Origin of the sequence: Janthinobacterium sp. EB271-G4-7A (assembly GCF_020858075.1) — a bacterium.
GTDB classification, from domain to species: Bacteria; Pseudomonadota; Gammaproteobacteria; order Burkholderiales; family Burkholderiaceae_D; genus Janthinobacterium; species Janthinobacterium lividum.
The window spans coordinates 1,813,241-1,901,199 of sequence record NZ_JACYMI010000001.1 but is presented as its reverse complement, the minus strand read 5'-3'; the positions used below and the strand labels follow the sequence as shown (position 1 = coordinate 1,901,199).

Sequence of the window (87,959 nt, the reverse complement as noted above, 5' to 3'; positions counted from 1 at the left end):
CTGGTGCGGCTGGCAGGAATTGAACCCACGACCCCTTGGTTCGTAGCCAAGTACTCTATCCAGCTGAGCTACAGCCGCGCAGGCAAACATTATAGCGTATTCATTTCGCTTTGAAAAGTTCGATTTTTCAATCGCTTAGCTGATTTTGCAGAATACCGCCCCGCATGATCGACTACCTTTTCACTGCCAAAAAGCTCACGCCTTTTTATCGATGGGCACTTCTGCTTTCACAGGAGCCCCCAGCGAATCGAGAAGTTGCTGTCTCGAAAGAAGCGGGGATTATAGGGACTGCTTTCCAGCCTGTCCAGTGCTATCTGCAGGCGGCGCGCAAGCGTGCGGTGGCGGCGCGGCGCTTGGGGCTACAATACCAATCAGACAGGGGCGCTTGTGCCTCCCCTAATTCATGACGGCGGGTAATTCCATCATGCCCCATTTAACTGAGCTTAGCGGCGGCGGCCCGGCGGGGCAAGCGCCCGTGCGGCAGACTCACTGTTGCAGGATTTCCGATGGCCAAGCATGACCGCGAGCAAGATCTGCTTCCCCCATCAGCGCCGCTGAGCCTATCCGACGAGCGCCTGGCCAACCTGCTGGAGGGCATCACCGATGGCTTTTGCCTGCTCGACCGCGACTGGCGCATCCGCTATATCAATACGCGCGGCACCGACATGCTGGCGCCGCAGCGTCCGCCTGGCGCCAGCCTGGCCGGCAGCAGCCTGTGGCAAGCCTGCCCGGAACTGCTGGGCACGGAACTGGAAACGCAGTATCGGCGCGCCATGGCGCAACAGCACGGCGGCAGCTTCGAACTGCTGTATACGCCACTGGGGCGCTGGCTGGAAGTGCGCATCTTCCCATCCAGCGATGGCTTGACCACGTATATCCAGGACATCAGCCAGCGCAAGGCCAGCGAAGAAAGCTTGCGCCACAGCGAAGAAGACTTGCGCGCGCTGGCCAATTCCATCCCGCAACTGGCCTGGATCGCCAGCTTCGACGGCACCATTGCGTGGTACAACCAGCGCTGGCACGACTATACGGGCACCAGCGCCGAACAGATGGCGGGCGATGGCTGGAGCATCGCCTATCACGCGCAGCACCTGCCGCCCATGCTGCATGCCTGGAAGGCCGCCTTGCGCGATGGCACGCCCTTCGAAATGGAGTTCCCCATCCGCGGCGCCGACGGCCAGTACCGCTGGTTCCTGACGCGCGCCAATCCCGTGCGCGACCGGGGCGGCCAGTTGCTGCGCTGGTTTGGCACGAGCACCGACGTCGACCAGGTCAAGCGCGCGCAGGAAGCCCTGCGCGATGAAACGCGCGTGCTGGAGTTGCTCAACAATACGGGCGCGGCCCTGGCCGGCACCCTGGACTTGCCGGCCCTGCTGCAGGAAACCGTCGATGCGGCCACGCGCATCAGCGGCGCGCACTTCGGCGCCTTGTATTATGACGATGCGGGCGAGCTCCACGACAGCGCCGCCCCGCTGCCCGCGGCACGCGCCGTCAACGGCATCAGCCTGTGCGAGGCCGATGCCATTGCCACGGAACTGCGCCAGGGACCAGCCATGCGCCAGAACGACTTGCTGGCCGCGCCCGACGCCAGCGCCGGCGGCGCGCCGCCGCTGCGCAGCTGCCTGAGCCTGCCCGTCAGTTCGCGCTCGGGCCTGTTGCTGGGGCGCTTGCTGCTCGGTCATCCGCAGGCGGGCATGTTCAGTGCGCGCAGCGAACGCATCGTTTCGGCCATCGCAGCCCAGGCCGCCGTCGCGCTCGACAATACGCGCTTGTACGCGGCCGCCACGCGCGCCGCGGAAGAGCGCAAGGTGCTGCTCGACAGCGAACGCGAGGCGCGCGCCGAGGCCGAACGCACGAACCAGCTGAAAGACGATTTTCTCACCACCCTGTCGCATGAACTGCGCACGCCCTTGTCGGCCATCCTGGGCTGGGCCCAGGTGCTGCGGCGCGGCACGCGCGACGAGGCCGACCTGCACCGCGGCTTGCAAAGCATCGAACGCAATGCGCGCGCGCAGGCGCAGCTGATCGAAGACTTGCTCGACATGAGCCGCATCACCTCCGACAAGGTGCTGCTCGACCTGCAAACCATCGTGCCCGCCAGCATCATCGCCTCGGCCATCGAAACCCTGCGCCCGGCGGCCGACGCCAAGCACATCGCCATCCACAGCAATATCGCCAGCGATGCGGGCCGCATCACGGGTGACCCCAGCCGCATCCAGCAAGTGATCTGGAACCTGCTGTCGAATGCCCTGAAGTTCACGCCACAAGGAGGGCGGGTCGATATCGACGTGCACCGCGAAGCGACCCGCCTGGCGATCACGGTGGCCGACAACGGCGTCGGCATCAAGAAAGATTTCCTGCCCCACGTATTCGACCGCTTCCGCCAGGCCGACGCCTCGACCACGCGCCGGCATGGCGGCCTGGGGCTGGGGCTGGCCATCGTCAAGCACCTGGTGGAGCAGCACGGCGGCACGGTCACCGTCAGCAGCGCCGGCGACATGCAGGGCGCCAGCTTTACCGTGCGCCTGCCCCTGGGGACGCCGGCCGTTGCCGCGCGCCTGGCGGGCAGCGCCCCGTCCGCCAGCCATGACTTGCGCGGCGTCACGGTGCTGCTGGTCGATGACGAAGCCGATGCGCGCGAGCTGACGGAGCGTATCTTGCGCGACAACAATGCCGAAGTGCACAGCGCCGGCAGCGTGGCGCAAGCGCTGCAACTGCTGGACCAGGTGCGCCCGGATGTGCTGGTCAGCGACATCGGCATGCCCGATGCCGACGGTTTCGACTTGCTGGCGCAAGTCCGTGCGCACGCCTCCCCTGAGGCGGCCCGGCTGCCCGCGCTGGCCCTGACGGCGTTTGCGCAACCGCAGGATCGCCAGCGGGCGCTGGCCAGCGGCTTCCAGGACTGGGTGTCGAAACCGCTCGACCCGGCCGAACTGGTGGCGGCAGTGGCGCAACTGGCCGCCGCGCGCGTGGCCGGCTCGCCGCCTTGAACAGCGCGGCCAGGGCGGCAAGATAGTCGGCAAAAAGATGATGCAAAGAAATACATAGTGCAGAACAAAATAACTATTTTGTGGTTTAGCCTTCCTACTTTCAGACGCGGCACTGTCCTACAAGCAACTAAGCTGAAGTTTGCTACACTGAAATGCAGAAGCACACCTGCATGGCAGGCTGGAGACCGTCGACCTTGGCTGCCGTCATTGGCAGAAGCGAGTTCAAGCGCTGTTGTGCGCCCTATCTTGTTGCAAGGCGCTACTATCATCCGACCGCCGTCAGCCGCGCCGCCAGCCTATTCGCTGCGGTAGAAGCCAGTGTTGCATAGACCGTATAACCGAGACCCTACATGCCCAGCCAAGATGAGATTTTGAAAGCCAAAATTTTGGTCGTTGACGATTCACCCGACAATGTCGACCTGATGCTGGAAATCCTGCGCGATGCCGGCTACACCAATGTCACGGCCACCATGCGTCCGGCGCAGGTCTGCCCCCTGCACCAGGAGCATTGCTACGACCTGATCTTGCTGGATCTGCAAATGCCGGAACTCAATGGTTTCCAGGTCATGAAAGGCTTGAAGGAAATCGAACATGGCGGCTACCTGCCCGTGCTGGCCCTGACGGCGCAGCCGAGTTTCAAGATCGCCGCCCTGGAAGCGGGCGCGCGCGACTTCATCAGCAAGCCCTTCGACCTGATGGAAGTGCACAAACGCATCCACAACATGCTGGAAGTGCGCCTGCTGTACAAGGAACTGGCGCAATACAGCAAGCAGCAGCAGGAACTGGCGCTGCACGATCCGCTGACGGGCTTGCCGAACCGGCGCCTGCTGGAAGACCGCATCGAGCATACCTTGCAGCAATCGGCCCGCAACCGCGGCAAGTCCGCCATCCTGTACCTGGACCTGGACGGCTTCAAGGCCATCAACGACAGCTACGGCCACGGCTATGGCGACGATATCCTGAAAATGGTGGCGGGCCGCCTGGTGGGCGCATCGCGCAAGGAAGACACGGTGGCGCGCATCGGCGGCGATGAATTCGTCATCGTGCTGGGCAACCTGGCCGGCAAGGGCGACGCGCGCGAACCGGCCGCCAAGCTGATCGAAGTCATTTCCGAGCCGTATTTCATCAACGACCTGACCCTGCGCCTGTCGACCAGCATCGGCATCGCCATTTACCCGGACGACGCCAGCACCGTCGAATCCCTGCTGGGCGCGGCCGACACGGCCCTGTATGAAGCCAAGCGCGCCGGCAAGAACCGCTTTTGCTGCACGCCGCACGAAGTGATCGCGGCGCAGGTCAATATGCAGAAAAGCAGCATTCCATCGATCGCCTGAAGTTCCGATCGCCTGAAGTTCTTTACTGAGCGGCACGTAAAAAAACCGGCAAGCCTCACGGCCAGCCGGTTTTTTTGCTTTGGACGCTTTATTTCTTGCCAGCCGTCACTTCATGCTGGCCCGCGTGCTGGTGGTCCGTTTGCGCATTGACGGTGTCCGGCGACACTTCGATGCGCGTGATGCCGGCATCGACGGAAATCGGGTCGCTGGCAGGGAACGTCATTTCCACGGCATCATCGAGCAATTCTTCCTTGGCCCGCTCTTCGCCGCTCATGCCTTCTTCATCGGCCAGGATGGCCAGCGCGCTGGCCCATTTGACGAAATTGAGGTTGGACAGTTCGCGCACGGTGTTCACGCCAAACGCTTGCTGCAAGGCCTTGGCATCCTTCGCGCTGACGCCGCGCAGGGCGCTGATGGGCGCATTGACGATGTCGCGGAAGCTTTTGTCGAGGTATTCCTTGTCGACGATGGTATCGATATTCATGGCATGTCCTTTCGTTTCGGTAAGCGGGCCTGTATCGCGCCCTGCGCCGCGGGGCGGCTATGCTGCATGGGGATGCACAGCCCCACTATGGCAGCGCGCAGCGTCCCGGTATGTGCGCAGCCGTACGTAACGGCGGGAACTTTGCCTGCTGGCGAAAGCGATAATATTGCCTATCATATAAAAATGATGGAAGGAGATCAAAATTGCCGAAAAGACAGAAATTTTTCATCCATGCGCCCCGCGATGAAATCCTCATGTATGATCCACAACTTGAATTTGGTCCTCACCTTTCACCATTCACGGGGCGCTATGTCCGCACAAACAGATCCGAACAAGGAAGCGGCCCAGGCCGATGCGGAACGCGCCGCCGACCTCAGCGAGTTGCTGGGTCATGTCAACACAAGCTGGGACAATGAACGGCGCGCCCTGTCGCGCCAGTTGCACGACAGCCTCGGCTCCTCGCTGACGGCGCTGACCATGCACCTGTCGCTGCTGACGCAAAAGATGCCACAGGAAGCCGCCTTGCTCGACCGCGCGGCGACCATGAAGCAATTGCTGCTGAATGTGATTGAAACCAACCGCCAGATGCAGATGAAGTTGTGGAACGACAAGCTCGAGTTTCTCGGCGTGAATGTGGCGCTGGGCGAGCTGGCCGCGCAATTTGCCGAACAGCACAAGATCACCGTGCGCTGCAGCCTGCCCGAAGATGAACTGATTTGCCCGCGCAACGTGGGCGTGGCCCTGCTGCGCACCCTGGAAGAAGCGCTCGGCAACATCGCCGCGCACGCCCACGCCACGCAAGTGGATATCATCATCGACGACAATGAGGACGCGCTGATGATGACCGTCAAGGATGACGGCGTGGGGCTGCCGAAGAGCGAGCCCGTCGAAATGAGCAAGCACGGCCTGCGCTCCGTGCGCGAGCGCGTGCATTACCTGGGCGGCAGCCTGAGCCTGACGGCCAATCCGCAAGGCGGCACGGCCCTGACCGTCGTCTTGCCGCGCGTTACGCCAAAAGAATAATTTCCCGCAACGGGCGCCCTGCCCGCCTCAACGGGGTAGCGGCATCCCCTCTTCCGGCAACAGCAGTTGCGCCCCCAGCACATCGCGGCGCGCGCCATGCCCGGCCAGGCTGGCGCGATCGCCTTCCAGCACCTGCAAGAAATGTCCAACACGCAACACATCCGTCAATTGCGCCGCCAGGGCGGCATCGGTCGGAGAACCCGCCTGCCGCCATCCCAGCGCCAGCAGGGTTTGCCAAACGTCGGGCAGTGCCGTGCGCCAGCCGGTCGAGGCGAGGAAGACGCCGACCGGCTGCTCCAGCGCTACACAGGCCCGCGCCAGCAAGTCCTCGCGCGCCAGTTCGCCGGGCCAGCCGTCAAACTCGGCGCGCCACAGGGGAAACGTGGCCAACGGCGCCGGCAACGCATCCAGGCTGCTGATGAAGCGGGACTTGCCATAGCCATCCGTGCGGAAACGCGCGACCTGCCGCAGGCTTTCCCCGGCTTCCCCCTTCGCCCTGCAGGCCAGCAGCAGCTGGTAAAAATCGAGCTGCTCCGGGTCCAGGCCCAGACTTTTCAGGCTGATGTAGCGGTCGTCGAACTGGCCCGGCCTGGCGGCGCCGCGCGGCTGCGTGGAAGTATCGTGCATGATTGTCCTTGGCGTGATGGTGGTGACGGTCGGCATCTTTCCCGAGTATAAAGTGTTTGCCGTGTGCAGCCCAGCATCGGCTACACTGGTCAGGCGCGCCGCCGGCGTGCCCTAGTGACCGCTAACATCCCAACGACAGGAGATGGCATGCAACGACTCGCAACGACCTTGCTGGCAGCGCTGCTGGCCATGGGCGCCGCCCAGGCCGCCGACAACACCGTGCTGCCGCCGGAAACCGTGGACAAGCTGGCCTGGCTGGCTGGCTGCTGGAACGTCGATGGCGCCGAGCCCGGTTCCGGCGAACAATGGAGCACGGCCGCCGGCGGCACCATCCTCGGCACCAGCCGCACCGTCAAGGGCGGCAAGACGACAGCCTTTGAATTCGTGCAGATCCGCCTCACGGAGCCGGGCCAGCTGGCCTACATCGTGCAGCCGTCGGGCCAGCCGCCCGTGATCTTCAATCTGCTGCGCCAGGACAAGCCGAATGAATTCATCTTCGCCAACCTGGACAATGACTTTCCGAGCCGCATCATCTACCGCCACAACAGCGAGCGCATCCTGCATGCCAGCATCACCGGCACCTTGAAGGGCAAGCTCACCACCATCGATTTCCCCATGACGCGGGGCCGCTGCGAAGCGGCGCCCATCGCGCGCGGCAAATAAAAAGGGGCCGCAAGGCCCCTTTTTGATGGGATAGCAACGGCTTAGTGCAGCTTGACCTGCGGCGTACTGCGCTTGATCAGGAAACGGCCCATGGCCATGACGGCCGTGCGCACGCTGCCCAGCACGGCATTGTGGTGCATCAGGTGCAGGCTGACATACATCATGCGCGCGACAAACCCTTCGACGAACCAACTCAGGCCCTTCAGGGAACCCATCAGCGTGCCGACCGAAGTGGTGCGGCCAAACGACACGAGCGAACCGTAGTCCAGGTATTCGTACGGCTTCGTTTGCGGCGGCTTGCCCTTGGCTTGCAGCAGGAACGTTTTCAGCAGGTAATCGGCTTGCTGGTGGGCCGCCTGGGCGCGCGGGGGAACCAGCTTGCCATCGGGCCCCGTGCAGGCGGCGCAGTCGCCCAGCGCGAAAATATTCGCGTGGCCCTGGACATTGAGCATGCCCGTCACTTCCAGCTGGCCGGCGCGGTTGGTCGGCAGTCCCAGGGTGGACAGGAATTCCGGCGCGCGGATGCCGGCGGCCCACACGCAGATGTCGGCCGCATAGCTGGTGCCGCTGGCCACCGTCACCTTGTCGGCTTCGATCGTGGTGACGCGCGTGTCGGTCACCACCGTGATGCCATGTTTATGCAGCAGTTTCGAGGCGGCGATGGACACGCGCTCGGGCAGCGGCGCGAGGATGCGCGGCGCCCCTTCGAGCAGGGTGATGCGCACATCCTTGATGGCGTTGAGATTCTGGAAGCCATACGCCGCATACACGCCGCTCGCTTCGCGCAATTCGGCCGCCAGTTCCACGCCCGTGGCGCCGCCGCCGATGATGACGATGTCGACACCGGGGTGGCCCGCGTCGCCCTGGCGCTGCTCGGCCATGGCCAGCAGTTTCAGCAGGGTCAACCGGAAACGTTCGGCATCTTCCGTGGCATTCAGGGAAATCGTGTTTTCCTGGGCGCCGGGCACGCCGAAGTAATTCGACGTGCTGCCCACGGCCAGCACCAGCTGGTCGTAGCTGACAGTGCGCTGCGGCAGCAGCTGCTCATCCTTGTCGGTGGCGATGGCGCCCACGGTGAGGCTGTTCGACGCGGCGTCGAGCCCGATCAACGGGCCATAGACATAGGTAAAACCATTGTCATGCGCCAGCATCTGGTACGACAGGCCCTCTTGATGAATGTCCAGGGTGCCGGCCGCCACTTCATGCAGCGAAGGCTTCCAGATATGGTACAGCCGGCTGTCGACCAGGGTGACCTGGCCGGCGCCGAGCTTACGGCTGAGTTTGCAGGCCAGCTCCAGGCCGCCTGCTCCTCCCCCTACGATAACGATTTTACTGTGCAAAGATCCTCCTGCGTGTTAATCCCTGTGCCCGTTGCCATTGCCGTGACCATTGCCATGGCCCTTGCCCGGCTTGTTGTCATGCTTGTTGTCATGCTTGTCGCGCTTGTCATCATGCTTGTCAAAGTGCTTGTCATGCTTGTTGTCATGACGGCCGCGGTCACCGTAATCGGGACGGCCATGGTCGCCATGCTGCTGGCGGTAACGGGGCACATATTGGTTGTTATACCAACTATCCTGGACGAAATATACCTCTTGGTTACAGGCATTATACTTGCGGCAGTGCTTCGACCAGTTTTTCGCATGGCCGGGCGGCACGCGCAGATAAATGGGGCGCGCCGAATAGTATTGCGGGCGCTGCACGATGATGGGCTGGGCATAGATCAATTGCGGCGCTGGATAGTCGCCTATGTCGATGCGTCCGTAAAAGCCCGGCTGGCCGACGGTGACGGAGACGCCAACCTGGGCGACGGCAGCGGTAGCGGCCGACAGCAGGACGGCGGCGAGAATCAGGGTTTTCATGGGGACACTCCTTTTATCAGTTATGCCGCAATTGTAGACCTTGTACAACCAACTGTTTGTTCGCAAGGACACATAAGGAAAGCCGTGGCAATCTCACCACAGCTTACCCAAAGGCACGACTAGGCCGCTGAACAGCGACCAGTCCGGCGACGCCGCCGTCACACCGCGCGCCAAGCCGATATCGATGGCCAGCCGCGGCGTGGGACTGTAGGTGGCGGCCAACAAGAGCTGCGCCGTGGCCGGCGCGCCGCGCAAGCGCGTGCCCGACACTTCCGCCGTGGCGCCCCAGCGGTCGCTGACGGGCGTGGAAAAGGAGGTCGCCCAGCCCGTTTGCACCCTGCCCGCGCCAGGGTCCGATGCCCCCAGGCGCGTGGCGTTCAGGTTGGCATCCACGTGCACGGCGCCCAGGTCGCGGCTGAGAATGCCGTTCAGCGACACGTCGCTCTTGCCGCTGCCGATGCTGTCCTTGGCTGTCGGCAACTTCCAGCCCAGCTCCAGACCCAGCGCCGTGGCGCTGTCGAGCAAAAAGGCGCGCTTGAGCACGACCGTCGTGTCGCCCACGCCCGTTTCGCGCCGGCCCCTTGCGTCGCGCGCGCGCACAAAACCCTCGCCTTCCAGCAGCACGCCCCATTCGGGCGTAAACGCCAGTTTGAACGTGTACGGCAGGCTGGCGCGGCGCGTGTCGTCCGTTTTCGACAGCAGGCCGCCGGCCTCGAATTCCAGCTGGCCCGGCACGGGCAGCTGGGCGGGACTGGCCACCGAAGGACGGTAAGGCAGGACGGGATCACCCTGCTGCGCCTGCGCCAGCGGCGCCAGGGAGAGCAACAGCAAAGAGAAACGCAGGGAGAAACATAACTGCGGCAGGAAAGGTGACGGCATGGAAAACCCGGAAGTGGCAAACGCGCAATAGCGACAGCCTACCACCACCGCGCCGATTGCGCCCCAGCCCGCCGTTGTCAGGCCAGGCGTCGCACCCGCTGCCTGGCGGCCGGCACTGGCCGGCGCAGCGGCGTGACGTTGCTGGCCGGCGCCACGGCGATGTGCTCGGCCTGGGCATGCAGGCGGAAGACGCCCACCAGTTCCGTCAGGGAGTGCGCCTGGTCTTGCAGCGATTCGGCGGCGGCCGCCGCCTCCTCCACCAGGGCCGCGTTTTGCTGCGTCACCTGGTCCATCTGCAGCACGGCCTCGTTGACTTGCTCGATGCCAGCGCTTTGCTCGGCGCTGGCGGCCGTGATTTCCTGCATGATGTCGGCCACCTGGCGCACGCTGGCGACCACTTCATCCATCGTCTTGCCCGCGTCATGCACGAGTCTGGAACCGATCTCCACCTGCTCGACGGAGTCGCCGATCAGGGTCTTGATTTCCTTGGCGGCACTGGCCGAGCGCTGCGCCAGGTTGCGCACTTCGGATGCCACGACGGCAAATCCGCGCCCCTCCTCGCCCGCTCTGGCCGCTTCCACGGCCGCGTTCAAGGCCAGGATATTCGTCTGGAAGGCGATACTGTCGATGACGCTGATGATGTCGACGATCTTGCGCGAAGACGCATTGATCGATTCCATCGTCTGCACCACTTGCCCCACCACGGCGCCGCCCTTGCCGGCCACCTCCGAGGCGGCACCGGCCAGAGCATTCGCCTGGCGCGCATTGTCCGCGTTCTGCCGCACGGCCGACGTCAGCTGTTCCATCGATGACGCCGTTTCTTCCAGCGAACTGGCCTGCTCTTCCGTGCGCGACGACAGGTCGAGGTTGCCCTGGGCGATTTCGCCCGAGGCCGTGTTGATGGTGTCCGTTCCCGAGCGCACCTGGCTGACGATGCCCACCAGCTTGTCGCGCATGGTTTTCATGGCAAACAACAGGCTGGCGCTGTCGTGGCTGGCCGTGCGGATATCGACGGTGAGGTCGCCCTCGGCGATGGCGCCGGCGATCTTGACGGCATACGCCGGTTCGCCGCCCAGCTGGCGCGTCAGTCCGCGCGTGATCAGCGCACCCAGCGCCAGGCCGGCGGCCACACTGCCCAGCACCAGCGCGATCATGAAACTGCGGCTGGCCTGGTACACGCCCGAGGCTTGCTCGGAAGCAGCCTTGGCGCGCTCTTCTTTCTGCAATGATAATTTGTCGAGCACACCGTCGAGCTCATCGGCATGCAGGCGCGTCTTGTTGAGCAGTTCGACCAGTTGCGCGCTGCGCTGAGCCAGCGGTTCAGCCGCCGCCAGGGTCAGCGCTTGTTGCATGGTGGCAATGTACTCCGCCTCGACAGCGGCGAAGCGGGCAAACAGTTCCTTGGCGGCCGGCGTGACGAACAGCGGCTGGGCCTTGGCAAGATAAGCCCTGTTTGAATCAAGAAATTTGGCGATGTCGGCCTGGCGCGTGGCGCGCTCCTCGGCGGTCGTCGCCAGCAAAAAATTGCTGCGCGCGCGGCCCACCTTGATCAAGGCGATATTGGCTTCCTTGATGTACGACAAGCCCAGCAATTCATGGTTGTACATCTGCCCCGCCATGGTATCGATCTTGCCCATGTTGAAGATGCCGATGCCGGCCACGATGGCCCCCATCAGCGCGACGCAAAAAAAAGCCGTCAGCAAGCGCGTTCCCACCTTCATCCGGTTCAACATGATTTCTCCCATAAGACTGGCCGATACTCGATGTAACTGGAGCGTACTGGCTTGAATATAAAGAAAAAACACGGAAAAAAATGCTCGGATTGTCACCAAACAACAATTCATTGATTTATAGCAACACACAAAACGGCTTGCCATGCTAGGCAAGCCGTTCAGGACGGTACCTGCTTGCCCGCGTTAATGGCCCGTGTGAGCGCCAGGTTTACGCACCGTCATCTCGACGCCACCTTTCAGCACTTGCTTGCCCGCACCCTGGCCGCGCACGGGTTCCGGCAAGGCGCCCGTCCATTCATAGGCCACGCTGCCGGCCGGATGCTTGTACCAGCCCGGGTCGCGATAGTCGCCCGGTTTCTGGTCCTTGCGCACCTTGACCGTGGTAAACATGCCGCCCATGCCGATGGCGCCGAAGGGGCCGTCGCCGGCCATCATCGGCAAGGTATTGTCGGGGATCGGCATCTGCATCTCGCCCATGTCGGCCATGCCCCGCTCGCCCATCACCATGTAGCCGGGCACGAGCTGGTTGATCTTCGCGGCCACGCCCTGGTGGTCGACGCCGATCATGGTGGGCACGTCATGCCCCATGGCATTCATCGTGTGGTGCGACTTGTGGCAGTGGAAAGCCCAGTCGCCCAGGTCCGTGGCCGTGAATTCCACGGCGCGCATCTGGCCCACGGCCACGTCCGTCGTCACTTCGGGCCAGCGCGATTCGGGGCGCGTCCAGCCGCCATCCGTGCCCGTCACCTCGAATTCATGGCCATGCATGTGGATCGGGTGGTTCGTCATGGTCAGATTGCCCACGCGCACGCGCACCTTGTCGCCCTGGCGCACGACCATGGGGTCGATGCCGGGGAAGACGCGGCTGTTGAACGTAAACAGGTTGAAATCCGTCATGGTCATGATCTTCGGCGTGTAGCTGCCCGGATCGATGTCGTAGTTGCTGAGCAAGAAGACGAAATCGCGGTCCACCTTCATGAAGTTCGGGTCTTTCGGGTGCGTCACCCAGAAACCCATCATACCCATGGCCATCTGCGTCATTTCATCGGCATGCGGGTGGTACATGAAGGTACCGGGCCGCTTGGCGACGAATTCATAGACGAAGGTCTTGCCCGGGGCGATGCTGGGCTGGGTCAGGCCCGTGACGCCATCCATGCCGTTGGGCAAGCGCTGGCCATGCCAGTGCACACTGGTGTGCTCCGGCAATTTATTGGTGACAAAGATACGCACGCGGTCGCCCTCCACCACTTCGATGGTGGGCCCTGGCGACTGGCCGTTGTAGCCCCACAGGTTGGCTATCATGCCGGGCGCCAGCTCGCGCACGACGGGTTCGGCCACCAGATGGAATTCCTTGACGTTGTTGTTCATGCGCCAGGGCAAGGACCAGCCATTCAGGGTGACGACGGGGTTGTATGGACGCCCGTTCGGCGGCGGTGGCGGCGCCTTGGTGTCGGCGCCAGCCATGCTGACGGCTTCCGGCAACGATGCCGCACCGACTCTGCTGACTGCGGCGGCGCTCAGGGCGACAGCGCCCGCGTTCATGAAAAAGTTTCTACGTGTAATCATCATTATTCCTTGTTGGCTGGGCCGCTGCCATTGATGGCGCCTTGCAGTTCGGTTTGCGCAATCCAGAAATCGCGCTGGGTCTCGATGGCGCTGTTGACGCTGGCGACCTGTTCGCGCGCATCGGCCAGCAGTTCGAACACGCTGGCCAGCATGCCGTTGTAACGCAGCAATACTTCATGCGAGATCGTCTTGCGCAGCGGCACAACTTCATCGCGGTAGTGGCGCGCCAGGTCATAGGCCGTGCGGTAGCTCGAATAAGCCTCGCGCACTTCCGAGCGGGCCCGCACCGCCGTGCCCGCCGTGCGCTGCAGCGACTGCTCGTACAACGCTTGCGCCTTGGCATTGCGCGCCGAGCCCCAGTCGAACAGGGGCAATTCCAGCGACACTTCATAGCCATTTTCGCGCGGCGCCTCGCTGCTGCTCTTGTTGGTATAGCCCACGTCGAGCACGTTGACGAATCCCGTCACCTTGGCCAGTCCCAGCGCGTCGGCCGTGGCATGCGCGTCGAGTTTCGCTCTTTGCACGTCGAGGCGCTGCTCCATCGCCTGCGCCTCGATATTGCCCGCCTCGGCTGGCTTGGCCGGCAAATCGGGCAAGCGCGACGGCAAGGTGAAGGCCGTTTGCTTGCCCCACAGGCCCAGCAAGCGCGTCAGGTGCTCGCGCGTGGCCGTGGCCTGGTGCCGCGCGCGGGCCAGGTCGCCGACGGCGTCCGCATAAAACACCTGCTGGCGCGCCTGGTCGAGGCGGCTCCAGTTGCCCGCCTGCTGCAAGCGCGTGGCCAGTTCAGCGCCCGCCTCGGCCGACAGCAGCGCCCGCTGCATGAAAGCTTCCGTCTGCACGGCGGCCACGGCATTGAAGTAGGCGCGGCGCGTGTCCGACGCCAATTGCACGGCGCTATTGGCGGCCTGCAGCTTGGCTTGCTCGAAACGGCCCCGCTCGATGTTGACGCGCATCGGCATGGTCAGCAAGCCGGCCAGGTCGAAGCTGACGCTGCGGTCGATTTCATTGCCATGGCTGCCATGCGAGCGGCCGAACGACAGGCCGGGATTGCGCAAGCGCCCCGCCTGCACCAGATCCGCTTCGGACGCGCCCAGTTCGGCCAGCGCCACCTTCATGCCGTGGTTGTTCATCAGGGCGATGCGCACGGCGCTGTCGGCATCCAGGGGCTGGGCCAGCAGGGCAGCCAATTTTTCCTCGCCGCCCTTGTCGGCCAGCGCCGCGGGAGCGCCCGTGCGGGCGTCGGCCAGCGCGGACACCGCCTGCATGCCGCCATCGTGGCTGAAGCTGGCGCAGCCGCTCAGCAGCAAGATTGCCGCCAGCGCCAGCGGCGTCAGGCAAGTTGATTTTGTGAAGCGGGCCATGTCAGTGTCCTTCATGCTGGTGTTGCTGGGCCGGCTTGGCATCCGGCTTCGGACCCGGCTTGGGCATGGCATGCTGCATCGGCATCTTGTGGCCATCCATCTTGTGGCCTTCCATCTTCATCATGCCCATGTGGCCGCCGGCCTTGCCGACTTTCTCGTTGAGGGCGCGCCAGGCCTGGTCGGGCGTGGCGTCGTCCTCGGCGGCGGGACGGTAGCCGGCGAAGGCGGAGCGGTAAGTGGTGGCCGGCACGGATGCTTGCGCCTCTTGCGGGGCGGACGGGGATTGCGCTGCGGCGGCCAGCGGCAGTACAGCCAGCGCGAGGCTGAACAGGTGTTTCATGGTATTCCTTGAATGACAGGGTGTGGCGCGGCGGGCGCGCGACTGGAACGCTGGCGCGGCCGGTGCAAGGCTCAAGATGCTGGGACGTGCGACGGCGGCACCGCCAGGTTCAACGGGCGGTCAGGCGGAGCGCGTGCTTCTCGGGGGACGTTCGGGACCAGGCGGGATATGCCCGGCGAACAGGGAATCGGGCGCCAGCGCGGGAGGCGGCGCGCGCAGGGTCAAGGCGTGCAAGGCTGGCATGCCGGGCGGCGCCGTGGCGCCCACCGTACACGCGCCATGGTTGCTGCAATCGTGGCCGTGGTGCGTGGCGCCGCCATCATCCATGGCCATTTTCATCGGCTGGTCCTGCATGTGCATGCCGGCCATGTCGCCCATGTCATGGCACTGGGGTGCCTGCATGGCCTCGACGGCAACCGTGACGGCGACCGCCAGCTCGTCCACGCAGCAGCTGCGCATGGCCGACGCAAAGCCCTGCATGGGCAGCGTGACGGCCAGCAGCCAGAGCAGCGAGCGGGCGAGAAAGCGGAAAAAGGCACGGTTCATGGCGCCACTATAAACCTTCCCACATGAGGAAGGTCAAGCCCCTATTTGCGCCGGCAGCCGTGCGTCAGCCAGATGACATAGACGCCGTAGTAGCCCTGCCCTTCGAAGATGACCTGGCCATCGGCGAAGGAGACTGTCTCCACTTCATTGACGATGAAATACGCGCGGTTGTCCGCCGCCTCCACATCGCCCCAGTAGCGTGGAACCTGGCTCCGGTAGCCGCTGGCTCGCCCGATCGCGTCCATCAAATCGCTGATCATGAAGTCGTACAGCATTTCGGCCAGCAACGGCCGGTGGCCCGCCAGCATGGCCGTGATGTCGGGATAGCCGGCCTGCATCAGCTCGGGCAAGTCGCTTTCCTCGTCCTGCAGGTCGTCTTCACGGCAAGTCTGGATAAAACTGTTGAACGGCTCGTCGAGCAGGCCCGCCAGCGCCGTTTCCGGCACGCTCAGGCGAAATGGGTGCAGCGGCAGCACGCTGTGCTGGCCATAGTTGAGTCCGCGGCATCCGAGGAAGGCCAGCGGGTGTGGCCGCCCATTGACGTCGCAGCGGATACCAAGTTCTTGCTCAAACGTCATCAACATCCAACCCTGCCATGTCCGTTATCCTCGTTGTACCTCATCAGGGCTATATGGTAAGCGCTGGCAGGCAAACGAAACAGGCTCAGATGCAACAGAAAACAGCGTATCAGTTCATGCCGCACGGCCCGCCTGTCAGGCGGGCTCCGTGATGCCCACGCAATTGCGCCCATTTTCCTTGGCCACGTACAGGGCCGCATCGGCGGCGCGCAGCACGGCGTCCGTATTGCCCGCCTCCTGTTCCGACGATACGACGCCCAGCGATACCGTGACAAAGCCCGCGCCGGGAATCACGGCGGCGGCCACCTTGGCGCGCAAGCGCTCGGCCACCTGCATGGCCACGTCGAGGTCGGCATCAGGCAGCAGCATGATGAATTCATCGCCGCCATTGCGGCACAGCACGTCGGCATCGCGCGAACAGGCGCGCATCAGCTGCGCCAGGCGCAGGATGACGTCGTCGCCCACGGCATGGCCCCACTGGTCGTTGACTTGCTTGAAATGGTCGATATCGATGGCGATGACGGAAAACGGCCGCGCCTGTGCCTGCCACGCATCCAGCGCCGCCGCCATGCCGCGCCGGTTCGACAGCCCCGTCAGCGGGTCCGTCTGCACGTCCGTCTTCAACTTGCCGATCTTGTTCTGCAACAGCGCCAGGCCCTTCAGCAGGGCTTTCTTGATTTGCGCCGCCTCCACGTACCAGGAGCGGATGGCGGCGATGTGCTCGGCAGTGCCGGGCGCATCCATGCGCCGCGCGCCCTCGGCCAGCTGCACCAGGGGCCGCGAAATCAGGCTGGCCAGCCACCAGATGAATGGCAGGCTCAGCAAGGCAATCGGCAGGGAATGCCATACCGTGTTGGCCATCAGCTGGTTCAGCGGGGCCAGGGTCATGGCCGTGGGGCGCTGCGCCACGATGCCCCAGCCCGTCGACGGCATGATGGCGTAGCCGGCCAGCATGTCCACGCCCAGGCTGTTGTGCATGCGCCGGTTGCCGCCGCCCTGCTGCGCGATGATGGCATCGATGACTTCATTGCTGCCGGCCACGTCGCCCAGGCGCTCGGGGTCCGGGTGGTACAGCAGGCGCCGGCTCTGGTCGACCACGTACAGGTAGGAACCGTCGCGGTAGTAATGCTGGCCCAGCATGGTGTACAGGATGTTTTTCTGTTTCAGGTAGATGCTGCCGCCCACATAACCGAGGTAGCGGCCATCCTTGCCCAGGATGGGATGCGAAATGAAGACCACCAGGTTGCCGGCCGAGGAGACGTACGGCTGCGTCACCAGCGGGCGCCGTTCGCGCAGCGCCTGCACGGCACCGGCCGAATCGAGCGTGCGGTTCTTCAAGGCCAGGGTTTCCGGCGACACGCCCAGCACCTTGCCCTGGGCATCGACGATGAGTACGGAATTGAAGCTGTTCGTTTGCAGGCGCAGGCGCTGCGCCTCGTCCGTCAGCCAGTGCTCGTCGCCCATGCGCGATGGCAGGCTGCCAGCGCTGTAGGCCAGCTGCTGGCGCGCCGACTGCAGGAAGTCCTCGGCCGTGCTGGCCAGTTTGCTCGCGTAAGCGTGGTTCGCTTCCAGCGTGGTATCGATCAGCAACTGGCGCTGCACGCTGTAGCTGGCATAGAAGGTATTGGCCAGGGACACCAGGGCGCTGGCGAAGGCCACGAGCACGATCAAACGGCGCAAATTCATGCGCAGAACAGGTTTAGTCCACATGGGGTCGACAAGAGAAAGTATTGCGCTAAAGAAAGGGCGCATTATACCGAGACACCCGTGCCAATATTGAAATGTTGGCATCCATGGTCAAAGAATGTGTACAAGCGGCAACGCAGAGCGCTGCCGCCTTGATATGCGTCAAGCGTGGATGGCGTGCTTGCGGACCCAGTCCGTGTAGCGCTGCATCCAGCCCTGGAAGAAACCGAGGCTGGCCGGGCCGATGCCGCCATGCTCGTCGAACAGGCCTTCCTTGGCCTGGATGAACATTTCCGGTTGTCCCAGCAGCGGCACGTCCAGGTAAGCGAGCACATTGCGCAAATGCTGCTGCGCCAGCGCCGTGCCCGTGGCGCCCACGGAAACGCCGAGCACTGCGCCCGGCTTGCCGCCCCACACGCTCTGGCCATACGGACGCGAGCCGTGGTCGAGGGCGTTTTTCAGCACACCGGGGATCGAGCGGTTGTATTCGGGGGTGAGGAAGAGCAAAGCTTGCGAAGCAGAAATATCCGACTTCAGACGCAGCACCTGCTCGGACTGCGCGCCATCGTCATCCTGGTTGTACAACGGCAAGTCGCCAATTTCGATGTGCTTGAAGGAAAATTCGGGCGGCGCCAGCTTGACGAGCGCATCAGCCAGTTTGCGGTTGAAGGAATCCTTGCGCAGGCTGCCGACGATGATAGCAACGTTATATTGACTCATATAAATCCCCGATGATGATTAAAAAGAAGCCCCGGAGTGGAGTTCACACCGGAGCTATCTTGCCACACAATCATCGGTTTTGCGCTTCTAGCGTGCAGACTGCGCCAAGCCCCGGTATTCGCGGTAATAGCGCCCGCCCAGGTTCGTCAGCACTTCATAGCCGATGGTATTGGCCATGGCCGCCACCGCGTCGACCGGATGTTCGGCGCAGATCAGGTCGACCAGGCTGCCCGGCGCGATGCGCTCCCGGGCGATGGCACTCACGTCGAGCGTGATGGAATCCATCGAGATGGCGCCGATCTGCGGCACTTTCACGCCGTCGACGATGGCCAGGCCCTGGTTGCTCATGCTGCGCAGCCAGCCATCGGCGTAGCCGACGGAAACAGTGGCCACCTGGCGCGGCTCGCTGGCCGTGTAGCGGCGGCTGTAGCCCACGTGGTCGCCGGCGGCAATCGTGCGCGTCTGCATGACCTTGCCTTGCAGGCGCACCACGGAGCGCAGGGGATTCGGTTCGCCGCCCTGCGGCCCGATGCCATACAGGGCCGCACCGGGACGCACCAGGTCAAAGTGGAAATCGGGGGATAAAAAGATGCCCGAGGAATTGGCCAGGCTGGCGCGGTACTGCGGCAAACGGGCGCGGATGGCGGTGAAACGGGCCAGCTGCTCGCCATTCATGGGGTTGCTGCGCTCGTCGGCGCAGGCCAGGTGGCTCATCAGGTAGCGCACCTTGATGCCGTCGAGAAAATGCGGGTCCAGCAGCCAGGCGTCGATTTCCTGCGGCGACAGGCCCATGCGCGACATCCCAGTGTCGACCTGCACGATGGCGTCCAGGGTGCTGCCCAGCGCCTTCGCATGCGCGCGCCAGCCGGCCACCTGGGGCTCGCTGTTGAGCACTGGCGTCAAGCCATGGGCCGTGAATTCGCCTTCCGTGCCGACGGGCGGGCCGTGCAGCACGAAGATGGCGGCGTCCGGCGCCACGTGCGGGCGCAGGCTGATACCCTCTTCCAGGTGGGCCACGAAGAAATGGCGGCAACCTTCTTCATACAGGGCCGCGCCCACTTGCGCGGCGCCGAGGCCATACGCGTCGGACTTCACGACGGCCGAGCAGGCGGCAGGATGCGCCTTGTCGCGCAACAAGCGGTAGTTGGCGCGCACGGCGTCGAGGTCCACCGTCAGGATGGCGCCGCTACGTTCCTTTGGAGGCATGCTGGCCCCCATCTCAAGCCACCGCGTGTTGCAGTTTGCCATTGCCCTGCGCGCCGCTGTAGCGGCTGACGGACAGGTCGTCGGCCAGGATGGCCGGCTTTTTCGACGACATCAGGTCGGCCAGCAATTGCGCCGAGCCGCAGGACATGGTCCAGCCCAGGGTGCCGTGGCCCGTATTGAGGAACAGGTTGCGCAGCGGCGTGCGGCCGACGATCGGCGTGCCGTCCGGCGTCATCGGGCGCAAGCCCGTCCAGAAGGTGGCTTCGGCCGTGTTGCCGCCGCCGGGGAACAGGTCGTTGACGACCATTTCCAGGGTTTCGCGGCGGCGCGGGTTCAGGTTCAGGTTGTAGCCGGCGATTTCCGCCATGCCGCCCACGCGGATGCGGTCGTCGAAACGCGTCACGGCGATCTTGTAGGTTTCATCGAGGATGGTCGACACGGGCGCCTTGGCCGCGTTGACGATAGGCACGGTGATCGAATAGCCCTTCAGCGGATACACGGGGATGTCGAGCAGCGGCTTCATGAAGCCCGTCGAATAGGAACCGAGCGCCACGACGTAGGAGTCGGCCTTGACGATTTCCGCGCCACATTGCACGCCAGCGATTTCATCGCCCTGGGTCAGCAATGCATCGATGGCAACGCCATAGCGGAACTTCACGCCCAGTGCCACGGCCATTTCGGACAGGCGCGTGGTAAACAGCTGGCAATCGCCCGTTTCATCGTTGGGCAGGCGCAAGCCGCCGAACAACTTATCCTTGACCGCTTCCAGGGCCGGTTCGGCGCGCGACAGCTCGTTGCGCTGCAGCACTTCATACGGCACGCCCGCGTCTTTCAACACTTCGATATCCTTGGCGGCGTCGTTGTATTGCTTTTCGGTGCGGAACAATTGCATCGTGCCTTGCTGGCGGCCTTCATACGTGATGCCGGCCTCGGCGCGCAGCACCTTGAAGCAATCGCGGCTGTATTCGGCCAGGCGCACCATGCGTTCCTTGTTCACCGCATACGCTTCCGGTGTGCAATTACGCAACATCTGCCACATCCACTTGAGCTGGGCGGCGCTGCCGTCGAGCGAGATAGCCAGCGGTGCGTGGCGCTGCATCATCCACTTCACGGCTTTCAGGGGAATGCCGGGCGCAGCCCATGGCGAAGCGTAGCCGGGCGAGATTTGCCCCGCATTCGCGAAGCTGGTTTCCAGTGCCGGGCCCGGCTGGCGGTCGATGACGGTCACCTCATGTCCTGCCTTGGCCAGATAGTAAGCACTGGTGACGCCGATGACGCCGCTACCCAGAATCACGATACGCATAGTTTCCTCATTATATTTTTTAGGCTGACGCCAGATTAACCGCTATCATATTGGGAAAGAGCCAGTATTTGTTCACGTATAAATCGAGATATTCAGCAATAAATCATGAGAATCCTTAAAGAATCGGCACGTGGCCTCGACAAGCTGGATCGCCACATCCTGCGCATCCTGCAACAGGATGGCCGTATCTCGATGAAAGACCTGGGCGAACAGGTGGGACTATCCATCACGCCCTGCATCGAGCGGGTCAAGCGCATGGAACGCGACGGCGTCATCACGGGCTACCATGCCAAGGTGAACCCGGCCGCGCTGGGCGCCAAGCTGCTCGTCTTTGTAGAGATTACGCTGAATCAAAAATCCGCGTCCGCCTTCGAGCAATTCCGCCGCGAAGTGCTGCAGATTCCCGAAGTGCAGGAATGCCACCTGGTGTCGGGCGACTTCGATTACCTGATCAAGGCGCGCATCCATGAAATGGCCGAGTACCGCAAGCTGCTGGGCGACATGCTGCTGCAGCTGCCCGGCGCCGCGCAATCGAAAAGCTATGTGGTGATGGAAGAAATCAAGGAAACCCTGGCGCTGTCGACCGACGTGCTGCAAAATCGGTGAAGGTACCGCCTGCCGGTACCGACAGCATCAAATTTTGCACCTTTGTATAATCTTGTAGCACATTCGCGGCGACACAAGCACACTCCTGTCCTGACATCACGCCCGTCCCCTCTGAGATTGGAAGCAGTGATGCACACTGGGAGTCCATATGAACACATTGATAAAACTGGCAGCTTCCTGCCTCGCGGGCCTGGCCGTGGCCATGTGCACCGCCAGTGAATACAAGGTCAACCGCGCGCCGGACAATGGCGCCATCTATCAGAACATCAAGGTGGGCAAGACCACCCGCCTCGACCTCGACGCGGCCCTGGGCAACGCCACCGTCGTCAGCTTCGATCCCGGCTATGAAGTCTGGGTCTACAAGAACCAGCTGCAAGCGCCCAAGGTGACGCGGCTGATCCCCCTGCTGGGCGAAAAGGGCACGCGCGAAGTGGCCGTCATGTTCGACCAGGCGGGCATCGTGCGGAAATTCAGGATACACGAGCCGCGCAAGTAGGCGGCCGGTGCGCTGCGGCGCATGCTGCCACGCCTGCCAGCAACAGCATGGTGGCCGCCGCCTCGGCCAGCGTGGGCCAGCGCTGCTCCCACAAGTAACCGTACAGCAAGGCAAACAGGAATTCAAAGACAATCATCTGCCCCATCAGGGTCAGCGGCAAGACGCGGCTGGCATGGTTCCACAAGCCATTGCCGACGACGGAACACAGCAGTGCGACACCCGTGACGACGCCGGCAAACTGCAGCCAGGCCGTGCCGCCATGCTGGGCGGGTGCGGCAAGCGCGACGGGAATGGCCAGCAGCAGCGCGGCAGCGCCCGTGACCACGCCCGTCAGCGAATTCCATTCCTGCGCCGAGACCGAGCGCAGCCGCCCCAGCCAGCGGCTGTTGCCGACCGCATATACCGTCCACGACAGCAGCGCCGCCAGGGCACATAGCAACCCCAGCAGGGACGAGTGTCCCGGATGCGCCAGCGACTGCCAGCTGATGCAGGCCAGCCCACCCGCGCTCAGCAGCAGTGAAGGGATCAATTTGCGCAGCGGCACGGCATGCCGGTCGCGGCTGCCCACGAGTGTGACGACCAGCGGCAGCAAGCCGATCACCATCGACGTCATGGCCACGCCGCCCGTCTGCACGGCGCTGGCCAGCAGCACGTAATACACGATATTGCCTGTCAGGCTGAGCCAGATCAGCCCGCGCCATTCGCGCCAGGTCAAGGTGTGCAGCAGGCGCCGCCACGACGGCGCGACCAGCACGGCCGCGATCAACCCATACGCCAGGTAGCGGCCCACGGACAGTTCCAGCGGCTGGAAGGCGGGGATCAGCGCCGGCGCCAGGAATACCAGCCCCCACAGTGCGCCCGCGGCTATGCCGGCCAGCATGCCCAGCCCGCTCTTGTTCTCTTGATGCATGGTCAATCTCCTGAAAAGGAGATTGTGGCAACTCTGCCGCGTCTATTCTTGGCGCCAGCTACTGCCTTATTGACCGTTTCTCGCGACATGCGCGCCGGTAGGCCGCTGGCGTGACATCCATGCTGGCACGCATGGCACGCGTCAGCGCGCTCTGCTCGGAAAACCCGGCCGCCAGCGCGATCTCGGCGAGGCTGGCGTCGCTGGCGGCAAGCAATTCGCAAGCCCGTACTATGCGCTGCTGCAACAACCAGGCATGCGGACTGCTGCCCTGCTCTTCGCGGAACAGCGCGTGCAGGCGGCTGACGCTCAGGCTGGCAAAGCGCGCCATTGACGCCGTCGACCACGGCAATCCCGGCTCGGCTTGCACGCGGGCAATCAGCGCGCCCAGGCGCGAGCGCGGTTGCGGCTCTCCCAGCAGCAAGGTATCGAGCAATAGCGGCGTCCAGCCCGTGACGATGGCCGGCGTCAGCGCCTGCTGCTGCGCCATGACGCCCAGATAGTCAATCAGCTTGCGGGCGCCTAGTCCGATCGCCGTATAGGGACGTTCCAGCAGGCGCTGCCAGCTACCGCTGGCCACGGCAGCCGCATCCACGTCGAGGATGATGGAATGGTTGGCCACCTTGCTATGCTGGGCATGCCAGGTGTAAGCCGGTATCACCACGCCGAGCTGCGTATCGACTTTTCCCTCCCTGCCGTCGATTTCCAGCAGCAGCTGGCCGTGCACGGGCAACACCAATTGCACGAAATCATGCCGGTTCGGCGCGCCAATTTCCGCATAGCTGCGAAAGCTGAGGTCGATGGCAGAGTGGAGTGTGCTGGACATGGCGAGGCCGCCTGGGCAAAGAATCCCCTATTTTATCAGTTCAGTTATTGCTTGCAGGCCGTGCGATACGCGCGCCTGACGCTGCCCGCTTGCCCTACACTGGCGTTTTATCCTTCCCTACCTCCATGCAACGACCCGCAAACCTCGCCCACATCTCCGTCGAACAAGACTGGCAACACACGACTGCGTATCCACCGCTCGGCTTCACCCCGTTCGCCGAAGGGGCGCTGGGCAACGGCGACACTTTCGGCCTGTACTGGCCCATCGGCCGCGAAGCGTGCGAACCGATCGTGGTCGAAACGTGGCACGACGAATGGCGCATCCAGCCGCATTTTTCCAGCCTGACGGCGTTTCTGCAAGCCCATGCAGCAGCGGAGGACGAGTATGTCGGCACGCCATCGCTGGCCGACGACCCCGCTTCGCCGCGCGCCGCCTTCCTGGCAGCCAAGGAATTGATTACTCAGCGCAACCCGAACGCGGCCATCGCGCTGCTGGAAGCGGCGCTCGCCATCGTGCCCGAATACACGGACGCCCTGGTGCTGCTGCATGGCCAGTACGTGCGCGCGGGAAGAATCGGGGAAGCCGTCAAGGTGGCCATCCAGGCCATCATTTCGCCGCCATCGTTTGGCGGCCCGCCATTCAAGGCTTTGCAATGGCTGCGCACGCAGGCGGTGCCGGAGGGGGAATTTGATCCCATCTGGCGCGCCTGCGGGCAGCTGTCGTTCAACTTTGGCGGCAGCAAGGAAAATGCCGATTACCCCGTGCTGCTGGCCGCCATCGCCACCTATCTGGAGCAGGAAAACTACCGTTGCGCTTCGACCCTGATGCAGACCTACGCCGAACTGATGAGCGCGGAAACCGTGTCCTTCCAGGAGCGCTACGCCTTCGAGCCGGCCGCCTTCATTGCGCGGCAAATCGGCGTCAGCGCGATGCTGCCGCAGGGCAGCCGCGACCCGGTGGCGCTATGGTCAAGCGAGCTGGCCTAGCTGCTGCCGGAACAACTTGCGATACGCCGAGGGCGACGTCTTCAAATTCGCCTGGAAATGCTGGCGCAGCGACAGGGCCGTGCCGAAGCCGGCCTCTTGCGCCACGACATCGATCGAGGCGGCGCTTTTCTCCAGCATGCCTTGCGCATGCGCCAGGCGCTGGTTCAACAACCACTGCTTGAACGACGTTCCTGTCGCCTGGCGGAAGTGGCGCGTGAAATTGCGCCGGCTCATGGCGGCCCGTTCGGCCAGCGCGTCGATGCTGTGCGCCTGGCCCAGGCTGGCCGTCACGCAGGCGAGCACGTCGGCAAAGCGCCCTTCGCTGCCGGACACGGGCAACGGACGCGCGATGAATTGCGCCTGCCCGCCCTGGCGGTGCGGTGCCACCAGCAGCCGGCGCGCCACGCGGTTGGCCACCTCGGCGCCGGCCAGCTGGCGCAGCAGGTACAAACAGCAATCGAGGCCGGCCGCCACGCCCGCCGACGTGAGCACGCCGCCATCATCCACGTACAGCACTTCCCGGTCCACCCTGACCCTGGGATAGCGGGCCGCCAGCCGGTCCGCCATGCCCCAGTGCGTGGCTGCGCTCTTGCCATCCAACAAGCCCGCCTGCGCCAGGGGAAACGCGCCCAGGCACAGGCCCACCATGCGCGCCCCGCGCCGGCTGGCGGCCTGCAGCGCATCGACCAGGGGTGCCGTCGCAGCGCGGCAATCGTCGTGCCAGGCCGGCATGATGACGATATCGGCCCCGTCCAATCCTTCCAGGCCGAACTCGGGTGTAATGGCAAAACCGGCCGCCGTGCGCAAGGGCGCGGGATCGGCGGCGCACACGCGCACGTGGAAAGGCGGCAGATCGGCCTCGTCCGTCTGGGCGCCAAACACGAGGCAAGGCACGGACAAGTGAAATGGCGTCATGCCGTCGAAGGCGATCACGGCCACGCTCAAGGGAGAGGCAGAAGCGGGAATAGTAGTCATGGCCCGATTTTATCGCATACAGGCCTTCGGGCCACTTTTTATTGACAGCATGCGGGCAGACAATGACGGTATCGGGGAAGCCCTTCCCCGTTCAACCATGCCAGGAGTTATCCATGTCTGCCACAACATCCACCACCCCGCGCCGCGCCCTGCTCGTCATCGATGTACAAAATGAATACTTCACGGGCGACATGCCCATCGAATATCCGTCCGTCGATATTTCTCTGCCCAACATCGTCACCGCCATGGCCGCCGCCCGCGCCGCCGGCGTGCCCGTCATCGTCGTCCAGCACGATGCGCCGGAAGCTTCTCCCATCTTTGCAAAAGGCAGCGACGGCTGGCAGCTGCACCCGCAAGTGGCCGCGTTTGCCGCCGACCATCGCATCAACAAGAGCATGGGCAGCGCGTTTGCGGGCACGGACCTGCGCGCCTGGCTGGAGGGCCACGGCATCGATACCCTGACGGTGGTCGGCTACATGACGCACAATTGCGACGCGGCCACCATCTACCACGCCGCGCACGACGGCCTGCAAGTCGAATTCCTGCAGGACGCCACTGGCACCCTGCCCTACGCCAACGCGGGCGGCACGGCCAGCGCCGAGGAAATCCACCGCGTCTTCAGCGCCGTGTTCCACTCGAATTTCGCCGCCGTCGCCAGCACGCAGGACTGGCTCGCTGCCGTGCGCGAGGGCAAGCCGCTGGAAAAGGACAATATTTACCTGTCGAACCAGCGCGCGCGCAAGGCGCAGGCGAACTGACGCCGGCGGGAATGGACGGGTATCATGCGTCCATTCCTTACTTGATGATGCGCAATGCGAAAAATAATACTGCTCGGTTCAAGCGTTGCCGGTCTGTTCCTGCTGGCCACCGCCGCCCTGGTGCTGGCAGGACTCAACGACCGGCTGGCCCCCGCCGACGTGATCGTCGTGCCGGGCAACACGATCCTGCCCGACGGCACGCCCAGCCCCCGCCTGCAGGCACGACTCGACGTGGCGCTCAAGCAATTCCAGGAACACCGGGCGCCGCGCATCCTCGTCAGCGGGGCCACGGGCAAGGAAGGTTTTGACGAGGCCGCTTCCATGGCCCGCTACCTGCAGTCGCGCGGGGTGCCGGCCAGCGCCATCCTTGAGGATAATCAAGGCTGGACCACGGACGCCACGGCCCGCAATGCGGCGGCCCTGATGCGCCAGCATGGCTGGCGCACGGCCATGGTTGCCACGCAATATTTTCACGTGCCCCGCTTCCGGCTGGCGCTGGAGCGCAGCGGCATCGCCGTCAGCGGCAACGTGCACGCGCCCTATTTCGAGCTGCGCGACCTGTATTCCGTTCCCAGGGAAACCGTGGGCTACCTTGTGTATTACGTGAAATCCTGAACATGAAGATACTTGCCTTTGCCGCCGGTTTTAGCCTGGTGGCCGTATGCGCAGTGCCATCGATGGCCGCCGCCGATGCGGAGCCGATTGGCGCTGCTGCAAGCCTGTACCTGTTTGGCGTGCTGATGCTGGGGCTGTGCATCGCCGCCTTTGGCGCGCTGGCGCGGCGTGTGGACGTGGCGCATGGCCACTGGCTGTCGGCCTGCGCGGGCGCGCTGTGCGCCGCGGTGCTATATGGCAGTTTCGCGCTGGCATTTGCAACGCAATCGATCATGGCGAGCCTTGCCTATGCCGCCAGCACCCTGTGCGCCGCCAGCGCGGCCCTGTTACTGCCGGGCCTGCTGAAGCGGGTGGCAAGGCTGATGGCAAGGCCAGGCCAGGCCAGTGAGCAGTCACTCGCTCCAGTCGCGCGAGCGCTCCACGGCGCGCTGCCACTTGTGCAGCCGGCTCAAGCGCTCGTCGGCCGCCATGGCCGGTTCGAAGCGGCGTCCCACCTGCCACTGGGCGGCGATTTCTTCCTGCGATTCCCAGAAACCCACGGCCAGGCCCGCCAGGTAGGCGGCGCCCAGGGCCGTCGTTTCCGTCACCACGGGACGCACCACGGGCACATTCAGGATGTCGGCCTGAAACTGCATCAGCATGTCGTTGCGGGCCGCGCCGCCGTCAACGCGCAGCTCGCTCAAGGCGATGCCCGCGTCATCCTGCATGGCCGACAGCACGTCCACGTTCTGGTAAGCCACGCCCTCGAGCGCCGCGCGCGCGATATGCGCCTTGCCCGTGCCGCGCGTGATGCCGATCAGGGTGCCGCGCGCATACGGGTCCCAGTACGGCGCACCCAGGCCCGCGAACGCGGGCACAAAGACGAGGCCGCCCGAATCGGGCACGCTGGTGGCCAAGGCTTCCACTTCGGACGAGTCGCGGATGATACCGATGCCATCGCGCATCCATTGCACGGCCGCACCGGCGATGAAGGCGCTGCCTTCCAGCAAATAATCGGTCTTGTCGCTGCCCGCGCCCAGGCTCCAGCCCACCGTCGTCAGCAGCCGGTTTTTCGATGGCAAGGGGCGCTTGCCCACGTTCATCAGCATGAAGCAGCCCGTGCCGTAGGTATTCTTTGCCATGCCCGGTTTCAGACAGGCCTGGCCGAAAGTCGCCGCCTGCTGGTCGCCCGCGATGCCGGCGATCGGCACGGGCACGCCCAGCAAGTCGGTATAGGTGTGCGCCGCCACGCCGCTCGACGGCACGACATCGGGCAGCAGGGAGGCGGGAATGTCCAGCAGCGCCAGCAGGTCCGTGTCCCATTGCAGGGTGTGGATATTGAACAGCATGGTGCGCGCCGCGTTGCTCGTGTCCGTCAAATGGGCGCCGCTCATTTTGTAGATCAGCCAGCTGTCGACGGTGCCGAAAGCCAGCTCTCCCCGCTCGGCGCGCGCGCGGGCGCCGGGAACGTTGTCGAGCAGCCATTTGAGTTTGGTGGCGGAAAAATAGGCGTCCAGCACGAGACCCGTTTTTTGCTGGATCAAGTCCGCCTTGCCCTGCTCGACCAGTTGCTCGCAGTAAGCCGCATTTCTGCGGTCTTGCCAGACGATGGCATTGGCGACGGGTTCGCCCGTGGTGCGCTCCCACAGCACCGTCGTTTCGCGCTGGTTGGTCACGCCGATGGCGGCCACGTCGGAAGCGGCCACGCCGCTGTCGCGCAAGACCTGCTGCAGCACGCCCTCTTGCGACGCCCAGATTTCGCCCGCATCATGCTCGACCCAGCCCGGCTGGGGGAAAATCTGGCGAAACTCGCGCTGCGCGCTGGCGTGCGGCCGGCCCGCATGGTCGAACAGGATGGCGCGCGAACTGGTGGTGCCCTGATCTAAAGCAAGTATGTATTTGGTCATTGTCTGGTGGTGCGAAAAGCGGGTAAAAACAGGCACGGAGGGTGTTCACTCCGTGCCCTCGGGACAGCGCAGGCAGTTTACCTTACCTTGCCTTCTTTCCAGGCTTGCAGCAGCTTGTCGTAGGCAATCGTTTCACCCTTCGGCTTTTCATTCGCCAGCTTTTTCCATGGGGCGTGCTGGTCCGACAGATACTGGTTCGGATCGACCTTGGGATTGAGCTTGGGCGCGCACGCCTTCATGCCGGCACGTTGCAGGCGCGCCATGACCTGGTCCATTTCCTCGGCCAGGTTATCCATGGCGGCTTGCGGCGTTTTTTCCGCCGTGATGGCCGTGGCCACGTTCTTCCACCACAGCTGCGCCAGCTTCGGATAGTCGGGCACGTTGTTGCCTGTCGGCGTCCACGCCACGCGGGCGGGGCTGCGGTAGAACTCGATCAAGCCGCCATACTCGTTCGCGTGCTTTGTAAAATAATCGTGGCGGATGTCGGAATCGCGGATGAAGGTCAGGCCGACGATGGATTTCTTCAGCGACACGGTTTTCGACGTGACGAATTGCGCATACAGCCAGGCGGCGGCCTTGCGGTCATCGGGCGTGGACTTGAACAGGAACCAGGAACCGACGTCCTGGTAGCCGTTCTGCATGCCCTCTTTCCAGTACGGGCCGTGCGGCGACGGCGCCATGCGCCATTTCGGCGTGCCGTCCTTGTTCACCACCGGCAAGCCCGGTTTCGTCATGCCGGCCGTAAACGCCGTGTACCAGAAGATTTGCTGGGCGATTTCGCCCTGCGCCGGCACGGGGCCCGATTCCGAGAAATTCATGCCGTTCGCCTGCGGCGGCGCATACTTCTTCATCCAGTCGATGTATTTCGTCAGCGCAAACACGGCCGCCGGCGAATTGGTGGCGCCGCCGCGCGACATCGAGGCACCCACGGGCGTGCACTTGTCGGCCGCTACCTTGATGCCCCACTCGTCGACAGGCATGCCGTTCGGAATGCCCTTGTCGGCCGCGCCAGCCATCGACAGCCACGCATCCGTGAAGCGCCAGCCCAGGGATGGATCTTTCTTGCCGTAATCCATGTGGCCATAGACTTTCTTGCCGTCCAGTTCCTTCACGTCATTGGTAAAAAAGTCGGCGATGTCTTCATACGCGGACCAGTTCTGCGGCACGCCCAGCTCGTAGCCATACTTGGCCTTGAACTTGGCTTGCAAATCCTTGCGCGCGAACCAGTCGGCGCGGAACCAGTACAGGTTGGCGAATTGCTGGTCGGGCAACTGGTACACCTTGCCATCGGGCGCCGTCGTAAAACTGATACCGATGAAATCCTTCAGGTCCAGGCCCGGGTTCGTGAATTCCTTGCCCTTGGCAGCCATGTAGTCGGACAGCGGTTCGACGGCGCCATAGCGGTAGTGCGTGCCGATCAGGTCGGAATCGGAAATCCAGCCGTCATAGATGCTCTTGCCGGACTGCATGGAGGTCTGCAGCTTTTCCACCACGTCGCCTTCCTGGATGATGTCGTGGCGCACCTTGATGCCCGTGATTTCCTCGAAGGCCTTGGCCAGGGTCTTCGATTCGTAGACGTGGGTGTCGATGGTTTCCGAGACCACGGAAATTTCCTTGATGCCCTTGGCTTTCAGCTTGGCCGCCGCATCGATGAACCATTTCATTTCAGCAAGCTGTTGTTGCTTGCTCAGGCTGGATGGCTGGAATTCCTTGTCGATCCAGGTTTGCGCCTGCTTGGCGTCTGCCAGGGCCGCATTCGACACGAGCATGGCCGCAGCCGCGAAGACCGTGAACTTCAATTTCATCGTGAATCTCCTTTTATTTTATTGCCGGCCGCCTGCTGACGGTCCGGCCTCCATCAACACCGGCAAGCCGGCTCACCCCCAACGCATTACCACTAATAAAAGTACAAAACTGATGGCGGCACCTATCGCCTGCTGCATTTCCGTGAACCCCGCCCACGCCAGATTGACATACGCGGCCGTCAACAGCCCGATGAACAGGCGGTCGCCGCGCGTGGTCGGCATCGGCAGGAAACCTTTTCGTTCGATGCTGGGCGAACGGAGCTGCCACACCGTCATGCCGGCCAGCATCAGGCCGATGCAGATGAAGAAGATGGCCACTTCCGGCGTCCACGCCATCCAGCCGAACAGGCTGGCTGTGCTATCGGTATTTTCCATGTCACACCCTCCCCATCGCGAAACCCTTGGCAATGTAATGCCGCACGAACCAGATCACCAGCGCGCCGGGCACGATGGTCAGCACGCCGGCCGCCGCCAGCACGCCCCAGTCCATGCCGGCCGCCGAGACGGTGCGCGTCATGGTGGCGGCAATCGGCTTGGCATTGACAGACGTCAAGGTGCGGGCCAATAACAGTTCCACCCAGCTGAACATGAAGCAGAAGAAGGCCGTCACGCCCACGCCCGACTTGATCATTGGCAAGAAAATGCGGATGAAGAAGCGCGGGAAGCTGTAGCCGTCGATATACGCCGTCTCGTCGATTTCCTTCGGCACGCCGGACATGAAGCCTTCCAGTATCCACACGGCCAGCGGCACGTTGAAGACCATGTGCGCCAGCGCCACGGCCAGATGCGTATCCATCAGGCCCACCGTCGAATACAGCTGGAAGAAAGGCACGAGGAAGACGGCGGGCGGCGTCATGCGGTTGGTCAGCAGCCAGAAGAACAAATGCTTGTCACCCACGAAGTTATAACGCGAAAAGGCATACGCGGCCGGCAAGGCGACCGTGACGGACATCACCATGTTCAAGGCGACGTAAATCATGGAATTGATATAGCCGCTGTACCAGGACCGGTCGGTAAAAATCGTGTGGTAGTTGGCGAACGTCAGTTGCTGGGGCCACAGGCTCAAGACCCCCACGATTTCCTCGTTGGTCTTGAGCGACATGTTGAGCATCCAGTAGATGGGCAACAATGAAGCCAGCAAAAAGACGACGAGGATGGCACTGCTCATTTTCTTGTGCATCATTTCTGGTCTCCCGTGCCGACGCGCTGCATCCACGTGTACAGCACAAAGCAGAACAGCAGGATGATCAGGAAGTAAATCAATGAAAACGCCGAGGCCGGCCCCAGGTCGAACTGGCCGACGGCCTTTTGCGTCAGGTATTGCGACAGGAACGTGGTGGCATTGCCCGGTCCGCCGCCCGTCAGCACGAACGGTTCCGTATAGATCATGAAACTGTCCATGAAGCGCAGCAACACGGCGATCATCAGCACATTGCGCAGTTTCGGCAGCTGGATGTAGCGGAACACGGCCAGGCGCGAAGCGCCGTCGATGCGCGCGGCCTGGTAGTACGCGTCGGGAATGGCGCGCAAGCCCGCATAGCACAGCAGCACGACCAGGGGCGTCCAGTGCCAGATATCCATCACCATCACCGTCAGCCACGCGTCGAGCGAATTGCCGTTGTAATTGTAGGCTAAGCCCAGCTGGTTCAGGCTGTAGCCCATCAGGCCGATATCGCCGCGGCCAAAGATTTGCCAGATGGTGCCCACCACGTTCCAGGGAATCAGCAAGGGCAGCGCGATCAGCACCAACGCCAGCGACGCCTTCCAGCCATCGGCCGGCATGCACAGGGCAATCAGGATGCCCAGCGGAATCTGGATCGCCAGCACGGAGCCGGAAAACAGCAGCTGGCGCAGCAAGGCGCTGTGCAAGTCGCCGTCCAGCATGACCATGCGGAACCACTCGGTGCCCACGAAGACCTTTTGCGTGGGGCTCAGAATATCCTGCACGGAATAGTTCACCACTGTCATCAGCGGCAGGATGGCGGAAAAGGCCACGCACAGCAGCACGGGCAGGATCAGTAGCCAGGCGCGGCGGTTGTTATCGGTTTTACCGTTATGTATCATCAGGCCACCCGCTTATCGTTGACATAGAACAAAGTGCGTTGCGGCGGGAAGCGCAGCCGCACGGCATCTCCCGCGACGGCATCGATGGCCCGCAGCTTGGCCGCCACCGTCGCGCCGCCCAGCTGGAATTCCGCCAGGTAATGCGTACCCATGTTGCGCACGGCCGTGACCGTTGCGTCCAGGCAGTGGTCGCCCCCCTCTTCTCCCGGGTACGCCTTGACGCACTCGACGAATTCGGGCCGCACGCCCAGCGTGATTTTTCCTTGCGCACCGGACAGCGCCGCGCGCGCGGCGGCGGACACGGCGAGCAGCTGCCCCGCCACGCGCACGCCGCCATCGTCCAGGGTGCAATCGAGCAAGTTCATGCCCGGATTGCCGATGAAATAGCCGACAAAGGTGTGCTCGGGTTCCTCGAACAGGGCTTGCGCGCTGCCCGTCTGCACCACTTCGCCCTGCGTCATGACGACCACCTGGTCGGCAAAGGTCAGCGCTTCCACCTGGTCGTGCGTGACGTAGATCAAGGACAATTTCAGTTCGTGGTGGATTTCCTTGAGTTTCCGGCGCAACAGCCATTTCAAATGCGGGTCGATCACCGTCAGCGGTTCGTCGAACAGCACGGCCGCCACGTCGGGACGCACGAGGCCCCGGCCCAGCGAAATCTTTTGCTTGGCGTCCACGGACAAGCCGCTGGCGCGCAATTTCAGGTCGCCCGTCAATTCCAGCATCTGCGCCACCTGCTGCACGCGCTTTTTGACTTCGATCTCTTTCCAGCCGCGATTGCGCAGCGGAAACGCCAGGTTGTCGTGCACGGTCATGGTGTCGTAGATGACGGGAAACTGGAACACTTGCGCGATATTCCTCGCCTCGGTCGGCAGCTGCGTCACGTCCTTGCCGTCGAACAGCACCCTGCCATGCGACGGCTTCACCAGGCCGGAAATGATATTGAGCAAGGTCGTCTTGCCGCAGCCGGACGGTCCCAGCAAGGCGTACGCGCCGCCGTCATGCCATTCCATGCTCATGGGCCGCAGCGCGTAGTCGCTTGGCGCCGTCGGGTTCGGTTTGTAGGCGTGGGCCAGGTCGACCAGTTCGATGCGCGCCATGTCAAGCTCCTCCCGGTGCAAACAGCAACCCGCCGTCTTGCGCGAAGATCAGCAAGGCATGCGGCTGGCAATACACGGTGCAGGCGCTGCCGATCTCCAGGTTGTGCACGCCGCCCAGCTGCGCCACCAGGGCCAGCTCGCCGCGGCGCGCATGCACATAGGTTTCCGAGCCGCTGATTTCCGCCAGGTCCACCTGCGCCGCAATGGGCACGTCGCCATCGGACTGGGGAGACAGATGCAGGCTGTGCGCGCGCACCCCGAGGATCACCTCCGTACTGTCGCCCAGGCGGGCGCGCTGCGCACCGCTCAAGTGTATCGACAGGCCGTCCGCCGCCTGCGCCACGCCGTGCGCATCCACGCGCGCGGGGATCAGGTTGATGGGCGGGTCGCTGAAGGTGCGCGCCACATCGATGGAATTGGGGGCATTGAAAACGTCCAGGGTCGGCCCCTGCTGCAGCAGGCGTCCCTCGTGCAGCACGGCCACGTGGCCGCCCAGCTGCAGCGCTTCCAGCGGCTCCGTGGTCGCGTACACGACCGTCGTGCTGCCGCTGGAAAACAGTTCCGTCAATTCGCGGCGCAATTCCTCGCGCAGCTTATAGTCGAGGTTCACCAATGGCTCGTCGAGCAGCAGCAACGATGCATCCTTGATCAGCGCGCGCCCCAGCGCCGTGCGCTGCTGCTGCCCACCCGACAATTCGCCCGGCGTGCGCTGCAGGTAGGGCGTGATGTGCAGGCGCTCGGCCAGCGCCAGCACTTTCGTCCGGATCTGCTCCTCGGGCACCTTGCGCAAACGCAAGGGCGAAGCGATATTGTCGTAGACGGTGAAGGCCGGATAATTGATGAATTGCTGGTACACCATGGCCAGGTTGCGGCGGCTGACGGGCACGCCCGTCACGTCGACGCCATCGGCCGTCACGGTGCCCCCGCTGGGCTTGTCCAGGCCCGCCATCACGCGCATCAGGGTCGTCTTGCCGGCACGCGTGGTGCCCAGCAAGACGTTGATGGCGCCCGGCACCAAGGCCAGCGACATCGGATATAAAAAGTCGTCAGCCCCCTGCTTCCTGCTGATCTTGTCCAGTACCAGTTGCACGCGCTTCTCCTCCAGTGATGGTTTCTTATTCTTCGCCGCACCCTCTGCGGGGCGCGGTCGCCAACGTGTTGTGCTTACGGCAAAAGCGGATGCTGCAACAGCCAGGCATCGAGCCTGTCCGCCGTCTCGCGCGGCAGGTGCAGGCCCAGCTTGGAGCGCCGCCACAGGATGTCGGCCGCGCTGACGGCCCATTCATGGCGCCGCAAATAGTCGACTTCCGCCGCGTACAGGCCATGGGCGATTTCCTCGCCCATGGCCGCCACGTCCGCCCTGCCCTCGAGCAGCACGTGGATGCGCGTGCCGTAGGCGCGCGCATAGCGCGCCACCAGCGCCGCCGGCAGCCACGCATACTCGCGCTGCAAGCCTTGCACGAACTGGCCGAACTCGCGCACGGAGCGGTTCTGCGGCGTGCTGCCGAACACATCGCCGCCGGGCAGGCAAGCCTGCTCCGTCCAGGCCCGCCGCCGCTTGCCCGGCTCGGGCACCAGCAACGGCTCCAGCACATCGAGCGCTTCCTCGGCCAGCTTGCGGAAGGTGGTGATCTTGCCGCCGAAAACACTGAGCAGCGGCGCACCTTCCTGGTCCAGTTCGAAGCGGTAATCGCGCGTGACGGCCTTGGCGTCGGCCGCCGCGTCTTCCACCAGCGGGCGCACGCCCGCATACGTCCACACCACATCGGCAGGCACAATGGGCTTGCTGAAATAGTAACTGGAAAGCTCGCACAAGTAACGAATTTCCTCGTCATCGATTTCCACCTTGCCGCTGTCGCCGTGATAGTCGAGGTCGGTGGTGCCGATCAGGGTGAAATCGTGTTCATACGGAATGGCAAACACGATGCGCCCGTCCGGATGCTGGAAGATATACGCGTGATCATGCTCGAACAGGCGCTTGACGACGATATGGCTGCCCTTGATCAGGCGCAAATGCCGGCCCTGTCCGCCCGGCGCCGCCTGCTGCAGGAATTCGGCCGTCCACGGCCCGGCCGCATTGACGACGCTGCGCGCGCGCACGGACAACTCACGCCCGTCGCCCCGCAGCAGAGTCGCCTGCCAAGAAGCGTCCGCACCCGCGCCGTCGCGCCACAGGGCCGTGCAGCGCGTCTGCGTCAGCACATGCGCACCATTGTCAGCCGCATCGATGGCGTTCAGCACCACCAGGCGCGCATCGTCGACCCAGCCGTCGGAATACACGAAGCCGCGCTTGAACTCGGGTTTTAACGGTTTGCCGGCCGCGTGGCGCGTCAGGTCGATGCCGCTGGAGCCCGGCAGGATTTCCCGCTTCGCCAGCATGTCGTAGAGAAACAGGCCGGCGCGTATCAGCCAGGCGGGGCGCTGGCCCTGCGCATGCGGCATGACGAAGCGCAGCGGCCACATGATGTGCGGCGCCGAGCGCAGCAGCACTTCGCGCTCGATCAGCGCCTTGCGCACGAGGCCGAATTCATAGTATTCGAGGTAGCGCAGACCGCCGTGTATCAGCTTGGTCGATGCGGATGAGGTGTGCGCGGCCAGGTCATCCTTTTCGCACAGCACCACGGACAAGCCCCGCCCGGCCGCATCGCGCGCGATGCCGGCGCCATTGATGCCGCCGCCCACCACCAGCACGTCGCATGCCATCGCTGTCTCCACACCTTGCTGTGCTGCGGTCATCGGGACTCCGTGTATGTCGGGGACACGCTGGCGAGGAAAGACTAGGCATCGCCGGCGACTGTCGTTAAGATCACCATCTGGTAATACGCATGCAATATGAATAAGATACGCCAGAATACGAACTCATAGCAACATATTTTCATCACTATTTGTTCGTTTCTGTTCGTTTATGATTTTTAAAGAGACAAACCCATGATTTTGAATCCCCGCCAGCGCCGCCTGCTCGAAGTGGTGCGCCAAAAGGTCACCATGTCCGTCGAAGAGCTGGCCCAGCAGCTGGGCGTGACGCCGCAAACCGTGCGCCGCGACGTCAAGCAGATGGAAGAAGCGCGCCTGCTGGCCCGCTACCACGGCGGCGTCGGCTTGCCCTCGTCCGTGGAAAACATCGATTACAGCCAGCGGCAAGTGTTCAACAGCGACGCCAAGCGGCGCATCGCCGCCGCCGTCGCCACGCAGGTGCCGCACGGCTGTTCGCTGCTGATCAATATCGGCACGACCACCGAGGAAGTGGCGCGCGCGCTGGGCCGGCACACGGGCTTGCACGTGGTGACGAACAACCTGAACGTGGCCGCCATCCTGGCCGACAACGCCGCCTGCGAAGTCATCGTGGCCGGCGGCGTGGTGCGCGGGCGCGACCGCGGCATCGTCGGTGAAGCCACCATCGACTTCATCCGCCAGTTCAAGGTCGACATCGGCATCATCGGCATTTCCAGCATCGACGAAGACGGCAGCCTGCGCGACTTCGACGCGCGCGAAGTGAAGGTGGCGCAAGCCATCATCGAGCAGTCGCGCGAAGTGTGGCTGGTGGCCGACCAGCATAAATTCGGCCGCAAGGCGCTGGTGCGCCTGGCCGACCTGGCGCAAATCGACATCTTGTTTACAGATGCGCCGCCACCGCCCCGCTTTGCCGAAGTATTGCGCGACGCGGGCGTGAAGGTGGTGCTGGCCTGAGCGGGCCGCATTTCTGCAAGAAAACCCCGCACTGTCGCGTGGGCAATACGCCGTGTGTGGGCAAGCGCACCGAATGATATGAAATATTTATCAATTCGGCAAAAATGCTGTTACCATTGATGCAACATGAGTTATTTTTTTAATCTTCCTCTCTGGTAATACGATTATTTGCTTGATATTGTTTTTTTATCTCCCCAGAGCAAGAAAAAAGGAAAAACTCTTTGCCGGTAAGTGATTTCCTGTGAAAACAGTGTTAAAACTATCTCAAGCACGATGATTCTTCCCAAACAAACCACTCGACAGCAAGCGTGAAGGCCTTAACCATGCCGGCAACGCCGCCTAGTGAAGGAAAAGAAATGAGCCATAATTTTGAAGCGGCCGCCATGCCGCAATCCGCCCATCCCAACAGCGTCCCCGTCAGCGAGCTGGAAGCCCACCTCGGTTACTGGCTGCGTTTCGTTTCCAACCACGTTTCCCACAGCTTTCAGAAAAAAGCCGAAGCCAATGGCGTGACGGTCTCCGAATGGGTGGTGCTGCGCGAAATGTTCCGCCTGGGCTGCACCTCGCCCACGGTGCTGGCGCAAGTGTCCGGCATGAGCAAGGGCGCCGTATCGAAACTGATCGACCGCCTGGAAAGCAAGGGCATGGTCAGCAAGTCCATCCTGCTGGCCGACCGCCGCCAGCACTCGATCGAACTGACCACGGAAGGCGAGGCGCTGGTGCCCGTGCTGGCCGAGATGGCGGACCAGAACGACGAGGAATTCTTTGGCAAGCTGCCGCGCCAGCTGCGCGACGACCTGCTCGAAGCGATGAAGGAAGTGGCGCGCACGCATCAGCTCAAGAGCGCCCCGCTGAATTAACAGCAGTAACACTCCCTGCAAGGGTGACACGGTGGCGCGGGCGCTTCGGCTATGATGCTGGCCTGACTGTCTACGAGGAACACGCATGGCCCTGCACATCGAAACTCCCTTGCTCAACTCACGCGCCCTGAGCCTGCACAGCGAACGCGCCATCTGGCTCAAGCTCGAAGCCCTGCAGCCGCCAGGCTCCTTCAAGATCCGCGGCATCGGCCTCGCCTGCGAAGAATACGCGCGGCGCGGCGCCAGCCGTTTCATCTCCTCTTCCGGCGGCAATGCCGGCATCGCCGTCGCCTATGCGGGACGCCAGCTGGGCATTCCCGTCATCGTCGTCGTGCCGGAAACGACCAGCCAACGGGCCAGGGCCCTGATCGCGCAGGAAGGCGCCGAAGTTATCGTGCACGGCGCCGCATGGCAGGAAGCGAACGCGCTGGCGCAGTCGATGCTCACGCCGCAGGACGCCTTCTTGCATCCGTTCGACGACCCGCTGCTGTGGCAGGGCCACGCCGGCATGATCGATGAAGTGGCGCGCGCGGGCCTGAAGCCGGACGCGGTGGTGCTGTCGGTGGGCGGCGGCGGCCTGCTGGCCGGCGTGGCCGAAGGCTTGCAGCGCAACGGCTGGGATGACGTGGCCCTGGTGGCCGTGGAAACGCAAGGCGCGGCCTCGCTGGCGGCGGCCGTGGCCGCGCGCGAACACGTGACGCTGCCGGCCGTGACGAGCATCGCCACGTCGCTGGCCGCGCGCCAGGTCTGCGCGCAGGCATTCGCCATCAGCCAGACGCGCCTGCTGCACAGCGTGGTGGTGTCGGACCAGGCCGCCGTCGACGCCTGCCAGCGCTTCATCACCGACCAGCGCCTGGTGGTGGAGCCGGCCTGCGGCGCGGCGCTGGCGGCCGTCTACGGCAAGGCGCCGGAACTGGCGCCCTACCGCAATGTGCTGGTCATCGTGTGCGGCGGCGTGACGGCCACCACGCAGCAGCTCGACCACTGGACTGCCACCCTGTAATACTCAGGGCGCCGCCTCGAGCAGCGCCACGCCATCGCGGCCCTGCCCCTTGGCGGCATACAGGGCCTGGTCGGCCAGGTCCAGCAACTGCGCCGCCGTCAGCGCGCCTTCGCGGAAGATGGCGATGCCGATGCTGGTCGTCACCGGCAGCGGGCCGCTGGCCAGTTCGAAGGGCTGGCGGATGGCGTCGATGATCTTCGCGCCGATCTGTCGCACTTCGGCCGCGCTGTTCACGCCTTCGAGAATGATCACGAATTCATCGCCGGCCAGGCGCGCCACCAAGTCGCTGGCGCGCACGCTGCGCACCAGGCGCGCGGCAAATTCCTTCAGCACCTCGTCGCCCGCCTTGTGTCCCAGGCTGTCGTTGATGGCCTTGAAACGGTCGATATCGAGATAGGCCAGCGCCATCGGCGCGCGCGCAGCCCGCGTGCGCTGCATGCTTTGCGCCAGCTGCTCGTCGAAGCGGCGCCGGTTGGCGATGCCCGTCAGGGTATCGGTGGCGGCGGCAAACTGCAGCGCCGTATGCACCGCCCTGGTCTTGGTGATTTCGTGGATCAGGCCATACACGCCTTCCACCGCGCCGCTCTCGCCCACGTCGGGCACGTAGCTGGTCTGGAAGGCGCGCATGCCAGCGTCCCCTTCGCCACCGAGGGTGAATTCATATTCGACCTCCTCGCCCGCAAAGGCGCGCCGCAGATAGGCTTCGCGCAATTGATACGCTTCCTCTCCCAGCACCTCGCGGATCGACTGCATCAGGCTTTCCTGCTGCGACCTGCCGAACCATTTTTCAAACGTCGCGTTGATGAACTGGTAGCGGTGCTCACGGTCGATATACACGATCACCACGGGCACGTGGTCCGTCAGCAGTTTCAAGCGCCGCTCGCTGTCGCGCGTCTGCGCCTCGGCGATTTCGCGCTCGGCCACCAGCGAGTAAAAGTCGCGGCTCAAGTCGCCGATCTCGTCGCGCCGCTCGATTTGCAGCGCTTCGATGCCCAGGCGCTGGCGGCGGATCTGGTGCACCTGGCGGCGCAAGCGTTCCAGGGGCTGCAACAGGCGCAGCACCACGCGCCAGCCGGCCAGGCCCGCCAGCGCCGCCAGCAGCACGGCGGCCAGCAGGATCTTGCTGCGGATGGCGTGCAGCGGTGCGAAGGCTTCGCGCATGGGATACACGGACGCCAGTATCCAGCCCGTCGAGGCGATGCGGTGGTAAGCGAACAGGGCATCGACGCCTTGCGTGGTGGTGCCCGTCAGCCAGCCCTCGAAACCCTGCATGGCGCGCCGCGTGGGCACGCTGACGGGGCCATGGGCTTCGATATGCTGCATGATGCGCGACTTGTCGGGATGCTCGACGATGACGCCTTCGCTGGTCATGATGTACAGATAGCCGCCCTGCCCCGGCTTGAGGGCGCCCAGACGGCCCAGGAAATCGGGCTGGCGCAGGTTGACGCTGGCCGCCAGCACATAGCGCACGCCGCCCTGCGCGTCGAACACGGGCTGCGTCACCACCACGATGGGCATGCCGGAAATACTGCCGTTCAGCGGCGCGGAAATCACCGAGCGCCGCGTCGCCAGCGTCTGTTCAAAGTACGGACGGCCCTTCACGTTCAGCCCCGCCTGCGGCTTGAAGGGACTCACGCTGGCCAGGACAACGCCGTCGATGCCGACCACGCCGGCCGAATAAAACTCCTTGCCCAGCACCGTTTGCGCAGTCAGGAAACGCTGCAGGCTGGCGCCGTCGTGCGCGCCGCCGGCCGCCAGGCTGTCTGCCATCGCGCGCAGCACATTGCGCTTCGCGTCGAGTTCCTCGTCGATGAAGACGGCGGCGCTGGCCAGCGATACGTACTGCTGGCGTCCCATCACGTCGCGCATGCCGCGTTCGGCCACGGCCAGGGTGGCCAGCGCCAGCGAAGCCACCGCGCCCAGCACGAGCAGGAAGACGACCACGCTCATGCGCGCCTTCAGGCTGGCGGGCAGGCGCCGGCGCAGCCATTTGCGCAATGTCCCTCTTGTCGCCGTCATGCCGTCACGTCCGCCGCTGCAAATACCGGTACAGGCGCTCGACCGACTCGTCCAGCGCCAGGGTGCCCGTATCCAGGGTCAGCGCGGCCGCCAGCGGCGCTTCGTAAGGGGCGGAAATGCCCGTGAATTGCGCCAGCTGCCCCGCGCGCGCCTTTTCATACAGGCCTTTCGGATCGCGCGCCTCGCACACGGCCAGCGGCGTGCTGACGTGGACTTCGATGAAATGCGCCGTGCCGATGATGGCGGCAGCCATGGCCCGGTCGGTGCGATACGGCGAAATGAGGGCGGCGATGACGGTCAGGCCCGCCCCGTTCATCAGGCACGCCACTTCGGCCGTGCGGCGGATGTTTTCATGCCGGTCTTCGGGCGTAAAACCCAGGTCGCGGTTCAAGCCATGGCGCAGCTGGTCGCCGTCGAGCAGCGCCACGGCGCGGCCCTGCACCTTGAGCCGGTGCGCCAGCGCATCGGCGATGCTGGACTTGCCGGCGCCGCTCAAGCCCGTCAGCCAGACCGTGTCGTGTTGTCCTGCTGTCATCACACTGCCTCTCCTCTTGTAGAGCTGGCAATATAACAAAGCCGCGCAGGAAAGGACAGATTATCAGGCAGCGCTGCGCGTCTCAAGCAGCAATTGTCGTATCTCCGGCACGCAGGAGCCGCAATTGCCGCCCGCATTGACGCAGGCCGTCACCTGCGCCGTCGTCGTCAACTGCTGTTCCACGATGGCCGCGCAAATGGTATTGCGTCCCACGCCAAAGCACGAACACACGGTGGGCCCCGCGTCCACGCCCTTGCCGATGGGCTGCCCCAGCAGCACGCCAGCGCGGTCGGCCGCATCCATTTGCGCGTGCGCAAACAGGCCCGCCAGCCAGCTGCGCGACGGCAGGTCGGGACGCGGCGAGACATACACGCATTGCGCGATACGCCCCTCGTCCAGGTGTACGGCGCGGTACACGCCGGCACTGGCGTCCGCATAATCGAGCCAGTCGGCATTCTCGTCCGTGACGCCCAGCAGCGCGCGCGCCCAGGCGCCCAGGTCTTCGATGCGCTGGCGGCCGGCCAGTTCGTAGCGCAGGAACTGCTCGCCCTGGATGCGCGTCCAGTGCGCCACGCCGTCGAGGTTCAAGGGCGTGCGGCTCAGGACAAACGCATGCCAGTGCACGCGGAACTGCTCGATGCGCACGGGCGTGTGCTTGAATTCCGGCTCGCCCGAGACAGGATCGACGACGGGGTTGACGACGGCGCCCACGCGCGCATCGGACGCATTGGCGTCGCTCCAGTGTATCGGCACGAAGACCTGGCCGCGCGCAATGCCGCCGCCATGCACGACGCGCGCCACCATCGCGCCCCAGGCGCTGGAAATGCGCGCCAGCTCGCCTTCGCGCACGCTGTACAGCAGCGCATCCTGCGGGTGGATGTCGATGAAGGCTTCGGCGATGTGGCCTGACAGTTTCGCCGCCTTGCCCGTGCGCGTCATCGTGTGCCACTGGTCGCGCACCCGGCCCGTGTTGAGGATCAGCGGATAGTCCTCGTCGGGCATGTTGCGCGGCGCGCGCGGCGCCGTGGGAATGAAGCGCGCGCGCCCGTCCGCATGCGCGAAACGGCCGTCGCCGAACAACCTCGCCTGGCCCTGCGGCCACTGCTGCGGCGCCAGGGCGTCATAGCGCGCCGCATCCAGGCCAGCCAGGTGGCCCAGGTTGAACAGGCGCGCCGTGTCTCCCGCGTTGCGGAAGGCGGACAGGCGCGCGTGTTCGTCGAAGATGGCCTGCGGCGACGTGAAATCGAAGCCGGCATGGCCCATGCGCCGTGCCACGTCGCACAGCACGTCCCAGTCGGCGCGCGCCTCGCCGGGCGCCGGCAAAAACGCCCGCTGGCGCGAGATGCGGCGCTCGGAATTGGTCACCGTGCCATCCTTCTCTCCCCAGCCCAGGGCCGGCAGCAGCACGTCGGCATGGGCATTCGTGTCCGACCCGGCGCTGATGTCCGACACCACCACCAGTTCGCATTTGGCCAGCGCGCGGCGCACCTGGTCGGCGTCCGGCATGCTGACCAGCGGATTGGTGGCGATGACCCACACGGCTTTCACCTTGCCCGCCTCGATGGCCTGGAACAGGTCCACGGCCTTCAGGCCAGGCTTGCTTGCCATGCGCGGAGAGCCCCAGAAGGTTTGCACGGCTTCGCGGTGCAGCGGCTTGTCCAGCTCCAGGTGCGCCGCCAGCATGTTGGCCAGGCCGCCCACTTCGCGCCCGCCCATGGCGTTTGGCTGGCCCGTGAGGGAGAACGGCCCCATGCCCGGCTGGCCGATGCGCCCCGTCGCCAGATGGCAGTTGATGATGCTGTTGACCTTGTCCGTGCCGGAGGACGACTGGTTCACGCCCTGCGAAAACGCCGTGACGACCTTGCGCGTGGCGGCAAATGCCTGGTAAAACGCCAGCAAGGCGTGCGGGTCGACCTTGCAGATGGCCGCCACCTGCAAGGGGTCGCCGCAATCCACGTGGGCGGCCGCCAGCGCTTCGTCCAGTCCCGCACTGTGCCGCGTGACGAAAGCGTCATCGATCGCGCCTTCGCGTGCCAGGTAGCACAGCAAGCCGTTGAACAGCCACACGTCGGTGCCCGGCTTCACGGGCAGGTGCAAATCGGCCAGCTCGCAGGTGGCCGTGCGGCGCGGGTCGATCACCACCAGTTTCATGTGCGGCCGGCTTTCCTTGATACGTGTGATGCGCTGGAACAGGATCGGGTGGCACCAGGCCGTGTTCGAGCCCACCAGCACCACCATGTCGGCCAGTTCCAGGTCTTCATAGCAGCCCGGCACGATATCCTCGCCGAACGCGCGCTTGTGGCCCGCCACGGCCGACGACATGCACAGGCGCGAATTGGTATCGATATTCGCGCTGCCCACATAGCCCTTCATGAATTTGTTGGCGATGTAATAGTCTTCCGTCAGCAGTTGGCCCGAGACATACAGGGCGACGGCGTCGGGGCCGTGCTCGGCGATGATGGCGCGCAAGCCGCCGGCCACCTGGTCCAGCGCGGCATCCCAGGATGCGCGCTGCAGCACGCCATCGACACGCACCTGCGGATACAGCAGGCGCTTGTCGAGGTCCAGGGTGTCGCCCAGGGCCGAGCCTTTCACGCACAGCTTGCCCAGGTTGGCCGGGTGGCCGCTATCGCCGGCGATGCGGATGGCGCCGTCGGGAAGGCGTGTCGCTTCCACGCCGCAGCCGACGCCGCAATACGGGCAAGTGGTTTTCACGGGCATGCAGCTAGTCATGAAAGTATCCTGTTGGTCGCTGTCAGGCGGCCTGGGCGCACAGCGCCTGGCCAAACAATAAATGGGTGCGCAGTTTGCTGATGTCGCGGCGCTGCTGGATCAGGTCGAAATACCAGGGACCGTCCTGCACGTCGCCATACAGCACGGCGCCGGCCAGGCGGCTGCCCTGCACCACCAGCCGCTTGTAGACGCCGCGGCGCGGGTCGCGCAGCACCAGGTCTTCGCTGCCCTCGCCGCCGATGATGTCGCCGGCCGAGTACAGGTCGATGCCCGTCACTTTCAGTTTGGTGGCGCTGGCCTGCTGCACGTAGCGGCGGTGTCCCGCGCCGGCCAGGTGCGCGCCGCACACGCGCGCCTGTTCCCAGATGGGCGCGACCAGGCCGAAGGTGGCGCGCCGGTGCTGCACGCATTCGCCCACGGCGTACACGCGCGGGTCGTAGCTTTGCAGGCAGTCGTCGACGACGATGGCCCGTTCGCAGTGCAGGCCGGCCGCTTGCGCCAGGGCGATGTTGGGGCGCACGCCGGCCGTCATCACCACCAGGTCGGCGGGGATGCTGCTGCCGTCCGCAAACTGCACGCCTTCCACGCGGGCGCTGCCCATGATGGCGGACGTTTGCGCGTGCATCAGAAAACGCAGGCCGCGCGCTTCCAGCGCCGATTTCAGCAGCATCGATGCGGGCGCATCGAGCTGCTGGTTCATCAGGGCGCCGCTCATGTGCACGACCGTGACGTCCATGCCCTGGCGCTGCAAGCCGTTGGCCGCTTCCAGCCCCAGCAAACCGCCGCCGATGACCACCGCGTGGCGGTGCGTGCGCGCCGCCTGCAGCATGGTATCGACGTCGCTGATGTCGCGAAAGCCGATCACGCCGGGCAGTTCGTGGCCCGGCACGGGCACGATGAAGGGAGTGGAACCGGTGGCCAGCAGCAGGCGGTCATAGGCAACCGTGATGCCGGACAGCGACTGCACGGTGCGCGCCTTGCGGTCGATGCGCACGACGGGATCGCCCGCGTGCAGGGTGATGCCGTTTTGCGCATACCAGTCGCGCGTATGCAGCATGATGTCGTCCACCGACTTTTCGCCGGCCAGCACGGGAGAGAGCAGGATGCGGTTGTAATTGCCGTGCGGCTCGGCGCCGAACACGGTGATGTCGTACAGGTCCGGCGCGAGTTTCAAGAGTTCCTCTACCGTGCGCATGCCGGCCATGCCGTTACCGACCACCACGAGCGCGGGACGCCGGGGCGGGTTCACAGGGCCACCCACACCATGTCCGCGAACACGCGCGCCGGCCAGGTGGCCACCGAATGCTCGGGCGCTTCGATGCACTCGCCGCTGGCCAGGTCGAAGTGCTGCTTGTAGATGGGCGAGGCGACGACGACGCGCTCGCCGATGCTGCCCACCAGGCCACGCGACAGCACGGAAGCGCCCGCATTCGGGTCGACATTGTCGATGGCGTACACGCGCGGCGCGGCATCGCCGACGCGGAACACGGCCACGTGGCGGCCACCGAGCAGCGCGCACACGCCCGTGTCGGGCACGATGTCGGTCAAGGGACAGATGGCTACCCAGTTATCGGCGGTGGCGCCGGAAAGTTCATTCATCGCATTCATGACTCAAGCCTCCACGGCAAGGATGGGGATCACGGTGCTGCGGCGTTCCATCTCGGTGGCGGGGCGGATCTGGCCCCGCTCTTCGACGAACACCACGTTTTCATCGCCTTTGTCGCTGTTGACGAAATGGCGGAAGCGCTGGCGCACGGCGGGGTTGGAAACGGCTTCCTTCCACTCGCAGGCATACGTGTCGACCACGTGCTGCATGTCCGCTTCCAGCTCGTGGGCGATGCCCAGCCGGTCGGCCACGACGACGGCTTTCAGGTAATCGAGGCCCCCTTCGAGGTTGTCGCGCCAGACGCTGGTGCGCTGCAGGCGGTCGGCCGTGCGCACGTAAAACATCAGGAAGCGGTCGACATAGCGCACCAGGGTGGCTTCATCGAGGTCGGACGCCAGCAACTCCGCATGGCGCGGCTTCATGCCGCCATTGCCGCACACGTACAGGTTCCAGCCCTTTTCCGTGGCGATCAGGCCGATATCCTTGCCCTGCGCCTCGGCGCATTCGCGCGTGCAGCCGGAGACGCCGAACTTGATCTTGTGCGGCGTGCGCAAGCCCTTGTAGCGGTTTTCCAGCTGGATCGCAAACCCCAAGCTGTCGGCCACGCCATAGCGGCACCAGGTGGAGCCGACGCACGATTTCACCGTGCGCAGCGACTTGCCGTAGGCGTGGCCCGACTCGAAGCCGGCCGCGATCAGTTCTTCCCAGATGGCCGGCAACTGGTCGACGCGCGCGCCGAACAGGTCGACCCGCTGGCCGCCCGTGATTTTCGTGTAGAGACCGTATTTTTTCGCCACCATGCCCACGGCGATCAGGCCGTCGGCCGTCACTTCGCCGCCCGGCATGCGCGGCACGACGGAGTACGTGCCATCCTTCTGGATATTGCCGAGAAAATAATCATTGCTGTCCTGCAGGCTGGCGTGCACGGGAGACAGGACGAAATCGTTCCAGCACGATGCCAGGATATTCGCCGCCACGGGCTTGCACACGTCGCAACCCAAACCCTGGCCATGCGCGGACAGCAGCGCGCCGAAGCTGCGGATTTTGCCCACGCGGACCAAATGGTGCAATTCCTGGCGCGAGTACGCAAAGTGTTCGCACACGTGGTTGTTGACGGCCAGGCCCTGCTTCTGCATTTCCGCCTTCATGATCTGCGTCACCAGCGGCACGCAGCCGCCGCACGCGGTGCCGGCTTTCGTGCAGGATTTTAATGCGCCGATGGTGGTGGCGCCATCGGCGACGGCCGCGCACAGCGCGCCTTTAGACACGTCATTGCACGAGCAGATTTGCGCCGACTCGGGCAAGGCATCCACGCCCAGGCCCGCCTTTTGCTGGCCGTCGGCCTGGGGCAGGATCAGGAACTCGGGGGATGCCGGCAGCTCGATTTTATTGAGCATCATCTGCAGCAAGGTGCCGTACTCGCTGGCGTCGCCCACCATCACGCCGCCCAGCAGATACTTGCCGCAATCGGAAACGACGATCTTCTTGTAGATCTGCTTGCGTTCATCCATGAACTGGTAGGAGCGGCTGCCGGGCGCATTGCCGTGCGGGTCGCCCAGGCTGGCCACGTCCACGCCCATCAGTTTGAGCTTGGTGCTCATGTCGGCGCCCTTGAACGAGGCTTCGCCCTCTTCCTGCAGCACGTGGCGCGCCGCGATGCGCGCCATCTCATAGCCGGGCGCCACCAGGCCAAACACCAGGCCGCCCCACAGCGCGCATTCACCGATCGCGTAGATGTCCGGGTCGGATGTGACGCAGCTGTCGTCGATGGCGATGCCGCCGCGTGGTCCCACGTCCAGGCCGCAGGCGCGCGCCAGTTCGTCGCGCGGGCGGATGCCGGCCGAGAAGACGATCATGTCCGCTTCCAGGTGGCTGCCGTCGGCGAACTGCATGCGGTGCGTGGCCGCTTCGCCGTCGACGATGGCCAGGGTGTTCTTTTGCGTGTGCACGGTCACGCCCAGTTCCTCGATCTTGCGGCGCAGGACGCGCGCACCGCCTTCATCGACCTGCACGGCCATCAGGCGCGGCGCGAATTCCACCACGTGGGTGTCCAGCTTCAAATCCCTCAAGGCCTTCGCGCATTCGAGACCCAGCAATCCCCCGCCGATCACCACGCCCGTTTTTGACTTTCCGCCCCAGGCCAGCATGGCTTCCAGGTCTTCGATGGTGCGGTAGACGAAGCAGCCATCGCGCTCCTTGCCCGGCAGCGGCGGCACGAACGGCGTGGAGCCGGTGGCGAACACCAGCTTGTCGTAGCCCAGCACTTCACCCGTGCTGGCGGTGACGGTTTTCGCCGCGCGGTCGATGGACACGGCGCGCGCATTGAGCTTCAGGACGACGTTGCCCTTGTCGAAGAAGCCGGGCGCCACCAGCGACAGGTCCTCGGCCGATTTGCCGCTGAAAAATTCGGACAGGTGCACCCTGTCGTAGGCGGGGCGCGGCTCTTCGCACAAGACCGTCACGGACAGGCGCGTGTTGTTCTCCAGCGCCAGGCGTTCGAGGAATTTGTGTCCGACCATGCCATGGCCAAGGACGACGATGTTCAAGGGGTGGTTCATTGTTCTCTCCTCAGGCCGCGGCCATGTTTGGTTCAGCCGCTTCGCGGGTAAAGCGCACGGCGATGGCGCACAGGGCCGAGATCACCACCAGCGCGCTGAGGATGATCAGGGTCTGGCGGATGTCGCCCGTGCCCTTCATCAGGAAACCGGCCGCCACGGCGCCCACATTGCCGCCGGCGCCGATGATGCCGGCCACGCCACCCAGGGCACGGCTGTCGATGAATGGCACCAGCGCATAGGTCGCGCCGCACGCCATGTGGGTGAACAGGCCGAAGACCAGCATGGCGATGACGGCGTACGTGACGCTGTCGACCTTGGCAAACCACAGCAGGCCCACGCCTTCGCCGATCATCAGCATGAACAGCAGGGTGACGCGGCTGTTCAGGTTGCCGCGCAGGGCAAGCTTGTCGGACATCCAGCCGCCCAAGGCGCGGGCGAACAGGGCCAGCAAGCCGAAGCTGCCGGCGGCCAGGCCGGCCGATTTCAGCGACAGGCCGAAATGGTCGACGTAGTACACGGCGGCGATGTTGTGGATGAAGATTTCGATGCCGAAGCAGGCGCCATAGGTGACGAACAGCAGCCACACGCGATAATTGCTGCTGGCGGCCTTGAAGCTGTCCCAGCCACCTTTCTTTCCACCCGCGATAGCCACGCCAGCCTTACGCAAGTCCGAGTAATTACCTTCCGGGCAATCCTGCGTATAGCGCCAGTAGAGGGCAGCCATCACCAGCATCAGCACGCCCGGCACCAGCAGGGCGACGCGCCAGCCCAGCGATTCGGACACGCCCAGCATCAGCACGGCACCGAGCAGCAAGGGCATCAGCGCCTGCGCCGCGCCGCCGCCCGCATTGCCCCAGCCGGCTGCCGCCGCATTCGCCGTCCCCACTACGCGGGGCGCGAACATCACGGAGGTGTGATATTGCGTGATGACAAAGCTGGCGCCGACGGCGCCGATGCCCAGGCGGAAGAACAGAAAGCTTTCATAGCTTTGCGAAGCGGCCACGCCCAGCACGGGAATGGCACCCAGCAGCAGCAAGCCCGTGTAGGTCTTGCGCGGGCCGTAGCGGTCGCACAAGGGTCCCACGATCAGGCGCACGAGGATGGTGATGGCGACGGCCGCGATATTGATGTTCGCCACTTGTGCCAAGGAAAGGCCGAACTCGCCCTTGATGACCGGCATCAGGGGAGCGCAGGCGAACCATGCGAAGAAACACACGAAAAATGCCATCCACGTCAGGTGGAATGCGCGCATGGGTGGCGTGGCGAGGGAGAAGAGCGCGATGCTCGTTGCTTTTTGGCTGGCCATGATAGGTTCCCGAAATATCCCGTTGATAAAACAAAACGGCGTCCGCCCCCGCCGATGAGAAAAATCAGCCTGGGCGGACGCCGTTGTCCATGTGGTCCGTCGTTGGACCGTTGTGCGTTTATTCAGGGGATCGCCGTTGATCCGTACCTTCTGTTTAGCAAGTGCCGTGCCAGCTTGCCTGACGGGCACGCAGCATCATTCACACCGGCTTTGCGCCAGATCATGGCCAATCACGGTGCAAGCATGCCACTTGCTGGTGCATGCGGGAACCAGCGATGGCATATCTTGTCTAACTGCCATCTGAAGCAGTACGGGAGGCCACGATGGTCAAGACATTGCGCTGGCTACGGCCGCCATGGCTGGCTGGCGTGGGTGCAGGGCTGCTGCTCATTACGTGGAGTAACACTGCCGCCGCGCAAGAGCCGAAGGAACACAGCGAACTCGATGCCACCGTCGCCGCGCCCTTCCACGCCGCGCGCGGCGAGCGGGCAACGCAGGCGCGTGCATTTGTCGTGCACCTCGCCTATCCGGGCGAAGGCCGCACCCATGCGGTGCGCTGGACATTGACCTTGTCCGGCCCGGGGCCGCAAGGCGCCGTGCTGCGGCGCTGGTCGGGCACGCAACAGGTAGGGGCCGGCGGCAAGAGTGTCACCTTGCCCTGGGATGGCCGCGCCGGCGCCGATGCGCCCAAACGGCGGGGGCTGGCGCCAGACGGCTTGTACCAGTTGCGCCTGCTTGCCGTGGCCGATGCGGGCACGCCGCAGGAAACGCAGGTGGAGCAGCAATGGCCGATCCAGGTGCGGCGGCGCAGCGGCACGGCGCCCACGGTGCCCGCCTTCCAGGCCGGCTTGCAACAACTGCCCAGCCTGGAAGGCCAGCCCGGCTACCGCATCGTCTACGCCAACTTGCACAGCCAGACGCGCCACAGCGACGGCGGCGCGGCGCTCGATGCCTGCCATGGCGCGCAGGATCCGCAAACGGCGCCCTTCGGCCCCATCGATGCCTACAAGTATGCGCAGCAACATGGGCTCGACGCCCTGCTGACATCCGAGCACAACCATATGTATGACGGTTCCGACGGCACCAACCCAGCCGCCACCGCTGCCGAAGCGACAGCCTTGTACCAGACGGGGCTGGCCGAAGCGGCCGCGTATACCGCCGCCCACCCCGGCTTCCTGGCCCTGTACGGCATGGAATGGGGCGTCATCAACAAGTGCGGCCATGTGAATATCCTCAATAGCGAGCAGCTGCTGGCCTGGGAACGGAATGCCCTGGGCGAGCTACTGGCCGACGTGGAAACGCCGAAGGGCGATTACGCGGGCCTGTACGCGCTGATGCGCGAACGGGGCTGGGTCGGCCAGTTCAACCACCCCGCCCAAACGGGCCAGTTTCTCGTCAATGGCCAGCCGCTGGGCTACACGCCGGATGGCGACGCGGCCATGGTGCTGTGCGAAGTCATGAACACGTCCGCTTTTTCCACCAACGACCAGGAAACGGAGACGCGGCGCAGCAATTACGAGGCAGCCTGCAACCGGGCCCTGTCGGCCGGCTACCACCTGGCCTTCAGCAGCAACCAAGACAACCATTGCGCCAACTGGGGCGCGTCGTATGGCAACCGCACGGCCGTGCTGGTGAGCAGCCCGGCCGCCGGCATGCCTGTTTCACGCGACAGCTTCCTCGAAGCGCTGCGCGCGCGCCGCGTGTTCGCCACCATGGACAAGCACGCGCAGCTGCTGTTCACGGCCAACGGCAAGCTGATGGGCGAGCGTTTCGACAACCATGGCCCCTTGCACCTGGCCACCCATTTCAGCAACAGCGCCGGGCGGCAAGCGGCCGCTGTCGCCATCTTCCACGGTGTGCCGGGCGGCAACGGGTCCGTCACACAAGTGTCTGACCAGGCCGAGCTCACCCTCACGCCCGCGCCCGGCCCCCATTTCTATTACGCGCGGCTGGTGCAGCACGATGGCAACATCGTCTGGTCGGCGCCCGTGTGGGTCAATCAGTTGCCGTGACGGTGACAGTGACAGCGGGGGCGGAATGCCGGGCCATCAGTTCGGCCACCCAGTCGATAAAGACGCGCAGTTTCTTGCTGACATGGCGGTTCGGCGGATAGGCCAGATGGAGCGGCATGGCATCGACCGTCCATGCGGGGAACAGCGGCAGCAGCTCGCCCCTGGCCACGTGCGGCCGCGCCATGTAGTCGGGCAGCCACAGCACGCCCAGCCCCGCCACCCCGGCCGCCAGGTAGGCGTTGCCGTCGTCGATCGACAGCACGTACTGGCCATGGATCTTCACGCTCTGGCCCTCGCGGTGCATCACGTACGGAAAGCCGTTGTCGCTGCTGGCCCAGCAAAAGCGCACGATGCGGTGCGCGCTGTCCTGCAAGTCCAGCGGATGCAAGGGCGTGCCCACCCGCTGCAGATAGGCGGGCGCCGCATACACGCCCAGCGGCAAGTCTGCGAGCTTGCGCGCCATCAGCGACTGGTCGGTGATGTCACCGCCGCGTATCACGCAATCGACATTCTCGTCGATCACGTCGACCATGCGGTCGCTGGCGCCCATGTCGAGCACGATATCGGGATACCGCGCATGGAACCCGGGCAGCGCCGGCACCAGCAGCAAAGCGGCGAACGGACTGGGCACGTCCACGCGCAACTGGCCCCGCGGCAAGGCGGCGGCGTGCGGCAAGCTCGTTTCGATTTCTTCCAGGGTGTCGAGCACCTGCACGATGCGCTCGTAATAGGCGGCGCCATCGGCCGTCACATTGACCTTGCGCGTGGTGCGGTTCAGCAGCTTCAGGCGCAGCCGCGCCTCGAGCTGCTGCACCAGCTGCGTCACCGTGGTGCGGCTCATGTGCAAGGTCGCGGCCGCCCGCGTAAAACTGCCCGTCTCGACCACCCGCACGAAAGCCTTCATCGCATCAAACCTGTCCATCTACACCTCCGCCATTCGATTGTTTGGATTATACAAACAGTGCAGGCGATTCTGGCCGCTTTATCAGCTGACTGGCAGCAGATAAAGTGTTCTCCAGGCAGCAACTTCGCTGCATCAACAAAGGAAAGCTGATGAAACGCGACGTCGTATTCCCTCCGGGCCGCCAAGCCCTGTATGAACAGAACCGCTATTCCCCGGCCGTGCGCGCCAACGGCCTGCTGTTCGTCTCCGGCCAGGTCGGCAGCCGCGAAGACGGCACGCCCGAACCCGGACTCGACGCCCAGGTCCGGCGTGCGTTCGACAACCTGAACGCCATCTTGCAAGCGGCCGGCTGTACCTTCGACGATGTGCAGGATGTGACCATCTTTATCGTCGACCCGCAGGCCAACTTCCAGCGCATCTGGGATATCGTGCAGGCCGGGTACTGGGGCCAGGCGCCGCACCCGACGGTGACGGCCGTGGGCGTGACGTGGCTGTATGGTTTCCAGTTCGAGATCAAGGTGGTGGCCAGGCTGCCTGGCCACCACGCAGACCCTGGAAGCGTGCAGGAAAAATAGCGGCAGGTTTTCCCTCGCACGATTGCCCGCCGCAAGGTGTGCTGGCACTGATCTGTGGCAACATGGCAGCGCCGTTTTGACAGCATGTTGACAGCAAGGCGGCGCAAGCAACCCATGCCAGGAAACGCAATGAAGCCAAAAGCACTGATCGTCGCCCATATTGAAGCGTTCTTGCTGGAGCCGCTGAGCGCAGCAGGCTTCAAGTTCTCGCCAAGCCAGCTGACCTTCAAGCGCACGCGGAACGAATTCGTCCAGGCCATCCATTTCCAGGCCAACCGCCATAACGAAGAGCATCTCTGCGTGGCATTCTGGAGCCACTATCAGGTTTCGTCGAGATCCTATACATCGTGGCACAAGGCGCGTTACGCTCACGAACCTGCCAACAATATCGTTGGCGATGTGGCCGACTGGAATATCAGAAACTGGCAATTCCCTGTCATCGATGGCAAGGAGGACAAGGAACACCAGCTCGTCGATCCGTCCCATCGGACAACAGTCATGGCCTGCCTGCGGGACAATCTGCTGAAGTTGGCCATTCCCTGGCTCGACCACCGGTCCAACTGGGAAAATGCGGCCCTGGCCCTGGTCGCAGCGCAAGGCTCGCATGCCAGGGCCTGCGATTTTTATCTGATCGCCGGCAAGCAGGAAAAAGCCTTGTGGGCCTTGCACGAAGGCATGGCCTACTGGGAAAGAAACCCCAAGGCATCTTATCCGCAAGAAAAAGAGGAGATCGTTTTGCGTATGGAACACTACTTCAATGCGACACCAATCTGAACCATGACAGCGATCACTTGCCCCTACGATGGCGACTGCGGGCACTCATTCGCCCCCAGCGCAATGGCAGCGTCGGATGGCGCGTTCTTAACGACGGCCGTCGCCAAAAAGATGACGTTCATGTTCCTGCACTGCCCCGCATGTACAAGGATGTTCCAGTTCAATCCGGTCGCCTGGACAGCGCAGGCTTGCGAAGCTGCCGCGCCCAAGGCTGCCAGGGTCGCGAAGAAAAGCGGCAAGCAGCTGGACAAATTGCTGGCCAGGGAAAAAGTGGCCCTGCCCCCGGCCTATCTCGATCACCTCCACAGCGGAAAGTCGCGTCGCGAGGTGGCGATTTGCAGCGATGAAGATCCTTTCACGCTGTACAGCCTGGACGAGCTGTGCAAAAAGGTCGATGTGGATGGAACAAGCTATCTGGCAGTCAGGCAACTGGCAGGCTTTGCCCAGGCCCTGGCGCAAGCGGCGGGAGCAGGCTCGAAGCAGGCAGCACCGTTCAGTCTTGCCGAGCTGGCGGCTTGCCTGGCCATCGGCGAGGAAAATACGCGCATCCTGTTCATCGACAGCCGCGACAATGAGGCATTGTGGATTTATCACCCCGACGGCGGCGATGTCGACAAGACACGGCTCACCGTGACCTCCCTGATCGGGCCTGGCGCCCCCTGAAGGGCGCATCACGCCGCAGATTCTGCGGCCTGCTTCCGTTCCAGCAAACAATATTGGAAAAGCATGTTATTTTTTAAATAGTCGTTTATAGACACTGGTTCCCCGCAGCAATCCATGGCACCATGGGTGCGCCGTTTTGACAGCAACACGGCACAACCGACCATCGTCAAGGAACCCTGTCCATGTCTTTTTATCGCAAGTTTGCCGGCAGCATGCTGCTGGGCCTGGCCACAGCGGGCGTCGCCCATGCCCAAGCCCCGGCGCCCGCCTCCACCCCTGCCGATCCCCACCTTTGGCTGGAAGAAGTCCTCGGCGACAAGCCGCTGGCCTGGGTCAAGCAGCACAATGCCGTCGCCACCAGGGAACTGGAAAGCCAGCCCGGTTTCGCCGCCCTGCAGGCGCGCCTGAAAACCATCCTCAATTCCAAGGAACGCATTCCCTACGTCAGCAAGGAAGGCGAGTATTACTACAACTTCTGGCGCGACGCCCAGCACGTGCGCGGCATCTGGCGCCGCACCACCCTGGCGCAATACCAGCTGGCCGAGCCAAATTGGGAAACCGTGATCGACCTCGACCAGCTGGCCGCCGGCGAGAGTGAAAACTGGGTCTGGGGCGGCGCCACCTGCCTGTATCCGAAGGGCGAACGCTGCCTCATTTCCCTGTCGCGCGGCGGCGGCGACGCCAAGGTGGTGCGCGAATACGACGTGGCCAAGCGCGCCTTTGTGGACGGCGGCTTTACCCTGCCCGAAGCGAAGGGCAGCGCCAGCTGGATCGACCAGGATACCCTGTTCGTCTCCACGGATTTCGGCCCCGGCTCGATGACCAGCTCCGGCTACCCGCGCATCATCAAGCAGTGGCAGCGCGGTACGCCGCTGGCGCAGGCGCAAACGCTGTACGAAGCCAAGCCCGACGACCTGAGTGCGGGCGCCTACAAGGATTTCACGCCCGGCCACGAACACCAGTTCATCGAGCGGCAAATCGATTTCTACAGCGGCGAAATGTTCCTGCGCGACGGCGCCGAGTTGAAGAAAGTGCCGAAACCGGACGACGCGACGGCATTCACCGTGCGCGACCAGCTGGTCATCACCCTGCGCTCGGACTGGAAAATCAACGGCAAGACCTATGCGCAAGGTTCGCTGCTGGCGACGGATTTCAAGGCCTTCATGCAGGGCAAGCAGGAACTGGAAGTGCTGTACGCGCCCACGGCCACGTCTTCGCTGGACAATGTCACGGCGACGAAATCGGCCATCCTCGTGACGACCCTGGACAAGGTCAAGAACCGCCTGACGGAACTGCGCCACGTGAACGGCAAGTGGCAGCGCCGCGCCGTCGATGCGCCGAAACTGGGCACCCTGGCCGTCAGCGCGCTCGATCCCGTCGATTCGGACCAATACTTCCTGACGGTGACCGACTTCCTCAATCCGACCACCCTGTACCTGGCCACGGCGCAGAGCGACAAGCGCACGAAAATCAAGTCGCTGCCCGCCTACTACGACGCGGCGCCGTACAAGGTGGAGCAGTTCGAATCGACGTCGAAGGACGGCACCAGGGTGCCGTATTTCGCCATCATGTCCAAGAAGACGAAGTTCGACGGCAGCAACCCCACCGTGCTGTACGGCTATGGCGGCTTCGAAGTGTCGCTGAAACCGAGCTACAGCGGCACCACGGGCGTGGCGTGGCTGGAAAAGGGCGGCGTGTACGTGCTGGCGAATATCCGCGGCGGCGGCGAATTCGGTCCCCGCTGGCATCAGGCGGCATTGAAGGAAAACCGCCAGCGCGCGTATGACGACTTCATCTCGGTGGCGCAGGATCTGATCAAGCGCAAGGTCACCAGCCCGCGCCACCTGGGCATTATGGGCGGCAGCAATGGCGGCCTGCTGACGGGCGCCGTGCTGGTGCAGCGTCCCGACCTGTTCAACGCCGTCGTCAGCCAGGTGCCGCTGCTCGACATGCGCCGCTATAACAAGATGCTGGCGGGCGCCTCGTGGATGGGAGAGTACGGCGACCCGGACGTGCCGGAACAATGGGCTTATATCAGCAAATACTCGCCGTACCAGAACGTCTTCAAGGACAAGAAATATCCGCGCGTGCTGTTTACCACTTCGACGCGCGACGACCGGGTCCACCCTGGCCATGCGCGCAAGATGGTGGCGAAGATGGAAGAGCAAGGCCACGACGTGCTGTACTGGGAAAATACGGAAGGCGGCCACGCGGGTGCCGCCAACAACGACCAGCAGGCGCTGATGTGGGCTCTGACCTACACCTTCCTGCTGGAGCAGCTGAAGTAATGGGGTGGTGTCGGATTACGCATCCCGCTAATCCGACCTGCCCGGCCTGCCCGGCTGCAGGATTGCCTACTTCGCCTGCGCGCTGGGGCGTTCGGCGATGCGGTCGCGGTAAGCCTGCAGGTTGGACAAGCCTTCCGCGCCGGGACGGTACTTCATCAGGCCGCGCGCAAATTCCAGCGCACAAAATGCCGTGATGTCGGCAATCGTGAACCGTTCGCCGGCGATGTACGGCTGGCTGCCCAGCACCTGGTCCAGCCATTGCGCCGTTTCGCGCAGCTTGCCCGCCTGCGCCGCGGCGAAATCGGGAAACTGCGGGTTTTCCAGCGCCACCAGGGCCGGATGGCCGTGGCGCACCCAGTTGGCGGTGGCGCTGAACAAATGCAGTTCCACGCGGCGGTCCGCCATTTCGATGAAGGCGCGTTCCTCGAAGCCTTCGCCCATCAGGTTCGGCTGCGGCTGCAAGCCTTCCAGGTAGGTGCAGATGGCGCGCGTCTCGGTCAGCACGCGCCCGTCCGCCAATTCCAGCACGGGCACGCGGCCCAGCGGGTTTTTCGCCAGGAAGGCGGGATCGCGGTGCTGCCCCGCCATCAGGTCGAGCGCCACTTCCTCGATGCCGGTGATGCCCTTCTCGGCGATGAACATGGTGACGCGGCGTGGATTGGGCGTGCGGGGGCTGATAGTCAGTTTCATGTGCAGGTCTCGTCTCGTTGTAGTGGTGGATGGTGGTTGACAGTCAGGTGCGGCACCAGCCTGTGGCAATGCAGTCAGGCGCCCATCATACCAGCGCACCGTCGTGGTGCGGCGCTCCTGGCGCGTTGACTTTGCCCCCGTTTCCACTTAGATTGCTGTACGGGAACGCTGGCTTCCAGTTCCAGCGATGTCCCCCAACCGCCATCAACGCTCGCAGCCTACCCGGCCGGCGGGCGTTTTACCCATGAACGAAGGGCATACCATGCATCGCACACCGACTCCGCGTTTCCGCCGCAGCCATCTGGCCGCCGCCGTCCTGGCGCTGACCGCCGTCACCGGCTTCACCCCGGGCCACGCCGCGCCCGCCGCCAAATACGCGTCGGCCAGCCACGCCCTTGGCACCACCACGCAGCTGCCGCGCGGCGTCACGCCTTTGCACTACATCCTGTCGATCACGCCGGATGCCGCCGCCTCGACCTTCAAGGGCGAAGCCGCCATCAAGGTGGCCGTCGACACGCCAACATCCAGCATCACCTTCAATGCCCTGAACCTGGCGTTTGCCGCCGCCGCCATCGAAGGCGCGGGCGGCAGCAAGCAGGTGACGCGCAAGATCGATATCGATGCGGACAAGCAGACGGCCACCGTGCATTTTGCCGAGCCGCTGGCCAAGGGCGAGTACCTGTTGCGCATCGACTACACCGGCAAGATCGGCACGCAGGCGACGGGCCTGTTCTCGCTCGACTACGATACGCCGCAAGGACGCCAGCGCGCCCTGTACACGCAGTTCGAGAATTCGGATGCGCGCAGCATGCTGCCATCGTGGGATGAACCGGACTACAAGGCCACCTTCGCGCTGGACGTGGTCGTGCCGAGCAACCAAATGGCCGTCGGCAACATGCCGATCGCCCGCAGCGAAGAGCTGGGCAATGGCAAGAAGCACGTGTATTTCGCCACCACGCCGCGCATGTCGACCTATCTGCTGTTCTTCGGCCTGGGCGACTTCGAGCGCGCCACGGCCATGAGCGACGGCACGGAAATAGGCGTCATCACGAAGAAGGGCGCGCTGGCGCAAAGCCGCTTCGCGCTCGACGAATCGGCCGCCCTGCTGCGCGAATACAACGATTATTTCGGCGTGCGCTACCCGCTGCCCAAGCTCGACAACATCGCCGCGCCGGGCCGCAGCCAGTTCTTCGGCGCCATGGAAAACTGGGGCGCCGTCTTCACCTTCGAATACGGCCTGCTGCTCGACCCGACCATCTCGACGCAGACCGACAAGGAAAACATCTACACCACCCTGTCGCATGAAATGGCGCACCAGTGGTTCGGCGACCTGGTCACCATGCGCTGGTGGGACGACCTGTGGCTCAACGAAGGTTTTGCGTCGTGGATGGAAAGCCGCACCACGGAGCGTCTGCACCCGGAATGGAACACGGCCCTGTCCAACGTGGGCGGACGCGAATCGGCCATGAGCCAGGATGCGCTGCGCACCACGCACCCGGTGGTGCAGCGCATCGCCACCGTGGAACAGGCCAGCCAGGCCTTCGACGGCATCACCTACCAGAAGGGCGAAGCGGTGATTCGCATGCTCGAAGCGTACGTGGGCGCCGACACGTGGCGCACGGCTGTGCGCAGCTACATGCGCAAGCATGCGTATGGCAATACGGTGTCGGACGACCTGTGGCGCGAAGTCGATGCGGCCGCGGGCAAGCCCGTCAGCGCCATCGCCCATGACTTCACCCTGCAACCGGGCGTGCCGATGATCACCGTCGGCGCAGCCGTGTGCAGGAAGGGCAGTACGCGCGTGACCTTGACGCAGACGGAATTTTCCAAGGATAAGCCGGACAAGAAGCCGCTGTCGTGGAAAGTGCCGGTGATCGCTTCGACGGTCGGCAACGGCAAGCTGGCCAAGGTAGTGATCAAGAATGGCAAGGCGACCCTGAACGTGCCCGGTTGCGGCGCCCTGCTGGTGAACGCGGGCCAGAGCGGCTACTACCGCACCCTGTACGCGCCAGCCGGCACGCACGCGCTGGCGGGCAGCTTCGCGCGCCTGGCGCCGATCGATCAACTGGGCTTGCTGGCGGACAGCCAGTCGCTGGGCATGGCGGGCTTGCAAGACCCGGCGGCTTTCCTGGAACTGGTGAAGGCCACGCCGCTGTCGGCCGATCCGCAAGTGCTGGGCCGCGTGGCCGGCTCGCTGAACGGCCTGTATGAGCAGTATGCGGGCGATAGCGCGGAAAGCAAGGCGCGCCAGCAGGCTTTCGGCCGCTTCGCCATGGCGCGCCTGGCGCCGATGATGGCGCAGACGGGCTGGGAAGCGCGCGCGGGCGAAGCGTCGAGCGTGGCGACCCTGCGCGGACGCCTGATTTCCATCCTCGGCGACATGGGCGAGCCGGGGGTGATCGCAGAAGCGCGCCGCCGCTACGCGGCCAGCGAACAGGATCCGGCCGCCATGCCTGCGCCGCTGCGCCGCACCATCCTGGGCGTGGTGGCGCAGCATGCGGACGCCGCCACCTGGGAGCAGTTGCACGCCAAGGCGCAGCAGGAAAAGACGCCGCTGGTCAAGAACCAGCTGTACGACTTGCTGGCCTCGACCGACGATGCGGCCCTGGCGCAGCGGGCGCTGGCGCTGGCGCTCACGGATGAACCTGGCGTGACCAACAGCCCGGCCATGATCTCGCGCGTTTCGCGCAGGCATCCTGAACTGGCCTTCGACTTCGCGCTGGCGCACCTGGAGCAAGTCAATGCGCGCATCGACGCCAGTTCGCGCAGCCGCTACTTCCCGCGCCTGGCGGCCGGTTCGGCGCAGCCGGAAATGATCGCCAAGCTGGAAGCGTATGCGCAGGCCAACCTGCCGGCCAGCGCGCGCGGCGACGCCGACAGTTCCGTGGCCGGCATCAAGTACCGCATCAAGGTGCGTGCCGAACGCCTGCCGGCCGTCGATGCGTGGCTGGCCAAGCAAACGGGCTAAGCGCCCGCGCCCGGCGCCGCAGTACGGCGGCGCCGGGCATTTTTCAGCCCTGTACGAAAATCCGGGCAAAAAAAACCGGCTTCGCAAAGTGCGGTAGCCGGTTGAAACGCTGTTTCAGAGCGCAGGGATAAAGCAGGAAAACACATGAAAAAGTGGAAATCGTGCCGGTCATTGAGGTGTCCGGCAACCTTGCGCCCGGGGTTTCCGTGCGCCATGTATCCACTATGCCAGCCCTTGCCGGAAACAGGCTTAGGACTTCATTAAATCCCCGCCCGATCCCCGCATTTCCCCTGTCCCACCCTGCAATCATTACTATAAAACAAGTTTTACATATCTGGTGCCGATGGTTGAGCTCACCGGCTAAGCTGTTGAGTCATGCCTGCATCCTATCGCTCCCGGAGCGTAGTGATTTGCGCATTGCATGCTGTGTGCCAACAAAAGCATCATAACAGCGCCATATGACCGCCTTATGACGTAGCGCTATGGTGCGCCGCCTTCCTTCGCGGAACTTTTGATACCCGTCAACTCAATTTCCACGCGGCGGTTCGGCTGCAGACAGGCGATCAGGGCGGCGCGCGGCGCCACCTTGTCGCAGGCGGCGGCGGGTTCCGCCTTGCCCTTGCCATACGCGCTGATGACATTGGCGATGCCTTGCTCGCGCAGCAACTGTTTCACCGTCAGCGCGCGCCGTTCGGACAGGGCCTGGTTGTAGCTGTCCGAACCCAGGCGGTCCGTGTGGCCCGTTACGGAAAGCGTATCGATCTGCACATAGCCCTGCTTCAGGCGCGCCGCCAGTTCCCGGATTTTCTCGACGCCCTGCGGCAGCACGTCGGCCGCACCGGCCTTGTCGAAACGGAACAAAGCATCCATGTCCAGCGTGATGCGTTCATGCTCGATGCGCGGCGGCAGGATTTCCGGCGGCTTCGGCTTGTCGGCCGGGCAAGCCGCGGCGGCGGACCGGGCGGCGGCCTGCGCATCCTCGGCCAGCTGCACGTAAGGGTTCGCGTGGCGCCAGCCCTGCTGCTTGTACTCATTGCCCGCATGCACCAGCTCCACTTCGCCGCACGCCACCTTTTGCGCCGCGCAGGCGAAGCCGGGCGACTCGCGCAACGTTCCAAAGCCGGACCACAGATCGTCGCGCAGGCGCGTGGCATCGTTCACCAGCGGCGTGGCGTCGCCGGGATTGGGCGTGCTGCCGTCTTCCAGCGCGGCGACGATCTTTGCCGATTCCTGCAAGGCTTGCAGGGGAAAGGCCGAGCGATCGTTGCGCGTGTACTCATGGAAGGACACGTCGAGCCAGCATTGCGCCTTGGACAGGTAATAATCGCCCACGCGCACGCCGCCGTCGTTGAGCTTCTTGATGCGTTCCTGCAGCAGGCGATAAGCCTGCTGGTCCGCAGAGACGGCCTGGTCGCTGATGCGCAGCTGGGGCATGGCCAGCGGCGCCGTCGGCAGGGCGGGCGTGGCGGCCTGGGCCAGTCCCATGGCCAGCAGGCTGGCGAGCGGTATCAGTGCGTTCATTGGTATCTTCGTCGGTGTCATCGTCGGTGTCATTTTCGGAGTCATGGTAGTTTTCATGGCCGGGCCAGGGTACGGTTGATGGTGGCGTCTTTGCCTTTGAACAGGTTTTCATCGAACTTGAAGCGCAGGCGCAGATAGGGGCCGCGCGCCGTGTAGTCGGCGCCCGTCAGGTCGCGGTCGGAAAAGCCCGACCAGTTGTGTCCGGCCGACAGCCACAGGTTTTGCGCCAGCAGATAGCCCACTTCGACGCCATTGGCCCACTGGCGGCTGCCCCCTTGCGGGCTGCCCATCACGGCAGCCAGCACGCCGATATCCCAGTGCTTGCTGATGTCGTACACGGTGCGCCCGGAAAACAGCCATGCCGTGTATTTCTCTTGCCCGGCAGGCAGGTTCTTGTCGTCGTTGTGTTTGGCGGCGACCCGGCCCGTGAACCACCACGGACGGCTGGGGTGGTAATCGAGGTGCGTGGAAACGATATGCGCGCGGTAATTGTCGCCATCGATCTGCGACTGGTCGCGCACGGTCTTGTACTCGTAGCGGGCCAGGCCGTTGAAACGGTTGTCGTCCACGGGGCGCCAGGCAAAGCCCAGCTGCGCCCTATCCTGCAGCACGTTGCCGACAGGCGCGCCGCTGGCGTCGTCGTTGTTGCGCGTGTACAGCAGGTAATTACGCGCAAGCAAGGTCCAATCGCGGCTCAGCTTGCGCGCCCAGGCGATGGTATTGAGCCATTGATCCTGGCGCTGGTTGCCCGGCGCGATCTCGCTGTCGAACAATCGCCGGTACTCGAGCTTGACGGAGCCGCGCCACAGGGGATTGACGGCATAGTCGAATCCCGCCGCCACGGCCACGGCTTGCTGTTGCTGGCCGTTCATGACTTTCAGGTATTCGATATTCGTGTTCGCCGCCAGCCCCTCGCCCAGGTTCCACGTGTTGCGCAAGCCGGACGCCAGCTGCAGGTCGCGCTGGTTGCTGAGGCTGTAATCCATGGCGTCGCGCATGCGGTACTCGCCAAACACGGTGCCGCCCGGCATGTAGCCCGTATCCGCGCCGGCGATGAAACTGGTGCTGCGGTCGGCCGGATTGAGCGAGTAGGCGGATGCCAGCCCCGTCTGGTTTTCATAGCGCGCGTACAGGCGGCTGCGTTCGGCCAGCTGGTATTGCGCGCCCAGGCCGTAGCGGTGCTGGTCCGCATCGGAGACGCTTTTTTCCACGTCGCCATTCAGCGTCCAGCGCTCCGTGGCCTTGTATTGCGCCCCCAGGCGCACGGTGGTGGCGTCCAGCGGCGCCGTCGTGCCCGTGCCAGCGCCGGGATTGATCGGCGCAAACGTGGTGATGCTGCCGCCCGTGACAGGATCGATGGCCGTGTTCGCCGTGCCGTTGCCGAAGAAGCCGCCCGTGGGATTGAGGCCCGTGCCCAGTGGCGAAGTATTCGGCGCGATGCCGGCCGTCGACGGCATGCCGCCGCTCTCCTTCATGTGCTGGACGGACACGTCGAGCAGCCAGCGTTCGCTGGCGTTCCACGCCACGCCCAGGCGCTGGGCATCGCGGCGCGCATCCGTGCTGCGCTCGTCGCTGCGGATGGCCTCGCCATACACGGTGACGGCGGGACTGAGCTTGTAGCCCGCCTTCACGCCCGCCTCGCCCCGTCCGCCCGTGATGCCGGCCGCCGTATTGTTGAAATCCCTGTCGGAACGGTGCCAGTAGGCTTTCGCTTCCAGCTTGTCATCCTTGTGCTGCAACTCGACCCGGGCCGCATTGCCGCTGACTTCATCGCGCAGCTCGCCCGCCTGGCCGGATGGCGTCGTGTAGATACTGCCGCCCGCGCTGTAGCTGGTGGACGTGGTGCGCGCCACTTCGAGCACCAGCAGGCTGTGCTCGCCGAAGCGCAAGCCCGCATTGACGCTGTGCAATTTATACGGCGACAAGGGGTTTTTATCTTCCACCGCCGAGCCGCCGAGCGACACCATCTTGCCCAGTTGCACTTGCCCATCCACGCCCAGGGTCCAGAATTTCTCGCCGCCCTGGTCCACCTCATAGCTGATGCGGATCGATTGCGGGTCGCCATTCGGCGTCAGCGCGGGGATCGCCTGCTTGAACAGGATGCGTCCGCTGAACGGCTCGAAGCTGTAATCCTCGAAACGGCGCAGCTGCGTCACTTGCACGATATTGCCGTTCTGGTTCTTGTCGCGCACCACGATCTCGATCTTTTCCGAGTTTTCGATGGCGTTGTTGTTGCGCACGGCAAATGGTCCCGACGTGCCGTTCGCACGGTATTCCTCGACCACCTGCTTGAGGCTATCGTTGATGGCGAAGGCATTCGCGACGATGCCATCCCGCTCGTAATGGCCGCGCCCGCCCGTGGCCGTGCGGTTGTACTGGCCCAGTTTTCTCTGCTGCAAGTTGGCCACGGCACCGCCGCCCGTCATCTGGCTGAAGCCGTCGCCGGTGGCAAAGTCGCCGTACAGCACGTAGCTTTTCTGCTGGTCGATGCGCACGTACAGGCGGTCGCTGGAGCGGGCGTCGAAATTGCGCACGGAACTGTCGCCGTAGACGGGATAAAACTCTTCCGGATTGACGTCGCGCATGAGACGCGCGCGCGTATCCTTGTCCGAGTCGTAGGCGGCCGTCAGCAAGGCGTCGCCACGGATCGTCCCCTTTAAAAACATCGCGGCGCGGCCCGCCACGTTGGCCTTGCCATTGTTGAAGGCGCGGCTCCAGCGCACGATGTCGCGTTCGAAACCATCGTTGAAGCGCGACGGCGAAATGTCGCTGCTCGACAGGCTGCGCTTGCTAATGATGCCGTCGATCAAGCCCACGGCCAGCATGTCGCGCAGTTCCGGCAAGAAACTGATCGTGCCCTGCGCCGCCACGGCACCGGCCGACACGCGCAGCAGCACGTCCTGCGGCGTGGCCGGAGCCAGCAGGCTGAAGCTCGCTACACCATCCTCCACCGTCAATTGGGTGCCGGGCGTGACCTTGTCGGCGTCGCGCCGCTCCGGGCCCAGTTCATCGGTCCGCGCGCCGGGCAGCAGGATACGCCCGCCGCTGGCCTCGATGGTCAGCAAGGCCGTGCCCATCAAGGGCTTGCCCTGCGCGTCATACAGCCTGACCGTCACCTTGACGGGGCTCTGGCCATCGGCCGGTGCCTCGCCGTGATCCGTCTCGACGGCGATGCGCGCCACGCCCCGGTTGATGGCGTAATCGGTGCCGCCGACCTTGCCGGCGAGGAAGGACGGCGCCGCCACGACGGAGCCTGCCGCATGCTCCGGCAAGGGCAGTTGCGCCAGGCTGGCGGCCGGGAATGCCAGCAGGGCCAGCGCGGCGGCCATGCGCCGGGGCGCGGGGAGCGTTCTCTTCATGGCTTGTTTCTCTTTGGCGGCATTGGCAGGCGGCAAGTAGGGTAAAAGAGGCTTATTGCGCATGGCTGCCTCCATCGGCTGGCGTGACCAGGCGGGGCGCGACGACAGGCTGGTTGGCGCTGTCCGTCGCCTGGGCCGGTGCGGCGGCCGGCTGGCTGCTGAAACTCAGTCCCGGTCCCCTGCCCTCCCTTTCCACGCTGCGCACTTCGCCCTGGGCACGGCGCGCCTTGACTTGCTCGAGCACGGGATTCGAGCACGAGCCCTCGATGAAGTCGGCGCGCAGCAGTTCGCCGTTCTTGGTATCGAGGAACAGGCTGTGCGGGTCGCCGAGGTTGCGGTTCGACGCTTCCATCATGCGGCTCAGACGTGGCAGGGTCGCGCCATCGACCTTGATCACATGGCTGTTCGGCGTGATGCCGCAATAGCTGTACTTGCCTTCCACGTCCGTGGTGAAGTTCGTGCCATCTTCCATGTACAGACGCACGCCCGGAATGCCCAGTTCCTCGCCGTCCTGCACGTGGTTGTTGTTGCAGTCCACAAACACCTTGCCGGCGAGGCAGGCATCCGTGGTGAACACGCCGCCCGTGACTTTCACTTTCGCGCGCGCTTCGTTCGACGGCGGGCCGTTGGTGGTCGTTGCCTGGGCGCGGTTGACGCCGTCGCCCTGCAGCGAACCGACGCCCACGCGCAGGCGGTAGCGGAAGCTGGCGCTGGCGTTCGGCGCCAGGGATTCCAGCTTGAAGCTCAGCTGCGGCCCCGGCTTGCCGGACGGATCCGGTTGCACCACGTTGTTGCGCGTGGTGGTGCCATCGATGTAGCGGAAACCGGCCGGCAGTTTATCGAGCACGCTGACGCCGAATGCCGTCGCCACGCCCGTGTTCTTCACCTCGATCGTGTATTGCAGGCTGTCGCCGATCTCGGCTTGCGTCTTGTTGACGCTCTTGCTGATCAACAACATCGGCTTGTCCGTCGTGTTGAACACCACGGGCGTGAAGCTCGGCGGCGTCGCGCCGGGCGTGGCCGGCAGCAGCAAGGTATCGGCCGAACTGGCCAGGGCCAGCACGCTGGCCGGGGCCACCGGCGTCGTCGACGTACCCGTGCCGCTGTAGCTGTGGCCGATATTCATGCCACCGCCGTCCGTGCCGAACATGGTGCTCGCATACACCTGGTTCAATTGCGGCACCGTGGGAATCGCCGCCACGCTGCCGAAGTCGACCAGCACCGTGAAGCCGATGCTGCAGCTTTCCTGCGGCTGCAAGTCACCCTTGCCATTCAACAAGCCAAACACGGTGGCACCGTTAAAGTCGGGATTGGCGACGCAGGCCGTGGCGCTGGCGGGCCGCGCCGTGACGGCCAGGCTGCCCGGCTTGAGGGTGACGCTGGTGGCCGTGGGGAAGACGGCCCTCAGGTTTTCCGCCACCTGCACCATGGTCGAGGTCGGGTAACCGGCAGGATAGCGGTTGGCAGCCTGCACCGTGTAGCTGATCTCGAACTTGCTGGCATCGACTTGCTGCTGGGCCGAAACCGCCTTGATGACATCGACCACCTGGCGCAGCAAGACCACGGGCGTGGGCGTGTCTTCACCCGTGAACGGCACGCCGCCCACGGTTTCCGACGCATTGCCGTTGCGGTTCGGATCGACCTTTTCCGCCAGTGCGGCCACGTCGGCGGCCGTGGCCACGGCGCCCGCATGGCCGCCGCCATTGTTGGAAGCGTCAAACACCAGGCTGCCCGCCGGCGGCGTGTAGCCCGGATTGGCGGCGATGGCGCCTGCCGCCGGCGCCGGCGGCACGCTGATGCTGCCGCCGCCGTTGGCGATGTTGCCGCCCAGGGCGCTGGCAAACACGCTGTTGTTGTACTGCGGCGCGCTGCTGTCTTGCACGGTGATTTCCACGGTGAAAGTAATGACGCTCAGTTCGCCTTCGGCCAAGGCCGCATCACCGCTGAGCAAACGCAGATCGCTGCCGCCGCAGCCGCCCGTGAAGCCCGGGTTGACGGCCAGCTGCCTGCTGCCGCCGATGGCCGGAGCGGCAGGCGGCGTGACGATGCGGCACGCCACCGGCTCGGGGAAGGCGGCGCGCAGGCTGTCGAGCGCCTGCACGTTCGATGCCGTGCCCTTGCCCACATTCTTGACGACCACCGTGTACGGCACGTTGAAGACCTTGGCCGACAGCTGGGTCACCTTGCCCACGCCCAGCGCCGCGCCGATGGCCGGATTCGCCACTTCCGTGACGGCCGTGCAATCGGATGCTTGCGCGCAACGCGGCAAGTCCGTGCCGGTCGGCACGATGGTATTGCTCAAGCTGCCGCTGGCGGCCACTTTCGCGCTGACGGTGACGGCGGCCACGGCATTGGGCGCCAGGCCGGCCGGCACCGTGCAGACCAGTTTATTTGCCGCCAGCGGTGCGCACACGGTGGGGGCCGCCGGCGTGACGGCGATGTCCGTCAGGCTGGTAGCAAGGTCATCCGTCAGGACGATGGCCGCCGTGGTGGCGCCGCTGCCACCGTTGGCGGCCGTGATCGTCCAGCTGACGGTGTCGCCGATGCTGGCGTTGGCCTTGTCCGCCACTTTCTTCACCATCACGCTGGGGCTCGTGACATTGGTGCTGGTCTGGCAATCGCCTGGGGTCAGGCACAGCGGCGCATCGGGCCCCGATGGCACGACGCTGTTGCGCGCGCTGCCTGCCTGGGTGACGGTGGCCGACACTTCCACGCTGGCTTCGCCGCCATTGCCGATCAGGCCGGCAGGCACGCTGCAGGTGAGCACATTGCCGGCCACGGGCGCGCAGGTGGCGCGCAGCGGCGTCACCACCACATTCGTCAAGCCGGCCGGCAAGGTATCGACCAGGATCATGGCGGCACGCGTGGGACCACTGCCCGAGTTGGTGGCGCTGATCGTCCACACCACGGTCTCGCCCACGTTGGCGGCCGCGCGGTTGGCGATTTTCTTGACGGCCACTTTCGGCCCCGTCAGCACCACGCTCGATTCGCAGCTGCTGGCCTGCGCGCAGGCCGGATTGTCCGGACCGCTCGGCATGACACGGTTCGACAGATTGCCTTCCAGGGTGCCGGTGGCAGTCACGCGCACGCTGCGCGCGCCATTCACGGCTGCCAATTGACCCGCCGCAATGCGGCAGCTTTGCACGCTGTTCGCGACCCAGCTGGCCAGCGGCGGACACGTCACACCGGCGTCGGCATTGACGGCCAGCACGGAGATATTCGCCGGCAGGATATCGGCCAGGGTCACGATGCCCGCGTTGGCCACGCCGCCGCTGTTGACGGCCGTGATGGTCCAGACGATGCTGTCGCCCACGTTGGCGTTGACCGTGCTGGTGCTCTTCGTGACGCGGATCACGGGACCCGGCATGGTCACCGTTGCCGTATTCGGCAAATCGTTCGCCACTTCCGTGGAACTGGTGGCGATGATGCTGACGATGGTCGACACATTGCTGGCCGGCTGGATATAGGACAGGCCAAAGCTGTGCACGTCGTTCAGCGCCAGGCTGGACGGCAAACCCTGTACCGTCAGCATGCCGCTGACGGCGTCATAGTTGCCCACGGCGCCGCTCAAGGTCACCCCCATCAGGCCCTGCGCCAGCTTCAGGTTGTACGTCACGTTCTCGGCGGTGCCAGGGCCCGCATTGCTGAAGGTCACGATGCCGTTGATCTGGTCGCCCGCATTGGTGGTGCCGGGGAAACCGTTCAAGGTGGTCGTCACGTCGACCAGCAGTTTGATGGCCGTGGTGCTGGTAGTGCAATCGGCCGCCTGGATACACACGGGGTTGTCGGGACCGGCAGGCAACACCGTGTTCTGCAGCACGCCGGCGGCGCTGACCGTGGCGCGCAGCACAACTTGCGCCTGTCCGCCGGGCGCCAGCCCGGCCGTCACGCTGCAGGTGACGATATTGCCGGCCACTGGCGCGCAAGTGGCCAGTTGCGTCGACAACACCTGTACGCCGCTGACGCCGGCTGGCAAGTTGTCAGTCAGCACGATGGCGGACTTGGTCGCGCCCGTGCCGCCATTGCTGGCGGTAATGGTCCAGGTCAGCAAGTCGCCCACGTTGGCGCTGCTCTTGTCGACGCTCTTGCGCACCGCGACTTGCGGCGCCACCAGGGTACTCGTGGCTTGGCAGGCGCTGGCAGTGTCGCAGGCGGGATTGTCGCCGCCGGAGGGCACGACGCGGTTCGACAGGTTGCCGCCCACCGATCCCCGGCCCGTGACGACGATCTTGCGGCTGCCATTGCTGGCGGCCAATTGACCTGCCGCCACCGTGCACGCCTGCACGCTGCCTGGCGTCCAGCTGGCCGCCGGCGGACACGCGACGCCCGCATCGGGCGTCACGCTGACGATGACGATGTTGGCGGGCAGCACGTCGCTGACGACGACCGGATTTTGATTCGGCAAGTTGCCCGTGTTGACCACCGTGATGGTCCAGGTCAGGATATCGCCCACGGCTGCGTTCACTTTATCGACCGTCTTGCTGGCGCGGATCACGGGGCCTGGCAAATTCGTCGTCGCCGTGTTCGGCAAGTCATTGACAATTTCCGTGGAACTGGTGCCCACCACGCTGCTGATGCGCGAACTGTTGCTGGCCGGCTGGGTGTAGAACAGGTTGAAACTGGCGCTCTGCCCCGCGATCAGGGTGGCCGGCAAGCCGCTCAGCACGAACAGGCCCGTGCTGCTGTTGTAGGCGCCGCTGATGCCGGGCGCGCCGCTGATGGCGCTGAGCGATACGCCGGCCAGGCCCGTTTCCAGCTGCAGGCTGTAAGTGACATTTTCCGCCACGCCCGGCCCCGTATTGGCAAACGTCACCACGCCACGGATGGCGTCGCCCGCATTGCTGCTGGCGGGGAAGCCGTTCAAGGTCGTGGTCACGTCGACCAGCAGTTTCGACACCACCGTAGTGGTCTGGCAATCGCCGGGAACGGCGCAGGCGGGATTGTCCGGCCCGCCGGGCACCAGCGCGTTGACAAGGCTGCCCGATGCGGTGGCCGTGGCGCTCAGCTTGACGCTGGCGGCGCTGCCTGCGGCCAGGCCGGCCGGCACGCTGCACGTGACGACATTGCCCACCGGTACGGCGCAAGTGACGGGCGCCACCGGCGTGACCAGCACGTTCGCCAGGCCTGCAGGCAAGGTATCGCTGAGGGTAGCGATGGCCGTGCTGGGGCCCGTGCCGGTATTGCGCAAGCTCAGGCTCCATATCAGGGTGTCGCCCACGTTGGCGACCGTCTTGTCGACGGTTTTGCTCGCCGTTAACAGGGGCGAACTGACCGTGCTGGTGGTGCCGCAATCGCCCGCCTGCAGGCAAACGGGGGTATCCGGACCGCTGACGCTGACGCTATTGGCCAGACTGCCGGCGGCGACGGCCCGCGCCGTCACTTGCAGCGTGGCGGCACTGCCTGCGGCCAGGCCGGCTGGCACGCTGCACGTCAGGATATTGCCGGCCAGCGGCGCGCAGGTGACGGGCGCGGCGGGCGTGACGACGATATCCGCCAGGCCGGCCGGCAAGGTGTCCGTTACGGTGGCAACGGCCGTGCTGGCGCCCGTGCCCGTGTTGGCCAGGGTGATGCTCCAGCTCAGGCTATCGCCGACATTCAGCGCAATCTTGTCGACGGTCTTCTTCAGCGCCAGAGCCGGGCTGGTGATGGTGGTATTGGTCTGGCAACTGCTGGCCTGGAAGCAGGCCGGATTGTCCGGTCCGCTCGGCATCAGCTGGTTGGCCAGGCTGCCGCCCGCGCTGGCCTTGCCGGTCAGCACGATCTGGCGTTGGCCATTGCCCGCCGCCAGCTGGCCGATAGCCACGCTGCAGCTCTGGCTGCTGTTGGCGACCCAGCTGGCCAGCGGCGGACACGTCACGCCGCTGTCAGGCGTCACTGCCGTGATGACAATATTTGGTGGCAGCAAGTCCGTCAGCACCACGGCGCCCTGGTTGGCCAGGCTGCCCGTGTTGCTGGCCGTAATCGTCCAGATGATTTCCTCGTTCACGTTCGCCACGGCCTTGTTGGCCGTCTTACTGACGCGGATGATGGAACCAGGCATGGTGACGGTCGCCACGTTCGGCTGGTCGTTCGCCACTTCCGTCGATGTCGTGGCGATGCGGCTGACCACGGTCGACAGATTGCTGGCCGGCTGGGTGTAGCCAAGCTGGAAGCTGAAGCCCTGCCCCAGCGCCAGGGTCGCGGGTACGCCGGTGAACGTCACCAGGCCCGATCCTGCATTATAGTTGCCCGTCACGCCAGTCAAGATGACGCCGGCAAGGCCGGGCGCCAGCTGCAGGCTGTAGCTCACGCCTTCGGCCGCGCCGGGACCGATATTGCTGAAGGTCACCGTGCCGGCAATCGTGTCGCCGGCGTGCGTGCTGCCGGGGAAGCCGTTCAGGGTGGTGGTCACGTCGACCAGCAGTTTCACGGCCGTGCTGGTGGTGCTGCAATCGCCGGGCTGCAGACAGGCCGGGTTGTCCGGGCCGCTCGGCACCACCGTATTGACGAAGGCGCCAGCCGCCGTGGCCAGGCCCTTGACGATGATATTCAAGGTGGAACCTGCGGCCATGCCGGCGGGAATCGCGCACACCAGTTGGTTGCCATTCGGCACGGCGCAGGTGGCCGGCGCCGATGGCAAGACCTGCCATAAGGTCAGGTTGGCGGGCAAGGTATCGGTCAGGGTGATGACGCCGCGCGTCGCACCCGTGCCCGTGTTCGCCACGGCAATGGTCCACGTCAGCGCGTCGCCGACATTGATGCTGCTCTTGTCGACGGTCTTGCGCACGGCCACTTGCGGACTGAGGATGGTAGTCGTGGTCTGGCACGAGGCGGCCTGCGCGCAGGCGGGATTGTCCGGTCCGCTCGGCAGCACTTTATTGCCCAGGCTGCCGCCTGCCGTTCCCGTGGCGCTGATGGTGATGCTGCGGCTGCCATTCACGGCGGCCAATTGGCCGGGGGCGATGGTGCACGCTTGCGCGCTGTTGGCCAGCCAGCTGGCCAGCGGCGGACACGTCACGCCAGCGCCCGGCGTCACGGCCAGTACCGTCACGTTGGCCGGCAGGATATCCGTCAGGGTCACCACGCCCAGGTTGCCCAGGCTGCCCGTGTTCGTCGCCGTGATGGTCCACGTCACCGTCTCGCCCACGTTGGCCGTCGTCTTGTCGGCCAGTTTCGTCACGCGGATGATGGGACCGGGCACGGTCGCCATGGCCGTGTTCGGCAAGTCGTTCGCCACTTCCACCGAGGTGGTGGCGATCGTCGACGTCACCGTCGACAGGTTGTCGGCCGGCTGCGTATAGCCGACATTGAAGCTCGTGCTCTGGCCATTCGCCAGGATCGCAGGCAAGCCGCTGAGGGTCACGACGCCCGTGGCGGGATTGTAGCTGCCCACGGCGCCCGTCAAGGTGACGTTGGCCAGGCCCGGCGTCAGCTGCAGGAGGTACGTCACGCCTTCGGCCGGGCCCGGCCCCACGTTGGCGTAGGTGACGGTGCCGGAAATCGTGTCGCCCGCCAGCGTATTCGGCGGGAAATTATTCAGGGTGGTGGTGACGTCGACCAGCAGCTTGACCACCGTGGTGGTGGTGCCGCAATCGCCGGGCTGCACGCAGGCCGGGTTATCGGGACCGCCCGGCACCACGCCGTTGACGGCGGCGCCGGCCAGGGTGGCCGTGGCGCTCACGAACACCTTGGCGGAAGCGCCCGCGGCCAGGCCGGCCGGCACGCTGCACGTCAGGGTAGCGCCGGCCAGCGGGGTGCAGGTGGCGGGCGACTGCGGGCTGACGACGACATTCGTCAAGCCGGCCGGCAAGGTATCGTTCAAGGTCACCGCGCCCGTGCTGGCGCCCGTGCCGCTATTGCTGACATTCAAGGTCCAGGTGATCGTCTCGCCCACGTTGACCGTGGCCTTGTCGACGGTTTTCTTCACGCTCACGTTCGGGCTGGTGACGGTCGTCGTTGTCTGGCACACACCCGGCGTGGCGCAGGCCGGATTGTCGGGGCCGGAAGGCGCGAGGCTGTTGGCCACCGTGCCCGGCGCATTGGCCACGGCTTTCACGACGACGCTCGCTTCCGTATTGGCGGCCAGGCCAGCCGGCACGCTGCACGTGAGCGTGGTGCCGACCGGCACGCCGCATGATGCTGGCGCAACGGGCAATATTTGCAGCGCGCCCACATTGGCGGGCAAGCTGTCCGTCAAGGTAATGACCGCGTTCGTCGGACCGCTGCCGTTATTGCGCGCTTTCAAGGTCCAGGTGATGGTGTCGCCCAGGTTGACGGTGGTCTTGTCGACGCTTTTCGTCACGGCCACGCTGGGGCTGGTCACCGTGCTGGTGGTGGCGCAATCGCCGGCCGTGGCGCACGTCGGGTTGTCGGGACCGGACGGCACGACGCTATTGGCATAGGTGCCGGCAGCCGTGGGCTGGGCCGTGACGGTAAAGCCGCCAATGCCGCCGTTCGCGGCCAGGCCGGCTGGCACCGTGCAAGTGAGTATATTCCCCGCTGGCACGGCGCAGGTGGCGCTGCCGACCAGCGCCACGTTCAGGCTCGCCAGATTGGCCGGCAAGGTATCGGTCAGGGTGATGGGCGCGGTACTCACCCCATCGCCGCTGTTCGTCACCACGACGCTCCAGCTCAGGGACGCGCCGATATTCACGCTGGCATGGTCGACGGTTTTCTTCACCGCTACTTTCGGACTGGTAATGGTGCTCGTCGTCTGGCATACGCTGGCCGAGCTGCAAGCCGGGTTGTCCGGACCGCTGGGCATGATGCGGTTCGACAGGCTGCCAGCGGCCGTGGCGTGTGCGGTGATGATGACCGTGCGGCTGCCGTTCAGGGCGGCCAGCTGGCCGGCAGCGACCGTACACGTCTGCGTGCTCGACGCCACCCAGCTGGCCAGCGGCGGGCACGTCACGCCCGGTGCGGCCACCACGCTGGTCACCACCAGGTTCGGCGGCAGCAAATCGGCGAGGCTGACGACGCCCTGGTTGGCGACATTGCCCGTATTGCTGGCCGTGATCGTCCAGACGATATTCTCACCCACGTTGGCCGTGGCCTTGTCGGCCGTCTTGGTGACGCGCACGTTCGGTCCCGGCACCGTCACCGTGGCCGTGTTCGGATAATCGTTCGCCACCTCGGTGGAAGTGGTGGCGATGATGCTGGTTACCGAGGAAATATTGCTGCCCGGCTGGGTGTACGACAGGTTGAAACTGACGCTCTGTCCCGGCGCCAGGGTCGCGGGCAAGCCCGTGAACGTGATCAGGCCGGTGCCCGCGTCATACGTGCCGCTCACGCCAGTGACCGACACGCCGGCCAGGCCTGCGGCCAGTTGCAGGCTGTAGGTCACGCCTTCGGCCGCCCCCGGTCCCAGGTTGGCATAGGTCACGACGCCAGCGATGACATCGCCCGCGTTCGAGGTGCCGGGGAAACCGTTCAATGTCGTGGTCACGTCGACCAGCGGCTTGCTGACGACGGTCGTCGTCTGGCAGGCGGCCGGCGTGACGCAGCTGGCGCCGTTGCCTCCCGACGGCAGCACGCTGTTGATGAAATTGCCTGCCGCCGTGGGGCTGGCGCTGACGATCACCTGGGCGCTGGCGCCCGGCGCCAGGCCGGCCGGCACCGTGCAGGTGAGCGTGTTGCCGGCCAGCGCCGCGCAGGTGGTGGGCGCCGTGGGCGTGACAACGATGCTGGCCAGGTTGGCCGGCAGGGTATCGGCGAGGGTCAGGGCCGCCGTGGTGGCGCCCGTGCCGGTGTTAGCGGCGCTCAAGGTCCACTGCACGGTGTCGCCCACCGTGGCGGCCGCCTTGTCGACGGTTTTCTGCACGCGCACGAGCGGGCTGACGACGCCCAGCGGCTCGCTGTCGACGTTATTCGCGGGGATCGGGTCCAGCGTAGTCGAGCCGGCCGTCGTGGTGATCGTCAGGCTGCCGCTGGCGGGCAGGTTGAAGGTCGAACTGCAATTGATGCGCGAGCCGGGAATGAAGGGCGACACGGGCGCGCTGCAGCTGGGCGTGGCGCCGGCCGGCAAGCCGCTCATCACGCAGGTGGGCGCGGCCGCGTTGTCGGGGCCGTTATTCGTGCACACGCCCGTGACGGTGATGGCGCTGCCCGCATTGTAGGGGCCGGGCGGCACGGTGGTGACCGCCTGCATGTCCGCCTGCAGGCGGCGATTGCTGATGGTACACGTGACGGGGGCTTCGGGCATGGTGAGGTTGCCCGCGCTGGCCGCGCCGCTGGAAATGACGGCGGCCGTATCCGTGCGCGCGCAGCTGTAGCTGCTCTGGTACTGGGCCAGGATGGTGGCCGTGCCCGCGCTTTCCGCTAACGTCGCGAGGTTGCCAACTCGCACTACGGCGCTGGCCGTGGCACCGTTGCCGCCCTGTGCGCCAGCCGTGCCGTTGGCATTCATGATGAACAGGCCGCTGTCGCTGGCGGGCGCCAGCACCTTCAGCACCGTCAAGGTATTCGTCCTGACCGTGGCCGTGGTGCTGCTGCTGTTGTTGCTGAGATCGCTATCCGTTTCATTGGGCGATACGATCACATTGGCCGTATTCACGATGCTGGCGGCGTCGCCCGGCGTGGCCGTGATCGTCACGGTCAGATAAGAACCCGTAGTGGGGTCGCTGACGGCCGCATTCACGGGCAAATTACCCAAGGTAATACCGACGCTGTTGCTGCCCGAACCCGAGGTTTTCGTGCCGCAGGAAGCGCTGCCGCTGGCGGCGCAAGTCCAGCTGACATTGCTCAAGCTGGCTGGCAATATATCGTTGAAGGCAGCGCCCGTGCTGAGGGCCGGGCCGCGGTTCCAGATTTTCACGGTATAGCTCAAGGGCTTGCCGACAGAGAACTGCGCCGGGCCCACCTTGCCGACGGCCAGGTCGGTCTTGCTATTGGTGCAATTGGCATAGGAACTGGCCAGGCTGGGATCGCGCAATTGCGCTGCGGGAATAATTTCCGTCACATTGTCAGGACGCGTCCAACGCATGTGCAAATAATTGATGCCGCCCACGTTATTCCACAGGACGCGGGCCAGATAACAGCCGCCCGGCGTGGCGCTATTGAAATTACCGGCCAGATTCTGGAAATCCGTTTCATTATTCGAATATTCGGCCACGCTGCCCACGGGCACGTTGTACACGGTATTGCGGTAATTCGTCGAATACTGGGTCGAGAAATCGACTTTCACGTCATCATCATGCGCAACGCTGAATTTGTAATTTCCCGCCTGTGGAAAGACCACCAGCGTGTACATCACCCGGCCCATGATCCAGGCCCGGCAGGCAGCCGACGTTTGCTGCGTGTCGAGGTTGCATAACTGCGCAGGATTGCCGGCCGTGCCATTGGCCCAGTCCAGCTGCGGCGAGGTGCCCATGCGCGCCGCGTTGGCGGGAGGATTGGTGGCCAGCGCCGCCAAACTGGCGAGCCGGCCAGCGCTGCCCGCGTTGAAGCCATTGTTGTAATTGGGCGCGAGCGGATTGGCCGGCACCCGCTCGACGCCCCGGTAATCCTCCCACAGCACTTGCGCACTGGCGGGCGCGGCGGCGCCCAGCAGCAGGGAAGCCAGGGCCAGCGGAACGACATGACACTTGGAAAACTGGGGCAAGCGGGTGCGGCGGACTATCGCGGCCAGCATCCCCGTGTAGCGCCCGGAGGACGAAAAAGCTGCATGGCGGCCGGAACGGCCTGCCGTTTCCTGTGGTGTTTTGATCATGTTGTTCGCTAAGAAGTGTACTGCGGCAAGCACAGATACATATAAAAATGACATTTAATTGTCATGATTATATGAACAAGTAACAGTTCAAGCGTACGACAACAGTGACTTTTTTGTTTCCAACAAAGAAATTAAATTATCTCGTTGATATTTCACAACACAATCATCAAATTAATCATGTAGTGATACTGGGATTTTATTTTCTACCGCATACTGATTAGCTCGACATAATATTTAAATTATCATTTACATAATCATGCGAAACTATCAAAGGCATAGTTTGTTTTTCAAAAGAAATTATTAATGCCAAATATCACCAATTATTTCAATGCGTATTTTCCTTCCGCGGCCAAGCGCCCATAATTCGATCCTGCACTGTTTCCCATTCATTCTCAAACACCTGCGTTAATACCAATTTCATTTTATTCACGCATGCCGCCCTGCGAAACAGGACATCCGGCAGGCCGAATTGGTCTTGCAAAAAACGGACGCGCTTGCGAACCGACTATCCCGCCGATGCCCGGATCGCTTACTATCGCCCCATTGCGCCCTGCGCCACACCGTTGCCATCCACTGCCAGGAGTCCTCATTGACGCCACACGCCCACCGCCGCACGCTGCTGGCCTGCGCCTGCGCCTTGCTCGCGGCCTGCACCCCGTTCGCGCCGCCGCCCGCCGCCTCGCTGCCAGCCGCGCCAGTTCCGGCACCAGCCATGCAAGCGCCAGCGTGGCAACAGCAGGGGGTGCAGGTACTGCACATCGTCCCGCAAGAATCCCTGCTGACCATCACCGTGCGCCGCGGCGGCGCGCTGGCGCGGCTCGGACATGACCACGTGATCGCCAGCCGCAGCCTGCAGGGCGTGGTGGCGCCCGCGCCGGGACGCGCACAATTTCGCTTTCGGCTAGACGAGATGAGTGTGGATGAAGAAAGCCTGCGCCAGGCGGCTGGCTTGACGACGACGCCGTCGGCCGACGCCATCGCCGGCACGCGCCACAACATGCTGGTGCGCGTGCTCGAGGCGGAACGCTATCCGTGGGTGCGCATCGACGCCCGGCGCACGGGCAACAAGGAAGTGCTCGAGGCCGACATCACCCTGCATGGCGTGACGCGCACGGTGCAGCTGCCGGTACGGATCGAACAAGCGGCCGATGGACGCCGCCTGCAGGCCAGCGGCAGCCTGCTGCTGAAACAGAGCGACTTCGGCATCGTGCCCTTCGCCGTCCTGGGCGGGGCCATGGCCGTGCAGGATCAGATGGAACTGGCGTTCCGCATCACCGCCCGGCAAGACGTCAGCGCGCCAGGATCAGGCGCAAGCCCAGGCCGATGAAGATGGTGCCGGCCACGCGGTCCAGCCACAGGCCGGCACGCGGGCGGCGGTTCAGCCACTTGCCGACGGCGCCGGAAAAATAGCCGAGCAGGCCGAACAGCACGCAAGCCTGCGCCGTGAAGACCAGGCCCAGCTGCGCCGTCTGCCAGCTGGCATTGCCCTGGCCAGCAACGATGAACTGCGGCAGGAACGAGAGGAAAAACAGCACGACTTTCGGATTGATACTGTTGGCAAACAAGCCCTTGCCGAACAGGCGCAGCAAGGACTCGTCGGGCAAGGCCGCCGCACCATCGACCCTGGCGCCGCCACGGCTGCGCCAGGCGCCAATGCCCAGCCACACCAGGTACAGGCCGCCAGCCACTTTCAGCAGGGTAAATGCGGTGGGCGAGGCGGCCAGCAGGGCCGACACGCCGATGGTCGCCAGCACGGTGTGCGTGAGGCAGCCGAGGGCGCAACCGAGGCCGAACGCCATGCCCTGGCGGCGCCCGCGCGACATGCCCACGCCCAGCACCATCAGGTTGTCGGGGCCGGGACTGGCGGTAATGACGACGGCGGCGGCCAGGAAGGCCAGGAACTGGTCAGGACTGAGCATGAATATCTCGCAAGCAAAAGGCGCCATGATACCGGAGCGCTCGCCATGCCGGCAGGACATGAAATTGCCCGTGTGCCACCGAGAGTCGATTAAAATGGGTACTCCACAGCAAACGGCGTTGCCGCCATTTCCCGCGCGACCATCACCAAACCCATCGATGCCAGCCCACCCGCCCCCATCCAGCCACCGCGCTTCCAGCTCCCGCGTCAGCGCCTGGCCATGCGGCTGGCCGCTTCTGTTCAGCTTGCTGATCAGCCTGCTGGGCCTGGCGGGTGCGGCGCAGGCGACACCTTTGCCCCTGAACAAACAAGGCATCCAGCACCTGGGCAACGGTGGGCAACTGTTTCTCGCCGGAAGTGAGGCCGCCCCTGCCGATGCGGCCGCCCTGCCCGCCTGGCTGGCGCGCCAGCGCCCGGCCGAACAGGTCGACCTGTTCGGCGGCGCCTACTGGCTGCATGCGCAAGTGCGCAACGACAGCAGCGTAGCGGCCTGGGTCATCGACCCGAACGATACCCTGATCGACCTGGTCGATCTGCACGTATATGGCCCCGGGCCACACACGGCGCCGCAGACCCTGCTGACGGGCTACCAGCGGCCGCACGAATATTTGTTGCACTACGGCAGGAACGTGCAGCTGGCGCCGGGCGCCACATATGACATCCTGATCCGCTTTTCCAGCCCCTACTATGCGCGCGCGCCCATGTTCGGCGTGAAGACGCAGCAGGATTACCGCAAGCTGGTGGGCAAGGAAAACTTCCTGATGGTGGCATCGATCGGCGCCCTGCTGGCGCTGGGCCTGTTCAATTTCTTCATCTTTTCCATCACGCTGGAAAAAGCCTCGGCCTATTACGCGCTGTACGTGCTGACCTATGGCCTGGCCTGGGCCATGACCTTCCACGTCTTTGCCGACCTGTTCGACTGGCACATGCTGCAGCTGCATTACGTGCCGTTTTTCCTGCTGCCCGTCTTCAGCACCCTGTTCTACACGCATTTCCTGCGCCTGCGCGACTACTCGCCCCGGCTGTACCGCATCAGCAAGGTCAACCTGGTGCTGCCCTTGCTACTCTTGCCCAGCTGCTTCTTCGCCTTGTCGTATGCCCACACCCTGGCCACCATCGCCATCAGCATCTGGATGCTGCTGGCGCTCATCTGCGGCATCGTCGTCTGGTGCCGCGGCTACCAGCCGGCGCGCTTCTTCGTGCTGGCCTTCGTCGCCCTGATGCTGCCCGGCTTTCTGATCCTGCCGGCCAACCTGGGCCTGATGCCCGCCATGGTGGCCAACGCCCAGCTGGTGACCCTGCTCGGCGGCACCTTCGACGGCTTGCTGCTGGCGTTTGCCCTGGCCGACCAGATCCGCCTGCTGCGCAACAACCTGGAACAGCGCGTGCAGGAACGGACTTTGGCGCTCACCCTCAGCAACGACGCCCTGCTGAAGGCCAAGGAACACGCGGAAGTGGTCAGCCGCCACCGCATCGATTTTCTGTCCGCCATGAGCCACGACATCCGCACGCCGCTGGCCGGGGTCATCGGCATGCTGAAATTCGCCCTGCGCGACCAGTCTGTACGTGGCCGTACGCAGGAATATCTGCGCATCGGCCTGCACAATGGCGTGTCGCTGCTGACCATCCTCAACGACATCCTCGACTTCTCGAAGATCGACGCGGGCAAGCTGACCCTGGAAACCGTGGACTTCGACCTGCTGGCGCTGATCGGCGACGCGGCCGGCATCGTGCAGGGACAGGCCGATGCGAAAAGCCTGCTGCTGCGCCGCGAACTGGCGCTGGACCTGCCGCGCTACGTGCGCGCCGACCCCACGCGCCTGCGGCAAATCCTCATCAACCTGCTGGGCAACGCGCTGAAATTCACGGCCAATGGCGAAGTACTGCTGGAAGTGCGGCGCGCCCGCACGCCGCCGCGCCACGATGGCCGCAGCGCCATCGAATTCATCATCAGCGATACGGGTCCCGGCATCGACGCCGACACCTTGCCGCGCCTGTTCCAGAAATTCGAGCAGGCCGACCATTCCACCACGCGGCGCTACGGCGGCACGGGCCTGGGCCTGGCCATCTGCAAGGAGCTGGTCGAACTGATGCAAGGCACGATCGGCGTGGAAAGCCGCGTCGGCATCGGCTCGCGCTTCCATTTCACCTTGCCGCTGACGCCTGGCAGCGCGCCGGCGGCCGACGCGCGCCGGCCCGCACGCCATGCGCGCCACGCCTGCCGCCTGCGCATCCTGTGTGCCGAAGACGTGCGCACCAACCAGATCATCATCGGCACCCTGCTCGAAGGCATGGGGCATGACGTGACCATCGTGGAAAACGGCGAGCAGGCGCTGCGCGCGCTGGGATCCGGCACCTACGATTGCGTGCTGATGGATGGCCGCATGCCGCTGATGGATGGCGAACAGGCCACGCGCCTGATCCGCGACGGCGGCAACGCCCAATTCCCCATTCCCGACGCGCACATCCCCATCCTCGCGCTGACGGCCAACGCCAGCGAACATGACCGGCAACGCTACCTGGCCGCCGGCATGGACGACTTCCTCAGCAAGCCGGTCGACGAAGCGCTGCTGTTTGAGAAAATCGACGCCATCATCGACCTGCTGCTGGCGCGCGGCCACGCGCTGCCGCCTGCCACGCCCACCGAAGACGACGCCCTGGCGCGCCAGTTCGGTCTGGAAGGCGCCGCCGACGAGCCACCGGCGCCGGCCGATCCCATGACGGCGCCCGTGCACATCCTGCCGCTGGCAGGCCTGTCGCCGCAGCACTTGCAGCGCATCGCGCAAGCGTTCCTGACGGAGGCGCCGCGGCGCCTGGACCTGGCCTGCCACGCCGTGCGCGACGGCAACGCCAGCGCTGCCGCTGCCGCCTTCCACGCCTTGAAGGGCAGCGCCGGCTACCTGAGCCGCCCCACCCTGCACGGCCTGTGCCACCAAATGGAAACCCTGGCATCGAACGGCCAGCTCGATAACGTGGAGCAGTTCCTGCCGCAGCTCCAGGCGGCGCTGGATGCGGCGCGGCGCGACCTGGAAGCTCAGCCTGCCGGCTGAGCCATCCAGCCATGCGCCCGCAGCCATGCCAGCAGCAGCTGCGGCCAGGCGGCCGGCTCGCTGCCCGGCTTGCCCAGGCCCCAGCCATGGCCGCCGTGCTGGAACAAATGCAGCTCGACGGGCACGCCTGCGCGGCGCAGGGCTGCTGCCATCAGCCGGCTGTTCTCGGGCGGGGAAATGGGATCGTCCAGCGCCTGTGCGATGAAAGCGGGCGGCGTGCGCGCATCAACGTGCAGCTCCACCGACAAGGCGTCGCGCGCCGCCTGCGTGGGATGGGCGCCCAGCAACTGCTTCTTCGCGTGCGTCGTGTCGAATGGCGCTTGCATGGTCAGCACGGGGTACAGCAGCACGGCAAAGTCGGGCCGCGCGGAGACGCCATCCATGGCGTCGACGGGCGCGTAGCGGGAAGCGTCAGGCTGCACGGCCGTCATGCCGGCCAGGTGCCCGCCGGCGGAAAAACCGAGCATGCCGATGCGCGCAGGATCGATGCCCCACTCGGCCGCCCGCGCGCGGATCACGCGCATGGCGCGCTGGCCATCCTGGAATGGCGCGCTGACGCCTCCGCCCTCCTGCGGCAAGCGGTACACAAGCTCAAACGCCGTGATGCCCTGCGCCTGCAGCCAGTTGGCGGCCGGGCCGCTCTCCTTGCCCGCCTCGATATGCGCATAGCCGCCGCCGCTGGCCAGCAGGATGGCCATGCCATTCGGCTGCGCCGGGCGGTGGGCGATCAGGTAGGGCTGATCAACCTGCGTGATGGAGCCCTTGGCGCTGTCGCGCTGCGGGCCCGGCGCCGCGCCGCCGGGCGGCGCGCCGGGCCATAGCACAATCGCGCCGGCCGGCGCGGCGCCCGCATGCAGGTGGACAAGGACAAGACTCAACAGCATCAGGCGTTGCATGGCTCGCTCGCGCAGGGAACAATGAAACGCCATCATAGCGAAATAACTAAAAATCCGTCTCCCCCTGGATCACGGCCGGATAGCCCGTCATGGCACGCGAGGTCTGCATGCCGGCCATCACGGCCGCCTCCACGCAGCCCGCATTGATGCCCGTCTTGATCCAGTCGCCCGTGAGGAACAGATTGCTGAAGCCCGACTGGTCGGTGGCCAGCCGGTACTGCGTGCTGCCCACCACCGACATCACGTAACGCTCGGACGGATCGACATTCGCGCGCCAGTACTGGCTGTCGAAGCGCGCCGGCCCCGCCCCCTCCTTCGCATCGACCAGCCATTGCCACGGAAACGCGCCCGGCCCGCCCGCTTCGGGCCACAGCGCGCCGATCTCGCGCTCCAGCTGGTGCAGCGCGCCCTGCTTCGCCCTGGCCGCGCAGCGGGCCGGGAAATCCGTGTCGGTGACGGGCGGGTAGCTGTCGACGGGGAAGGCGCTGCAAAAATACGAGACATTTTTCGGTTCATGCCCCGTCGGCCAGTCTTCGTGCGCCAACAATTGGTCCATCGGCGCCCACGTGTCGTACGGCTCCGTGAAGGCCGACAGCACCGGCTGCTGGCCTTTCGGTTGCGTGGTCCAGCCCATCTGCCCCAGATTCTTGTTGAGCCATACCTGATAGGCCTGCGTGGCCACGGTTTGTACCTTGTCGGCCGCCAGTTGCAGGGCCGGGCTTTGCGCCAGCAGTTGCGGGCACAGGGCCTGCAGCGAACCGATGGAAATGCCGAACACCACCTTGTCGAAGTCGACGCCCTTCTTCAGTACCGTGGCGGGCAGCGCGCGGCCGAACGCTTGCTGGTACTGCTGCGGCCAGTCGCTCCAGTACGATTCCAGGTTGACGTCCTGTTCCTGCAGCAGCGCCGCCTGCGCTGGATCAAGCTGGGCGTAATCGGGCGCGCTGGGCCAGCAAGCCAGTCCCTTGACGTCCACCAGCGGCGCGTAGCCGGCGGCGGTGTCCTTCAATTGCACCTGCTGCGTGATGCGGATGCTGTCGATGTCGCCCGCGCCCGGCACCAGCTCTTCCACGCGCTGGAAGAACTTGAATTCCACGCCGCGCTTGCGCAGCACTTCGTACAGCGGCGTGAAAATCGTGTCGCCCATGCCGGCCTGCATCTTGAACATGATGCCGCCCTTGTAGGCCAGGCCGATGCGCGCCATCGCCCGCAGCAAGGTGCCCGCCTCGATATTCGGCTTGGAAAAATCGCCGCCCTCGTAGGCGAAGACCAGGTCATAGAAGCCGCGCACGGGCGCCGAATTGACGCTGAACTGCTCGTCGCCGCCATGTTTTTTCAGCCAGGCACGCAAGTCGATATCGTTGATGACGTCAAAGCCGTTCTTGAACACGCCATCCTCGAACATGCCCTTCATGACCGTGATGCCCAGGTCCAGGCAAATGAACAGGCGGCGCAATTCATCGTCGCCATCGATCAGGGCGCGGTAGCGCAGGCGCAGCCACGCGCGGATGCCGTTCAGGGTACTGGCCAGCAGCTGGTGGCGCGCCTGGTCGTGGCGCGTGGAATCGGGCGCCAGGTCGGCCACCAGCGCCACCAGCGCGCCCACGGACAGGCCCACGTCCAGGCCCAGTTCATCGGCCTGCCCCACCACTTCGTCGGCCAGCCGGCGCAGCCAGCCCGGCCACACGCCTTCGCCTTGCGACGCGCTGGCGCGCACGATGCGCGCGTCGGCGTCCGCCACTTGCCGGATCTGGCGGATCCACTGCTCGATCCAGCCCACCATGGCGATGGCCATCTGCCACAGGGTGATGTCTTCGCCGCCCTCGCCCGGTTCGCCCGGCAAGGTGGGAAAGACGATGGACCAGTTGCGCCACTTGCCCTTGACGTCTTCCGACAGGGCCACGTAATCGTGCTGTTTGAAAGCGTCGCGCCAGGTGGCCAGCGGCGCGCCAGGCGGACGCTCCAGGCTCGCGTACGCTTCCTTGATCATCTTGAAGGCGTTCGCGTAGAAGCCGAACCAGATGTGCAGGCCGTGCTCCTCGATGCGCTGGCCCACCTGTGCATTGCGCCCGCTGGCCCCCTTGCCGCCCAGGCGCCAGCCCAGCTGGTAGACGGTGATGGCATGCCGGTTTTGCCAGCCCGGCTGGTTCGTCAGATAATACGCCGTGGTCATGGCCGCCACGCCGCCACCGAGGATGGCGATCTTTTCCGGCGCGATGCGGGAATTGTCGACCAGCTCCTCGCCCGGCATGGCCGTGAAGTCGAAATTCACCTGGAACGGCAATATCGCCGCCTGCGGCCCCAGTTTGAGACCCAGGGTCTGGTCCAGCGGGAAGCTGTCGAACGCGTGCAGCGTGCATTCATACTCATAGCCGAGCAGGCGCGCGCTGTGCAGGCGGTTGATCTCGGCGGGAGCGGCCACCAGGGCCTGGTACACGGCTTTCACGCCGGCGCTGTCGGGGAATTGCTTGAGGAATATCTGGTCGATGCGGGGGTTGCGCAGCAAGGACAAGATATCGGCCAAGCCGGCCTGGTCCATGTCGAAGAAATCGGGGATGGAGAGGAAAATCTGGAACGCCTGCTCGATGAGTTCCAGGAAACTGTTGACGCTCTTGTGCTGCCCTGTCTGCACGGTGGCGTTGACTTCCAGCAACGGATGCAAGGCCAGTTTCGTTTCCGGCGAAAAATGCTGGAAGCCCTTGGCAGCCACGGAACAGCGCAGCGGCTCGCTGCCGGCGGCGGGAATCTCGTAGTCGCACAGGTATTTCGGATAGCCGAACAGCTCGCGCCCGTTGATCAGGGCCATCGCGTCATCGACGAAGATATGGCACGGATACCAGTAGATATGCGCGAGCTTGCCGGCGGCGTCCATCTGGCCGACCATGATCCAGGTGACGATGTCGACTTCCGTGATCCAGCCCTTGGCCTGGTCGACGGGGTTGGCGGAGTCCGCATGGTTAACGCGCGTAAATGTCAGCATGACATACGGCGACAGGGCTTTCAGGGTCATCTTGCTGCCCGCCACCTGGTTCAGGGTGGTATTCACGGTCGCTTGCAGTTTCGCCAGGTCGCCTCTGACGAAATAACCGTACATTTCCGACTGTTTCAATTGCAGCGGCGAGTGCATCATCACCGAACCGCCCTGATAGATATACGAAGGTCTTGCCGAAGGTGTCGCCGTCATTGCCCTGTCCCCTTTAAGTTTCAGTCAAACAAGATTTCTACAGTGTATTTGAGAAATATCAATGAATGATATGAAATAAATTAAAGGATTTGCCAAGATGCATAGGCTTGGAGGCGATCCCGGCAGAAAGCCGCTTGCGCACGGCAGCCGGGGCACGCCCATGCCATCGGGTGTACGATGAAGCATCTTGAGCATTCCGAGCACCATGCCATGGCAATGATTACCACCGACTACGTTTCCACCTATTCAGGCAACCGTTTTTATCCCTTGCGCCCGCATATCGACAAGGTAGCCATCGAGGACATCGCCCACGGCCTTGCCTACCAGTGCCGCTTCAATGGGCAGACGCAAGTGTTTTACTCGGTCGCCCAGCACAGCCTGATCGTCGCCGAACTGGTGCCACCCCATTTGCGCCTGGCCGCCCTGCTGCACGACGCGGCCGAAGCCTACCTGGGCGACATGGTGAAACCCTTGAAAGTGTTGCTGCCGGAATTTGCCGTACTGGAAGACAAGGTCAGCGCCATCATCGCCGCCACGTATGGACTGGATTTTTCCGATTACGCGCCCATCAAGCGGGCCGACCTGATCGCGCTGGCCACGGAAAAGCGCGACCTGATGCCGCACTCGGCCGAACGCTGGGCTTACCTTGACGGCATCGCCCCCTTGCCCGGTATAATCGAGGCCATGGGTCCGGCCGAAGCCAAGCAGCGCTTCCTGCATGCCTTTGCCCAACTGGGCGGGCTTGGGCTGGCCGCATGAATGCTTCCACCCCGCCGTACGAATCGGCGCTAAGCCCCGGTTTTTTCACGGCTTTTTTAGATATCCACAGCAACTGTGGATAAAGTTGTTGATAAGCCCCTCTTGACAAGCCGCAACGCCAGTATTGATGCGGGTTTCAATAATTTGCTGATTTCACAGGCAATTTTTTACCCCAATGAAATCAATGACTTGCAATCATGAATTTGCGCTGGCGCAAACTTAATCTGCCACCATGAAAATATATTTTTGCTGTGCATAAGCCGATGTGGCGCGAGGCCGTCTTGCTTGAACAGCATTGTTTTGACAAACCCCGCAGACTGGCATAGTGTGGAGTAGCGAGTACGATCAACGGTGGATAAACGCATGAATATAGATAGCGATAGCGCCGCCAAGGAGGCGGACGAACCCGACTGGCTGGTCGACGAACCGCTGGGACGGACAGACGCGGCGGCAGAACCGTCCACTGCGGCACCTTGGCGCGTG

At 64.5% G+C, this 87,959-nt stretch carries 64 protein-coding genes and 1 tRNA gene (1 of these 65 cut by a window edge); 22 read left to right on the top strand and 43 right to left on the bottom strand.

All coding sequences use genetic code 11. The features are described 5' to 3' along the window. Position 1: 1 nt before the first annotated feature. A tRNA-Arg gene (locus IGS58_RS08620) sits at positions 2-78 on the bottom strand. Positions 79-506: 428 nt separating this feature from the next. Between IGS58_RS08620 and IGS58_RS08615 the strand changes: the two genes are divergently transcribed. Then, on the top strand, positions 507-2,990 hold the full coding sequence (locus IGS58_RS08615) for a hybrid sensor histidine kinase/response regulator (RefSeq protein WP_230521097.1): 2,484 nt from the start codon (positions 507-509) through the stop codon (positions 2,988-2,990). Between the two features lie 350 nt (positions 2,991-3,340). Further along, on the top strand, positions 3,341-4,324 hold the full coding sequence (locus IGS58_RS08610) for a GGDEF domain-containing response regulator (RefSeq protein ID WP_230521096.1): 984 nt from the start codon (positions 3,341-3,343) through the stop codon (positions 4,322-4,324). Positions 4,325-4,412: 88 nt separating this feature from the next. Here IGS58_RS08610 and IGS58_RS08605 read toward each other — a convergent pair whose 3' ends face one another. Further along, positions 4,413-4,808: a hypothetical protein gene (locus IGS58_RS08605; protein WP_230521095.1), complete on the bottom strand. Its 396-nt coding sequence runs from the start codon at positions 4,806-4,808 to the stop codon at positions 4,413-4,415. Between the two features lie 309 nt (positions 4,809-5,117). Here IGS58_RS08605 and IGS58_RS08600 point away from each other — a divergent pair, with 309 nt between their 5' ends. Next, a complete protein-coding gene (locus tag IGS58_RS08600; protein ID WP_034783087.1) occupies positions 5,118-5,831 on the top strand; it encodes a sensor histidine kinase in 714 nt (237 codons plus the stop codon). Between the two features lie 27 nt (positions 5,832-5,858). Here IGS58_RS08600 and IGS58_RS08595 read toward each other — a convergent pair whose 3' ends face one another. Further along, entirely contained in the window at positions 5,859-6,458 is a 600-nt protein-coding gene (locus IGS58_RS08595; RefSeq protein ID WP_230521094.1) for a hypothetical protein, read from the bottom strand. Positions 6,459-6,605: 147 nt separating this feature from the next. On the opposite strand from IGS58_RS08595, the gene IGS58_RS08590 reads away from it, so the two are divergent. Continuing rightward, complete coding sequence (locus tag IGS58_RS08590) at positions 6,606-7,121, top strand: DUF6265 family protein (RefSeq protein WP_230521093.1); 516 nt, start codon at positions 6,606-6,608, stop codon at positions 7,119-7,121. A 41-nt stretch (positions 7,122-7,162) separates the two neighbouring features. On the opposite strand, the gene IGS58_RS08585 is transcribed toward IGS58_RS08590, so the two are convergent. The 13 genes from IGS58_RS08585 to IGS58_RS08520 form a co-directional block, all read right to left on the bottom strand. Beyond that, positions 7,163-8,461, bottom strand: coding sequence for an NAD(P)/FAD-dependent oxidoreductase (locus tag IGS58_RS08585; RefSeq protein WP_034783085.1), 1,299 nt, complete (start codon positions 8,459-8,461; stop codon positions 7,163-7,165). 15 nt (positions 8,462-8,476) lie between these two features. Continuing rightward, positions 8,477-8,980: a hypothetical protein gene (locus IGS58_RS08580; RefSeq protein ID WP_176376052.1), complete on the bottom strand. Its 504-nt coding sequence runs from the start codon at positions 8,978-8,980 to the stop codon at positions 8,477-8,479. Between the two features lie 93 nt (positions 8,981-9,073). Beyond that, a complete protein-coding gene (locus tag IGS58_RS08575) occupies positions 9,074-9,859 on the bottom strand; it encodes a transporter (RefSeq protein ID WP_230521092.1) in 786 nt (261 codons plus the stop codon). 77 nt (positions 9,860-9,936) lie between these two features. Next, positions 9,937-11,592, bottom strand: a complete 1,656-nt coding sequence (locus IGS58_RS29150; protein ID WP_329957977.1) for a methyl-accepting chemotaxis protein — start codon at positions 11,590-11,592, stop codon at positions 9,937-9,939. A gap of 183 nt (positions 11,593-11,775) precedes the next feature. Further along, on the bottom strand, positions 11,776-13,158 hold the full coding sequence (locus IGS58_RS08560; protein WP_230521091.1) for a multicopper oxidase family protein: 1,383 nt from the start codon (positions 13,156-13,158) through the stop codon (positions 11,776-11,778). 2 nt (positions 13,159-13,160) lie between these two features. After that, complete coding sequence (locus tag IGS58_RS08555; protein WP_230521090.1) at positions 13,161-14,519, bottom strand: TolC family protein; 1,359 nt, start codon at positions 14,517-14,519, stop codon at positions 13,161-13,163. 1 nt (position 14,520) lies between these two features. Next, positions 14,521-14,859 carry a hypothetical protein gene (locus IGS58_RS08550; protein WP_230521089.1) on the bottom strand — a complete coding sequence of 113 codons (339 nt, stop codon included), beginning with the start codon at positions 14,857-14,859 and terminating at the stop codon, positions 14,521-14,523. A 120-nt stretch (positions 14,860-14,979) separates the two neighbouring features. Then, positions 14,980-15,405, bottom strand: a complete 426-nt coding sequence (locus IGS58_RS08545; RefSeq protein ID WP_092605841.1) for a hypothetical protein — start codon at positions 15,403-15,405, stop codon at positions 14,980-14,982. A gap of 41 nt (positions 15,406-15,446) precedes the next feature. After that, positions 15,447-15,983, bottom strand: a complete 537-nt coding sequence (locus IGS58_RS08540) for a hypothetical protein (protein WP_230521088.1) — start codon at positions 15,981-15,983, stop codon at positions 15,447-15,449. 135 nt (positions 15,984-16,118) lie between these two features. Further along, positions 16,119-17,669, bottom strand: a complete 1,551-nt coding sequence (locus IGS58_RS08535; protein WP_230521087.1) for a sensor domain-containing diguanylate cyclase — start codon at positions 17,667-17,669, stop codon at positions 16,119-16,121. 162 nt (positions 17,670-17,831) lie between these two features. Next, positions 17,832-18,389 carry an NADPH-dependent FMN reductase gene (locus tag IGS58_RS08530; RefSeq protein WP_070280283.1) on the bottom strand — a complete coding sequence of 186 codons (558 nt, stop codon included), beginning with the start codon at positions 18,387-18,389 and terminating at the stop codon, positions 17,832-17,834. Between the two features lie 87 nt (positions 18,390-18,476). After that, complete coding sequence (alr, locus tag IGS58_RS08525; RefSeq protein WP_230521086.1) at positions 18,477-19,595, bottom strand: alanine racemase; 1,119 nt, start codon at positions 19,593-19,595, stop codon at positions 18,477-18,479. A 13-nt stretch (positions 19,596-19,608) separates the two neighbouring features. Continuing rightward, on the bottom strand, positions 19,609-20,898 hold the full coding sequence (locus IGS58_RS08520; RefSeq protein ID WP_034783073.1) for a D-amino acid dehydrogenase: 1,290 nt from the start codon (positions 20,896-20,898) through the stop codon (positions 19,609-19,611). A 105-nt stretch (positions 20,899-21,003) separates the two neighbouring features. Here IGS58_RS08520 and IGS58_RS08515 point away from each other — a divergent pair, with 105 nt between their 5' ends. Together IGS58_RS08515 and IGS58_RS08510 are read left to right on the top strand one after the other, a co-directional pair. After that, the gene (locus tag IGS58_RS08515; protein WP_070222192.1) at positions 21,004-21,504 is read left to right on the top strand and encodes an Lrp/AsnC ligand binding domain-containing protein; all 501 of its coding nucleotides are present in this window, start codon (positions 21,004-21,006) and stop codon (positions 21,502-21,504) included. A gap of 148 nt (positions 21,505-21,652) precedes the next feature. Continuing rightward, positions 21,653-22,000: a hypothetical protein gene (locus IGS58_RS08510; RefSeq protein ID WP_034754978.1), complete on the top strand. Its 348-nt coding sequence runs from the start codon at positions 21,653-21,655 to the stop codon at positions 21,998-22,000. Here IGS58_RS08510 and IGS58_RS08505 read toward each other — a convergent pair. Together IGS58_RS08505 and IGS58_RS08500 are read right to left on the bottom strand one after the other, a co-directional pair. Further along, positions 21,975-22,910 (bottom strand): DMT family transporter, encoded by a 936-nt coding sequence (locus tag IGS58_RS08505; RefSeq protein ID WP_230521085.1) that lies wholly within the window; start codon positions 22,908-22,910, stop codon positions 21,975-21,977. The genes IGS58_RS08510 and IGS58_RS08505 overlap by 26 nt on opposite strands. Positions 22,911-22,968: 58 nt before the next feature. Then, positions 22,969-23,733, bottom strand: a complete 765-nt coding sequence (locus IGS58_RS08500) for an AraC family transcriptional regulator (protein ID WP_070256609.1) — start codon at positions 23,731-23,733, stop codon at positions 22,969-22,971. 125 nt (positions 23,734-23,858) lie between these two features. Between IGS58_RS08500 and IGS58_RS08495 the strand changes: the two genes are divergently transcribed. Continuing rightward, entirely contained in the window at positions 23,859-24,719 is an 861-nt protein-coding gene (locus IGS58_RS08495; RefSeq protein WP_230521084.1) for a hypothetical protein, read from the top strand. Here the strand turns inward: IGS58_RS08495 and IGS58_RS08490 are convergent. Continuing rightward, a complete protein-coding gene (locus IGS58_RS08490) occupies positions 24,702-25,664 on the bottom strand; it encodes a GlxA family transcriptional regulator (RefSeq protein WP_081345631.1) in 963 nt (320 codons plus the stop codon). The genes IGS58_RS08495 and IGS58_RS08490 overlap by 18 nt on opposite strands. A gap of 143 nt (positions 25,665-25,807) precedes the next feature. Here IGS58_RS08490 and IGS58_RS08485 point away from each other — a divergent pair, with 143 nt between their 5' ends. Both IGS58_RS08485 and IGS58_RS08480 read left to right on the top strand, forming a co-directional pair. Continuing rightward, on the top strand, positions 25,808-26,452 hold the full coding sequence (locus IGS58_RS08485) for a cysteine hydrolase family protein (protein ID WP_070256606.1): 645 nt from the start codon (positions 25,808-25,810) through the stop codon (positions 26,450-26,452). 54 nt (positions 26,453-26,506) lie between these two features. Further along, on the top strand, positions 26,507-27,067 hold the full coding sequence (locus IGS58_RS08480; protein ID WP_230521083.1) for a YdcF family protein: 561 nt from the start codon (positions 26,507-26,509) through the stop codon (positions 27,065-27,067). On the opposite strand, the gene IGS58_RS08475 is transcribed toward IGS58_RS08480, so the two are convergent. The 9 genes from IGS58_RS08475 to glpD all read right to left on the bottom strand — a co-directional run bounded on the left by IGS58_RS08475 (position 27,052) and on the right by glpD (position 36,658). Then, positions 27,052-27,252, bottom strand: a complete 201-nt coding sequence (locus IGS58_RS08475; protein ID WP_230521082.1) for a hypothetical protein — start codon at positions 27,250-27,252, stop codon at positions 27,052-27,054. The two genes, IGS58_RS08480 and IGS58_RS08475, sit on opposite strands and share 16 nt — an antisense overlap. A 207-nt stretch (positions 27,253-27,459) precedes the next feature. Beyond that, positions 27,460-28,953 carry a glycerol kinase GlpK gene (gene glpK, locus IGS58_RS08470; protein WP_070256603.1) on the bottom strand — a complete coding sequence of 498 codons (1,494 nt, stop codon included), beginning with the start codon at positions 28,951-28,953 and terminating at the stop codon, positions 27,460-27,462. 77 nt (positions 28,954-29,030) lie between these two features. Continuing rightward, on the bottom strand, positions 29,031-30,758 hold the full coding sequence (locus IGS58_RS08465; protein WP_034779106.1) for an ABC transporter substrate-binding protein: 1,728 nt from the start codon (positions 30,756-30,758) through the stop codon (positions 29,031-29,033). Positions 30,759-30,830: 72 nt separating this feature from the next. Beyond that, positions 30,831-31,106: a DUF2160 domain-containing protein gene (locus IGS58_RS08460; protein ID WP_429238050.1), complete on the bottom strand. Its 276-nt coding sequence runs from the start codon at positions 31,104-31,106 to the stop codon at positions 30,831-30,833. 28 nt (positions 31,107-31,134) lie between these two features. Next, positions 31,135-31,941 (bottom strand): carbohydrate ABC transporter permease, encoded by an 807-nt coding sequence (locus tag IGS58_RS08455; RefSeq protein WP_099400550.1) that lies wholly within the window; start codon positions 31,939-31,941, stop codon positions 31,135-31,137. After that, positions 31,938-32,822, bottom strand: coding sequence for a carbohydrate ABC transporter permease (locus IGS58_RS08450; RefSeq protein WP_131686321.1), 885 nt, complete (start codon positions 32,820-32,822; stop codon positions 31,938-31,940). The genes IGS58_RS08455 and IGS58_RS08450 overlap by 4 nt, the downstream gene beginning before the upstream one ends. Beyond that, positions 32,822-33,922, bottom strand: a complete 1,101-nt coding sequence (locus IGS58_RS08445; RefSeq protein ID WP_230521080.1) for an ABC transporter ATP-binding protein — start codon at positions 33,920-33,922, stop codon at positions 32,822-32,824. Before IGS58_RS08445 ends, IGS58_RS08450 begins: the two co-directional genes overlap by 1 nt. A 1-nt stretch (position 33,923) precedes the next feature. Further along, positions 33,924-35,012, bottom strand: a complete 1,089-nt coding sequence (locus IGS58_RS08440; RefSeq protein ID WP_070256599.1) for an ABC transporter ATP-binding protein — start codon at positions 35,010-35,012, stop codon at positions 33,924-33,926. Between the two features lie 74 nt (positions 35,013-35,086). After that, positions 35,087-36,658 (bottom strand): glycerol-3-phosphate dehydrogenase, encoded by a 1,572-nt coding sequence (glpD, locus tag IGS58_RS08435; protein WP_230521079.1) that lies wholly within the window; start codon positions 36,656-36,658, stop codon positions 35,087-35,089. A 192-nt stretch (positions 36,659-36,850) separates the two neighbouring features. On the opposite strand from glpD, the gene IGS58_RS08430 reads away from it, so the two are divergent. From IGS58_RS08430 to IGS58_RS08420, 3 genes are all read left to right on the top strand, one after another. Beyond that, a complete protein-coding gene (locus IGS58_RS08430; RefSeq protein WP_170846299.1) occupies positions 36,851-37,609 on the top strand; it encodes a DeoR/GlpR family DNA-binding transcription regulator in 759 nt (252 codons plus the stop codon). A gap of 356 nt (positions 37,610-37,965) precedes the next feature. After that, on the top strand, positions 37,966-38,469 hold the full coding sequence (locus IGS58_RS08425; RefSeq protein WP_052139937.1) for a MarR family winged helix-turn-helix transcriptional regulator: 504 nt from the start codon (positions 37,966-37,968) through the stop codon (positions 38,467-38,469). Between the two features lie 85 nt (positions 38,470-38,554). Continuing rightward, complete coding sequence (locus IGS58_RS08420; RefSeq protein WP_070280265.1) at positions 38,555-39,472, top strand: pyridoxal-phosphate dependent enzyme; 918 nt, start codon at positions 38,555-38,557, stop codon at positions 39,470-39,472. 3 nt (positions 39,473-39,475) lie between these two features. On the opposite strand, the gene IGS58_RS08415 is transcribed toward IGS58_RS08420, so the two are convergent. From IGS58_RS08415 to IGS58_RS08385, 7 genes are all read right to left on the bottom strand, one after another. Beyond that, positions 39,476-41,491 (bottom strand): diguanylate cyclase domain-containing protein, encoded by a 2,016-nt coding sequence (locus IGS58_RS08415; RefSeq protein ID WP_230521078.1) that lies wholly within the window; start codon positions 41,489-41,491, stop codon positions 39,476-39,478. Between the two features lie 4 nt (positions 41,492-41,495). Further along, positions 41,496-42,026: an adenylyl-sulfate kinase gene (cysC, locus tag IGS58_RS08410; RefSeq protein WP_230521077.1), complete on the bottom strand. Its 531-nt coding sequence runs from the start codon at positions 42,024-42,026 to the stop codon at positions 41,496-41,498. A 63-nt stretch (positions 42,027-42,089) separates the two neighbouring features. Next, positions 42,090-44,759, bottom strand: a complete 2,670-nt coding sequence (locus IGS58_RS08405; protein WP_230521076.1) for a nitrate reductase — start codon at positions 44,757-44,759, stop codon at positions 42,090-42,092. 22 nt (positions 44,760-44,781) lie between these two features. After that, positions 44,782-46,008: an NAD(P)/FAD-dependent oxidoreductase gene (locus IGS58_RS08400; RefSeq protein ID WP_329957976.1), complete on the bottom strand. Its 1,227-nt coding sequence runs from the start codon at positions 46,006-46,008 to the stop codon at positions 44,782-44,784. Then, positions 46,005-46,358: a nitrite reductase small subunit NirD gene (gene nirD, locus IGS58_RS08395; protein ID WP_070256593.1), complete on the bottom strand. Its 354-nt coding sequence runs from the start codon at positions 46,356-46,358 to the stop codon at positions 46,005-46,007. The genes IGS58_RS08400 and nirD overlap by 4 nt, the downstream gene beginning before the upstream one ends. Before the next feature lie 12 nt (positions 46,359-46,370). Continuing rightward, a complete protein-coding gene (gene nirB / locus IGS58_RS08390) occupies positions 46,371-48,923 on the bottom strand; it encodes a nitrite reductase large subunit NirB (protein WP_230521075.1) in 2,553 nt (850 codons plus the stop codon). Positions 48,924-48,933: 10 nt separating this feature from the next. After that, positions 48,934-50,229: an MFS transporter gene (locus tag IGS58_RS08385; protein ID WP_230521074.1), complete on the bottom strand. Its 1,296-nt coding sequence runs from the start codon at positions 50,227-50,229 to the stop codon at positions 48,934-48,936. Positions 50,230-50,552: 323 nt separating this feature from the next. Between IGS58_RS08385 and IGS58_RS08380 the strand changes: the two genes are divergently transcribed. After that, positions 50,553-52,241 carry a CehA/McbA family metallohydrolase gene (locus tag IGS58_RS08380; RefSeq protein WP_230521073.1) on the top strand — a complete coding sequence of 563 codons (1,689 nt, stop codon included), beginning with the start codon at positions 50,553-50,555 and terminating at the stop codon, positions 52,239-52,241. Here the strand turns inward: IGS58_RS08380 and IGS58_RS08375 are convergent. Further along, positions 52,225-53,163 carry a LysR family transcriptional regulator gene (locus tag IGS58_RS08375; protein ID WP_230521072.1) on the bottom strand — a complete coding sequence of 313 codons (939 nt, stop codon included), beginning with the start codon at positions 53,161-53,163 and terminating at the stop codon, positions 52,225-52,227. The genes IGS58_RS08380 and IGS58_RS08375 overlap by 17 nt on opposite strands. Positions 53,164-53,291: 128 nt before the next feature. Here IGS58_RS08375 and IGS58_RS08370 point away from each other — a divergent pair, with 128 nt between their 5' ends. The 4 genes from IGS58_RS08370 to IGS58_RS08355 all read left to right on the top strand — a co-directional run bounded on the left by IGS58_RS08370 (position 53,292) and on the right by IGS58_RS08355 (position 57,445). Further along, complete coding sequence (locus IGS58_RS08370; RefSeq protein WP_099394675.1) at positions 53,292-53,720, top strand: RidA family protein; 429 nt, start codon at positions 53,292-53,294, stop codon at positions 53,718-53,720. A gap of 129 nt (positions 53,721-53,849) precedes the next feature. Continuing rightward, positions 53,850-54,494 (top strand): DUF4304 domain-containing protein, encoded by a 645-nt coding sequence (locus tag IGS58_RS08365; RefSeq protein ID WP_230521071.1) that lies wholly within the window; start codon positions 53,850-53,852, stop codon positions 54,492-54,494. Positions 54,495-54,497: 3 nt separating this feature from the next. Further along, complete coding sequence (locus IGS58_RS08360; protein WP_230521070.1) at positions 54,498-55,157, top strand: hypothetical protein; 660 nt, start codon at positions 54,498-54,500, stop codon at positions 55,155-55,157. Between the two features lie 182 nt (positions 55,158-55,339). Further along, a complete protein-coding gene (locus IGS58_RS08355) occupies positions 55,340-57,445 on the top strand; it encodes a prolyl oligopeptidase family serine peptidase (protein ID WP_230521069.1) in 2,106 nt (701 codons plus the stop codon). A 66-nt stretch (positions 57,446-57,511) separates the two neighbouring features. On the opposite strand, the gene IGS58_RS08350 is transcribed toward IGS58_RS08355, so the two are convergent. After that, positions 57,512-58,135 carry a glutathione S-transferase family protein gene (locus tag IGS58_RS08350; protein ID WP_034779137.1) on the bottom strand — a complete coding sequence of 208 codons (624 nt, stop codon included), beginning with the start codon at positions 58,133-58,135 and terminating at the stop codon, positions 57,512-57,514. A 262-nt stretch (positions 58,136-58,397) separates the two neighbouring features. Between IGS58_RS08350 and IGS58_RS08345 the strand changes: the two genes are divergently transcribed. Then, positions 58,398-61,103, top strand: a complete 2,706-nt coding sequence (locus IGS58_RS08345) for a M1 family metallopeptidase (RefSeq protein WP_230521068.1) — start codon at positions 58,398-58,400, stop codon at positions 61,101-61,103. Positions 61,104-61,583: 480 nt separating this feature from the next. On the opposite strand, the gene IGS58_RS08340 is transcribed toward IGS58_RS08345, so the two are convergent. The 3 genes from IGS58_RS08340 to IGS58_RS08330 are packed head-to-tail and all read right to left on the bottom strand — an operon-like array spanning position 61,584 to position 77,669. Beyond that, on the bottom strand, positions 61,584-62,624 hold the full coding sequence (locus tag IGS58_RS08340; protein ID WP_230521067.1) for an OmpA family protein: 1,041 nt from the start codon (positions 62,622-62,624) through the stop codon (positions 61,584-61,586). A gap of 53 nt (positions 62,625-62,677) precedes the next feature. Continuing rightward, positions 62,678-65,983 carry a hypothetical protein gene (locus IGS58_RS08335; protein WP_230521066.1) on the bottom strand — a complete coding sequence of 1,102 codons (3,306 nt, stop codon included), beginning with the start codon at positions 65,981-65,983 and terminating at the stop codon, positions 62,678-62,680. 52 nt (positions 65,984-66,035) lie between these two features. Continuing rightward, the gene (locus IGS58_RS08330) at positions 66,036-77,669 is read right to left on the bottom strand and encodes a DUF11 domain-containing protein (protein ID WP_230521065.1); all 11,634 of its coding nucleotides are present in this window, start codon (positions 77,667-77,669) and stop codon (positions 66,036-66,038) included. 589 nt (positions 77,670-78,258) lie between these two features. Between IGS58_RS08330 and IGS58_RS08325 the strand changes: the two genes are divergently transcribed. Then, the gene (locus tag IGS58_RS08325) at positions 78,259-78,996 is read left to right on the top strand and encodes a YceI family protein (protein ID WP_230521064.1); all 738 of its coding nucleotides are present in this window, start codon (positions 78,259-78,261) and stop codon (positions 78,994-78,996) included. On the opposite strand, the gene IGS58_RS08320 is transcribed toward IGS58_RS08325, so the two are convergent. Beyond that, complete coding sequence (locus IGS58_RS08320) at positions 78,959-79,588, bottom strand: LysE family translocator (RefSeq protein WP_230521063.1); 630 nt, start codon at positions 79,586-79,588, stop codon at positions 78,959-78,961. The two genes, IGS58_RS08325 and IGS58_RS08320, sit on opposite strands and share 38 nt — an antisense overlap. On the opposite strand from IGS58_RS08320, the gene IGS58_RS08315 reads away from it, so the two are divergent. Further along, positions 79,587-82,637 carry a hybrid sensor histidine kinase/response regulator gene (locus IGS58_RS08315; RefSeq protein WP_230521062.1) on the top strand — a complete coding sequence of 1,017 codons (3,051 nt, stop codon included), beginning with the start codon at positions 79,587-79,589 and terminating at the stop codon, positions 82,635-82,637. The genes IGS58_RS08320 and IGS58_RS08315 overlap by 2 nt on opposite strands. Here IGS58_RS08315 and IGS58_RS08310 read toward each other — a convergent pair. Both IGS58_RS08310 and IGS58_RS08305 read right to left on the bottom strand, forming a co-directional pair. After that, entirely contained in the window at positions 82,622-83,533 is a 912-nt protein-coding gene (locus IGS58_RS08310; RefSeq protein WP_230521061.1) for an alpha/beta hydrolase, read from the bottom strand. The genes IGS58_RS08315 and IGS58_RS08310 overlap by 16 nt on opposite strands. Before the next feature lie 46 nt (positions 83,534-83,579). Continuing rightward, positions 83,580-86,717 (bottom strand): NAD(P)-binding protein, encoded by a 3,138-nt coding sequence (locus IGS58_RS08305; RefSeq protein WP_230521060.1) that lies wholly within the window; start codon positions 86,715-86,717, stop codon positions 83,580-83,582. Between the two features lie 210 nt (positions 86,718-86,927). On the opposite strand from IGS58_RS08305, the gene IGS58_RS08300 reads away from it, so the two are divergent. Together IGS58_RS08300 and IGS58_RS08295 are read left to right on the top strand one after the other, a co-directional pair. Further along, positions 86,928-87,476, top strand: a complete 549-nt coding sequence (locus IGS58_RS08300) for a phosphohydrolase (RefSeq protein ID WP_092605902.1) — start codon at positions 86,928-86,930, stop codon at positions 87,474-87,476. A gap of 363 nt (positions 87,477-87,839) precedes the next feature. Continuing rightward, positions 87,840-87,959, top strand: the beginning of a protein-coding gene (locus IGS58_RS08295) for a response regulator (protein ID WP_083299743.1). It continues 480 nt past the right edge of the window; only the first 120 of its 600 coding nucleotides appear in the window; the start codon lies at positions 87,840-87,842; its stop codon lies beyond the right edge, outside the window.

What these genes read in the sequence shown, in the direction of transcription:
- IGS58_RS08615 (WP_230521097.1), top strand. Translation starts at nt 507, where the DNA reads ATGGCCAAGCATGACCGCGAGCAAGATCTGCTTCCCCCATCAGCGCCG.
- IGS58_RS08610 (WP_230521096.1), top strand. Translation starts at nt 3,341, where the DNA reads ATGCCCAGCCAAGATGAGATTTTGAAAGCCAAAATTTTGGTCGTTGAC.
- IGS58_RS08605 (WP_230521095.1), bottom strand. Translation starts at nt 4,808, where the DNA reads ATGAATATCGATACCATCGTCGACAAGGAATACCTCGACAAAAGCTTC.
- IGS58_RS08600 (WP_034783087.1), top strand. Translation starts at nt 5,118, where the DNA reads ATGTCCGCACAAACAGATCCGAACAAGGAAGCGGCCCAGGCCGATGCG.
- IGS58_RS08595 (WP_230521094.1), bottom strand. Translation starts at nt 6,458, where the DNA reads ATGCACGATACTTCCACGCAGCCGCGCGGCGCCGCCAGGCCGGGCCAG.
- IGS58_RS08590 (WP_230521093.1), top strand. Translation starts at nt 6,606, where the DNA reads ATGCAACGACTCGCAACGACCTTGCTGGCAGCGCTGCTGGCCATGGGC.
- IGS58_RS08580 (WP_176376052.1), bottom strand. Translation starts at nt 8,980, where the DNA reads ATGAAAACCCTGATTCTCGCCGCCGTCCTGCTGTCGGCCGCTACCGCT.
- IGS58_RS08575 (WP_230521092.1), bottom strand. Translation starts at nt 9,859, where the DNA reads ATGCCGTCACCTTTCCTGCCGCAGTTATGTTTCTCCCTGCGTTTCTCT.
- IGS58_RS29150 (WP_329957977.1), bottom strand. Translation starts at nt 11,592, where the DNA reads ATGTTGAACCGGATGAAGGTGGGAACGCGCTTGCTGACGGCTTTTTTT.
- IGS58_RS08560 (WP_230521091.1), bottom strand. Translation starts at nt 13,158, where the DNA reads ATGATTACACGTAGAAACTTTTTCATGAACGCGGGCGCTGTCGCCCTG.
- IGS58_RS08555 (WP_230521090.1), bottom strand. Translation starts at nt 14,519, where the DNA reads ATGGCCCGCTTCACAAAATCAACTTGCCTGACGCCGCTGGCGCTGGCG.
- IGS58_RS08550 (WP_230521089.1), bottom strand. Translation starts at nt 14,859, where the DNA reads ATGAAACACCTGTTCAGCCTCGCGCTGGCTGTACTGCCGCTGGCCGCC.
- IGS58_RS08545 (WP_092605841.1), bottom strand. Translation starts at nt 15,405, where the DNA reads ATGAACCGTGCCTTTTTCCGCTTTCTCGCCCGCTCGCTGCTCTGGCTG.
- IGS58_RS08540 (WP_230521088.1), bottom strand. Translation starts at nt 15,983, where the DNA reads ATGACGTTTGAGCAAGAACTTGGTATCCGCTGCGACGTCAATGGGCGG.
- IGS58_RS08535 (WP_230521087.1), bottom strand. Translation starts at nt 17,669, where the DNA reads ATGAATTTGCGCCGTTTGATCGTGCTCGTGGCCTTCGCCAGCGCCCTG.
- IGS58_RS08530 (WP_070280283.1), bottom strand. Translation starts at nt 18,389, where the DNA reads ATGAGTCAATATAACGTTGCTATCATCGTCGGCAGCCTGCGCAAGGAT.
- alr (WP_230521086.1), bottom strand. Translation starts at nt 19,595, where the DNA reads ATGCCTCCAAAGGAACGTAGCGGCGCCATCCTGACGGTGGACCTCGAC.
- IGS58_RS08520 (WP_034783073.1), bottom strand. Translation starts at nt 20,898, where the DNA reads ATGCGTATCGTGATTCTGGGTAGCGGCGTCATCGGCGTCACCAGTGCT.
- IGS58_RS08515 (WP_070222192.1), top strand. Translation starts at nt 21,004, where the DNA reads ATGAGAATCCTTAAAGAATCGGCACGTGGCCTCGACAAGCTGGATCGC.
- IGS58_RS08510 (WP_034754978.1), top strand. Translation starts at nt 21,653, where the DNA reads ATGAACACATTGATAAAACTGGCAGCTTCCTGCCTCGCGGGCCTGGCC.
- IGS58_RS08505 (WP_230521085.1), bottom strand. Translation starts at nt 22,910, where the DNA reads ATGCATCAAGAGAACAAGAGCGGGCTGGGCATGCTGGCCGGCATAGCC.
- IGS58_RS08500 (WP_070256609.1), bottom strand. Translation starts at nt 23,733, where the DNA reads ATGTCCAGCACACTCCACTCTGCCATCGACCTCAGCTTTCGCAGCTAT.
- IGS58_RS08495 (WP_230521084.1), top strand. Translation starts at nt 23,859, where the DNA reads ATGCAACGACCCGCAAACCTCGCCCACATCTCCGTCGAACAAGACTGG.
- IGS58_RS08485 (WP_070256606.1), top strand. Translation starts at nt 25,808, where the DNA reads ATGTCTGCCACAACATCCACCACCCCGCGCCGCGCCCTGCTCGTCATC.
- IGS58_RS08480 (WP_230521083.1), top strand. Translation starts at nt 26,507, where the DNA reads ATGCGAAAAATAATACTGCTCGGTTCAAGCGTTGCCGGTCTGTTCCTG.
- IGS58_RS08475 (WP_230521082.1), bottom strand. Translation starts at nt 27,252, where the DNA reads ATGCGCCACGTCCACACGCCGCGCCAGCGCGCCAAAGGCGGCGATGCA.
- glpK (WP_070256603.1), bottom strand. Translation starts at nt 28,953, where the DNA reads ATGACCAAATACATACTTGCTTTAGATCAGGGCACCACCAGTTCGCGC.
- IGS58_RS08465 (WP_034779106.1), bottom strand. Translation starts at nt 30,758, where the DNA reads ATGAAATTGAAGTTCACGGTCTTCGCGGCTGCGGCCATGCTCGTGTCG.
- IGS58_RS08455 (WP_099400550.1), bottom strand. Translation starts at nt 31,941, where the DNA reads ATGATGCACAAGAAAATGAGCAGTGCCATCCTCGTCGTCTTTTTGCTG.
- IGS58_RS08450 (WP_131686321.1), bottom strand. Translation starts at nt 32,822, where the DNA reads ATGATACATAACGGTAAAACCGATAACAACCGCCGCGCCTGGCTACTG.
- IGS58_RS08445 (WP_230521080.1), bottom strand. Translation starts at nt 33,922, where the DNA reads ATGGCGCGCATCGAACTGGTCGACCTGGCCCACGCCTACAAACCGAAC.
- glpD (WP_230521079.1), bottom strand. Translation starts at nt 36,658, where the DNA reads ATGACCGCAGCACAGCAAGGTGTGGAGACAGCGATGGCATGCGACGTG.
- IGS58_RS08430 (WP_170846299.1), top strand. Translation starts at nt 36,851, where the DNA reads ATGATTTTGAATCCCCGCCAGCGCCGCCTGCTCGAAGTGGTGCGCCAA.
- IGS58_RS08425 (WP_052139937.1), top strand. Translation starts at nt 37,966, where the DNA reads ATGAGCCATAATTTTGAAGCGGCCGCCATGCCGCAATCCGCCCATCCC.
- IGS58_RS08420 (WP_070280265.1), top strand. Translation starts at nt 38,555, where the DNA reads ATGGCCCTGCACATCGAAACTCCCTTGCTCAACTCACGCGCCCTGAGC.
- IGS58_RS08415 (WP_230521078.1), bottom strand. Translation starts at nt 41,491, where the DNA reads ATGACGGCGACAAGAGGGACATTGCGCAAATGGCTGCGCCGGCGCCTG.
- cysC (WP_230521077.1), bottom strand. Translation starts at nt 42,026, where the DNA reads ATGACAGCAGGACAACACGACACGGTCTGGCTGACGGGCTTGAGCGGC.
- IGS58_RS08405 (WP_230521076.1), bottom strand. Translation starts at nt 44,759, where the DNA reads ATGACTAGCTGCATGCCCGTGAAAACCACTTGCCCGTATTGCGGCGTC.
- nirD (WP_070256593.1), bottom strand. Translation starts at nt 46,358, where the DNA reads ATGAATGAACTTTCCGGCGCCACCGCCGATAACTGGGTAGCCATCTGT.
- nirB (WP_230521075.1), bottom strand. Translation starts at nt 48,923, where the DNA reads ATGAACCACCCCTTGAACATCGTCGTCCTTGGCCATGGCATGGTCGGA.
- IGS58_RS08385 (WP_230521074.1), bottom strand. Translation starts at nt 50,229, where the DNA reads ATGGCCAGCCAAAAAGCAACGAGCATCGCGCTCTTCTCCCTCGCCACG.
- IGS58_RS08380 (WP_230521073.1), top strand. Translation starts at nt 50,553, where the DNA reads ATGGTCAAGACATTGCGCTGGCTACGGCCGCCATGGCTGGCTGGCGTG.
- IGS58_RS08375 (WP_230521072.1), bottom strand. Translation starts at nt 53,163, where the DNA reads ATGGACAGGTTTGATGCGATGAAGGCTTTCGTGCGGGTGGTCGAGACG.
- IGS58_RS08365 (WP_230521071.1), top strand. Translation starts at nt 53,850, where the DNA reads ATGAAGCCAAAAGCACTGATCGTCGCCCATATTGAAGCGTTCTTGCTG.
- IGS58_RS08360 (WP_230521070.1), top strand. Translation starts at nt 54,498, where the DNA reads ATGACAGCGATCACTTGCCCCTACGATGGCGACTGCGGGCACTCATTC.
- IGS58_RS08355 (WP_230521069.1), top strand. Translation starts at nt 55,340, where the DNA reads ATGTCTTTTTATCGCAAGTTTGCCGGCAGCATGCTGCTGGGCCTGGCC.
- IGS58_RS08350 (WP_034779137.1), bottom strand. Translation starts at nt 58,135, where the DNA reads ATGAAACTGACTATCAGCCCCCGCACGCCCAATCCACGCCGCGTCACC.
- IGS58_RS08345 (WP_230521068.1), top strand. Translation starts at nt 58,398, where the DNA reads ATGCATCGCACACCGACTCCGCGTTTCCGCCGCAGCCATCTGGCCGCC.
- IGS58_RS08340 (WP_230521067.1), bottom strand. Translation starts at nt 62,624, where the DNA reads ATGAACGCACTGATACCGCTCGCCAGCCTGCTGGCCATGGGACTGGCC.
- IGS58_RS08335 (WP_230521066.1), bottom strand. Translation starts at nt 65,983, where the DNA reads ATGAAGAGAACGCTCCCCGCGCCCCGGCGCATGGCCGCCGCGCTGGCC.
- IGS58_RS08330 (WP_230521065.1), bottom strand. Translation starts at nt 77,669, where the DNA reads ATGATCAAAACACCACAGGAAACGGCAGGCCGTTCCGGCCGCCATGCA.
- IGS58_RS08315 (WP_230521062.1), top strand. Translation starts at nt 79,587, where the DNA reads ATGAATATCTCGCAAGCAAAAGGCGCCATGATACCGGAGCGCTCGCCA.
- IGS58_RS08320 (WP_230521063.1), bottom strand. Translation starts at nt 79,588, where the DNA reads ATGCTCAGTCCTGACCAGTTCCTGGCCTTCCTGGCCGCCGCCGTCGTC.
- IGS58_RS08310 (WP_230521061.1), bottom strand. Translation starts at nt 83,533, where the DNA reads ATGCAACGCCTGATGCTGTTGAGTCTTGTCCTTGTCCACCTGCATGCG.
- IGS58_RS08305 (WP_230521060.1), bottom strand. Translation starts at nt 86,717, where the DNA reads ATGACGGCGACACCTTCGGCAAGACCTTCGTATATCTATCAGGGCGGT.
- IGS58_RS08300 (WP_092605902.1), top strand. Translation starts at nt 86,928, where the DNA reads ATGGCAATGATTACCACCGACTACGTTTCCACCTATTCAGGCAACCGT.